The sequence below is a fragment of the Haemophilus influenzae genome, from assembly GCF_019703545.1.
Lineage (GTDB): Bacteria > Pseudomonadota > Gammaproteobacteria > Enterobacterales > Pasteurellaceae > Haemophilus > Haemophilus influenzae_E.
In genome coordinates, this window is record NZ_AP018771.1 from 1,268,771 (window position 1) to 1,380,454 (window position 111,684).

Sequence of the window (111,684 nt, forward strand, 5' to 3'; positions counted from 1 at the left end):
CCAGAAACGGCTGAACGAGGATTAATTAAATCCATTGGACTATAAGTAGAAGCACAAACTTCGCAGTTATCGCCATATTGATCTTCCGCTTTACATTTCGGGCAAGTGCCTTTCACAAAACGATCAGGCAAGAACATATTTTTTTCAGGATCGAATAACTGAGAAATAACTTTACTCTTAATAAAGCCATTAGCTTTGAGTTTATTGTAAATTTCTGCAGTGAGCTGTTTGTTTTCTTCGCTGTGAGTGGAATGGTAGTTATCAAAACTAATATTAAAACCTGCAAAATCACGCACGTGATCGGCTTTTGCTTTAGCAATTAATTCTTCAGGTGTAATGCCAAGTTTATCAGCATTCAGCATAATAGGTGTGCCGTGCGCATCGTCCGCACAGACAAAATGGATTTTATTGCCACGCATACGTTGAAAACGCACCCAAATATCCGCTTGGATATGTTCTAACATATGGCCTAAATGAATTGCCCCATTGGCATAAGGCAAGGCGCAAGTGACTAAAATTTTACGGGGTTGAGTTGTCATTTATTATTCTCTTTTTAGCATACAAAAATTGTGCTTATCTTACTTTAAATAGGGGATTTTTTCTAGTTTGAAAAACTTTAACTTAACATACCGCACTTTCCGTGATTAAATATGCCCGACAAATTTACTCTACTAAACAGGAAGTTATTATGGCAACCTACTTTTCTGATAATTTGACTGCCGACCAGCAAAACCAAGTTCAGCAGATTATTCAAGAATTTCAGCATCCAACCCTGCAAAAGGATCTGATTGTGCTTAATACTTTGAAAAAAGTGGAAAAGGGCGGTGATACTTTACGCATTGAATTGAAATTACCTTTTGCGTGGAATTCTGGTGCAGAACAGTTAAAACAAGCGGTTTCTGATGCGTTGTTGAAAGCGACAGATTGTAAAGCAATTAAATGGGCGGTGACTTATCAAATCGCCACACTTAAACGTGCAAATAATCAACCTGCTGTAAAAGGTGTGAAAAATATTATTGCGGTGAGTTCTGGTAAAGGCGGCGTAGGGAAATCATCGGTTTCCGTTAATCTCGCTTTAGCATTACAAGCACAAGGCGCACGTGTTGGGATTTTAGATGCGGATATTTATGGCCCTTCTATTCCACATATGTTAGGCGCAGCGGATCAACGCCCGACTTCGCCAGATAATCAACACATCACCCCAATTAAAGCCCATGGTTTATCTGCAAATTCCATTGGCTTTTTAATGAATGAAGATAGTGCAACAATTTGGCGCGGCCCAATGGCGAGTAGTGCATTAAGCCAATTATTAAATGAAACCCTATGGGATAGTTTAGATTATCTTGTTATCGATATGCCTCCTGGCACTGGCGATATTCAACTTACCTTATCACAACAAATCCCTGTGACTGGCGCAGTGGTAGTGACAACTCCACAAGATATTGCTTTGCTTGATGCAGTGAAAGGTATTTCAATGTTTGAGCGAGTATCCGTACCAGTGTTAGGCATTGTGGAAAATATGTCGATGCATATTTGTAGTAAGTGCGGTCATCACGAAGCGATTTTTGGCACAGGCGGTGCAGAGAAAATGGCGGAAAAATACAATGTAAAAGTATTAGCTCAACTTCCTCTGCATATTCGTATCCGTGAAGATTTAGATGCAGGCAACCCGACCGTTGTGCGAGTGCCTGAAAATGAAATTTCACAAGCGTTCTTACAACTTGCAGAAAAAGTCTCTACAGAACTTTACTGGCAAGGTTCCGTAATCCCAAGCGAGATTTTATTTAAAGAAGTGAAATAATCAAAAAAGATAGGGCTGCATTTGCAGCCCTTTTTTAATGGGATTTTTACCCCACCCATCTCACCACTTCATCTAACGCTTTACGGGATTTTTTCGCAATATCGCGTGAGCGATAGCCAAAGGTTGCGGCGACAGAAACCGCATATTCTTGAAGATCGAATAATCCTTCTTCGGCGAGGCATTCATTCATTTTGTCGTAATGAAAACCTTCAATTGGGCAAGAGTCGATGCCAAGGGCTGAAGCTCCAGTAAGCATATTTGCAAGGGCAATATAAGTTTGTTTACTGCACCAATCAAATAAAGTGCGGTCGTTTTCGAGTAATTTCATATCTTCTTCTTGCAGGGCTTTGTATTTTGCGAGGGCGGCTTTTTGTTGCTCTGCGTTCAAGCCTTTGCGTGCCATCACATCCACAAAAAACGGACTATCATAACGGGCATTTTTCTTCGCGAGAATTACCACAAGATGACTGCAATTATCAAGCTGATTTATCATTCCCCAGCTAAAAGGTTTCATTTTTTCGCGTAAGGTTTTATTTTGAATCACTAAAAATTTCCAAGGCTCAGAGCCTACAGAACTCGGCGATAATCGACCGCACTCTAAAATACATTCAAAATCTTCATCACTGATTTTTTTTGCGGGGTCGTAATAACGTGTTGAGCTGCGTTGATGGAAGAGTTCAAGAACTTGTTCACGAGTAAGTTGAGTCATTTTATTTCCTCTTTGTTAAACAAAAATGTGGTGCCATATTAAAGATTAGTTTTTGCTAAAACAAGGGAAAGATTCTAGAATAGTCAGCACTTTTATCACAGAGAGTGAAAATAATGACAAGAATTGCAATTATTCCTGCGAGAGCGGGTTCTAAAGGAATTAAAGACAAAAATTTACAGCTTGTGGGTGGTGTTTCTTTGGTGGGGCGTGCGATTTTGGCAGCGCAAGAATCGGGTATGTTTGATCAAATTGTGGTGACATCAGACGGTGAAAATATTTTAAAAGAAGCCACAAAATACGGCGCAAAACCAGTGGCACGCCCTGAAAGTTTAGCTCAAAGTGATACACGCACCATTGATGCTATTTTGCATTGCTTAGAAACACTCAATATTTCACAAGGCACCGCCGCACTTTTGCAGCCAACCAGCCCATTGCGTAATGCTTTAGATATTCGTAATGCAATGGAAATTTTCCTTGGCGGCAAATATAAATCAGTGGTTTCCGCTTGCGAATGTGAGCATCATCCTTATAAATCCTTTACTTTAGAAGGCACTGAAGTTCAGCCTATTCACGAATTAACGGATTTTGAATCCCCTCGTCAAAAATTACCGAAATCTTATCGTGCAAATGGTGCAATTTATATTAATGACATCGAAAGTCTCTTTGAAGAAAAACGTTTTTTTATTGCGCCAATGCGTTTTTATTTAATGCCAACTTATCGTTCCATTGATATTGACTCCACACTTGATTTGCAATTAGCCGAAAGTTTAATTTCAAAAGAATTCTAAAAAAATTGGCCGCACTTTTGATCTGCACTCCAAAAGTTGGATTAAACAACCAACTAAGGTGCAGATTTTTTATGACCAAATACAATTTTTTTCAAGCAACAAGTCATCGAGTTTTATCTTCAAAATAGTAAAAATTGTTGATTCCCCTGCAGGTGCTGTGTCATCTGAATTGTTACTTGTAAGTATTGTTATTGCTAGATTTGTGTAATTTTGATTTTACTCTGTATAACTAAAATCTAAAGTGCCCCCTAAATTCTATTCATTTTTGCGAATAACTATTCATCATCATTTAAGATTCAAAATTTCAATCTATGTTTTTTCAGGTAGGGAATGATAGGGCGGTTATCTGTAAAAATAAAAATTTTCGCAGGAGATTTTTTTTTGTGAATTTAATCACTTCTAGCCACCAGCAAAAAAGAAAAATGTGATCTATTTGACAAATTTTCTAATTCACAAAAGGAAGGGATAAAGCATCTTGTTTCTAATGCTTGTCGTGCAATGATGAGTGATGATTATCGCTAGTAGCTAGAGATTAAAAGGTACTCCTAAGGGGACGCCCCTTTCCACGGGGTTTCAGGCTCGCAGTTTTCGGCTAATTTTTAGGTTTCTAGGCATCATCATCTTTCATCTAAAATATTAATTTTGCGGTTGTAAAAATTGAGTTGAATGTACGGTTTTGACAGGTAAAACCCATAGCGATTTTACCCCCCCCTCGTGCGTGCGCGCGTACTGGTCGCAAAACTCAATAAAAAAGGCTCAATGCACTACATCAAGCCTTTTTACATCGGTGTAACCGGTGGATTAATCCGCTTTGCTATCCGTCGTTTTTTACCCTTCAACGCGCTCAATATTGAGCCGGTCAATCTGCTCTGCCACTTCCGAAAACTTATGGATTAGATAGCCGCTTACCTGATTAAATGCCTTCAAAAGTGCGGTCTGTTCTTGGGTTAAATTGGTGCCCTTGGCTAATTCATTAAATAACTTTCCACCACCTTTTAATCGCTCCACTAAATCAACACATTCCCCACGCATTTTTAGTTTGTGGTGGAAGTCGCCCTGGTAAACTTCTAGACATTTGCGGTTACTATCATGAATTAGCTTAAATTGGCGGGAAAGCTGGCTATATTCCGCCACCAATGGATTGATAGATAGTTTCCCTTAGTATTTGTTTTTAGTCTCTCTATGCTCGTTTCCTTGCGTATTTTTAACTAAACCAAAATTGGTTTGGTTGGCATTTTTAACCGAATCATTTTTCGCTTTCGCAAATTCGCAGCCTGTTTCGCAGTTTCTTTTTATAAAGCCAGTATCATCAAGGGTTAACTGTGTTTTGTTTCGTTTCGCAGTTTCGCAATTTCTTTCGCAGTTTTGAACGTGTTTTCCATTCACTGGCGCACGATTATCTTTCCACTGTTGAAGCTGCGCCATTGGATTAGTTGGTTTCATTTTCTTCCCCTTTTAAAATCGTGATCACGTCTAACACTCGACCGCAAATATCAGTTTGTCCTATTTCGTGCTTACATCTGATTTTTGCCTGTAAAGCCTCTCTAAGCGTGCCATATTCGCCCGCTATGAATTGGTCGCCATTGTCATAAACAAAGATTAATTGATAGGGTAGGTTCGGTTTAATCATCATTTCTTTCAATCTCCCCATCTAAGCCACCAGCAAGATAATATTCGTTTAAGCTGGCGGTTTCTCTTAACGCATTGAGAAGATAGGCGTTTGCCTTGATTAATCCCCCGATATGTTTCACGTTATCGTTACTCATTGCCTCCCGTGTAAAATCCTGCTCTGTGTCGGCAAGATTGCCTAGGGTTTGCATTAAATCGCCTAAGTGCATTAAGCCATATTCGATAGATTCGCAAAGATTTTCAGATTCACAGTGTAAGTCTGTTAATTTTTCCTTACTCATTGGTACAGGGATTTGCTTGTAGTTGTTAATGTCGTTAAAGTCCGCCATCTCTTGAAGTGCAGATAAAATTGATTGATTAAACATTTGCGCCCCCTTGTGTTACAGGTACAGAAAGGGTAGGAAGTGCCGCTAAAGTGCGGTTATTTTGAGGATTGATTCTCGCTACCACCGCAATAAAACGATAATCAGCAGATAGGCTCAAACGTGCCTGTTCTTCGGTGGTAGAATTAAGAGATATGACGCATAAGTTAAAATGCGCTTGTGTGCGATTGACGCAAAGAAATTTGTAGATCATTTCTGCGGTGTCCTGTGATAAATTTTCAGAATCTACCGCTAGACTTTCCACGGTCGGGCGGTAGAGCGTAGCAAGGTGGAAAACTGCCATCACAGGAAGACAGCCCGTCATAGACGGCTCATTACGCTCTACCATTGAGAGAATGATCGGATTTAGATTGAAAACAAAATCCGCATATTCTTTTGGTGTGCGAATGTTACGAACAAAAAAAGCACGGTCTAATGGCGTGCTGTCGTTCGCCTGTGATAGATAATTCAGCTTTCCACGGCTGGCAATCACTTTTTGCGACTGCGTGAATATATTGGCAAAAATATGGGGAGTTTGTAAAGTAGTTTTTGAAGGTTATTTCGATTTTTTGATAGTAAAAATTTTACCCAACTTAGGAAAAAATTTTAGATGCCCTGCGCATTTTTTAATCGTTTTTATGTTGAGTTGGGTAAAAATTTTACTAAGTCAGCGTATTTTTAGCACTCTCATTGGGTAAAATTTTTACTACCTTTATATATTATAGCCATAGGCTATGTTTTTTTATTGTGTTTTTTATCTGTAAAATTATTTAAAAAATGAACGATAAATATAATTTGGTCTTTCGCAAAAAATTCGGGACAAAAGCTAAAATGACTTTTTCCATTTATCGCTCGGGCTTTCTGTCGCTTTGATAAATATTCCCGCCTTGTTTACATCATTTAGTGGAAAGCACGTTAAGGCATAAAGTGAGCATTGATTCTTGCCACCTTGTCGGGTAGTTTCAATAAAGCCGTTCTGTTCAAGCTCTTTTAGTCCGGTTCTTAGACTAGGGGCGGATAAGTTAAATTCTTGCTTAGATCGGCTTTGTGGTGCGGATAAATCCCCGTTATTCTTACGGTTATATTTTGCCAATAAGTGTAAAAAAGCCACTTTTGCGGAATTGCTTAAGCCTAAGAAGCTAGGGCTATTGATTACATCATGCCGTAAGGCAGTGAATGTACTGTCATTAATACTTTTTTTCAGTTCGCTACGTTTACCGCTTCTGCCTTTTCTTTCTGCGTAACCCGTCATATAATAAACCCGTTTAATTTGATAATTTAATCTTGCCTATGCCTCATATTGTAAAGCATAGGCATTTTTGTTTTATGCCCTATGCTGCTTTCGGTAACTGCTTACGCAAAAAGTAAAGCGCGCTTTGTTCCAGTTTGGTTTTACGTGTGTAATATTCCATGCCTAGCTTAATCATCACCGCATTTTCAGAAAGCAAATCATCAACAAGTTGTAGCTGTGCTTCGCTCAAACAATGGCGAATTTCTTCGCTGGTGGAATAGCCATTATCAATTAACCATTTCTTGCGGCTTTTACCTAATGCCACCACATAAACCAGATTATTTTCACGGCTATAAGCGCGTTCATCTTTTCGCCCTGTCGTGTCTTGAATGAACTTAATGGCTTCATTCATGCGGTGCTGGTCGCTAGCCAATTTTCCTTTAGCAATAATCCAGTTTTTCATAGTGTTAAATTCGGCAATGTAAGCCTCTTTGAACTGCATTGCTTTCTTGCCGGTAAATCCCATCGTTAACAACGTAAACCCGTCTTGGGTCATTAAGTAGGTTGGTTGCATTTTGCCGCGTTCGTCTTTGTATTTTGACGGCTTAAAATTGAGCCGCCAAAATTCACCGGAACAACCTAGATTTTCAATAATGCGCAAAACGTTTTTATGCTGCTTACCAAAAAACTGTGACACTTTGCGGGTGTCTGTCATTGCCACGGTTTCCTTGTGAAATACTTTAGGAAATACCGCTGTTTCATTAAGTTTTGTTAAGGTTTTCATGTCGTTTTTCCTTCTAAACCCTTGCCGTTTTCTAAGCGGATCTTTATTGCTCAAAGGTGCCTTTTAATTTTTGCCCCGTAAAATGTCAGGTTTTGCCGGTGGATCTTTTTAATCTCTCCATTCGATTAAATAGTTCCCTCATTCCCCACGGAATCACAAAAGGGCGTGTCGGCGGAAGCTTGATTTCTATCGGCTCGCCGGTGATTAAATCCGTGCGTTCAGTTCGCCCCCTGTAACGCGGTAAAGGTTCGCCCCGCTGTTGCATTTCCGCTTTCTCCTGCTCAATAAGCTCTACTGCTCGATAGTCATTCAATAACTCGCTAGCTTTTACGCGTAGTGTGTGCGGTTGCATTTTTTCCGCCCGTTCCTCGCCTAATACCATTTTCAGGGCGTGGGTTGCATTGCCGTTTCTTGCGTAGGCTTTGGCAAATTGCCGCCGAATTTCCCATCCGTAACCCATTTATTCCCCCTAGATTTCCCGTAGTTGCTTTTGTGCGATTTCAATCAAGCTATCTACATTGCCTAACTGCTCGTGAACAATCTTCCAAATATCGGCGGGGGTGTGGTTGCCTTTAAGTTGCTTCCCTTCCGCCATCGCTCCGCTGATTTCGTGTAACTTGGCTACATAAGCCCGTGCCAGTTGTAGCGTAGGTTTTTGTTGAGTGTCGTTTTCTTGGTTTGTCATTGCGCCCCTCCTAGGTCCACCACCGGCAAGGTTAAATAATCCCGTTCGGTTTTCGGGTTGGTAGCCAGTACCTCAATTTGTCGTTTCAAGTCGTCAATATCTGATAGCACTACACTCAATCTATCTAAAACGAACTCTAAGCCGTCTTTGTGAGTGAATGGGATTTGTACTTTTTTCCCATCCCCGGTGGTTGTTGTTTTGGTAATTTTGCCATCTAATGTCGCGTCTGCTATTTCGTAGATTTCCTCAATAGCGCTGTAAATACCCCATAGCGTCGCCGTGTTGCGGATTTCTGGTTGGGTTGGTTGTTTGTATTGCTCATTGTTAAAATCCCTCTATGCTCGTCTCATTGCGTTTTTGGCTTACTGTGTTTTCATGTAGAACATAAACGCCTACACGGTGGGTTAAGCCGGTGTTGTCGGTTTCCTCTCGGTAGAAGGTATCGATTAGATAACCTTGATTGCGTAATTCTTTAATGCGTGCCGGCGGGTAATAAACGCCCATTTGTCGTAGCTCGTTGGTGCTGTGTGGGCGTTCTCTTAACCGTTCAATGGTGAATCGGCGTTGTTCGCCCGTGCTGGTGGTGGAAATAATCATTAACGTCCTCCTACGCTCTCGCTTCTGCCAGTTTGGTAATGTAAGAGTTGATTTCACTTTCCAAGTAACCGACTGAATTAACCCCTAATTGAATTTTCTTTGGAAAGTCCGGGCGGTAACGTTTCGATTTAGGGTTTTGCCAATCGGCAAAGGTGGATTTGCTTACGCCTAACATTTTCATGGTCTCAAGGCGGCGGATAATGCGATCAGTTTGATTCATTGTTTTACTCCGTACTGGTTGGAATGGTTAAAGCCGTTTGGGGCTTCGTTGTGTCGGAGTGGATTGTAGAAAAGTGAAAATATTGAATCATCGCAACGAAAAAGATATTTTCGTTACGAAAAAATAGGATTGATTTTTAAGGATTTTTAGCAGATATGAAAAACGCCCTGAAATGGGCGTTGGTGGATTATGGTTTTAGTCTTTTGTTGGCATTGGCAAAATATTCTTCGATTGTTCGTTGTTTTAAGCCTTTTGCAGAAATATTTTCATTTTGGCGACGCTCTAAAATCTTGTCTATGATTTCACTTTGTGTCCATTTCTTTGCTCTAGTACCTACGATCTGTAAAACTTCGCCTAATAGATACATAGCATTATCTAAATCTAATTTGTTATTGTAATCTACGTCACTATCTAAACTAGCTAAAAATTCGTTTAAATGCTCTGCTTGAATAACGAAAAATGCACCATCAATTTCACCTAGCCCAGCACAAGGGTAACTAAAAGTTGTATTTTTAAATTTTTTAGTATCAATTTTTTCTCTAATTTTAGCTTTTTCTAGTTCGGGTATATCTGATTTTGCAAGTTGTTTTTTTATATCGTTACTAATTTCCTTTTGGAGCTTAAGATATTCATCGGGGCTTAGTTTAGTTTGTCTTTCTATAACTATCCCATCTTTATTCTTTACATAGAAACCATTCAGATTAAATATATCTACTATTGGTAAACCATGTTCTTCTTTTAATTGCCATTCAAGATCTATTTTTTCATTTCCTATTAATTTTAGCTCCCATACACCAGCTCTAAATTCTCTAACATTATCATCAATTTTTATATATTCTGTTTCACTACATCTTTGATATTCAGAATATATAAAAGGGTGACCGTCAAATCCTATGATTTCTTTTTTATTCTGTTTTATAATATTTTCATCTGTTGTTAGATCACAAATTTTGCCAGTCCAGCTATGAGGAAAATATACTGAAACCTTAAGCTGCTCATCTACCGATAATTGTAAAACATCTGCGTTTGTTACTTTTTCGCCTAATTCAATACTTAATCGGTGGGCAGCTTCATCAATGGTGAGCCATTTTTTTAATTTATAAAATTTCTTCATTTGTTCAATCTTAATATTTAATCTACGGTGTTTTTAAGTAGTAAAACGCCGTCAAAAACGACCGCACTTTACCTGAGGTTTCATGAGACTAAGCCACAATCTTTAAATGAAATTGCGGCAAAGTGCCTTGTGAGGATTGTTCTACAAAATCCGACCATGCTTGCAATAGCTTGAATCGCTGTTCTAATTTTTCCCCTCTGTCATAGGCAGTTTTTACTCGGTCTGAATTGAGGTGTGATAGTGCTACCTCAATCAAATCACTATTAAAGCCCTGATCGTTTAAATAGGTGCTAGCGATACTGCGTAAACCGTGCGCCACCAATTTACCAGCGTAGCCCATTCGCTTAATCGCGGCGTTTGCCGTTTGCGTATTAACGTGGGATTGTGGGTTCTTTACACTGGGGAATAGGTAAGTTTTTCCACCACTCAATTTTTTAATTTGTCCTAACAGGGCTAAGGCTTGCCGTGATAACGTGATTCTATGTTCAATGCCGCGTTTCATTTGCTCCGCTGGAATAGTCCATATTCTGTTTTTCTCGTCAATATCCTCCCATTTCGCCGTAGCCGCTTCGTTCGGTCTTGTCATGGTGAGCAGTTGCCATAAAATCAAATAACGCGTCTGTAAGTGAATCTGAGCGTTTTGTAGTGTGAACATAAATTCACTTAAGTCCTCCGGCTTAAGGGTTTTGAAATGTTCAACCGTTGGGCTGTCAAATTCCTTTGCGATATTTGCCGTAGGATTAAAAGAGATTAAGTCTCGGTGTAGGGCATAAGTCATGATCTCGTTATGTTTCTGAATCGTCCGTTTGAGCTTTTCTAAATGCCCTTCATCTTGATACTGCTTAAATGCCTTTAATGCCATTGGCGCGGTAATTTGGGAAATAGGCAAATGGCCAAAATGCGGTAATAAGCAACGATTAATCAGGCTTATAACGTCTTTTTGATAATTATCTGAAAAGTTCTTTTTGGTTTTGCGATACTCAAGCCATGCCCACGCTACTGCTTCATAGGTATTATTCAGCTCATTTTGCTTCTCTTGTTCTTGCTGTTGGCGATAGATTGCCGGATCGATATTCTGCGCAAGTAAAGATAAATACTCATCTCTGATTGCTCTTGCCTGCTGTAAGGAAATATTAGGGTATTTGCCAACGCCGATTAACGCCCTTTTCTTTGGTTGCGTGAAAGGCTTGTAATAGTTAAACCGCCATAACTTAGCCCCATTGGGCTTAACCAACAGATAAAGCCCTTTGCCATCGGATAGGGTAAATTCCTTTTCCTGCGGCTTGGCTTTATCTATTTTAGTGCTGTTTAGCGGTGTGATTGTGCGTGCCATATTGCTTCTTTCTGAGAGTTGAAAACCGTTCTAAATAACTCAGACGGTGATTCAGATTTTTAAAAATTTAGATATAGCTAAAATATCGTTAACGCTTTTTTCTAACAGGTTTTGTACGGTTTTAGTTATACCTATTTTGTTATACGGCTGTCAGTATAACTAAACGTATAACTAAAATTCAAGGATTTTATAGGATTGGATAGGAACGCTTAGGATATAAAAAAAGCCTTGAAGTCATTATTTTCAAGGCTTTAAAGTCTTTCATAGGACTTGATAGGTTTATTTTGTGGTGGAGCTGGGGGAAACCGATCTAGATATATATCAACTTGTTTTTAATAAAGATATTTTATAAGTAAATCAGCTTTACTACTATGCTTACTACCATAAAAAACAAGACGCTAATTCAGATAATATTTTCTCTTTTAGGGACGGCGATTGTATCATCAAAACTTGCATTTACTTGAGTAATTTTGCGTTAAAGAATTTGATAATAAGGATCTGAATGGCGGTAGATCTGAAAAGGGTTCGGAAAGGATCTAAAATTGCGTTGAAATCGACATCTTTAGTGTGCGGGCGTGGCGAGGTTTGACTGCGATTTTTCATGCGTACAATGAGGCGAAAAATCGGGCTGAAATAAGGATTTAAGATTTGTCATATTGATTGATTTGATATAATACACTGGGGCTGTACTAATACTATATAGGACAAAAACAGCTCTTTTAGCAATAAAAAACCCGCATTTCTGCGGGCTGTTTATTTTTGAAAGGATCTAATTTAGCAATTTGTAATCGGAGAACGTGATCACTTCTTCTCCCACCCAACTATTAATCTCTTTCAATCGTTCTTGCAATGGGATTATCTCATTGATAAAAAACACTCGCGTTGCCTTTTCAACGTCACCAAAGCCGCCTGTATTATTCGGCACAATCCCCATTAATTGAGGTGGCACACGGTGCGCTGCTAACACATCATCACGGCTTGCGTTCTTAATATTTAGGAAGTCATCTTTGGCAATAGCATCTGACAATGGAATAACTTGCATTCCATCTTTCTTCCCATTTGGGATATACACAAACAAATTTTTAAAGTTGCCAGTGCCTTTTGTTTGTCTGATTTGCGTTTTGATTGCTTCAATATCGTCTTGGTTCTGTGTTGGGTCAGTCATATAAATGATTGACCCAGCATGCGCACCGTTCAAATAATATTTACGGCGGAACAATGTGGCACTTTCATTTAAAAAAGCAGATTGTAACGCTGCCAAATATTCTGGCACGCCATAAATCTCTTGATTCACATCAGGATTAATCAAGTTAAAGACAGCACCTTTTTTAAATTCATATTCATCAAATCCATTCACAATCTGATAAAACACGCCAGCTTCAACACCGACACGCATATATTTAGCAAGAGGGGATTTTAACGAGACAACCTTACCAAACGAATTTACAGTTTTCTCAACATAAGCATTGCCAAAGACCAAGTAATCTTGCACCAGTTTTTCTAATTGGGTCCGAGGTAAAAGTGCGGTTGTTTTGCACGTTGAAAGTAAAATGTTTTTCTTCACAGTGATCGCACTGTTATGATGGGCTGAGGCATTTAAGGCTTTAGCCAAGTAACTTAAATTAATTGGCGGATTGTAATATTTTTCATACATCACCACGCTTTCGAAATAATTCAGTATTTCTGCACGGTCAATCACTGGAATTGGCTCCCCAAAGCTGAATGCCTGTGCTTGATTTCCAGTAGAAAGTGCGGTGGTTTTTTTTGTGTTTTTGCTCATTGGATTATCCTATTCAAAGGTAAATATTGTTGATTTGTTGCTTGATACATCGCCGCCGAAACCATAAGGCACATTTAAAATGCAGTTCATAATCGCCCATGATAAATCGCCGTGGCTTGCATCTTCCGAACGATCCGAAACATAAGTAATTTTCCCTGTGCCAGTAATGCGTTTTTTCACGGTCATAAAACTACTCACGATGTCATTGTCTCCACTATCAAATTTCAGGCGACGTTTCTGAATTAAATTTTGTGTTTTTAACACCATTTCATTTTTAAGATCGGCGTTATACTCTAGACCCTGTGCCATTGGATAAAATTTTCTCACTTCCTGATAAACGCCCGATCCCATACCCGTTTTATCAATCACGATGCGAGTCACATTGTAATCATCACAAAACTGCTTAATGCGGCTTGCTTGTGTTTCGTAATCCATACCGTGAAAAGTTTGTTTATGTAAAACTCGATAATCGCCCCCTTCCACTTTCGGCGGTGCAACAATCACTAATGCTGCACGGTCGCCAGTAAACGCAGGGTCATAACCTAACCACACTTCACGATTGCCGAATGGACGTTGATAAAATGGCTTATAATCGTGCCATTCTTCCAAGCTATCCACTTGGCAAAGTTGCAAGTCAGCAAATTTAAATGCCGAACTGTTATCATCGGCAAATTGACACAAAAACAACTGTTCAAATTCTTCTTTGCTGTTTTCTGCGATTAGGTCGTCAATGTTGAATAGATTGCACCCACCTTCCATTGCATCATAAATACTCACAATCTGTTTCCATTGACGGTCGGCACAAAGTTTTCCGCTCTTTAAGTTTTCGTGAGAAATATCGATTTCGATTTTTTCTGATTTCGCACGATTGCGATTAAACGCCTTGCCTGAAAAGAACGCATAAGCAGGGTGTGCAATTGTGGTCGGCGTTGAAAAATAGGTTTGACGATACATTTTTTGTGCTGCCATACCTGATGCCACTTTTCGCATCACATCAAATTTAGGCACCCAAAACACTTCATCAAAATATAAATTGCCGTGGTAGGATTGAGCCGTGGCGGAGTTCGTGCCAAGGAAAATCAATTCAGCCCCATTTGGAAGTTTGATGGTTTCGCCTTTTAAATCTACATCTGCCGTCTGTTTGGCATAATTCACAATGTACGAGCGAAACTGTAAGGCTTGTTTTTTACTGGCAGATAAGAAAATTTGATTGTGCCCCGTCGTCAAAGCATCAACAAAGGCTTCGTGGGCGAAATAGTAAGTCGCCCCGATTTGTCGGCTTTTCAAAATATTTCTGATTCGGTGTTCTTTCGCCTTGTGCCAAATGCGTTGATAATTAAACATCCCATCAAGAAAGCCATTAATCAGCAATTCTTCTTGCGCTTGGCTAATAGCATTAGGTTCGGCTTTCTTGCGTTCGCCCTTGTTGCGGTTCGCCAGTTTCGGATTTAAATCTACTTCATTGCCATCGCCAAAAGAATATTTTTTCACTCTCGCCATCCGTTCCATTTGGCGACCAAGTAAATCAATTTCTTTGTAATCTGAACCGCTCTTTTCTTCTTTCGCAATCAGCAAATTTAATCTTGTCTCAAGTGCTAATTCAACCCGACCGACAGGCGCAATATCGTCCCACTTTTCTCTGTCTTTCCAACTGGCAATCGTTGATGCAGGAATATTTAACTGGCGAGATATTTCAGCGATTTTATAGCCGCTAAAATACATTACTTGCGCCTGACGTTTAGTGTCAGCTGTAGTTTCTGATGAGATATTATTTAATTCTTCCACTATAAAAATCTTGTATTGTGTGTATACTTGTGTATAATTTATCGTGATTAAGACGATAAGGAGGAAGCATGCGATCCAGCGACTTAATCAAGGAACTTAAAAGTGCAGGTTGTACTTTTGTCAGGCACGGTAAAGGCGATCATCAAATCTGGCAATCGCCCATCACAGGGAAGACGTTCCCCGTACCACACCCAAAACAACACGTACCCATCGGCACATTAAGATCCATTAAAAAATCGGCAGGGCTTCTATAGCTCTGCCGAGCTAACCCACAAGGAGCGACTATGTTATTCACTATTGGCATTGAAACCCCAACAAACGAAAATGAAGCCTACGGCATCACTGTGCCAGCATTATTTACTGAAGAATATTCCTGCTTTAGTGCCGCTGATACCCTTGAAGAAATCCCAACGCAGGTAACTGATGCCATTCATTCCATCTTAGAAATGATGTTTGAAGACGGCTTAGATATCAACGAACTTCAAGACAAAGGCTATCGTCACTACCAAACGCAAGAAGATTTCAACTATTGCGATACTTGGTTGTTGCTTGATGTAGATATTTCCGCATATCAAGGCAAACGCCACCGTATTAATATCAGCTTGCCTGAATACCTTATCAAACGTATTGATAGCCGTGTTGCAAGCAACCCCATTTACAAAGACCGCAGCCATTTTTTAGCAGTTGCTTCACAAAAAGAGCTACGGCAATAATTTCCCCTACGCTTGACAAGCCCCGCTCTCAAGCGTAGGATACTGCTTACAGGGTCTCAAAAGCCCTAACAACAAACGGTCATTCACCCCGTCAGCGTGATTTTTTTGTACCCGCAAAAAGTGCGGTCAAAAACAACAATTTTTTATCAATGGTCGAGAGTGCGAGGAATACAATACCGCAAGGGAATAACTCCGCTTGATTTGTTGCAAGTTTTGAGCTCTCGACCGCCCGATTTTCGGGATTTCCATCAAAAGGAACAACAAATGACAACTCAAATCTCCACCTTCAATTTCAAATCTAACTCTATCCGTATCGAAGTAATCAACAATGAACCTTTCTTTGCATTGAAAGATGTTTGCGATGCTCTTGCGATCAAAGTAGCCAGCCCAGAACGTTTCAGATTAAATTTTGAGGGGGTTACAAGAAATGTAATCCCTACCTCAAGCGGAAACCAAGAACTAACTTTCATCAACGAACCGAACCTTTACCGCATTATTTTCCGCTCCAACAAAGCCGAAGCGATAGAGTTTCAAAACTGGATCTTTGAAGAAGTCCTCCCGCAAATCCGCAAAACAGGAAAATATGAAATAAGCCAACCTGCCTTGCCTATGCCAGAACCCACTTATGCGCAATCTTTTTCCCAACAAGATATTGACAACCTAGTATGGTTATTGTTTTCCCACGAAAGAATGCGTTTCTTATTGGAAAATCTGTATAAGCCGTTGGCATTATTAAATTCTCCTTTTGCTCCGCAAGTATATGGTAACGTCACTGAATACAAACGAGTTCATAAAATCGCCAAACCGCTAATTAAAAAACTGCTAGATAAACTCCAATCAGATAACCCTGAAAAATGGCGTCATCTCACACGCTATCTCAATAACGAAATTTGCTAATTCTCAACCGCACTTAGGTGCGGTTTTTTCTTGCCTGTCATCATAGAAATTCAAAGTGCGGTCGTCTTTTGGGGCGTTTTGTGAAAGGGAAGACAACAACGGCAAGCCGTGGCAACGCCTTGAAAACTCTTTCAGAATGAGTGCAATGATTCAACTCATCGAAAGGATAGAAAGCCAATGGCAAAAAAATCTAAATGGGTGGTTGTGGCGACAGAAGGCGCAACCACAGACGGACGCACTATTCAGCGCAACTGGATTTCAGAAATGGCAGAAAGCTATGACCCGAAAAATACCTACGGCGCACGAATCAATTTAGATCACATCAAATTTTCAGTTTATCTGCCAGAAATGGCGAACTCACATTGTTTTGGCGATGTGTTAGCTGTAAAAACAGAAGAACGTGAAGACGGCAAATTACAACTTTTAGCTCAATTACAGCCAACTGATGCGCTTATTGCCTTAAACAAAGAAGGGCAAAAAGTTTACACCTCCGTAGAAATTGACACCAATTTTGCCGACACGGGCAAAGCCTATTTAGTCGGTTTAGCCGTTACCGACAACCCAGCAAGTTTAGGCACAGAAATGTTGAGTTTCTCGCACAATGGCTTAAATGCTCGCAAGTTAAAAGCAGACAACATTTTCACAGCCGCTATTGAAACTGAATTGGAATTTGTGGAAGAAACACAAAGCATCTTTGAAAAAATCAAAGGCTTGTTTGCGAAAAAAGAAAAATCAGACGATGAACGCTTTTCTGATCAAACACAAGCCATTGAGCTTTTAGCCGAGCAAACCAAAGAAACCTTAGAAAAATTAACCGCACTTTCTGCCGATTTAGCCAAACAACAAGCCGAAATCGAAGAAATGAAAGCAGGTAATGCAGAAATCCAAGCAACTTTTGCAGAACTCAAAAAGCCGGTTGAACCCGAAAATCCTCGCCCTTTAGTTTACGGTGAACAACCTGAAACTGATGGCCGCTTCTTTTAATTTATCGTAGGAAAAAACCAAATGAATAAATTTACCAAACAAAAATTTAATGCTTACCTTTCTGGTGTTGCACAAGATAACGGCGAAGATGTGGCATTCGTTGCGAATGGCGGTCAGTTTACCGTTGAGCCAACTATTCAACAAAAATTAGAAAATGCCGTGCTTGAAAGTTCTGGTTTCTTAAAACGCATCAATGTCGTGATGGTGCAAGAAATGAAAGGTTCCGCATTACGTTTAGGCGTGCTTTCTCCTGTGGCAAGCCGTACTGACACCAACACCAAAGCACGTGAAACTACAGACATTCACAGCTTGCAAGAAAACTTATATTCTTGCGAACAAACCAACTTTGACACGCATTTAAATTATGCGACCTTAGATAGTTGGGCTAAATTCCCTGATTTCGCCGCACGTGTGGGCAAACTCAAAGCCGAACGCATTGCATTAGACCGTATCATGATTGGTTGGAATGGCACAAGTGTAGCCGCAACCACAAACCGCACAGAACATCCATTATTGCAAGATGTGAATAAGGGTTGGTTAGTCCAAATCGAAGATAAAGCCAAAGCCCGTGTGTTAAAAGAAATTGAAAAAAGCAGTGGCAAAATTGAAATTGGTGCAGGTAAAACCTATAAAAACCTTGATGCCCTTGTCTTTGCATTAAAAGAAGATTTCATTCCAGCACAATACCGTGACGACACAAAATTGGTTGCAATCATGGGTAGTGACTTATTAGCCGATAAATATTTCCCATTAATTAACCAAGAAAAACCAAGCGAAATTTTGGCAGGCGATACCGTCATTAGCCAAAAACGTGTGGGCGGGTTACAAGCCGTATCTGTTCCATTCTTCCCGAAAGGCACAGTGTTAGTCACATCGCTCGACAACTTGTCAATCTACGTGCAGGAAGGCAAAGTGCGTCGTCACTTAAAAGATGTGCCAGAACGCAATCGTGTGGAAGATTATTTATCGTCAAATGAAGCCTATGTTGTGGAAAACTACGAGGCAGTCGCGATGGCGAAAAATATCAGCATTCTTGAGGCACCTACGCCTATTTCGTCTGTGGCAGCATAACGGAATCAATTATGCGCCCAACTAAACGCCATTTTCTGGAAGTTTCTGCCGCGATTGCTAATGCGGCAGAAACCGAAGATCTAAGCGACTTTACGGAATATGACAAAATGTGCCGTATTCTTGCTCGCCATCGAAAGGATTTGAAAAACATCCAATCGACGGAACGCAAAGCCGCATTTAAAAAGCAAATTTTGCCTGACTATCTCCCATGGATTGAAGGGGCGTTATCGGTCGGAAGTGGTAAACAAGATAATGTCTTGATGACATGGTGCGTGTGGGCAATTGACTGTGGCGAATATCATCTCGCCTTACAGATTGCCGATTATGCCGTATTTCATGATTTACGCTTGCCCGAGCCATTTACCCGAACGCTTGGCACCTTGTTAGCAGAAGAATTTTCCGACCAAGCCAAAACCGCAAGAGCAGCTAATAAACCGTTCGACGAATCTTACTTAGCGCAAATCCAACGCATTACTGCCGATTGCGACATGCCTGATGAAAGCCGTGCGCGATTATTACGTGAATTGGGCTTGTTATTGGTTGAAAAGCACCCTGAACAAGCACTGGCATATTTAGAACGTGCTTTGGGTTTAGATCAGAAAATTGGCGTGAAAGGCGACATCAAGAAACTAAAAAAACAATTATCAACAACTGAATATTGATGTTGTTTTAATGCCCCGTCTAAATCGCCTGACCGACTTGGCATTTTTAGGAAAATTTTTCCTGTTTGAGCGTAGCGAGTTAAAAATTTTCCGTTAAGAAAATGACAACAAAGGGCAGAAAAGCGATTTAATCGGGGTGTGTTCTTTGGTTCTTTCTTGCACAAGCAAGAAAGAATATAAACCGAGCAAACCACGCAGCCGTCGGGCGGATTAAAAGTGCGGTCAAATTCTGACGGATTTATTGGCCGTGCTTAATTTAATCCTCACCCGACTTTTTTTATAAGGGTAAATCAATGAGCGACGGCGCAATATCAGTCAAACTTGCCCCCGATTATGAAATGGGCGAAGTACAGCAACAGTTAAATGATTACGATACCTTAGATGACATTATCAGTAATGATAGTTTCTTCCCCGATATGTCACCTTCTCAATTTCGTAATCAATACCGTGCAGACGGCACCATTACTACACAACGTTTACAAGATGCCTTAATTGAAGGAATGGCAAGCGTCAATGCAGAACTCTCCACGTTTAAAACACAAAGCAAACGCGACAGTTTAGAACAGATCACAGCCCCCTCCATCAATGGCGAAAGCGTGCTGATTTATCGCTATAAACGTGCAGTAAGTTGCTTGGCACTAGCAAACCTTTATGAACGCTATGCAAGCTATGACAGCACTAACGATGGCGAAAAGAAAATGGCGCAACTCAAAGACAGCATTGATGAATTACGCCGTGATGCTCGCTTTGCGATTAGCGACATATTGGGCAGAAAACGCGTCGATGCGGAGTTAATCTAATGCAAGTTTACGCACAACAAAATGACAATTTAGACGCCATTCTTTATCGCCATTTTGGACGAAGTGAAGGCTTACTCGAAATAACCTGCGAACTCAATCCACATTTAATGGATAAGCCCATTATTCCCATTGGTACGGTAGTCAATTTGCCAGAAGCCGATACAGAAAAAATCAGTGTGGCAAATGACACAATTCAACTTTGGAGCTGATATGCACGACACACCATCAAGAGCGTCTTACACATCAGGAATATTCGCTTTCTTAATTGGACGCATTGCCGATATGTTCTCAAATGTAAATTGGGCTGATGTCGCATCGATTACAGGTATTGTGATAGGTGTCGCCACCTTTCTTGTGAATTGGTATTACAAGAAAAAAGACTTTGAATTAAAAGAAAAAGAACTTAAACAACGGAGCCATTATCATGATTAAACGTTCTGCCAAATACATCTGTGCCATATCCGCTGTTGTTGGACTGGTGATTGCCACTTATGGAAATGACATTCGAACCTCGGAAAAAGGCTTGTTACTGATTGGTAATGCAGAAGGTTGTATGAAAAAGCCTTATCAATGCCCTGCTGATGTTTTAACAGTCGGCATAGGCATAACCGATGCTATTGAAAAAATTGACCGCAATAAAATTTACAGCTTACAAGAAATCGCAGAGTTATACGTAAAAGGCATTAAACAATCAGAAAAATGCGTTAATCAATACGCCAACGGGCAAACCATGCCACAAGGTGCATTTGATGCCTTAGTCTCCATTACATTTAATGTTGGATGCGGCAAATTAAAAAATAGCTCACTTTTTAAAATGGCACGCCAAGGCTACAGCAAAGCTATGTGCGGTCAGTTTGAGCGTTGGATTTATGCCGCAGGAAAACCATTAAAAGGATTGATTGAACGCCGACAAAAGGAGAAAGCCCTATGTTTAATTTCTTAACCGCGAAAGAAAGAAGCATTTTACTTATCGGGCCAATATTGCTTGTACTTTTGATTATGTTTCTGGGATTTGAGGCGAATTATTGGCGAAAAGAAATGCTCAAAGAAGAACAGCTAAAACTGAAATGGCAAAATTCTTACATTGAGTTAAATCATAGCGTTCACAATTTTGCCGAACAGCAAGCACAGCTAATCCAAGCCGTAAACAACCTCAAAGAAAAGCAAAATCAACAAACACAGGATTTAAAAAATGTACTTAAATCAAATCAAGATTGGGCTGATAGCCCTTTGCCTGATGATGTTAAACGCCTGTTCAACTCAGCAGGAAATCATTAAATCGCCGATTCTTTGTCCGCAAACCACAGAATGCAGTGCCTATTCGCCACAAATTCGCACCAATGGCGAATTAGCCGAAGCCTATTTACAGACACAGCACCACCTTGATTTGTGCATTATCGAGAACTCAAGTTTAAAAAAATGCATGGATGAATTTAATAAAAAGGAACAGCCATGACAGATCAATTCGACCGAGCACAGCAGCTTGAAGAAATGCAACGTGAAATCGCCCTGAAAAAACACCGCACTTTTAAAGCAGTAAGTCGCCTTTATTGTGAAGATTGCGATGCACCCATCCCAGAAAAGCGCAGACAAATGATTCAAGGCGTAACACGTTGCGTGACTTGCCAACAAAGATTTGAAATGCAACAACGGAATTTTCGCAAATGAAAAAACCAAACCAACTGCGCAAAATCCTTGAACAAAGTCACCCCGATTTTGTAAAAAATCCCGACCATCTACAACTCTATGTGGACGGTGGACAAATCGTCGCAACGGGTGCAGCATCATTTAGTTTTGAATATCGTTACACACTCAATGTCGTGGTAACTGATTATGCAGGCGATATTGCCACCTTGATTGTGCCAATGATGGCTTATCTGCGCACAAATCAACCTGAAATATTAGAAAATCCACAAATTCGAGAGAACGCATTTAAATTCCAGGTGGATTACAACAATAACCACACCGCAGATATTAGCTTCGAAATCCAACTCACTGAACGTGTCATTTCTAAAAAAGAGGGTAATAACGTACAAATTCATTACGCAAAAGAACCAACCGCACAGGAATGGGAAAGATTAGGGAAGATAAGTGTCTATTTAGGCGAAATTACAGATGAAAATTTAATTTTTTAAAGTGAAAAATAAAAATGAGCGATGGAATTGAACAAGTAAAACTCGCATTTACAGATTTATTAAAAAATATCAGTAAACCACGGAGACGGTTACTCTATCAACAAATCGGGCGGGAATTAGCAAGAAATCAGCGTAGAAGAATTAAAGCACAGCAAAACCCAGATGGAACACTATTTGAGCCTCGTAAACTAAGAAAACAATTTGGCAAAAAGAAAGGGCGAATTAAACGCCAATTAATGTTTAGAAAATTGGTCACGCCAGCTCACATGAAATTACGTTACCAAGAAAAAGGAATTTCACTCGGTTTTTATGGTGGAGATGCTGCGATTGCTGCAGTGCATCAATACGGGTTAAGTGCTAGCCCATCTAAAAATAAAGATTTCAAAGTGCAATATGCCCAGCGTGAATTGCTGGGCTTTACAGAAGAAGATATTGAAATGATTGAAAGATTTGTGCTTAGAGCTATAGCGGGTAAAGAATTTTAATTGGGTTAATTTACAATTTATGCTCTTTAGCAATACGTTTACGTTCAATTTCTGCTTTGATTTGTTCGGTATCGCCACCAAAAAACCAAGCAATAGTAAAGAAAATAACGATTGCAGCCAAAATCCAAAATAACCAACTATTTAAATAAATAAGAGGTGCAAGCAAAACAAGCATTACTGCTAACGTGATATACCAGAAATTAATCGCTAAAGATAATGCACCAACAAAAATATAACTAAATGCGGCTAATACTGCAGTACCAAATGCAATAAGTAAACCAACAATAATTGGCAAACCAATGAGCAAAACAAAAATTTCCATCGTTCTCTCCCTGTTAAGTTTGTTCATTATTTGTTCCTCATTCCTAAAATGTCAAGAAAAAGTGGGTAAAAATGAAAAATTTAGAGCTTAAAGTAATTCTAGGTGCAGTTGATAAACTCACAGCCCCTTTAAAAGGTGTGCAAAAACAAATGGATAATTTGCAATCTAAAGTAAAAGGTGCGACCAATGAACTCAATAAACTAAAACAACAAAATAAAACCGCTGATTCATTTAAAAATTTGCAAAACTCACTGCAGCAAAATAATCAGAAATTAGTTGAAGCACGAGAAAAAGCAAAAAAATTAGCCGAACAACTACGCAATACTGCCGCACCGACAGCCGCACTTAAACGCCAAGTCACAGAAGCACATAAAGCAGCGCATAAAATGGCACAAGCACAAGAAAATCAGCGTAAACAATTAAATAAACTCCGCCAAGAATTAAAACTTGGTGGCTTTAACACATCAAAATTTAAGGAAAGTCAGGAAAAACTGAAACAACAGCTTAGTCAATCCACAGCCGCCATTGAAAAACAAAATGCAGCCATGAAAAAACTGCAACAGCGACAAGCAAGAAACCTAGCTTATCGAAATAGCGTAGATAATTTAAAAACGAAAAGTGAGCAATTAAAGGGATTTGGGCAATCTGCCATGATCGCAGGAACAGCAGGCAATGCGCTCACTGGTATAATGCTTAAACCTGCATTAGATTTTGAACAAGATTTTTCTAAGGTGCAAGCTTTAACTGGGTTAAATAAAACTGATCCAAAACAAGCGGAACAACTTGCACGGCTGCGCCAACAAGGGATTCATCTCGGTGCAACAACATCCTTTACATCAGGAGAAGTCGCACAAGGTCAAGGTTATTTGGCAATGGCGGGATTCAATGCAGACCAAATCGAAAAATCAATGCCTGCTATTTTAGCAATGACAAAAGCCGCAGGCATCGAAATGGGGCGAGTTTCAGATATTTCATCAGATATTTCTTCTGGTTTTAAAATTTCCGCTGACGAAATGGGGCGTGTAGCAGATGTGCTTACTGCAACATTTAGTGGTTCCAACACGACTTTAGAAGGTTTAGGCGACACAATGAAATATTTAGGTCCGATTGCCACGGCAACAGGTCAAGATTTTGAAACGATGTCAGCAATGGTAGGGTTGTTAGGTAATGTTGGGATAAAAGGCACTCAAGCGGGGACATCATTACGTTCTGCCATGCTCAGACTTTCCGCTCCACCTAAAGCGGCAGCAAAAGCATTGAAAAAATTAGGCGTATCCGCAAAAGATAGTCGTGGCAATATGCGTGCGCTTACCGACATTTTAGTTGATGTAGAAAAGAAAACTGCCAAAATGGGATCTGGCGACAAAATGGCTTATTACAAGGACATTTTCGGTACAGAAGCTGCGACAGCTATGGTTGAATTAGTTGGACAAGCGGGCGTCCACGGCATTCAAGAAATGACGGAAAAATTAAAAAATTCCGCAGGTCGTGCAGAGCAAGTCGCGCAAGTTATGTCGGATAACTTAATGGGGGATATAAAAAATCTAGAGTCTGCGCGTGAAGCCGTAGGCATTGCGATCTATGATACTATTTCAGATGATATTCGAAGCGCAATACAGTCGGTAACCGAAATAGTGCGAAAAGTGAATGAATGGATAAAAGCGAATCCTGAACTTACTCGACAAATTGTTAAATGGAGTGTATCAATTGCAGGAGGTATTACAGCATTAGGGGCATTAAGTATGGCATTTAGTTTTCTGTTTTATCCTGTTGCACGCATTTTATTAAGTGTCGGGCGTTTTACAGGCATTAATCATTTATTAAGTCAATCATTAAAAAAAGTCTCTGTTGAAAGTTTAAAGGCAAATAAACATTTATTTTCTTATAAAACCACCCTCAATTCAGCTAAAACTGGAACTATCATGTTTTATGGCGGATTGAAAAAAATGCCGAGTGTCTTTGTTAAACTCATTAAAAAGATGAGACACCTCTCATTTTGGCTAAATGGACTAAAAACAATACTTCGTATTGCTTTTGCACCTATTAGAATGCTCTTTATGGGATTAACGTCAATCATAGGTTTTCTCCTTTCTCCAATAGGTTTACTCGCTGCTACATTTGTCGCGGCAGGTGTGATGATTTATCGATATTGGGATAAAGTGCGGTCATTTTTCGGCGGATTTTGGGAGGGCTTAAAATCAGGTCTCGCCCCTGTCCTTGAAAAATTCCAACCACTAGGTACTGCATTTGGTGTGGTCGTTGGATGGATTGAAAAAGCGGTGAAATGGTTTACTGATTTATTGTCTCCGGTACAAAGCACCAAAGAAGATTTAGATGCTGCAGCCAGTGCAGGTAAAAAATTTGGCGAATGGATAGCAGCAGGTATAGATTTAGCTCTCAAACCTTTGGAGCTATTACAAAATGCCATTCAATGGGTAATAGATCATATGCCGAGTGTCAGTAGTATCGCTAATACACTTATACCCAAAAAACATGCAGAGCAACTCAGCGAAACAGCTAAAATGGCAGCAAATACAGGCTTTTCCAATGGCGGCTACACTGGCAATGGTGGCAAATATGAACCCATGGGCATTGTCCACGGCGGCGAATACGTGATGACCAAAGAAGCCACATCTCGACTTGGCATAAATACGCTCAACGCCCTTAATTACGGCAAACGAGCGCTTATTGCGGGCGGTTTAGGTATCAGCGTTGCAACTGCCGCCCCTGTGCAAGTTGATACTCGTGCGCCCATTTCTGCTCGTCCGATGATGACGCAATCCAGTCAGCCCATGAGCGTAAATATCACTATCCATGCCGCACAAGATATGGACGAACGAGCCATTGCACAACAAGTGGCAAAAGAAATACAACGCATCGAAAACCAACGCCAAGCAAGAGCAAGAAGTTTAATGTGGGACAGAGCATAATCAAAGGGCGAAAGCCCTTTTTTGTTGTTTATTGTAAACAGAAGTGCTAGGATCGGCGAAAAATAGGAGGGTATCAATGAACAACAATGCACCTTTTATTCGTGAAATTATTGACCGCACATCGCCAATAAAAGGCGAACCTGTGAAGGGTAACAATGCCAAAGAAATTAAGGCAAATGTTCAAACCATTTTAAAAGCGCAACTTAGAGCCACACAATTAAATGCTAGAACGCAAACATATTAAATTTGTCGAAATCCATCATCTTTTTACGCAAATCAGTCTTGCATTGGGATTTACAGAACAAGATATTGATAAACATTCGACTAATCTCGCTGAATTAATCGCATTATGGCAGCAACAAGAATTTGTTGAAGTGTATGTTGAAAATAAAGACCGTCTATTCGGACGTGCAAAAGACAGCAGTTTAGTCTATGGCGCATCGCCTTATTATATTGGTTTATATCACGCTCGATTAAGTTATGAAGAAAACGATCCTCTTGTGGTGCTGACATTTAATTATGAAGATAACCCAGAGCAAACCACAGTATCGGTTCGTTTTATGGTTGATCACGATACCTTATTCGGGACAAAAGAAGAAAAATTCATTCAACAACGAATGAAAGATATTCGTAAACGTATTGATGATTTTATTCAATTAGGCAATAAAAAATAAAAGGGCGAAAGCCCTTTTTTGTTACCTATTATTCCACACTCGCCCCCACTCGCCACACCACACAATATTGCCAACAATAAGGCATTTTCTTTAACTGTGAATGCCTATGTCTGCTGAATTACAACGAAAACTAGATAACATTACCCGCTTTGGGGTAATCGCTGAAGTCAATCACGCCACCGCACGTGCTCGTGTAAAGAGCGGTGACATTCTGACAGAGTTTTTACCATTTATTACATTTCGAGCGGGTACAACCAAAACATGGTCGCCGCCGACGGTGGGCGAACAATGTGTGATGTTATCAGTTAGTGGCGAATTTACTACTGCCTGCATATTAGTCGGGCTTTACACACAAAACAGCCCAAGCCAATCGCCCGACGAACACGTCATTGAATTTGCTGACGGTGCCAAAATTACCTACAACCAAGCAAGTGGCGCATTGGTTGTAACAGGTATCAAAATAGCCAGTATTACTGCCGCTAATCAAATTGATATTGACTGCCCCACTATCAATATCAAAGGCGATGTAAATATTGACGGTTCTTTATCAACCACAGGCACAAGCACCACAAAAGGCAATATCAGCACACAAGGCAGTGTGACCGCAAGTGGCGATATTAAAGGCGGAGAGATTAGTTTACAAAACCACGTTCACGTTGAACAAGGCGATGGCCAACGAACCTCTAACGCAAAGGCATAGTATGAACCGATACACTGGCGAAATATTAAAAAACGAAAGCGACCACATTAAACAATCTATTGCCGATATTTTGCTAACACCAGTTGGCTCACGTATTCAGCGGCGTGAATATGGCAGTTTAATTCCAATGCTAATAGACCGCCCAATTAGCCACACATTGTTATTACAACTGGCAGCTTGCGCCGTCACCGCAATTAATCGTTGGGAACCACGTGTACAGATCACACAATTTAAACCAGAGTTGGTTGAAGGTGGCATTGTGGCAAGTTATGTCGCACGCAGTCGTAAAGATAACCAAGAAATGCACAACGAAAAACTATTTTTAGGACATAAACAATGAGCGAATTAGTCGATTTATCAAAACTAGATGCACCAAAAGTGCTAGAAGATTTAGATTTTGAAAGTTTGCTCGCAGACAGAAAAGCGGGATTTATCGCGCTTTTTCCACAAGATGAAAGGGCATTTTGGCAAGCACGATTAAGTTTAGAAAGTGAACCTATCACGAAATTATTACAAGAAGTGGTTTACTTACAGTTAATGGAAAGACACCGCATCAACAATGCGGCAAAAGCCACAATGTTAGCCTATGCAAGCGGTTCAGATTTAGATGTGATTGCTGCCAATTACAATGTAAAAAGACAAGTCATTCAAGAGGCGAATAATAATGTTACGCCTAAAATCCCCGAAATTTTAGAAGATGACACCTCATTGAGATTGCGTACGCAATTAGCCTTTGAGGGGCTTTCTGTGGCTGGACCTCGTTCTGCTTATATCTTCCACGCACTCTCTGCACATCCTGATGTTGCAGATGTGTCGGTGGTTTCCCCTCAGCCTGCTAATGTTACCGTGACAATTTTAAGTCGCAATGGACAAGGCGAGGCAGAGGAAAGTCTTTTAAATGTGGTTCGAGCAAAACTTAACGATGATGACATCCGCCCTATTGGCGACCGCGTTATTGTCCAAAGTGCGGTGATCCAATCCTACGAAATCCGTGCCAAATTACATCTATATCGTGGCCCAGAATACGAGCCAATCAAAGCGGCTGCATTAAAAAAATTGACCGCTTACACCAAAGAAAAACACCGTTTAGGGCGAGACATTAGCCTATCGGGTATTTATGCCGCCTTACATTTAGAAGGGGTACAACGAGTAGAGCTTATCTCGCCTACCGCCGACATTGTGTTACCAAGCTCAAAATCAGCCTACTGCACGGCAATTAATTTGGAGATCGTGACAAGTGATGATTACTAAGCATTTACTGCCGATAGGTTCAACCCCATTAGAAAAACGTGCGGCTGAAATTCTAAAAAGTGCGGTAGAAAATCCTATTATTATTGCAGATTTAATCAATCCTGAACGTTGTCCCACTGAATTACTGCCTTATTTAGCTTGGGCGTTTTCGGTGGATAAATGGGATGAAAACTGGACAGAAGAAGTTAAACGCATTGCAATTAAACAATCTTATTTTGTACACAAACACAAAGGCACGATTGGCGCAGTCAAACGTGTGGTTGAGCCAATAGGCTATCTTATTGAACTGAAAGAATGGTTTCAAACCAACCCACAAGGCACGCCAGGAACATTTAGCTTAACCGTAGAAGTGTCTGAAAGTGGTTTAAATGAACAAACCTATAACGAACTCGTGCGACTTATTAACGATGTTAAACCCGTCTCAAGACATCTCAATCAGCTCGCTATCGCCCTCTCCCCAACAGGGTCACTTAGTGCCTTTGTTGGTCAGCAATGGGGCGAAATCATCACGGTATATCCACAATAGGAATATTTATGGCATCACAATATTTTGCAATCTTAACCGACTACGGAACACGGGCTTTTGCTCAGGCATTAAGCCAAGGGCAGCCATTACAACTTACTCAATTTGCTGTGGGCGATGGCAATGGACAAGCGGTTACACCAACAGCAAGTGCCACAGCACTTGTGCATCAAACGCACATCGCACCTGTAAGTGCAGTTTCTCTGGATCCTCGCAATAATAAACAAGTCATCGTTGAATTAACCATTCCAGAAAATATCGGCGGTTTTTACATAAGAGAAATGGGCGTATTTGACGCACAAAACAAACTCATTGCCTACGCAAACTGCCCTGAAAGTTTTAAACCTGCAGAAAATAGTGGCAGTGGTAAAGTCCAAGTACTACGGATGATTTTAAAAGTAGAATCCTCTAGTGCAGTGACATTATCTATTGATAACAGTGTGATTTTTGTGACTCGCCAACAAATGACACCGAAAGCCATTACTGCCACAACGCAAAATGGATTTGATGAAAGTGGTCATACCCACGAAATCGCTAAATCCAGCATCACGCAACAAGGTATCGTCCAACTTACCAACGACACGGGGCTTGAAAGTGAATCTCTTGCACTCACTGCAAAAGCAGGGAAAAAACTTGCTCAACAAACTGCACAATTACAGTTAAATGTCTCGCAAAATTACATCCACAACAGCAAAAAATCCTCTGCAGTAAATAGCAATAGTGCAGACACAGTTGCAACCAGTGCAGCCGTGAAAACCTCCTATGACAAAGCAGTAGAAGCCAAAACTACCGCAGATGGAAAGGTTGGTTTAAATGGTAACGAAAGCATTAACGGCGAGAAAACCTTTGAAAATCGTATTGTGGCAAAAAGGAATATCCGTATTTCAGACAACCCGCATTATGCTTCATATGGAGACCATTTAAATATCGGGGCAAACAATGGCGATTGCTGGTTCGAATATAAATCGAGCAACCGAGAGATTGGCACGCTTCGTATGCACGCTAACGGCGATTTAACCTACAAACGTAATAAAATCTACCATGAGGGGGCAAAACCGCAATTTAATACGGATATTGAAGACAAGCCTGATACACTTGCAGGCTATGGTATTGGGAATTTTAAAGTAGAACAAGGGCAAGGCGATGCCAATGGCTATAAAACCGATGGCAATTATTACTTAGCAAGTGGTCAGAATCTACCCGAAAATGGGGAATGGCATATTGAAGTAGTTAGCGGTGGAGCAACAAATGCGGTGCGTCAAATTGCACGTAAAGCGAATGACAACAAAATCAAAACACGCTTTTTTAATGGCTCAAATTGGTCAGAATGGAAAGATGCAGGCGGCGACGGCGTGCCTATTGGTGCTGTGGTGTCATTCCCTCGCGCAGTAACTAATCCCGTTGGTTTTTTACGTGCTGATGGTTCAACATTCAGCCAACAAACCTTTCCCGATTTATACCGCACTTTGGGAAACCACAACCAACTCCCAGATTTAACCCATAGCGATGTGGGGATGACGGCTTATTTTGCCGTGGATAATATCCCAGCAGGCTGGATTGCCTTTGATGAGATTGCCACCCAAGTTACCGAACAACGTTACCCCGAGTTATATCGTCACTTAGTTGGTAAATATGGCTCCATTGAACGCGTGCCTAAAGTAGCAGATAGATTTTTGCGTAATGCGGGGAATAGCTTGTCTGTGGGACAAACGCAAGAAGATGAGTTAAAACGACATGTGCATAGAGTACCGATAGACTACGATTCTTGGTTTGATCACTCAAGTCAAAGACGGAATAATTCGTATTTTGACTATACAACATTTGCTCAGTCTTCAGATTTGTGGAGCACCCTTGGTTATGACAATGCAGATGGCGATAATGGTTTTGTGTCCCCAAAAGACACCTCTCAAATGGCAACAGGTGGCGATGAAACTCGCCCTAAATCATTAATCCTCAAATTATGCATCAAAGCCCTTAATAGTTTTGATGATGTGGTCTTTTGGATTAAATCCCACGGCGAGGTAACTAATGCTGGTGCGCTTGATGCAGGGCGATTAGCGCAAGGATTACAAAATAAAGCAGAGCGTAATCATACCCATACCGTGAGCCAGATTACCGATTTTAATCAGTCAGTAAGAGAAATCGTTACACAATCCATTACTCAAGGTTTTACTCAAAATCTAGCCGAAACGGGGTGGTGTAAATTGCCAAATGGAATGATTTTACAATGGGGTAGGGTAAGAAATGAAGTGGTAACTTATTTCCCTATAGCCTTTCCGGTTCGGTGTTGTGCAGTAACGCTAGGGCAAATAATGAATGTGTATTCTTACGATGCTGCTCTATATTTCTACAATAAAACAAATTTTAAAGCCTACATCCAAAGGGGAGAGGCTGTCTATATGGCAATTGGTTATTAATGGATGTGGAGAATTTTTACAAAGCCATCGTAGCTATTGTAGGGTGGGCGTAAGCCCACGTATGATAAGCACGATTACAACTGAGAAGAATATTGACGCAAAACTTCATTGATACGCGTTTGCCACCCCTTACCTGTGGCACGAAATTTCTCGACCACATCGGCAGACAAGCGAATAGTGACGATTTGTTTAGGAATTTTTCGTGTGTTTTGTTTTTGCATCACGCCTTTTTCTTCCAATTGTTCCTGATGGGAAAAAAGCATTTGAGCCAAATCAGTAGGCAGAGCTTCAGCAACTGGCTGTGCAAGCACAAAATCTTCAGTAGTAAGTTCTCTCACTTCGCCGTTAGCATTGGTTAAGGATTGACGTTTCATATTTTTTAACCTCTCTTTTATTCGCTTTGCGGAAACTAATAACACGGATGCCGTCTTTTATTGGGGTAAAACAGACAATGTACAAACGCTGAGTATCGCCTAAATAACCTGCTGCGACATAACGTGGCTCAGGGTAATCAAAGCGAACATCAGGCACAATAACAGCCGTTGTCCAACGCATTTGTTCAACTAATTCAAAGGGTAAATTTCGATCTTCAATATTACGTTGGTTTTTATTAGGGTCAAATTCAATTTTCATTGCGATTTATGATGTATTTTGTAAATACATTATAGACAGCAAGAAAGAAAATGTAAATACAAAAAAAGGAAAAACAATGACAATCTACTACAAAAACGGTTTTTTTGATGACACTGACGGCGGTTTTGTGCCTGAAAGTGCGGTGGAAATTAGCCAAGAAACCTACCTTGAGCTGCTTAACGGACAAGCCCAAGGCAAGCAAATCATCGCAGATAAAACGGGCAATCCTATATTAATTGACCCACAACCTAGCGCAGCACACGAGTTAAACCTTGACACACTCACATGGGAAATTTCAACCGAAAAACAAACCGCACTTTTTACACAACAAAAAGAAAGCTTACTCAATAAATTAGCGGACAAAGCCGACCAACTTAAAAATGGATTACTGGCAGGCTATCCACAGACGGAAATTGAAAGTTTTTACCGGCAAGAAAAAGAAGCGTTAGCGTGGCAGGCGGATAATTCAACAGAAACCCCAATGCTCACACAAATCGCCCAAAATCGTGGTGTACCGTTTGAAATATTAGTAGAAAAAGTGATTGAAAAATCCGCTCAGTTTGCCGTCGTGATTGGCATCATTATAGGGCAACGACAAGCCTTTGAAGACCGCTTACTGGCGTTAAAAACCCCCGAAGAATTAACCGCACTTGAACAGGAGATTGAACAATGGCAATTAAACACAAATTAACACGCTATGGCTATCACGTGATTATCGCTATAGACCAACTGTTTAACGCCTTAACGGGCGGAGCAGCAGATGAAACTCTCTCCAGCCGTACTTACCGAGGGGCAATATTAGCCGAGAAGCCAAAAAAACGCTGGCGAGTGTTATATCGTTTAATCAACGGCATTTTCTTTGACCGCAATCACTGCAAAACAGCTTATGAAAGTGAGGTTTCAGGCAAACAGCATGATGCACGATTTAATAAGTTATCAAAAATACAGTAACTGTTTTTAAAATCAAAATGGCGGGTAATTCTGCCGTTGTTTATTTTCTCCAATACACCGTGATCTTTGTTAGTTTAAATACCACAACGCCAGTCGCTACCACTGGCTTTTAAATCCTTACAAAATAGCCCTATCTCTCAACAACAGGGCTAAAATTATGACTGATGAATATCTCCATGGGGTCAAGGTGACGGAAATTTCCGAAGCCTTGCGAACACTCACTACATCATCCACTGCAGTTATCGGTTTAGTGGCAACCGCACCAGATGCAGATGAATCGGTTTTCCCGCTTAACAAACCCACTCTTTTAACTGGCATCACCGCTGAAATGCAAGCCAAAGCAGGGAAAAAAGGCACGCTATCTCGTGCGTTAGATGGCATTGCGGATATTGTGAATTGTAAAGTTGTCGTCATTCGTGTGGAAGAAAACGAAGATGAAAGCACCATGAAAGCCAATGTAATCGGCTCAGTCGATAACGAAGGCAATTACACTGGCTTAAAAGCGTTCTTAGTATCTGCTGCAGTTTGTGGTGTCAAACCACGTATTTTCTGTGTGCCAAAATACGATAGCCAAGACGTAACCACTGAATTGTTAAGCGTAGCGAAAAAACTCAATGGCTTTGTGTATGCCTCTTGTGGCACAGCAAAAACCAAAGAAGAGGCAGTGACATACGGTCGCAATTTCTCACAACGTGAATTAATGCTGATTTTCGGTGATTTCTTGTCGTTTAACCCAAACACCAAACAAACCGAAGTGGATTATGCCGTTGTTCGTGCTGCCGCAATGCGTGCATATCAAGATAAAGAATACGGCTGGCATACCTCCATTTCAAACAAAGGTTTAACTGGCGTGACTGGTGTCACTAAGCCGCTTTCTTTCGATATTAACGACAGTGCAACCGACGTGAACTATCTCAACGAACAAGGCATTACTTGTTGTGTAAACCACAATGGCTTTAAGTTCTGGGGATTACGCACTCGTTCGGCAGATAAATTATTTATCTACGAAAACTACACTCGCACGGCACAAGTGTTGAAAGACACCATTGCACAATCCTTTGACTGGGCGATGGATAAAGACATTTCCGTGAATCTTGTGAAAGAAATCGTGGAAGCGATCAATGCAAAATGGCGTGAATATGTGGCGCAAGGTTATTTAATCGGTGGGAAAGCATTTATCAATGCCAACTTAAACACTGCCGCAACCTTGAAAGATGCAAAATTGCTTGTGTCTTATGATTACTGCCCTGTTCCACCGTTAGAACAACTTGGTTTCAACCAATACATTAGCGATGAATACCTTGTGGAATTTGCCGCAAACATTGCAAAAGTAGGAGCGTAAAAAATGGCATTACCTCGTAAACTCAAATTAATGAATTTTTTGGCTGACGGTAATTCTTACCGTGGTCAAGTTACCGAAATTACCCAACCTAAATTAGCCATTAAACTGGAAGAATACCGTGCAGGCGGTATGTTTGGCGCAGTAAAAGTGAACCTTGGAGTGGAAGCTCTTGAAGCACAATTCAAGATGGGCGGTTATATGACCGAACTTATCAAAGAATTTGGTGGAAAAATTGACGGCACAGCATTACGTTTTGCGGGTGCCTATCAACAAGACGACACCGAAGAAGTGGTTTCAATCGAACTGGTTATGCGTGGTCGTTTCAGCGAGATTGACAACGGCACAAGCAAATCGGGCGATGACACCGAACAAAACTACACCGTGCCATTAACCTACTACAAAATCATCGAAAACGGCAAAGACCTCGTGGAAATTGACTTAATCAATTCCGTTTTCATTGTCGGTGGCGTTGATCGTTTAGCTGAACATCGTTCTGCAATCGGCATTTAATTCACACACCTTGCCCCGAAAGGGGCTTTTATTAAATCCCATTCTTTATTTAAAGGAAACATAAAATGAAAACAGAAAACACCAAAATCATTAGCCTAACCAACCCTATTACTCGTGGCGAAAACCAAATCACAGAAATCACTGTCAATAAACCGACTGTGCCTGCATTAAAAGGCTTAAAAATGTTTGATGTGTTGCAAATGGATGTGGACGCATTACAAGTGTTATTACCACGCGTGACATCGCCAGTACTGCACAAAGCAGACTTTGCCACAATGGAAGTCGCGGATTTTACCGAGCTTGCTGCGGCGGCTGTCGGTTTTTTAGGGAAGAACTCGGAAGTGGAAACCGAAGCGACCGAGTAATGATTGCCGCAACAGTGGAAGATGCCATGGCAGACATTGCCATCATCTTTCACTGGCAACCACAAGCCTTTGAGCAAATGACATTTTCCGAATTAATGCAATGGCGAGAAAAAGCGAGGGAGAGGAATGAAATGGCTGAAGAATAGAAAAGCAAAATGCCCCGAAAGGGGCATTTGATTAAGCACGTTTATCATTTCTTACTGCATAGCTTAGCGCAAGATAGATGCCAAATATAATCGCGGCAAGAGCCCAAAGTCCGATAGTGAGTGCCATTTTAATCCTCCTTAGATGATGAAAGAAATAGCTTATGCTTACGAATTAATTTGCCACCAAGCAGTGCAAAATAAGCCATAAACAATAACGCAACGGAACTGGCAATTTTAAAATAAGTGTTATTTTGCCCAAATGCTACCACAGGCACAGCCAAAATCGCAACTTTTGCCATATCTTCCAAGATTTTAGCCCATGCCTCCAAGGTTTCAACTTCAATAGGGCGTTTTAATAAATTTAGCATCATTCTCTCCTTTGCTTCATATAAAAACAGTATAAAGGAAAAAATAAAATGTTCCAAAACTTCGCACTTGCCACATTGGGTATGTTTGTTTTTACTCGGCAAACCGTGCCTTTTCAAAGTTTAGACCGCACATCAAATTGGCGGCATCCAACCAATGCCATTGTCGGGGCAATGCCAAAATCACAGTTCACTGGCAAAGAAAGCGAAACCGTCACGATAAGTGGCAGATTAATCCCAGAAATCACTGGCGGCAGATTTTCTATTAAAGCCCTTGAATTAATGGCAGACAGTGGCGGTGCATTTCCGCTAATTGACGGTGCAACCTTTGAAATTATCGGTTTTTTTGTGATCGAAAGCGTACAAGAAACCCGAACAGAATTTTTTAGCGATGGTGCACCTCGTGCGATTGATTTCAGTATGAGCCTAAAACGCACCGATGACCCCATGTTAATCGCCATTGCAGAGAGTTTAATGAGTAGCCTTTAATGTTTGATTTAAATCTTAATGACAATCATCGCACGCCCGCTTTTAAAGTATTTATTACTAGCAAAGACAAAAAACAGCAAGACATCACACAAGTGATATCGAACCGTTTAATTAGTTTGTCTTTAACAGATAATCGAGGCTTAGAGGCGGATACACTCGACCTAGAATTATCCGACCATGACGGTAAACTCGCCTTACCGCCACGCAATGCCACAATCCAAGTTGCGCTAGGTTGGAAAGGCAAACCACTGATTGACAAAGGGCAATATTCAGTGGATGAAGTGCAATTTTCAGGCGGCGCAGGGTCGGCAGACCGATTAACTATCAGAGCAAGAGCGGCTGATTTAAAAGGCTCATTTTCCGAACAAAAAGAGCGCTCATTTGATAAAAAAACGTTGGGCGAAATTATTGACACTATCGCCAAAGAGAACCAACTCAAAAGCCAGTGCGAGAAAAAACTGGCTAACACCTTTATTGCGCACATCGACCAAACCAACGAAAGCGACATTAATCTATTAAGCCGTCTAGCAGAAGAACACGGGGCGATGTGCACTGTTAAAAACGGCACGCTATTATTTATGCCGCTAGGACAAGGCAAAACCGCCACAGGCAAGCCGATCCCACTGCGTAAAATCACTCGCAAAAGTGGCGACAACTACAATTTTTCCATAGCAGAAAGTGAAAACTATAAAGCCGTGCGGGCGTATTGGCATGATACGGCCACAGGCAAACGTGGCGAAATTATCGTAGATAAAAATACTAGGATTGTGAAAAAACAGCGTATGACGAAAGGTAGAACGCTAGCAGATGGTACAGTAAAGGGCAGACGATTAACGAAAATAAAATATAACACCATTGAACAAAAAGCCCCTGTGGAAAGTGACAATGATAAAATTAAAAACCTTCGTGTTACTTATCCTTCAGAAGCGAGAGCTATCACTGTCGCCAAATCCGCCTTTGACAAACTCAAACGAGGCGTAGCAACATTTAGCCTAAATCTTGCCTTTGGCGAACCCGATTTAATCCCCGAAACGCCCATTGAACTTTCAGGCTTTAAAGCCGAAATTGACGCAACCAACTGGCTTATCACTAGAGTAACGCACAATCTTTCAGACGCTGGCTTTACCAGTCAAATTGAATGCGAACTGAAAGTGGAAGAAGATGAAGTGGAAGTAAAAAAAGAGAAAAAATAAAAGTAAAATACAACTTATTACGCCGTTTATTGATTGTTTTGCAATGTAAAGCGACATTAAGTAAAATTATATTAAACCATATTTAAACTTTAGGGTAATGGGAATGATTGAAGCAGTTGATTTATTTTGTGGAGCAGGCGGACTTACCGCAGGTTTGCAAAAAGTCGGCGTAAAAGTAAATGCAGGCTACGATATTGAAGAAAATTGCCGATTTGCTTTTGAATTTAATAATCAAGCATCTTTTGTAAATAAAGATGTTGCTCTTGTTGATGCTGACGAAATTATTCAATGGTACAAAAAAGGTAAGATCCGACTATTGGCAGGTTGTGCACCTTGTCAGCCGTTCTCAAAATATAATCAAGGCAAGGATACTCGATTAGACAAAAAATGGCCTTTGCTTTATGCATTTGCGAGACTAATTAAAGAAGTTCAACCTGAACTAGTCACAATGGAAAATGTTCCTGAGGTTGTTAAGCATCAGGTTTATCATGATTTTGTTGATGAATTAAAATCACAAGGATATTTTATTTGGGCAGATACGATTAAATGTGTTGATTATGGATTGCCACAACAACGCAAACGTCATGTATTATTAGCTTCTAAACTTGGTGAGATTGATATGATTGCACCAACCCATTCACTTGAAAATCAAGTTACAGTTAAAGATGCAATCAAACATCTTCCCCCTATTAAAGCTGGAGAAACTTGTCCTACAGATCGACTTCATCGAGCAATGGCATTGAGTGAAATCAATTTAAAACGTATTCAAGCATCAAAACAGGGGGGAACTTGGCGGGACTGGCCAGAATCTTTACGTACAGAATGCCATAAAAGAGCCAGTGGGGCGACTTATTCTGCCGTTTATGGAAGAATGAGTTGGGAGAAACCAAGTCCAACAATGACAACCCTTTGTTATGGCTATGGAAATGGACGTTTCGGACATCCTGAGCAAGATAGAGCAATTTCATTAAGAGAAGCTGCGATATTTCAGGCGTTCCCTGAAAATTATCAGTTTATGCCAGAAGAACAGCCTATAAATTTAAATACAGTAGGAAAAATGATTGGCAATGCAGTGCCGGTGACTTTGGGAGAAATTATTGGGAAAAGTTTTATATCCCACCTTCAAGAGATGGGATATAACAGTTAAATTTTTTCAACGATATCTTTTATCTTTTGAATATCATTTGTTTTCTGTAAGTATTCAGCATAAGCATTTCTAGAGCGAGTAATTAACTCATCATAGGTCAAAAGCTCCGCCTTAGATGCTCTTAAAAGGTCATTAACCGTTTCTTTATCTGTAGTCTGATAAATTTTATTTTTCACTTTAGTGCCTACCAAAAAATAGACCTCTATCCCCGAAACATCAGAATAATCTTGATTATTTAAATACCATTGTTTTGTTGCATCTACATATTTATTCCCTTGTTTTATAAGATCGTAAATATCTATTGAGTAACTGGGCATTTCTTTTTTCATCTCAATAATGATGTGTTTCCCTGCTATATTTTTATACGCAATGTCTAATCTTGCTCCTGAATTATTATCAGGACAAGCTTGTTTAAGTTCATTACTTAGCTTTTGTTCAATAAATGTTTCAGTTGTTCGTTCCCAAGCAGGATCAAGCAACCATAAATGCTCATACAGATGTTCTTGGATAACCTTTTCTTTCTCATTTTCATCTTTAAGCGATTCTAATTTATCAATAATTCCCAATCGTTGTTTCGTTACGTCATAGAAATAACTCTCTTCAATATCATCTATTGATTGTAATATCGGTTTAAAAACTTTTGGATCAAAAGAAGATAATTCATTTAGCCGCTCTAAATTCCCACGCACCTTTAACTTCTCAAATACTAATACCGCACTTTTCAGCACATCCTTACGAGAGATCTCCTGCTCTTCTTCAGAACCACTAAAGCGAATCGTATTGACTTTACTAATTAAATCTTCCGCCGCTTTTTTATCACGACTATCTTTAAGTTCATCAAGCCAAGTTTGTAAAGCTGGATGTTTCTCTTTTACCTCTTTCAATCCAGTTTCTTTTCGCCAAACATCCCAATCGGTATCGACAGTTTTTAATGCGTTAGCCACAAATACTTTCAAAATTGCGTACCGTTCATCATTTTGACGTAATCCTTGTCGAGAAGATGTTGCCATATCTTGATAATTAGAATCATCTAAGAAATCCGCATTAATTTCTCCAACAAGATAGCTTGTAAAAATTTTTGCGTTATCTAATTCATCCAATATATTTTCTTGGAAAATACGACCATTCGCCAAAACAGTGATTGCATTATTTGATACATCTTCATCTTTTAATTCAGAAGGTTTTTTCACGCTAGCAATAAAACCTGTGATGTTAAAGGATAAATTATCATAAGTTATTTGATGGTCCAATTCTTTATACTTTATTGAGTTTTTTTGTAGAAACTGAGAAGAATGACCAAAAGACCATAAAAACTCAATTTTTGAAGTATATCCTCGATGTTCTAAGGTAACCTCTTCTTGATTAATAAATACTTTAAAATTAAATTTTTGTCCTAAAATACTAAAACGTCTTGCTAGGTGTTTTTTTAGATAAGTTGCAGTAGTATTGATGTGCTTATCTATGTCAGATAATACAATTGTAGTGCCTTTTTTTGTGATAAAACTGGATGTGTCTTCAATATTCTCCGTGTTGTATTCTTGTTGCTGCTCAATCGCCTCTCTCAAGTGAGTAACATTAACCTTAAGAGCAACAACCTCATCATCTTCTGTTTTAGTAAAAATAGAAACTTCATTGGCAAGTGAAAACATTGCTAGTTTGCCAATCCCTTTTCTTCCCATTACATTACGTTTATATATTGGGCTGATTGCTCTCTTATCTTTTCTTCTAGCATAACCCACATTTAAGAATTTATTCTCTACATCATCTAAATTCATTCCGTGTCCATTATCAGCAATCGTGATAGTGCCATTTTCTGTATCAATATTAATATGAACTTCAGTGGCATCAGCATCCCAAGAGTTGGATACAATCTCTGTTAAAACCGCAGGTGTGTTGGTATATAAACTCAATCCCAAATGATTAAGTACATTTAAATCAATATTAAATTTTGCCATTGCTTATTCTCACTATTTTTATTTTAGATATTACACTACCACTTCTTCATCTTCATCGGCAAACTAAACACCACGCGTCCGTGAATAAAGACAGGATCATCCTGTTTTATCTCCCACTCTTTATACTCTTCTTTATTATCAGAAATCGCCCACATTTCACGACCACGTTTTTGCAAGCGTTTAATGAATGTGTGATCATCAAACGTGAACACATAAAGCCCATCGGCACTGAAATAATTTTCTGATACATCGACATAAAGCAAATCGCCACTTTCCAATGTCGGCGCCATGCTGTCGCCTTTTACCGCAATAATTTTTAAATTTTTAGCATCGGTGCGCCCAAATTGGCGACGGAAGAAATCCAGATCGAACTCTTGTGCTAATAAGCCTTGTTCGCTACGAGTTAAGAAAGCTCCATTGCCAGCACTAGCTTCCACGTCCAAAATTTCAATGCGAATGGTATTCTCCCCTATAGGTTCCTGCAGATTAACCACGCGCACCGTGTCGTCAGTAAAGCCCAATGCATTTTTCGTTACATCAGGAAATGAACTTATATGATATTCAAACGCACCACCTTTTATACCTTTGGCTTCGCGCATTTTCCAATTTTCATTTTTTGCCTTGCGAGTGATATTTGTTGCTTGAGCAGGCAATCCATCTAGCCCTTCTAACTCTTTTGCCGAGTACCATTCTTTCATTTTTGACTTCCTCATAAGATTTTTTTTAAATCTTTTTTAAATCACATATTGATTTAGAAAAGATTTAGTTATAATATCTCAAACAATGTAAACAAACACAAAAAGGGCAATTCTAGCCAGTTTTTTGTTTTAATAGTTGTGGCAACGCCACAATGCCGATGGCATAAAACATGGTTTTTAATGAGGCGTATTGCTTAATGGCTTGTTGTGGAACTTCGCTGAAATTAAACCCAAATTGTTGGAGTTCCGCTTGGCTGAAACTGCCGAGTGCAAAGACAAAAATGCAAACGCCACATAAATAGGAATGTTGTCCTTGAATGTGCAAGTTTTTGGTGTACGGAATCGTTTTTTTATATACCCAATAAATCACGAATGATATCAACAGCAATATAGCAAGTTGAATATCGGCGTTGATTTCTGGCACAAGTGCAAAGCGAGTGTAAACATAAACTAACCCTAATGTTGCCCAATAAGCCACGGTATCAATGATGATGTCTTTTATAAAAAGCAGGTGTTTTTTTATTTTTTCGAACATAGGGGTGCCTTATGGCTAAAAAAGTGGATGAACAATTATGGGTTCGCGTATTGGAACTTGAACAAGCCTTGAAAGAACAGGAAAAACAAACCAAGCAAAGAATAGACGAACTGGAACAGCAATACCATGATCACCATAACCATTTACCAGCTTTATGTTTTATCTGCGCTGTAATAGGAACGTTCTGTGCATTCCAATTTTTTAGATAGCAAAAGTATAACAAAGTAAACAAAAACAACAAGGAAAAGGATATGGCGAAAACAGAAAAAAAACGCGAACTAAAATCTGAAATTATCGCATTTCGTGTGACGGCAAGTTTTAAAGAAAAGTTACAAGAAATGGCTCAAGCGGATAAACGTGAATTAAATGATTTTATCCGTTTGAAATTGGAAGAATGTATTAATTAATCAGTAAGATGACATTAATCCAAACGATTCCAGCAACAATAGACCAGTTAAGGATAAATATGAGAAATCGTAAAAATCGAGTCAGCATGGCATACCTCGTGGCGTTATTTTCAATGATGTCGTGCTTTATGGTGTTGATTATCTTTTAATTTTAATAACCGTGCAATCCATATTGGGGAATGTGGGGAGCGTAGAACAAAAAAGAAGGTGTGTATGTGTGAAACAGCAATTCAAGCAAGCGGGAAATTCTTTCTTCGCAAAACAAAAGACGGCAAATACCGTCTTTCATTTACGTTATTTGATAACGGTTCTACTTCTGTAGAAAAGATTCAAGCGCGTCAAATACTGCTTCAATCTTTTCTGCTTGATCTTCATCAAGAGAAAAATTGTTTAGATGTTGGTCACGTATGTATTCGTAATAGCGATGAAGTTCTTGCTTCTGTGCATTCGTTATGTGATGACGAAAGAAAGCAAGCAAATCTTCAAGCGCATAAATGCGGAGGTTCTTTTCTGCATTATCTGCAACAAGTTCATCAATCTGATCTTCAATCATAGTCTCGGTTCCTTTGTGAATCGTGAATAAATCAAATTGAGTATAACAAATTAGGAGGTAAAGAGTGAATGTAGATCACAAATGTGCAAATTGCGGGAGTAATAACATCCGTGTACGAACTTCAGAAAAAATTGGTTTGTTGTTAATCGACGTGTTGGCTTACTGCAACAACTGCGGCACAGAATTAAAAGTGCAAAGCCAAATTACAAGAGTAAGAACACCAATTTATTACGATCGCCCAGAAGCATTAAGTGCGAACAAGCCGTTAAAGCAGATTGATGAGCGTCAGCAAGAAATCGACATCTAATCTTTAATTTCCATCAAGATTTTTAAAACAGTCGTTTGAAGAAATTCATTCGACAGGATTTTTGCAACCAAAATTTAGGAGTTTGAGCAAATGACAAGCAAAAAATATGTGTACAGCAAAGAAAAAAACACGCCGCGTAGCCGTGTGAATGTGTGGCTGTTAAATAAAACTGTACAAGAACAGGCGCGCAACATTCAACTGTTGCAACGAGCGATTTCACACCAAGCAGGCGTGAATGCCCAGCAAGTTTTGCTGAATGAATCATTAAGCGATCGCATTGCATTACTTGAAGAAGCACAGTGGGAACGTGAACAAAGCATTTTCCAACGTGTTGCACGGTGGTTCTGTAAATAAATGAATGGGGGGGAGTGATGACCTTAATGCCTTATTGCTTTGACGATGAAACGGAATCTGCCGCTGAAAAATGGTGCCGTGTAAATCAAGTAAAGGTGCCTGAAATCCGAAGTTTTGATGATGCGCTGCACTCGTTAAGCAAAAGCCAATTCCGTGTAGAACGAGAGTTTGACGGTTTACAACAAGGCTTTCGAGAAATGCTGTTGGAATTAGCCGATTTAGATTTTTCAGATTTACGTGCAGGGCATTTAACAGGCACTAAGCTCCATCACTACACAGAACAAGGACAACGCAAAATAGCCCGCGCACTACGTAAAGTGCGGTTACTTTCGGGAATGTTTTCACAAGGCGTAACAGAGCGGGAATTTACTCAAATTGATAAGACGATGGGGGAATAACAAATGGCAGCGATAATTTTAAGCCGTGGTGCTTTGTCTTTTTGTGCAAAAGATGTTTATCACAAGCTAGATGATGCGCAAGAACAATTGTTCGCTTATTTCTACCACTTAGATAAGGGCGATGAACAATCAGCAAATACGGCATTTAGTGAATATATCCGTTTGGGCGACATTGCAATTCAAGCGAAACGAGAATTAATGAAAAAACACGCCGAATGGGCGGAGTGGAGAGAGAAAAGAAAATGATAAGTTGTTTAGCGATGTTTTTCGTAGTGGTGTTTGCCGTTCTTGGCGTGGCTGTGACGGTAATGGGATTAATTGAGTTTATTACGGACGTGCTAGATAGCCGTTGGTAAAGGAGAAAAAGAATAATGGAAAACAATATTTGTATCGCTCTAGATTGTGGCGCAACGCTAGAAATTTTACCCATCGGCACCCGCTTTCAAGTGGTTGAAGTGATTGGTGATCAAGATAGTTGGTATGGCAAACAAAAAACAAGAACGGTGGGCAATTTACACAACACAATTTGGGGTGCAATTGAAGAAGTACGCCGTTATGACTTAGCCCAATATGAAATGTTGAGCTTGGAAGAATTACTCAGTGCCGTGAGTTCGACCAACAACAAAATCAAAGAATATTTTGAATATCACAGTGAATATTTAGCCCATACGGTAATGTAAGGATTCTTGATGATGAACTGGGAACTTGAGTGTAATGCCAATCTTGCCAAACGTGAGCAAGCGATGGCAGATGCACGTGCAGTGATGATGCAAAGTGCGGTGAAATTTGACCGCACTTTCGATACTGCTCAAGCGACATCGGCGCAAATGGAATTATTTTCTGTTGCGCCGCACCAGTTCGATTATGTTGAAAAACTGCTTTCTGCGCTCCCTCGCAAACGCCAACGTGAGCATTTTCGCCATGTTTGGTTGCGTGCGTTCAACGGTGTGAAAGATGATGGTTCTATCGGGTTTAAATTTGGTAATAAACAGGCAGCGTATGCCAATACCTATTTGCGTGAAATCCTCACTAATCGCTTGAAAGCCGTTTTTCAACATTATCAGATTAGCCTTGATTGGTTGATTGACCGTGATACGCATTCACAAGTGGTCGCACTTTCTAAAGGCAAAAAGGCGGCTAACTTTCCGTTTTATTTGTTAAGTGAACATCAGCTAAAAGAAATGGCAGACAAATTAGCCCTGTTGTTTACGAAATTACAGTCTGATTTTGTCACTGAACAAGCGGAGCGGAAAGAACGTGGGGAAATATCTCTTGATGATTTCGCCGCACTTTCTCGTGACCTTTATCGCTTAGTGGGCGAAGTGTGTGCGGATATTGGTTTTCCGTTAAAACACTGGTTCGCTTATCAAGATAACCGTTTCTTAGATGTAAATGACATTGAGGTTGATCTGAATAAATCAGTTTGCCCAATACATTGGAAACGCCAACTTACTACGGCACAAAAACGATTGAAAGAACATGTGGAGATTGGCTGTGGTGCAGTATCGGCAAAAGTGAGCCCTTATGTGTCGCAAACTGCATTTAATGACTACCGTGTGCAACGTGCAGATAACCTCGAATATCTGCAACAAATGGTGTTGGAAAATCTAGACGATAGCACCGAACAAATGCCGTTGATTGAAATGTGGAAAAAATCGGTGGCAAATCCTGCTATCCGTTTTCAGGAAACCATGAACCGCTTGCGTGGTATTGATGAATGGGCGATAGAAAATTCATTTGTGTCACTCTTTCTTACGCTGACTGCCCCATCCTCTTTTCACGCAACGCATGAAACAGGCAAAAACAATAAAAAATGGCAAGGCGCAAGCCCTCGTGATACGCAACGTTACTTAAATAAAGTGTGGGCACAGTTACGTGCACAGTTTGCCAAACGTAGGATCGGTTTTTTTGGCTTTCGTGGCGTTGAACCGCATCACGACGGCACACCGCATTGGCACTTGCTGATGTATGTAAAACCTGAACGTAAAGATGAGGTTATTCAATTATTTCGCAAGAAAGCGTTGGAATTAGATGGCGATGAATTTGGGGCGAAAAAATACCGTTTCAAAGTAGAAGAAATTGACCCGACAAAAGGTTCTGCCATTGGCTATGTGGCGAAATACATCGCCAAGAATATCTATGCAGGTAAGCAAGGCAAAGAAATGTCCGATGAAGTAGAAAATCTGACATTACTTGAAAACGTACAACGTGTCAGTGCGTGGGCAAATCTTTGGGGCATTCGTCAATTCCAGTTTTACGGTACACCGTCAATTTCGACATGGCGTGAACTTCGCAAAATTGATGATGCCATGGCAGCAACTGCGGACGATGAAGAATTGGATATTGGTCGCACGGTGGCTGATGTGGGTTGCTTTGCAAGTTATATCAAGGTGCAAGGTGGCGCAATGACAAAACGTTGCGACCAACCAATTTGTATCGAGTATGAGGAATGCGAACCGAATAAATACGGTGAGATTCGTAAGAAAATTGTGGGGGTAAAAAACAGATTCACAGAAAAGAAAATCATCACCAAATTAAAAAACTGGGTGATTAAATCAGCGAAAAGTGCGTTGGGTTCAACCGCACTTAATTCGGAGTCCACCGAAACAAACAAGGCGCATCGCGCCGCTTGGACTTGTGTCAATAACTGTAACCGCTCAAAAATTGAACAGCAAGTTAATTTATTGATGTTGCCTATCGGTTCGCCATTAAAACCGTCACAAATTGACCTTTTAATACGCCATGGACGGTTACGGCTTAATGACTATCGGTGGATTTGTTGTGAAAACGATGAAGTTTTCATTAAAGAAGAAAAAATTCCGTTGGCTCAAGCCTTTGGTTGGGGCGAGAGCTTGGGGGGATTTTAGGGTTAATTAATTAAAAGTGAGGTTAAAAATGAGTAAGTTTTTGAAATTAAATGCAATTGGAGCTGATTTGTTTACAGAGGAGATTATTTTAAATTCCGATTATGTTATTGCAGTGGAAAAAGAAGTAAATATCAATGAAGATGAAGAATTATCAGACTTTGTTGAGCGTGAGAAATGGGATATATCAGCTGCATCATTAATAATAAAACAGGATGCAATTGATTTTATAGATTATGTTTGTGAGAGAACTTGGGACTTAGTGCCAGATAAATTTGCCGCCTGTCCAGCCGACCTTAGTGCATTATGCATAGGAAGTAACAGATTATGGGTTACAAATTCAAAAGAAGATATTTTGGCACAGTTGAATGGAGTATTTGTGAAAGAGGGGGATTTTTAATGGAACGATACTTTTCAATCAAAGAGATCGTGCAAATGGGGATTTGTTCGGAAGCAACAGTGAAACGTTGGATTGCTAGTGGAAAGTTAAAGTCTTATAAATTCGGTCGCTCCCGTAAAATTGCGGAAAGCGACTTGAACGAATTCATTAAGACTTGTCGGCGATAATTTCTTTAAATAGACCATTTGCACATTTTTCAACATAGGTTGCCCATTCTTGAAACGTCTTTAATCGGTAAGGCAAATATTCAGCCCGATTATAGGCGTTTCGTATTTCATCGGAATTCAAATGGCTTAGGCAAATTTCGATGATTTCCTTATCCAAGCCAAGTTCTAGGCGATTATCATTGCAATAACTACTGAATAGCGACCGTATGCCGTGATTTGTCATGGTGCCTTTGTATTTGCCGCCGTCCATTGTTTTTATCACTTCATTCGGTGTTTGGCTGTTGATATGCTTTTTATTTCTCGCTTTTGATAAGGTAGACGGGAATAAATATTCTTTACTTGCGTGTTGTTTGATGTATGAAAGCAAGGTTTCTGCCTGTTTACTTAACGGCACAAGGTGCAATCGATCCCCTTTCCCGCCTTTTGAAACTTCCACTTGCCACACTTTACCATTGGGCAAATGTTCGTGTTCAATGATGTCAGAATATTTTGCACTGACGGTTTCGCTCGCTCTTGTAGCGTTGAGCAAACCCCACAAAATCGCAAGGCGAACAGTTTGTGATATGTTGGCTCGAGCAAGGCTGATCATAAATTCTGGTAAGGTTTTGTAATGAATTGAAGGATGATGTTTGTTTTTGTTCACTGCAGGCAAATCATCGCCAAGATATTTCCATTTGTTGATTTCCCAATATTCAAAACGTTCAGCATACTCAGCGATTGACTTTAAAACCAAATAACGCTTTTTCAATTCAGCTGTTGCTCCAGATTGGCGATAAGGTTCAAGCACGGATAAACCGTGTTTTAGAGTCAATTCTTTGAATGGCACGCCACCAATTAAGTCAATAGCGGCGTTCGTGCGTCTTTCTGTATCAATTCTTGTCTTTTCTGTGTAATTGCCTTGTTCTTTACCAATTTTCGCACGATAGAGTAACCATTCATTTGCAACATAGGAAAATGTGCTCTGTTGTTCTTTTAGTGCGTCTATGACTTGTTTTCGCTCAAATTCGTGCGGGTCAATTTTATTGGCTAAAAGTTGGCGAAATTCAAGTGCTTTTTGACGTGCATCTTTAAGCGATACCGCTGGATATGTGCCGATAGTTTTTTCAGTACGTTTTAATGTGTAGGGTCGTTTGTAATTAAACACCCACGTTTTCACGCCGTTTGGCTTGACGACGAGTTTTAAACCGTCACCGTCAAATAAATAATAGATCTTTTCCGCCGCTTTGGCGTTGTTTACCTGCGCAATGGTTAGTTGCTTGATGATTTTTGCCATGATAGGAATTTCATAAAATGGTAGTAAGATTTTTGCATTGTAAGTTCTTACTACTATTTTTACTACAAAAAATTGTGATATTTTGTGAAATCCACTGATCTTTTATATACCTATAAGACACTAAATAAAAACGGTCAAACCATTGATTTTTCAATAAATTCGACCGTTTGTGAACTTTTATGATCTTGTTTAGTGGTGGAGCTGGGGGGAGTTGAACCCCCGTCCGAAATTACTCTACCTTCAGTACTACACGTTTAGTCTCGTCTTTAATTTCACTTAAGCATGCGGACAGACACGCTAAACTTAAGCTAGTTTGATTCAATTTAGTGCTTCGATCCTCAAACGGTGGCTTCCACACGATCTCGTTTTGGTTTGACTCCGCGTTATCCCCGTCTTACGAGCGGAAGCTGGGGCGCGAAGGCTAAATGCAGGTTATTAAGCTGCTAAAGCGTATTGTTCGTCGTTTGCGACTATTTTTTTGCGGTTTATTTACGAGGCCTACCGCACCTCGACGTGCACCTTGGGCTTCGCTAATCCCGTCGAATCCAGAATCAGCCCCAAAATTGCGTGTTAGTCTAACAAAAAAAGAAAGGTAGGGAAAGTCGAGATTGATTGAATTTTTGTATGAAAGCTAGAATAACCTTAAATATTGTCTATTTATTATTGGCTTATTACCTTATTAACAATTCATCTCTAAATTGATTGGAGACGATCATTGATTTTTTTATGGAAGGGAGGCTTGATAATGGCATTAATTAATTGGCATTATTTCACGCTTTATTTTTGATGATAGGAGCTATAGATTTGTAAATTATGGCAAAATTAAAGATATTTACGAATTCCTAAAAATATAACACAGCATATATGCTATAATTAGCTCCTAAACTTTTTGGAAAATGTTATCTTATTCTAGTATTTATCATCAATGATTTTATAAAATTTCTTGCATATTAAATTTTTATCACTATAATGTGGTGCATATTTCGGACGCGGGGTGGAGCAGCTTGGTAGCTCGTCGGGCTCATAACCCGAAGGTCGTTGGTTCAAATCCAGCCCCCGCAACCAATAATAAGTTCAGTAAAAGAACCCCAGTTTTGGGGTTTTTTTCTATAAGAAATTTAGTAACTGGGCTTAGGTTCTTATGAACCTAACCCTTTTTTTATGCCTGAGATTTAATAAACTATCTTCTTACTATTACTAAAATAGAGGGATAAGTATTGTTTAGGATAAGGTTTCATAAGGTTATGATATAGTGCGGTGAATTACACCCTATATAGGAGTAGAAATTGGCTACATTAGAACAAAATTTACAAGAAATGCTACAAGATGCGGTAAAGGATTTAGGCTGTGAATTGTGGGGAATTGAGTGTCAGCGCGTGGGTCGTTTTATGACAGTTCGTTTATTTATAGATAAAGAAGGTGGTGTGACAGTTGATGATTGTGCTGATGTAAGTCGTCAAGTGAGTGCAATTTTAGACGTGGAAGATCCAATTGCGGATAAATATAATCTAGAAGTGTCGTCACCCGGTCTAGATCGTCCGCTATTTACCTTGCCGCAATTTGAACGCTATATTGGGCAAGATATCGCTGTGCATTTGCGAATTCCAGTGATGGAACGCCGTAAATGGCAAGGTAAGTTAGAGCGTATTGAAAAGGATATGATTACTTTAATCGTTGATGATCAAGAACAAATTTTAGTCTTCGGAAACATTCAAAAAGCGAATGTTGTTGCAAAATTTTAAAAGGAGAAAAAGAGAAATGAGTAAAGAAATTTTACTGGCGGCGGAAGCTGTATCCAATGAAAAATTATTACCACGTGAGAAAATTTTTGAAGCATTAGAGAGTGCGATTGCGATTTCTACTAAGAAGAAGTTTGAATATGAAACGGATATTCGCGTTTCAATTAATCCCAAAACAGGAGAATTTGATACTTTTCGCCGTTGGTTAGTCGTAGATGAAGTAAAAGTACCAACGAAGGAAATTACTTTGGAAGCGGCGCAATTTGATGATCCAAATTTGCAACTTGGAGAGTATGTAGAAGATCAAATTGAATCTATTGCATTTGACCGTATTGCAATGCAAACAGCACGTCAAGTTATTAGCACTAAAATTCGTGAAGCCGAACGTGCAAAAGTGGTTGAACAATTTCGTGAAGAAGAAGGAAAAATTGTAACAGGCACTGTAAAAAAAGTAAGTCGAGACAGTATTATTTTAGATCTTGGCAATAAAGCGGAAGCGATGATTGCACGTGAAGATATGTTACCACGTGAAAACTTCCGTCCGGGAGATCGTGTTCGTGGGGTGCTTTATAAAGTAAATCCTGAAGGCAAAACTGCACAATTATTTGTGACACGTTCTAAACCAGAAATGTTGATCGAATTATTCCGTATTGAAGTGCCTGAAATTGGCGAAGAAATGATTGAAATTCGTGGTGCAGCTCGTGATGCTGGCTCTCGCGCTAAAATTGCAGTGAAATCAAATGATAAGCGAATTGATCCAGTTGGTGCTTGTGTAGGAATGCGTGGTGCGCGTGTTCAAGCCATTACCAATGAACTTGGTGGTGAGCGTGTAGATATCGTGCTTTGGGATGATAATCCAGCACAATTTGTGATTAATGCGATGGCGCCTGCGGATGTTTCTTCTATTATCGTTGATGAAGATAATCATTCTATGGATATTGCTGTTGAAGCTGATAATCTTGCTCAAGCCATTGGTCGTAATGGTCAAAACGTGCGTTTAGCAACACAATTAACAGGTTGGACACTAAACGTAATGACGACTGATGAGTTAAATGCTAAGCATCAAGCAGAAGATAACAAAGTGTTAAATTTATTTATTAACGCATTAGAACTTGATGAAGAATTTGCTCAAATCCTTGTAGAAGAAGGCTTCACAAGTTTAGAAGAAATTGCTTATGTGCCAATGAATGAATTGACAGCAATTGATGGTTTGGAAGATGAAGATCTTGTTGAAGAACTTCAAACTCGTGCTAAAAATGCGATTACAGCCGCAGCAGTAGCTGAAGAAGAGGCATTGAAAAAAGCAAATATTGAAGATCGCTTATTGAATTTAGATGGTATGAATCGCCATGTGGCATTCAGATTAGCTGAAAAACAAATTACTACTCTCGAAGAACTCGCCGAACAGGGTGTAGATGATTTAGCAGATATTGAAGAATTAACAGCAGAACAGGCAGCAGATTTAATTATGGCTGCACGTAATATCTGTTGGTTTGGCGAAGAATAAGGAGAGTAGTAATGACTGAAGATGTTAAGGCTGATGCGCCAAAAAAATTAAGCATTCAACGCAGAACAAAAACAACAGTGAGCAGCACCACAACTGGCGGTAAAAGCAAAGAAGTACAAGTAGAAGTACGTAAAAAACGCACAGTAAAAACTGATATTGCTCAACAAGAAGAAGCAAAATTAAAAGCACAGCAAGAAGCGGAAGCGAAAAAAATTGCTGAACAAAAAGCAGTAGAAGAAAAAGCTCGTTTAGAAGCTGAAAAAGTGGCAGCTAAGAAAGAAGCTGATGAAAAAGCAAAAGCTGAAACTGCTAAGCCAGCAAAAAGTGCGGTAGATTCTAAAGTGAAATCTGTTGATCCTGAAAAAGAGAAACGTAAAGCAGAAGAAGCAGAACTTCGTCGTAAAGCTGAAGAATTAGCTCGTCAAAAAGCAGAAGAACAAGCTCGTCGTGCAGCAGAAGAAGCGAAACGTTATGCTGAAGCAGATGATTCAGACAATGAATCTTCTTCAGAAGACTATTCTGATTACAATCTAAGTTCAAGATATGCACTTGAAGCAGAAGATGAAGAAGATCGTCGTAATGAAAATCGTGGCCGTGGCAAAAATAAAGTAGCGAAAGCGAAAAAAGGCGGTCGCGACGATGAAAATAGCAAAAACTCGAAAAACGAGCGCGAATCTAATCGTAAAAATCAAAAAGACGCTAAGTTTGGTAAAGGTAAAAATGGCAAAAAAGGTGCCGCACTTCAACAAGCCTTTACTAAACCTGCTCAAGTAGTTAAATCGGATGTAGTCATTGGAGAAACCATTACGGTTGCAGAACTTGCGAATAAGATGGCGGTAAAAGCTACAGAGATCATCAAAATGATGATGAAGATGGGCGAAATGGTTACTATCAACCAAGTTATCGACCAAGAAACCGCTCAATTAGTAGCAGAAGAACTTGGTCATAAAGTGATTCTTCGTAATGAAAATGAGCTTGAAGAAGCGGTATTAGGCGATCGTGATGTAAACGCAGAAAAAGTAACCCGTGCGCCAGTTGTAACCATCATGGGTCACGTTGATCATGGTAAAACCTCTTTACTTGACTATATTCGTAAAGCGAAAGTTGCTGCAGGCGAAGCGGGTGGTATTACTCAACATATCGGTGCGTATCACGTAGAAATGGATGATGGCAAAATGATCACCTTCTTGGATACGCCAGGACACGCAGCGTTTACTTCTATGCGTGCACGTGGTGCAAAAGCAACAGATATCGTTGTTCTTGTTGTTGCGGCCGATGATGGTGTGATGCCTCAAACTATCGAAGCGATTCAACACGCAAAAGCAGCGGGTGCACCTTTAGTGGTTGCAGTAAATAAAATCGATAAACCAGAAGCAAATCTAGATCGTGTTGAGCAAGAATTATTACAACATGATGTCATTTCTGAGAAATTCGGTGGTGATGTGCAATTCGTTCCTGTATCGGCGAAGAAAGGTACAGGGGTTGATGATTTATTAGATGCAATCTTACTTCAATCTGAAGTGCTTGAATTGACCGCTGTAAAAGACGGCATGGCAAGTGGTGTAGTCATTGAATCTTACTTGGATAAAGGTCGTGGCCCTGTGGCAACTATCTTGGTTCAATCAGGTACACTACGTAAAGGCGACATCGTACTTTGTGGTTTTGAATATGGCCGTGTGCGCGCAATGCGTGATGAAAACGGGAAAGAAGTGGATGAAGCAGGGCCTTCAATTCCAGTTGAATTATTAGGTCTTTCAGGTGTGCCTGCAGCAGGTGATGAAGCAACCGTTGTACGTGATGAGAAAAAAGCACGTGAAGTGGCGTTATATCGTCAAGGTAAATTCCGTGAAGTGAAATTAGCTCGTCAGCAAAAAGCGAAACTTGAAAATATGTTTAGCAATATGTCTGAAGGCGATGTGGCTGAATTGAACGTTATTGTGAAAGCGGATGTACAAGGCTCTGTAGAAGCGATTGTTCAAGCGTTAAATGAACTTTCTACTAATGAAGTAAAAGTTAAAGTTGTTGGTTCAGGTGTAGGTGGTATTACTGAAACTGATGCAACTTTAGCTACCGCATCTAATGCCATCATTGTTGGCTTTAATGTTCGAGCGGATGCAACAGCTCGTCGTGTCATTGAAGCTGAAAACATTGATTTACGTTACTACTCAATCATTTATGAATTATTGAATGAAATTAAAGCAGCAATGAGCGGTATGTTAGAGCCTGAATTTAAACAAGAAATTATTGGCTTAGCTGAAGTTCGTGATGTATTCCGTCATCCGAAATTTGGTGCAATCGCAGGTTGTATGGTAACCGAGGGTGTAGTGAAACGTAACAACCCAATCCGTGTATTACGTGACAACGTCGTTATCTTTGAAGGGGAATTAGAATCTCTTCGCCGTTTCAAAGACGATGTATCTGAAGTTCGTAACGGTATGGAATGTGGTATCGGCGTGAAAAACTACAATGATGTAAAAGTCGGCGACCAAATTGAGGTATTTGAAGTGGTTGAAGTTAAACGTTCAATCTAACTTTTAACAAAATAAAGGGCGGTTAAAAATCATAGTGTTTTTAATCGCCCTTTTGTTATTAAATAAACCGCATCAAAATTATAAACCAGTTAAATCCTCAGCAATTTCTTCAGCTTGTTTAATCACATAAGTTACCGCTTCTTCCTGTTTATCGGGTGGGTATTTGTAGCGTTGTAGGGCGCGTTTAACGAGAATACGCATTTTTGCTCGTACCGCCTCTTTGTATTGCCAGTCGATTGTGACCGATTTTCTAAGTGTTTCCGTGATTTCTTTCGCCAGTTTAGAAAGCACTTCATCACCCATCAAATCTTTTGCACTTTGATTTTGAGATAGGGCTTCATAGAAGGCTAGTTCTTCCTTGGTTAATCCTAGTTTTTTCCCTAATGCTAGACGTTCTTGGAAATCTTGGCTCATTTTAAAGAGTTCGTCCAAAATCTCTACCACAGTCAAATTGTGGTTGTGGTATTGATTCAATGCTTCCTTCAAACGCTGTTCAAAATCTTTTTGCAATGTTAAGTTTGTGCCTGATTTAACTTTAATTTCACTTGCTAAATAACGTTCCATTGCCGTAACCCATAAATTTTTAGTTGGGCTATTTTTAACAGTTTGTAAAAATTCTTCGGAAAGCAGGCTGATTTGTGGTTGTGGTTTTTCTAGCAGATCAAATAAATCAATCACGCCTTCAGAATACACAGTTTGATTGACTAATTTTTTCAATAAAATCTGTCTTTCATTTGTGCCTGTGCCTTTTTGTTCACGTTTAGTTAAAATTGCTCGTACGGCATCATAAAAGGCGATTTCTTGGTTATACGGCTCAACTTCAGCCAATGCACCGCACAGCATATAGCCTTTTTTTACCAAGCCTGCTGCTTTCAAAAAAGCTTTTTTGCGAGGTTCTGTTTCTTTTTTATTAAACCAATGCTGCTCGTGCGCTTTGCCATCAAACGGTAATTGATCAAGGCTTAAAATATGGTTGGCGGCAAACCGAATAGCCATCAAAAGATCATGTGGATTATCTTTTTCTAAGGCAGTCTGAACATCAAAAGTTTTTCCTTCAACTGGCGTTGCAAACAGAGTGCGGATAACTTCGAAACGCTCTTTCATTTTAAAGAATACATCAATCACGCTATCAGCCAGTTTGCCCTTGCCTTGTGAGTTTGTATATTGCCGAGTGGCTTTTTCGAGCTCGTCAGCAATGCCTACATAATCCACAATCAAGCCGCCATTTTCTCGGCTTTTATTGCGGAATACACGGTTTACTCGTGCGATGGCTTGCATTAGGTTATGCCCCTTCATTGGCTTATCAAGATACATAGTGTTACAGCACGGTGCATCAAAGCCTGTCAGCCACATATCACGCACAATCACCACCTTCAGCGGATCGTTCGGGTCTTTAAAGCGGCGTTCCAGCGTTTGCTTTTCCTGTTTACTGTAAACGTGTTTCTGCATTTCCGGCGCATCGGAAGCAGAACCTGTCATCACAATTTTAATCGCACCCTCATTGATATTATCCGAATGCCATTCAGGGTGCAGAGCGATGATCTGATTATACAAATCCACGCAAATCTGACGGCTGGAAACCACCATCATCGCTTTGCTGTCCACCACTTCATTGCGTTTGGCAAAATGTTGCACAAAATCGACCGCTAAATCATGCAATCGTGCTTCTGAGCCGAGCAATTTTTCTCGCAAGCGTAATTTCGGGTTTTCTTCGCCTTCCAGCAGTTCATCAATTTCTGCAAATAATTCATCGTGATTAGCATTCTCCGCTAGCTTGATTTGGCGAGCTTCGTAAATAATCGGCACAGTTGCACCATCTTCCACCGCATCTTGCAAGTCATAAATGGACACATAACGACCGAACACATCTTGCGTGTCCTTATCTTCTAGGCTAATCGGCGTACCTGTAAAACCGATAAACGAGGCATTAGGTAAAGCATCTCGCAAATGGCGAGCATAACCTGTCTGAAACTTGCCGTTATGCAGCTTTTGCGTAAAGCCATATTGGCTGCGGTGAGCCTCATCGCTGATCACAATAATATTGCTGCGCTCATTTAAAACAGGGAAGCGGCTTTCTTCCTCATTTAGGGCGAATTTCTGAATCGTCGTAAAAAACACGCCGCCCACTTCATTTTGCGCGAGCAGTTGGCGCAGTTGATCGCGGTCTTCTACTTGTTGCGGTGTTTGTTTGATTAAATCTTTGCCTGAAGAAAAGGTTTGGAAGAGCTGACCGTCCAAATCGTTACGGTCGGTGACCACCACAATAGTGGGATTTTTCAATTCAGGCTGTGCAAGCAGTTTGCCTGCATAAAACAACATGGAAATTGATTTACCCGAACCTTGCGTATGCCACATCACCCCAATGCGGCGGTCGCCTTTTCTGAAGTCGCCCAAATGGTGGAATCTACCGCTTCATTTACGCCGTAATATTGATGGTACGCTGCGATTTTTTTAATGGTTTTGCCAACGGAATCCCGTTCAAACAAGACGAAATAGCGGATATAGTCGAGTAAATCCTTAGGCTGCAACAAGCCATTGAGCAGGCTTTGCAATTCATCGTCAAAATATAAGCGTGCGCTTTTATTTTTTTCATCGACCACTTTCCACGGCGTAAAGCGTTGGAAATCTGCCGAAAGCGAACCCAAACGGGCGACAATGCCGTCTGAAATAATCAGAGCTTGGTTGTAAACAAACAGCTCGGCAATTTCATCTTTATAGGTTTCAAATTGATTAAACGCCTGCAACAAATCCGCCGATTCACGCAGCGGATTTTTGAGCTCAAATACCACCAACGGTAAGCCATTTACAAAGCCGATAATATCGGGAATCCGCTTGCCCCCTTTACGACTGCGGATTTCCAGCTGATTGACGGCAACAAAGCGGTTATTCTCCACATGCTCAAAATCCACCAAGCGTGCCATCTCGATTTTTTGTTCACCGTTTAGCGTATATTCCACCCGCACGCCATCACGCAGCAGCTTATAAAATGCCTGATTGCGTACCACCAAGTCGCCAATATCGCTTTTCGTCGCCGATTTCACCACAGAATCCACCGCACTTTCAGGCAGCTGAGGATTAAGTTTACGCACCGCCTCACGCAGTTGCTCAACAAAGACTACGTCGCTCAAATCGCCACGGGCAAACTTGCCCTCATGAACAGGCAAGTCTTTACCATAGCGATATTCCCAACCGAGGGATTGCAGGCGTTGAAGAGTGAGTTGTTCGATGTCATTTTCGTTGAGCATAGGTGTTCCTTACTTGATTTTATAAGAGGATCTGCATTACTAAAATCATCCCATTTCCTTTTTTATGAAAGCTGGAAATGTTGTTGAGTATCATCTCCACAGGTTTATTTTCTAGTGTTGATAATTTAGTTCAACATCTTGTTCAAGCTTATTTTTATAATTTTCTAATTTTTGGATAAGTTTTATTTGCTTATCTTTAATGGAATTCAGGGAACGCATTGTTCGCTCGTAACGTATTCTTTCCGTAACAAGTTTTTTTCTAATGTCGCTAATTTAAGTTCTTGCTCAGCCTTATATTTATTTTCAAGACGTTGTAGTTTTTGCTCTAATTCTATAACCTTAGCTTCATCTTCAAGCAGTGATATTTTGACTAGAATAATAGGCATAGCAATCCCAAATGAGATAGCAATAAAATAACAAAAAACTGTACCCAACATTGATATACTCCTATTTATTCTTGATATTCTTAGGTGGAAAAGGAATCATGCTTGATGTTAGCATCGCAATTTCTTGATTTATATAGACAAGATTTTCTTGCCTTTCATTATTTTCATTTGTGAGTTGTTTAATTTCTGCATCCCAAATAGCTTGTTGTTTTTCTAATGATTCTTTTTTTTCAATTACCTCTTGTGATTCTGTTTTTTTTGATATTTCATCTATTTTTATGTTAATTTCACATTCTTTTGATGAAAGACTGTTTTTTGAAAAAAAAACAGAATAAATAAGATAAATTGGCACAATGATAAATGACATAATAAAAAGTGTATATAAAAACACGAACAATGGGTGCCAAGGGTTACTAAGTATGCCAAGAATAAGTGCTAAAATACCGAAAGATATAATCCCAGGGCCTATTAGTGCAATCATTAATTTCCTCCTATGTTTTAAAGTATTTTCTATTGGTTAATCCTGATATTCTAAATTAATCTCTGCAATCGCATTATCAATGCCAATTTCACAAAGTTTTATTTTTCCTAATAAATCAGGATAAATTGTTGAAGCATCAATATTAATTGAGGCAAGATAAGCTAAAACATCTTTTCTTAACTTACTGGAAATTAACATTTTACTTAATCTGTGAAAAACATATCCATCAATACTTTGATTGAGAAGAATACGTTTGCAATGCTCAAAATATTTTTCTTGCAGCTTTTCATAATCTTTTCCAATGTCAAATTGTTTACCAAACTTTTCTAAATATCGTTCTAAGGTTGATTGTAAGCAATAATCTACATGGCTATGCCCACGATAAAATCTCGCATAATTGGTTGAACTATCACTTGCTAAGGGAATTTGTTTGAATTCATCTGGTGTTTCTTCATCAAATTTATAACTATAACTAAAAACAAATCTTTTGAATTCATCTAACGTATTGATTTCACCAACAACTGGGACTTTATCTTTTCCTATAAATTTAAAATCTTCCATTTTAAACTTCCCCATTTAACAATCTAGGTAATAATAAATCTCTAGTCTTAGCTAAAGTTTCAGCGTTTTGAGAATTCCATAAAATTCTTTCTAAAAGTTCTTTTACTCTATTTTCAAACAAAATATGTAATTTATCATTTGCTTTGATAATCGGGAATTTGAGTAGTTCTTTTGTGCTGATATTTGCCTGTGCGGATCCTTTAGCATTTATTTCCGCAAACTCTTTAAATTGGGATTGTCGTGCTAAGCAATAAATGTAATTATAGAAACAATGATTCTTATCTATCTCTTTTGGTAAGAATTTTGCTACTCGTTGATTTAGCATTGCAATTTTTCCTGTTGGAATGCGTCCAACTTCACCAACATAACCTGTTAAGCCAACTAAAATATCGCTGCTTGTAAGCAAGAAATCAGGTTTTAATTTTGAGTAGTCTTCAGAAACAAAACCATTTCCTTCTACTTCTACTTCTACAATTATTGGCTTAACAGATCCAATTTTAATAACAGGTATACCTTGCTCCATCCAGTCAAAACTTTTGAATGCATAACCATTTTGCATTTCACAAATTTCTGAAAGTGTTGTTTTTTCCCACCCCTTCGGCACCTCGCCCCCATCAACCTCCACCATCTCACACGGAAACGCTTTGGCGGTTTCGGCTAATTCGGCGTAGCGGTCAGGTTGTGTTTGTGAAAGTGCGGTCAGTTCTTCGGGTGTTTTTCCGCTGATTGTCTGCATGGCTGCCAGTTCCGCTTGTTCAAGGCTCATGCCCTCTGAAAGGGCTTGGACTTTGGCGCGCACGGGATCGAAATCGACAAACCAGCTTTTAAACAGGGCTTGAGCGATTTGTTCCAAGGTTTGGTTGATTTGGGTGTTGAGTTGGATTTTTTCATCCAGTACCTTTAAGTGTTTTCCTGCTTTATTAGCTGATTTGGGCGAAATATCTGGAAATTCTAGATCTTCAATAAGTTTTCCGCTGATATTAGGTTGTGCTGCGCCATCAGCTGTATTAGAAAAATATTGGAAACTTTTATTTGAACTTACTAAATAATAAATAAAATCAGATGAGTATGGGCAATCTTCTTTTAATATAAGACGACCAACACGTTGATTAATCAGACAGGGTTGAGTTCCTTTTGCAATTCGAGAGACTTTCCCCACATTTGCTCCTGTCATTGCAATTAAAATATCGTCATCTTTTGTCTGAAAAGATTTTACTTTTCTTGCAATTTCTTCTGATATAGTGTCATAGCTACTCAAATCAATAAAACTGCCACCAGTTACATTACCAATTTTAATTACAGGCATTCCAGATAAATTCTTTATAAAATCTTTGCTTTTGAAAGCATATCCATTTTGTACCGAGATATAATTACCAAGTTTACTCATACCCCAATCCCCCTAAATTCTTCTTAATCTCTGCTTCCAACTCTGCACTTTTTGCAAACTGTTCCTTCAAAAGAGCGGTCAGATTTTGCATTTTTTCTGCAAATGGCACGCCGTCATCTTCTTGTTCTGCGGTGCCGACATAGCGCCCTGGTGTGAGGACGAAGTCGTTGTCTTTAATCTCTTCTAACGTAGCGGATTTACAGAAAGCGGCTTGGTCTTCATAGCCGTCTGATGTTTGCCAAGCATGGAGGGTGTTGGCAATTTTGGCGATGTCATCAGCGGTGAAATCACGCAATACACGGTCTTTCATATAGCCGATTTGGCGGGCATCGATAAACAACACTTCGCCTTTACGTTTTTTGTTGCAGTTTAAAAACCAAATACAGGCGGGGATTTGGGTGTTGGTGAAGAGCTGACCGGGCAGGGCAACCATACATTCGATCAAGTCGGCATTGATGATGGCTTTGCGGATTTCACCTTCGTTGTTGGTTTGGCTGCTCATGGAGCCGTTGGCCAGCAATAATGCCATTTTGCCGTTTGGCGAGAGGTGGTAAATCATATGTTGAATCCACGCATAGTTTGCATTGCCTTTGGGCAGTGTGCCGTATGCCCAACGTGGATCATCGGCAAGGGATTCACTCCACCAATCGCTGATGTTGAATGGCGGGTTTGCCATAATGAAATCCATCTTTTTGTCGATGTGTTGCGGCTGGGTGAAACTGTCGGCGTTGTATTTGCCGAAGTCGTAATCAATGCCACGAATCGCCATATTCATGGCGGCAAGTTTCCAAGTGGTGGGGTTGAATTCTTGCCCGTAGATGGAAACGTTGTTGATGTTGCCTTGATGGGCGGTGATAAAGCGTTCGGTTTGCACGAAAAAGCCGCCGCTGCCCATGGCTGGGTCATACACGCGTCCTGAATAGGGCTCGAGCATTTCGACAATCAGGGAAACGATGGATTTTGGCGTGAAATATTGCCCACCGCGTTTGCCTTCTGCTTGGGCAAAGCGACCGAGGAAGTATTCGTAAACATGGCCGAGAATGTCTTTTGCACCCAAATGCACGGGCTCGCCGTTGTAAGTTGGGCGGGTAAAGTTAGTATCGGAGAAGAGGATAATCAGCCCGCGCAGGGTGTCTTCGTTTACGGCATAGCCGCTGATGCGTTGGAGGACGCCTTTGAGTTTTTCGTTGTCTTTTTCAATGGCATCGAAGGCATCGTCAATCAGTTTTGCCACGCCAGAAAATTTTCCTCCCCAAGGCAATTCTGCCCCAGTGTTGAGAATAGAGACTTCTTGTAAGGCTTGCCAACGCGCAGAAACAGGCACCCAGAACACATTGTCGGCGGTGTAGTAGTCGCGATTTTCCAGCTCGGCGGTTAAGGCTTCTTGATATTCTTCTTCAGTATCAAAAAAGTGCGGTCAAGATAGAGGGGATTTTCAGGTGTGGAGAGTTCCGCCTGAATTTTTTCTTGTTGATGGGTGAAACTATCAGAAATGTATTTTAAGAAGATAAGACCAAGAACGATATGTTTATAGTTAGCGGCATCAAGTTGTTGGCGGAGCTTATCGGCAGATGCCCAAAGTTTTTCATCTAATTCATTTAAAAATGCTTGTTGTAATGTGTGATTTTCATCGACAATTTTGGTCGTCTCGTCTCGCTTGCATAAATTATGCCCTCTGTAAAGTGATTTTTATCGGAAGTTTGAATATTCAAACAAATTATCAGGTGTCATTTTATCGAAAAACAGTATTAAGTTGAAAGGGATTTTTGCGTGCTAAATTCAATGATTTCCAGTAGAATGAGGCACTTTTATAAATAAGGAATAACTATGGCAAGAGAATTTAAACGTAGCGATCGCGTCGCTCAAGAAATACAAAAAGAAATAGCAGTCATTTTACAACGCGAAGTGAAAGATCCCCGTATTGGGATGGTGACGGTTTCTGATGTGGAAGTATCAAGTGATTTATCTTACGCAAAAATCTTTGTGACTTTTTTATTTGATCACGATGAAACGGCAATTGAGCAAGGCATGAAAGGCTTAGAAAAAGCATCGCCTTATATTCGTTCATTACTAGGCAAAGCGATGCGTTTACGTATCGTGCCAGAGATTCGCTTTATTTACGATCAATCCTTAGTGGAAGGGATGCGTATGTCAAATCTTGTAACAAATGTTGTGCGTGAAGATGAGAAAAAACACGTTGAGGAAAGCAACTAATGTCTAGACCTCGTAAACGCTGGCGTGATGTTGATGGTGTGTTTTTGTTGGATAAACCACAAGGCATGTCATCAAATGACATCATGCAAAGGGTGAAGCGTTTATTTCAAGCGAATAAAGCAGGGCATACTGGCGCGCTCGATCCGTTGGCAACGGGAATGTTGCCAATTTGCTTGGGTGAAGCAACTAAGTTTTCACAATTTTTGCTTGATGCCGATAAGCGTTATCTTGTTACGGCAAAATTAGGCGAACGTACCGATACTTCCGATGCGGAAGGGCAAGTCGTGGAAACTCGTGAAGTTTATGTTGAAACTCAGCAAATTTTGACCGCACTTGAACAATTTCGTGGCGATATTTTGCAAGTGCCGACCATGTTTTCCGCACTAAAACATAACGGTAAACCGCTTTATGAATATGCGCGCCAAGGTATTACGGTTGATCGTGAGGCGCGTCCAATTACGATTTTTGAACTCAATTTTATTGAATATCATGCGCCTTTTTTAACCTTAGAAGTACATTGTTCAAAAGGCACTTATATTCGCACCTTAGTAGATGATTTAGGTGAAGTGCTAGGTTGTGGCGCGCATGTGACAATGTTACGCCGCACAGCCGTAGCGGATTACCCCGTAGCAGAAATGATGCCAATTGATGAGCTAGAACTACTTGCTGAAAGTTTTCCATTAAGCGAATTAGATCGACTATTACTTCCAACCGATACCGCAGTAAGTAAATTGCCCGCTTTGCATTTGGATGTAGAGCAGAGTAAAGCCATTGGTTTTGGTCAGCGAGTGAAATTTGCTAATGAACAGCAATTAAGCGGTCAAGTGCGGTTATTTTCAGCGGAGAATTTATTCTTAGGCGTGGCATTAATCGACGGGAATATTATTCGCCCACAACGATTAATTACACAATCCGCATAACTTCATTGCCTTTCCTGTAAAATTCTAGTAATCTCCTTGTAATTAATTTTTTACAATATATGTAAGATAAACATTACAGGTGAGTTTTATGGAAGCCCTTAAAGATTTACGTTCTGAAATTGATTCGCTTGATCGCGAACTTATCCAACTTTTTGCTAAACGTCTTGAGTTGGTTTCTCAAGTCGGTAAAGTTAAACATCAACATGGATTACCTATTTATGCGCCAGAACGTGAAATAGCAATGCTCCAAGCGCGTCGTTTAGAGGCTGAAAAAGCAGGCATTTCAGCAGATCTGATTGAAGATGTCCTACGCCGTTTTATGCGCGAATCTTATGCCAATGAAAACCAATTTGGCTTTAAAACCATTAATCCTGATATTCACAAAATTGTTATTGTGGGCGGTTATGGTAAATTAGGTGGCTTATTTGCCCGCTATTTACGTGCATCTGGCTATACAATTTCTATTTTAGATCGCGAAGATTGGACGGTGGCTGAAAGTATTTTAACGAATGCTGATGTCGTAATTGTTTCTGTCCCCATCAATATTACTTTGGAAACGATTGAGCGACTAAAACCTTATTTAACGGAAAATATGTTGCTTGCAGATTTAACTTCTGTTAAGCGTGAACCGTTAGAGAAAATGCTTGAAATCCATTCTGGTGCTGTTTTAGGTTTACATCCGATGTTTGGGTCAGATATTGCAAGTATGGCAAAACAAGTGGTTGTGCGTTGTGATGGACGTTTTCCTGAACGTTACGAATGGTTACTTGAGCAAATTCAAATTTGGGGAGCAAAAATTTATCAAACCGATGCCACAGAACACGATCACAATATGACTTATATACAAGCCTTGCGTCATTTTTCGACTTTTGCGAATGGTTTACACCTTTCCAAACAGCCCATTAATCTCGCTAATTTATTGGCGCTTTCTTCTCCTATTTATCGCTTAGAACTTGCGATGATCGGTCGCTTATTTGCGCAAGATGCAGAGCTTTACGCAGATATTATTATGGATAAGTCAGAAAATTTAGCGGTAATTGAAACGCTAAAACAAACTTACGACGAAGCCTTAACTTTCTTTGAAAATAATGATCGTCAAGGTTTTATTGATGCTTTCCACAAGGTGCGTGACTGGTTTGGCGATTATTCCGAACAATTCTTAAAAGAAAGCCGTCAGCTATTACAACAGGCAAATGATTTGAAACAAGGGTAGAGAAAAGTGCGGTGAAATTTCACCGCAGTTTTTTACTGTCTCGCCAATCTTAAATTTTCAGGTAAATTCTCAAAATTAGAGCGGAATGGATTAATGTCTAATCCGCCACGACGAGTATAGCGTGCGTAAACGGTGAGTTTTTCTGGTTTTGCGTAGTGCATTAAATCGCAAAAAATACGTTCGACACATTGTTCGTGGAATTCATTATGCTGACGGAACGATACAACGTAACGCAATAATTTTTCCTGATTGATTTTTTTACCAACATAATGAATATGCAAGGTGCCCCAGTCTGGCTGATTTGTGATGAGGCAGTTAGATTTCAATAAATGGCTGACTAATTTTTCTTCGACAATTTCATCCGATACGCAATCTTTCAGCCAATTAGCGTTAAATTCGTAGCTAGTAATTTCAATATCTTGTTCATCAATGCAATCGCCTTGTAAATGCTCAATTTTTTGAGCATCATAAACTGCCACTGGATTTAACCGCACTTTTACATCGCCTTGAGCACATTCGATTAAATCGCGTTGCATAGTTTGTTGAACGGCGTTGAAGTCGGCAAATTTGCTTTGGTTAAAGCTATTTAAATAAAGTTTAAAACTTTTTGACTCAATCAAATTTTGGCTTTGATAATCCAGATAAATGTCTGCGATAGCTACTTGCGGTAAGCCTTTTTCGTTGAGCCACGAGATTTCATAAGCCGTCCAAATATCGGCGCCGATAGTAAATGGTTGGTTTTGAGTAATTCCCAATCCATCACGATTTAACGCGCGTGGCACTGGCTGTAATAAAGTGCGGTCATATTGAGAGGCATATTCCGTTTTTTGACCGAGTTTTAAGGATTTTAAGCTGTTGTCTTGGTAATTCATTTATTTTTCCTTTATATGTTAAAAAATAATTTTGCCTTCCCTTGCTTGCGGGGGAAGGTGGCGCGAAGCGTCGGAAGGGGGCTAAGACTTTATCATTCCAACAGAGAGTTGAGGCATCGACTTAAATTACAAAAAATTCCACGATAGGTTCGAAACTAATCGACAGGTATCGCATTTAAAATGAAAGGTATCAAAAATCGCATTTTTTAACGCCCAATTTGCACCACAAGAAGGGCAGCAACGGGATTTTTCAGATTCTAAAGATTGCCCACCTACACGATATAAATAATAGTAAGTCGGTATGCCAGTTTCTTTTGCTATTTCTTGAGCTAAATATCGTCCGTGTTTTGAAAGCGTGCTTTGATGATCGGAAATTTCTGCCAAAGATTGTTGTTCTAATACCGCACCATTCATTTGTAGTTGATCGCAGGCTTGCCAATTTTCTTGCCATTTAATCAGATCTTGGCTTAAGTGCGGCTGATTTTTCAACTGTTTATACAACGGAATTGGTGCGAGATTTTCTCCACTATGAATCGGCGAGCAACTTTGTAAATGAGTTGTGTAAAGTACTTGCCAAGCTGGCGATGTATTTTCAGCCGTTTGATCTGAATTGAAATCATCGCCCACAAGTTGAAAACCATCAAAAATTACACCGCACTTTTCTGCTTCTTGTAATGCGCGATTCACTTCTGCGTTATTATTTTGCGGGAAAAGACTATCTTGCTCTGGGCAAATGACACGCATAGCAAAACCTTGTGCACCATCTTCTTCCGCTAAATATAAAGGAATTTCACGTCCGATAATTTGCCCGTTATACCGCCATTGATCGATCACTGCACTGAGTAAAAGACTTTGTGATTCAATATTATTTTCGAGTGTAGTCAGGCGAAAATAGGTTTCGATTAAATACATAAATTTTTTAATTGCTGTCCGATTTGGTTTAAGCCGTTTAAACGCATTTCACTTAAACGTTGTGAAATGCCGAGTTCGCTAAAAAATATAGTAATATCAAATGTATTCAACTCATCCGCTGTTTTACCATTGATTTTATTAAATAAAATCCAAAGTAAGCCATTCATAATTCTGGCTTCGCTAAATCCGCTGAATTGAAAAGTGCGGTCATTTTTAGGCATAATTTGAAACCACATTTGTGCTTCGCAGCCAGTAATAGGTTGCATTTGAGCGAGTTCATTATCGCTTGGGCGAGGTAAATTTTTGCCTGCTTGAATAATCAGGCGATAGCGATCTTCCCAATTTTTAGCTTGTTTTAATTGTTCTATCATTGTAATAAATCCAGTGCTTTATTTAAGGCGGTGAAGAATGCCTCTACATCTTCTTGCGTATTATAAGGGGCAAAAGACAGGCGCAATGTGGTGCGTTCGCCTAAGCGTGCTAAATAAGGTTGGGCACAATGTTCGCCCACACGAAGCGCAATATTTTGTTCGCTTAAAAGTGTAGAAAGATCAGAACAGTCAATGCCGTCAAATATAAAGCAAACAACGGTGCTTGGTTGAGGTGAGTTGAATAATCGGCAATTCTCGTAAGATTTTAACCGCACTTTGACGGATTCAGACAAAGATATAGCGTTCTGTTCTGCTGCGGTAAAATCCCATTTTTGTAGCCAATTCAGTATGGCATTAAAGCCAATAACCCCAGCAATATTGGGTGTGCCAGCTTCTAAACGATAAGGCAATTCGGCAAAAGTAATACGATTATTTGATACGCGATCAACCATTTTTCCACCGAAAAAGAGCGGTTGAAGTTGAGAAAGTGCGGTCAATTTTCCTGTTAAAACGCCAAGCCCATTTGGGCCATAAATTTTATGGGCAGAAAATGCGAGGAAATCGGCATCTAAATCTTGTAAATCAATTTTAATATGACTAATCGCTTGTGCTGCATCCACTAAAACCAACGCATGACTATGTTTTCTAATAAGTTGAATCAGGCGTTTAATCGGCTGTTCTGTGCCAGTGACATTTGAAACAAAATTCAGCGCAACGAGTTTTGTTTTTTCAGAAAGGGCAGAAATAAGCGCATTTTCATCAATTAGCCAATTATCTAAAATCGGCAAAACTCGAATTTTTGCACCGCACTTTTTCGCCGTTTCGTGCAAAGTAACAAAATTAGCGTGATGATCTGCTTGGCTAATCAGAATTTCATCTTCTGTGTTTAATTGCGGCAGCAATCCATTTGCCACTAAGTTTATTGCGTGAGTTGTACCCGAAGTCCAAATAACAGCACGTTTATCTTCTGCATTAATTAATTCTTTAACTTGTGTGCGAGCCTGTTCATATTGCGCAGTTTGGGCTGCATCATATTGACTACGATGCACTGAACCTGCAGAAGCATAAAATTCAGCGGTGCGATCAATTAACACTTGAGGTTTCAACGCGGTGGCGGCGTTATCTAAATAAACAACCGCATCTTCACGTTGGAAATAAGGAAATGCTTGACGGAAAGTTTGAACATCAAAAGCCATATTTATTTTTCTCCTGTCTGCGCCATTGACTTGGTTCAATTGGATTATTGTCCGCCCAAAGACCAATTTGTTTGGCTTGTGCATTTTCTTGTGCTTGAAGATAAATCGGATCGTGAGAATATTGTTTATAAGCCCAAGCCATACCCTGTTTAACCATTTCTAAATTAATATTTTTATCTTGATAATAAACAATCGCCAATGTGCGTTTATAGCGATCTTTTCCTTTTTGCGCAAGGCGTACATTTTTTTGATAAACCAGATCAGACAAGGTTTTTTTCGATTTTTGCCCAAAGGCTTGGGATTTTTCTGGTGCGTCGATTTCGGCTAAACGAACTTTAATGGATTTATTACCTTTAGTGAGGCAAGTGAGCGTATCGCCATCACTAATTTTAACCACACGACAGGTATTTTTTTCGCGAGAACAAGCAGAAAGTGCGGTAAAAATAAGTAATAAACTCGTCAATAGTATTTTTCGATTTATCATTTGCAAAGTTTTTGATCTAAGTCTGGTTATTTTACCGAAAAAATGGCTCAAGTTAGCAAAAAAAAGCGTAAAATAATTTTGAAATATTATGAAAATAGTTGAAAAAGGTTGTATATGATTCAAAAATTATTTTTATTAGTTCGTTCTTTGGTCATTTTATCCATTATGTTATATCTCGGAAATCTTATTGCTTATTACATTCCAGCTGGCGTTCCGGGAAGCATTTGGGGATTATTGCTACTCTTTTTAGGTTTAACAACACGAGTAATTCATTTAAATTGGATTTATTTAGGTGCAAGTTTGCTAATTCGTTTTATGGCAGTGCTTTTTGTGCCAGTGAGTGTGGGAATTATCAAATATTCTGATTTATTGAGAGAGCAAGTTAATATTTTGCTTGTTCCTAATATTGTGAGTACTTGTGTCACGTTACTTGTTATAGGATTTTTCGGTCATTATTTGTATCAGGCGCAATCTTTTACACATAAACGCAAAAAAGTAATGAAACATAGAGAAAATCAAGTAAAACAAGCGAATTAGTATGTTAGGAAAGTTATATGCAGCAGTACATTATTTATTTTTATACATTTTTGACTATTTTTGGATTTTGGCTCGCACTACAAATTAGTAAACGTTGGAAGTCAATGATTTTTAATACTTTTGTTTTAACAGTATTAATTTTGGCGGTGATTTTAGTGATAGGTAAGATTCCTTACGATGATTATATGGTAGGAAATGCGCCTATTAATAATTTACTTGGCTTGAGTATCGTCGCTCTTGCATTGCCTCTTTATGAACAACTTCGTCAAATTGCCAAACAATGGAAAATTATTCTTTCAACGGTGGTTATAGCTTCTTTTTTAGCGATGTTAAGTGGTGGACTTTTAGCATTTCTTTTAGGCGCAACGCCCGAAATGATCGCAACAGTTTTACCTAAATCCATCACAACGCCTATTGCGATGGAAGTTTCTCGTCATTTAGGCGGCATTCCAGCCGTAACTGCAGTTGGTGTTGTGGTTGCAGGTTTGCAAGGATCGATATTTGGTTATCTTGTATTAAAAAAATTAGGTATTAAACATCAAGAAGCCATTGGGCTTTCTGTTGGTTCGGTTTCTCACGCACTTGGTACAGTAAGCTGTATGGAAACTAATCCAACTGCAGGCAGTTACAGTTCTATTTCTCTCGTGCTTTGTGGGATTATTAGTTCTATTCTCGCCCCATTTGTATTTAAGCTCATTTATTTCTTTGCTTAAATATCAATAAAAATTCAACCGCACTTTATTCATTCTAGATTTTGTTTGTTCTAGATAAAGTGCGGTTGTTTTTTGCACTAAATGATTAGATAATGCAGAAAAACTAAATAAAACAAAGCGATATGAAATTACTTACTGTTAATTCTTCTTGGACAGAACGTTTTCTACTCGATCCTCCACGCGAAAAAGATAATCGTCCACCATTTCGTCGCGATCGTGGGCGAATTTTACATTCTGCCGCCTTTCGTTGCTTACAAGCGAAAACCCAAATACACGCAATTGGCGAAAATGATTTTTATCGCACTCGCTTAACTCATTCTTTGGAAGTGGCTCAGATTGGCAGTAGTCTCGTTGCACAACTTAAATTTTTAGAAACCTTTGAAAGCCTTTCGCAAACATTAAATATTGATAAAAACGAGTTGCAAAAGCAGTTGAAACCTTTATTGCCGAGTAACGATCTTATTGAGAGTTTGTGTTTTGCTCATGATATTGGTCATCCGCCTTTTGGGCATGGTGGCGAAACGGCATTAAATTATATGATGGCAGAGCAGGGCGGTTTTGAAGGCAATGCGCAAACCTTTAGAATTTTAACAAAACTTGAGCCTTATACTGAAAATGCAGGGATGAATCTAACGCGTAGAACACTATTGGGTGTCGTGAAATATCCCGCGTTGTTAGATGTGGCTTCGCCTCAATATGCAGAACTTAATTTTTCTCGCAATATCGATCCTCGTTTTGTGCGTATTCACGATTGGATTCCAGGAAAAGGCATTTTCCGTGATGATTTAAAAATGTTTAATTGGTTGCTGGAAAATCTTTCTGAAAATGACCGCACTTTATTTGGGAAATTTAAAAAAGTGCGGGAAAATCCAGCTGAATTTTTACAGACGAGCTTTAAATCTTTGGATTGTAGCATTATGGAATTGGCAGATGATATCGCCTATGGCGTACATGATTTAGAAGATGCCATTGTGACTGGCGTGGTAAATCCTCATCAATGGCAAGCGGCACATTCCGCATTGAAACAAATTCCTTCAGCTTGGTTGCAAGAAAATATTGATTCAATTAGCCAACGACTTTTCTCTGATAAACATTTTGAACGAAAACAAGCCATTGGTGCATTGGTGAACTTTTTTATTACTAATGTGCGGTGGAAATTAACGGCAAATTTTGATGAACCTTTGTTACGTTATAACGCAGAGCTGTCACCTGAAGTGATTGTTGCACTTGGTGTATTTAAAAAATTTGTTTGGGATTATGTTATTCGCAATGTGGATACTCAACGAATCGAATATAAAGGGCAGAGAATGCTAACAGAAATGTTCCAAATTTTTGAATCTGATCCAGAGCGTTTATTACCGAGAAATACTGCAAATCGTTGGCGTAATGCCCCTGAAGAAAGGAAGAAGCGGATTATTTGCGATTATATTGCAGGCATGTCGGATGCACACGCCTTGAGGGTATATCAACAACTTTGATTTAAGAGAGAATCCCATCGAATTGATGGGATTTTTTATGCAAACCGTATAGAATAGTGCGGTTAATTTTCACTGAATTTTTATGGGGCAGTTGTGGCATTAATTAGTTTAACCAATGGATATCTTTCCTTTAGTGATGTGCCTTTGTTAGATCACGCAGAACTACATATTGAACCGAATGAACGTGTTTGTTTAGTTGGGCGTAACGGCGCAGGTAAATCAACTTTATTGAAAATCATCGCAGGCGATGTGCTTATGGATGATGGCAAAATCCAATACGAAAAAGATCTTGTGGTTTCTCGTTTAGAACAAGACCCACCGCGTAATGCGCAAGGCAATATTTTTGATTATGTTGCGGAAGGCGTAGGGCATTTAACGGATTTATTGAAAGAATATCATCATATTTCTGTTCAATTGGAAGAAAATTACAGTGATCAAATTTTAAGTCAATTAGAGCAAGTTCAGGCTAAATTAGAACACGCTGATGGCTGGCGATTTGAAAATAAAATCAATGAAGTGTTGTTAAAACTAGGCTTAAATCCAAACACAAAATTATCCGCACTTTCGGGCGGTTGGTTACGCAAAGCGGCACTCGCACGTGCATTGGTGTGCGATCCTGATGTGTTATTACTTGATGAACCAACCAACCACTTAGATGTGGAAGCCATTGAATGGCTGGAAAATTTCTTACTGGATTTCCAAGGTAGCCTTGTATTTATTTCCCATGACCGTTCTTTTATTCGCAAAATGGCAACACGGATTGTGGATTTAGATCGCGGTCAATTGCAGTCTTATCTAGGCAATTACGATTTATATTTAACCACGAAAGAAGAAAATCTACGCGTTGAAGCCTTGCAAAATGAATTATTTGATAAACGTCTTGCACAGGAAGAAGTATGGATTCGCCAAGGTATCAAGGCTCGCCGTACAAGAAATGAAGGGCGAGTGCGAGCATTAAAAGCGATGCGTGAGGAACGCCGCCAACGCCGTGACGTAATGGGAACAGCCAAATTACAATTAGATACCTCAAGTCGTTCTGGCAAAATTGTCTTTGAAATGGAAGATGTGAGCTATGAAATCGCAGGAAAAACCTTGTTAAAAGATTTTTCAACAACGATTTTACGTGGAGACAAAATTGCGCTTGTTGGGCCAAATGGCTGTGGGAAAACCACGTTCATTAAATTATTGCTGGGTGAAATTCAGCCTACATCAGGCAAAATTCGTTGTGGTACCAAATTAGAGATTGCTTATTTTGACCAATACCGTGCTGATTTAGATCCTGAAAAAACTGTAATGGATAATGTGGCGGATGGCAAACAAGATATTGAAGTCAATGGTGTAAAACGCCATGTGCTAGGGTATTTGCAAGATTTCTTGTTCCCACCAAAACGTGCAATGACCCCAGTTAAAGCCTTATCGGGGGGAGAACGAAATCGTTTATTACTCGCAAAATTGTTGCTCCAACCAAATAATTTATTGATTCTTGACGAACCAACCAATGACCTTGATGTAGAAACATTGGAGCTTTTAGAAGAAATTTTGACTGATTATCAAGGCACATTGTTAATTGTGAGCCACGACCGTCAATTTATTGATAATACTGCCACAGAATGTTATTTATTTGAAGGCGAAGGACGTTTGAATAAGTATGTGGGGGGATTCTTTGATGCGAAACAGCAACAAGCCAATTTCTGGGCAAGCAAAGCAACAGAAGAACAGGCTAAAGCGAAGAAAACTGAACCGCTAAAAGAAGAAAATTCGGTAAAAAATGACCGCACTTCTAAGCTGAAATCAGTGAAACTTTCTTATAAAGAACAACGTGAGCTAGAACAACTTCCACAACTATTGGAAGAGTTGGAAACTAAAATTACCGCACTGCAAGCTGAAATAGCCGATCCCGCATTTTTCCAACAATCTCACGATATTACCGATGCTAAATTAAAAGCATTGGCGGATACTGAAGCCGAATTAGAAACAGCATTTTTACGCTGGGAAGAATTGGAAGAAAAGAAAAATTTGACTGACGGTAAAGCTTAAAAAATAACGCCCGAAAGGGCGTTTTTTTATGTATTTTCAAGATGATCTTTTTTCAAAATATTTTCTTCATCAAGTATTGATAAACGAGCGATAGCGTTTCGATAGGAAATTTCAAGAGTTTCTCTACTGGTTGCCATTACGCCTTGATCTACTAAGAAACCATCATTTACATCATATACCCAGCCGTGCAATGAGAGTTTTTGTCCGCGTTCCCAAGCACTTTTTACAATAGAAGTTCGACCAAGATTGTAAACCTGTTCCGCTACGTTAATTTTCGTCAGCATATCGGCACGTTTTTCTGGAGAAAGTTTACCGAGAAGATGACCGTGTTTAAACCAAATATCACGAATATGAAGGAGCCAGTTGTTGATAAGCCCTAAATCTTTATCTGCCATAGCGGCATGAATTCCCCCGCAGTTGGTGTGACCACAGATAATAATATGTTCAATTTTAAGCACATCGACGGCATATTGCACAACAGAAAGGCAATTAAAATCTGTGTGAATTACTTGGTTAGCAACATTACGATGAACAAATAATTCACCTGGTTCAAGATTCGTCAATTTCTCAGCGGGTACACGGCTATCAGAGCAACCAATCCAAAGATAATGTGGCGTTTGATGATCTGCAAGTTCTTTGAAGTAAGTAGAGTTTTCTTCTTTCATTCTTTGCGCCCAGCTGTAATTGTTGGCAAAGAGTTGTTTAATTTTATCCATTTTACTTTCCTTAAAATTCTGAAAAAATTGACCGCACTTTGGCGTAAGTGCGGTCAATATTAAAGTTAAATTGAATTAGAAATTCGCATTTCTTGGCGCGCGTGGGAATGGAATTACATCACGAATATTTTGTACGCCAGTTACATAGACAATTAAGCGTTCAAAACCAAGACCAAAACCAGAATGTGGAACACTGCCGTATTTACGAAGATCGCGATACCACCAATAATCATCTGGATTTAATCCCATTTCTTCCATGCGTTTATCAAGCATCTCTAAACGTTCTTCACGTTGTGAACCACCGATGATTTCACCAATTCCTGGTGCTAATACGTCCATTGCTGCCACAGTTTTTCCATCATCATTTAAACGCATATAGAATGCTTTAATGTCTTTTGGATAGTTTTTCACCACAACTGGTGATTTGAAATATTCTTCTGCCAAGAAACGTTCGTGTTCAGAAGAAAGATCGATACCCCAAGAAACAGGGAATTCAAATTTCTTACCAGATTTTAATAACACATCAATGGCATCGGTATAGTCAATTTGCGCAAAATCTGAGTTTACAAAGTTTTCTAGACGCGTAATAACATCTTTATCTACATGTTTTTCAAAGAATTGTAAGTCGTCTTTGCGCTCTGCTAATACTGCACGGAATACGTATTTCAACATATCTTCTGCAAGTTTTGCGTTATCCGCTAAGGTTGCAAATGCAACTTCGGGTTCAACCATCCAGAATTCCGCTAAGTGACGGGTAGTATTCGAGTTTTCTGCACGGAATGTTGGGCCGAAAGTATAAATTTTGCTTAATGCACAAGCATAGGTTTCGCCGTTTAACTGACCTGAAACCGTTAAAAATGATTCTTTACCGAAGAAATCTTGGCTGAAATCCACTTTTCCATTTTCACCACGAGGAAGATTTTCTAAATCAAGTGTAGAAACACGGAACATTTCACCCGCACCTTCAGTGTCTGATGCAGTAATTAATGGGGTTGCCACCCAGTAGAAACCTTGCTCATGGAAGAAACGGTGAATTGCTTGAGACAAGCAATGACGAACACGCGCGACCGCACCAATAATATTGGTACGAGGGCGTAAGTGAGCTACTTCACGTAAATATTCGATAGAGTGGCGTTTTGCTGCCATTGGGTAAGTATCTGGATCTTCAACAAACCCTGTCACTTCCACTTTTTCTGCTTGTAATTCAACCGCTTGTCCTTCTGAAGGTGATTCAACGACTTTACCAGTTACAATCACAGAACAGCCTGTTGTTAAACGTAAAATTTCGCTTTCGTAATTTTTAATATCGTTATTAATAATTGCTTGAATTGGATCAAAGCAAGAACCGTCATAAACCGCTAAGAAAGATAAGCCTGCTTTAGAATCGCGACGGGTACGAACCCAACCACGCACAGTGACGGTTTCACCAATCGCCACTTTCCCTTGTAATACATCAACAATTGATGCCACTTTAGACATATTAAACCTCTGTAACTGAATGTAATTCACATAAAATTGCCGATAGTTTACCTTAATAAAGGAAATTTTCCATAAAAATATAGTGTTGGTGCGGGTTATGAACAATAAAATCGCCTTAAAAATGAGCCCTAAATAAAATAGGGTAAAGCCTTATTAATATTGAATATACGCGATTTTATGTTAAAATCTCGAGCCAAATCATTATGGCTAATAATAGGAAAAAATATGAAAGTTTTAGAAGGCTCAGTCGCAGCACCTAATGCAAAAGTTGCAGTAGTAATTGCTCGTTTTAACAGTTTTATTAATGAAAGTTTATTAGAAGGTGCAATTGACGCATTAAAACGTATTGGCCAAGTGAAAGATGAAAATATCACTATCGTGCGTGCCCCGGGTGCGTATGAGTTGCCATTAGTTGCTCGCCGTTTAGCTGAAAGTAAAAAATTTGATGCGATTGTGGCATTAGGTACAGTTATCCGTGGTGGTACAGCACATTTTGAATATGTAGCAGGAGAAGCAAGCAGCGGTTTAGGAAAAGTTGCAATGGATGCTGAAATCCCTGTCGCTTTTGGTGTATTAACCACAGAAAATATTGAACAGGCGATTGAACGTGCTGGTACTAAAGCGGGTAATAAAGGTGCAGAAGCAGCCTTAACCGCACTTGAAATGGTTAATCTTATTCAACAAATTGATGCGGCATAAATCATGACAGAACAAAAACAAGTGAAGAAGCCTTCTGCTCGTCGTCGTGCGCGTGAGTGTACTGTTCAAGCCTTGTATTCTTGGGCAGTATCCGGCAATACTGCAGAACAAGTGGAATTAGCCTTTGTGTTAGATCAAGATATGGATGGGGTAGATAAACCTTACTTCCGTAAATTATTTCGTCAAACAGTAGAAAATATTGAAACCGTTGATTTTTCAATTTCGCCTTATATTGACCGCGCTTTTGATGAGCTTGATCCTATTGAAACGGCAATTTTACGTTTGGCCGTTTATGAATTACGCTTTGAATTAGATGTGCCATATAAAGTGGTTATCAATGAAGCGATTGAAGTGGCAAAAGTATTCGGTGCAGATGAAAGCCATAAATATATCAATGGCGTACTTGATAAAATCGCACCAGCATTAGGGCGTAAATAATCCTTTTAAACTGAGAATGGCGCGCGTTTTTAACGCGTGCCTTTTCTTTTATAAGATAGGTGAAAAATGGCAATGGGTGAATTTGATTTAATTAAACGATATTTTCAGCAACAAATATTAGTTGATGATTCCGTTCAATTATCTATTGGCGACGATTGTGCGCTGGTTTTCGTGCCAGAGAATTATCAGCTTGCCATTACGACGGATACAATGGTAGAAAATACGCATTTTTTACCAACTATTTCACCTGAAAATTTAGCTTATAAGGCTGTTGCAACAAATTTAAGTGATCTTGCTGCAATGGGGGCACAGCCAAAATGGGTTTCACTGGCATTAACTTTGCCAAATGTAGATGAAAATTGGATTTCAACATTTAGCCAAAGTTTATTACACACGTTAAAACAATACAATGTCACATTAATTGGTGGCGATACTACAAAAGGTAATTTGTCTATTACGATCACGGCACAAGGTTTTGTCGAAAAAAACAAAGGAATTTGTCGGCATAAAGCGCAAGTTGGCGATTTAATTTATGTTTCAGGCACCTTAGGCGATAGCGCAGCAGGTTTAACACAAATTTTATTGGGCAAAAGTGCGGTTGATTCTGATGATGTTTTTTTGCAACAACGACATCTTAGACCTACGCCTAGAATTGAACTTGGGCGGGCGTTAATTGGCATTGCTCATGCTGCCATTGATCTTTCCGATGGGCTAATATCTGATTTAGGGCATATTCTTGAACGAAGTCAATGTAGTGCTGAAGTTGAACTGACTGCATTACCTCTTTCATCATCGATTTTAAATAAATATGATCGCACTCAAGCGGAACAATTTGCCTTAAGTGGTGGCGAAGACTATGAACTCTGTTTTACTATACCGCCCAAATCTAAAGATGAATTAGAATTACGCTTGAAAAAACTGAACGTGCCTTGCACTTGTATTGGTAAAATTAATGAAAAGTGCGGTGACTTTTCTCCCCGTTTTTTACGGGATGGAAAACCTGTGAATATAACTTTTTCAAGTGGTTTCGATCATTTTAAGGAATCAAAATGACAGAAAATAATCCTCTTAAAAAAATCTCTCTTTTAAATCCTATTCATTTACTTGCCGTTGGTTTTGGCTCGGGTTTAATTTATCCAGCACCCGGCACTTGGGGGAGCTTAGCTGGAACAATTTTAGGTGTGATTTTACTTTCCTTATTAGGCGTAAAAATCTTTTTAATTTTCACCGCACTTTGTTTTCTACTCGGTTGCTACCTTTGTCAAAAAACTACTGCAGATATGGGCGTACACGATCATGATTCTATCGTCTGGGATGAATTTGTCGGCGTATTTATTGTATTAGCAGCGATACCGTCATTATCTTGGCAATGGATTTTGGTTGCTTTTGCGTTATTCCGCTTTTTTGATATTTTAAAACCGTTTCCAATTCGTTATTTTGACGAAAAACTCGAAAATGGTTTTGGCATTATGATCGATGACGTTTTAGCGGCAATTTATGCTGTGATTGTTGTATTTGCTATTCAATATTGGATGTTGTGATGCTAAATTTAATCATTGTGCATTTATTTGGATTAATGACGCCAGGGCCTGATTTCTTCTATGTAAGTCGGATGGCGGCAAGTAACTCTCGTCGTAATACAGTTTGTGGCATTTTAGGCATAACGCTTGGCATCGCCTTTTGGGGAATGCTTTCTATGTTGGGATTAGCGGTGTTATTTGTCACTATCCCAGCATTACATGGCGTTATTATGTTGCTAGGTGGTAGTTACCTAGCATATCTCGGTTTTTTAATGGCTCGCAGTAAAAAATACGCTAAATTTGAACCGCACTCTGATACTGAATTTAATCAGCAAACCACAATCAAAAAAGAAATTTTGAAAGGGCTTTTCGTGAATTTATCCAATGCAAAAGTCGTGGTGTATTTTAGTAGCGTGATGTCGCTTGTCTTAGTAAATATCACTGAAATGTGGCAAATTATCTTGGCTTTTATGGTAATTGTGGTAGAAACATTTTGTTATTTTTATGTGATTTCATTGATTTTTTCACGTAATATTGCCAAGCGTTTATACAGTCAATACAGCCGTTATATTGATAATATGGCAGGTATTGTATTTTTATTTTTTGGTTGTGTGCTTGTTTATAACGGCATCAACGAAATAATTCATTAATAGAAAAGGAAGTAACATGACATTAAAAATTGCAATCGCTGGTGCTGGCGGAAGAATGGGGCGTCAATTAATTCAAGCAGTTCATTCTGCGGAAGGCGTAGAACTAGGTGCGGCTTTTGAACGCAAAGGATCATCTTTAGTTGGGACGGATGCGGGAGAATTGGCAGGAATTGGTCATCTTGGCGTTGCAGTTTCAGACGATCTTGAAAGCCAAAAAGATAAATTCGATTTATTAATCGATTTTACCCGACCAGAAGGCACTCTTGAAAATATTGCATTTTGCGTAGCGAATAATAAAAAAATGGTGATCGGTACAACGGGTTTTGATGAAAATGGTAAAGTGGCGATTAAAGCAGCTTCAGATAAAATTGCTATTGTGTTTGCATCAAATTTCAGTGTTGGCGTGAATTTAGTCTTCAAGCTTTTAGAAAAAGCGGCAAAAGTGATGGGGGATTATTGTGATATTGAAGTGATCGAAGCGCATCACCGTCATAAAGTTGATGCGCCATCTGGCACTGCACTTTCTATGGGCGAACATATCGCAAAAACCTTAGGTCGCGATTTAAAAACTCACGGAGTCTTCTGCCGTGAAGGAATTACAGGCGAACGTAAACGCGATGAAATTGGTTTTTCAACTATTCGCGCTTCGGATGTGGTGGGGGAACACACGGTTTGGTTTGCAGATATTGGCGAACGTGTAGAAATTTCCCATAAAGCATCAAGCCGAATGACTTTCGCTAATGGTGCAGTGCGTGCTGGTAAATGGTTAGAAAATAAGGCGAATGGCTTATTTGATATGACCGATGTATTAGATTTAAAGAATTTATAAATCAATTTCAATGTCACTTTCTACGTGACAGCAACATAATAAAATCTCATCAGGTTGAATAAAGGCAAGAGGCATTTCTTTATAAGACACCTTGCCTTTTTTGATCTTAACGCGACAAGAACCACAATAGCCACTACGGCATTGATATTCGTGATGAATATTATTTTTCTCGAGATGATCAAGTAAACTTGTTTCATTATTGAATTCTAATGTGGTGTTATGGCGGATAAGGTGGATTTTCATAATAACGATATGTTGTAATTTGTCGTGCCATTATATAAGGAAAAGATGAAATTATTGATAAAAACTTCACTTAGTCAGTGGATTTGCTTGAATTTTGCCAAAATTCCTATTTTTAAAATGCTATGTTTTATAACCGCACTTTTTATCACGGCTTGTAGTTCTATTAGCAAAGAACCAGTGAAGACAGTGGATATTTATATTAAACCTTATTATTCGGCGGAAAATGGAAAAGCAGAAAATGTATTTGTACATAAAGAAATTGATCCTATGCTACGTGAAAATACGTTAAAAGGTTATAAAAGTGCGGTGAAATTTGTAGAAGAAAATCCAGCGCGCATTTCACCAATGACAATGTTTACCTTAGCCGCTCGGGCTTACGATTTTGGCTTAAGAGATGAAGCGGTTACTTGGTTTTATCGTGGACAAAACCGTTTGATTACCGCACTTTATGTGTTGGAATTACCAAAACAAACGGTGCAGGATAATACAGGGTTCAGCCATGTTGTAGGGCAGTTTGTTAATGCTTATGCGTTTTGTGATTTTGATAAACAAAGTCGTGCTGCCGAAAATGCGGTGAAATGGACAATTGCACATCCTTATGAAGTGATTTTCTTACCAGCATTACCCGCAAAATTTGCAGATCGTCAAAAAGCGTTAAAAGAAGCAGAAGAAAAATTAGTTCAACGTTTACAGGAACAAGCCCGTTTTTTTGCTAATCCAAAAAATAAAGAAAAATGGCAAAAAGAGCGGTCAGAAAATTTTGTGAATGAACGATTTTGTTGGTAACAAGAAAAAATGGAATAGCGAATACGTTATTCCATTTTTATTTTTGATAAGCCAATGATTTTTCGCATTATTCTTTTACTTTTTAAGGACTTGGTATTATCATTACTCGGTTTTTTTATTTTATAGAGAAAAGAGAAGCAGGGGAAACGATGCAACATCTGAACGAGCTTATTGAGAAAGCGAAATTAGCGATTGAATCCATTCAGGATAAAAGTTTAACGGCTTTGGATGAAATCCGTGTCGAATATTTTGGTAAGAAAGGGTATTTTACGCAATTAATGCAAGAGTTGCGTAATGTGTCAGCAGAAGAACGTCCTGCGATGGGCGCAAAAATTAACGAAGCAAAACAAGCTGCGTTAGAATTTTTAAATGCAAAAAAAACGGAGTGGGAACAGGCTGAACTTAACGCAAAATTAGAAAAAGAACGTGTAGATGTCAGTTTACCAGGTCGCAAAGTTGAAACAGGTGGCTTACACCCAGTTACCATGACGATTAATCGTGTAACAAAATTTTTCTCAGAACTTGGCTTTTCAGTTGAAAATGGCCCTGAAATTGAAAGTGATTATTACAACTTCGATGCGTTAAATATTCCTAAACATCACCCAGCACGTGCCGATCACGATACTTTTTGGTTTAATCCAGAATTATTACTCCGCACTCAAACTTCTGGCGTGCAAATTCGTACTATGGAAAAAATGCAGCCACCAATTCGCATTATGGCACCAGGACGTGTATATCGTAATGACTACGATCAAACGCACACGCCAATGTTCCATCAAATTGAACTACTTTATGTGGATAAAAAAGCAAATTTCACAGAATTAAAAGGCTTATTACACGATTTCTTACGCGCTTTCTTTGAAGAAGATTTACAAGTGCGTTTCCGTCCATCTTATTTCCCATTCACAGAGCCTTCAGCGGAAGTGGATGTGATGGGTAAAAATGGTAAATGGTTAGAAGTGTTGGGCTGCGGTATGGTGCACCCAAATGTGTTGCGTAATGTTGGTATTGATCCGAATGAATATTCTGGTTTTGCCGTGGGAATGGGCGTTGAGCGTTTAACAATGTTACGTTATAACGTAACAGATTTACGTTCGTTCTTTGAAAACGACTTACGTTTCTTAAAACAATTTAAGTAATTTCTCGGATTTGAATTAAAAGGATAACAACAAATGAAATTTAGTGAACAGTGGGTAAGAGAATGGGTGAACCCTGCGGTGTCCACCGAGCAATTATGCGAGCAAATTACCATGCTTGGCTTAGAAGTAGATGGCGTGGAAGCCGTTGCGGGTACATTTAATGGTGTCGTTGTTGGTGAAGTGGTGGAATGTGCACAACATCCAGATGCAGATAAATTACGTGTAACTAAAGTGAACGTAGGTGGTGATCGTTTATTGGATATCGTGTGTGGCGCAGCAAATTGTCGTCAAGGCTTAAAAGTGGCTTGCGCAACAGAAGGTGCGGTATTACCTGGCGATTTCAAAATTAAGAAAACGAAATTACGTGGTCAGCCATCAGAAGGGATGCTTTGTTCATTTTCTGAATTAGGTATTGATATTGAAGCGGACGGTATTATTGAATTGCCACTTGATGCACCAATTGGTACTGATTTACGTGAATATTTAGCTTTAGATGATAATGCCATCGAAATTAGCTTAACGCCAAACCGTGCAGATTGTTTGAGCATCGCAGGTATTGCGCGTGAAATTGGTGTGATAAATAAACAACTCGTAAATCAACCGCACTTTGAAGCAGTGCCAGCAACAATTTCTGATAAAGTTCAAATTGATTTACAAGCACCAGAAGCTTGCCCGCGTTATTTATTACGTGTGATAAAGAACGTCAATGTAAAAGCACCATCGCCAATGTGGATGCAAGAAAAATTGCGTCGTTGTGGTATTCGTTCTATCGATCCTATTGTCGATATTACTAACTATATTTTGCTTGAGTTTGGTCAGCCAATGCACGCGTTTGATGCAGCTAAAGTTACACAACCTGTTCAAGTTCGCTTCGCAAAAGAGGGAGAGGAATTAGTATTATTAGATGGCTCAACCGCAAAACTTCAATCAAATACGTTATTAATTGCTGACCAAAATGGGGCTTTAGCAATGGCAGGGATCTTTGGTGGTGCAATCAGTGGCGTGAATAGTGAAACGAAAGATGTGATTTTAGAATCCGCATTTTTCGCTCCATTAGCGATTGCAGGCCGTGCAAGACAATATGGTTTACATACTGATGCATCGCATCGTTTTGAACGTGGTGTGGATTTTGAATTAGCCCGTAAAGCAATGGAACGAGCAACCGCATTATTACTTGAAATCTGTGGTGGTGAAGCGGGTGAGATTTGTGAAGCAAGCAGTGAAACTCATCTTCCTAAAGTCAATACAGTTCAACTTCGCCGTAGTAAATTAGATGCACTTTTAGGTCATCATATTGAAACAGGAAGCGTAACGGAAATTTTGCACCGTCTTGGTTTTGATGTTACTTATGCAAATGATATTTGGACGGTAACTTCTGCAAGCTGGCGTTTTGATATTGAAATCGAAGAAGATTTAATTGAAGAAGTGGCGCGTATTTATGGTTATAACAGCATTCCAAACAATGCACCATTAGCGCATCTCCGCATGCGTGAGCACAAAGAATCTGATTTAGATTTAGCTCGAATTAAGACCGCACTTGTGGATGCAGATTATCAAGAAGCTATTACTTATAGCTTTGTGGATCCAAAAATTCAAAGTTTATTACATCCACAGCAAGAAGCACTTGTATTGCCAAACCCAATTTCTGTGGAAATGTCCGTAATGCGTGTGTCTTTAATGAGTGGTTTATTAGGTGCAGTGCTTTATAACCAAAATCGCCAACAATCTCGTGTTCGTTTATTTGAAACTGGATTGCGTTTTGTGCCAGATGCCAATGCTGAATTTAGCGTGCGTCAAGAATTTGTTTTAAGTGCGGTGATTACTGGAACTGTAAAATCTGAACATTGGGCCGGTAAAGCAGAGTCTGTAGATTTCTTTGATCTTAAAGGCGATTTAGAATCAGTACTTTCTTTAACAGAAGGGGGGAATAGAGTTCGTTTTGTTGCAAAACAATTTGATGCATTACATCCTGGTCAATCTGCTGCTATTGAATTAGATGGCCAAGAAATTGGTTTTATTGGTGCAATTCATCCATCTATTAGCCAAAAACTTGGCTTAAATGGCAAAACTTTTGTATTTGAAATTCTTTGGAATGCAATTGCAGCACGTAATGTGGTGCAAGCAAAAGAAATTTCTAAATTCCCAGCAAACCGTCGTGATTTAGCTTTAGTCCTAGCAGATAGCGTACCAGCAGGGGAATTGATCGCAGCATGTAAACAAGCAGGCGGCGAAAAATTGGTGCAAGTGAACTTGTTCGATGTATATCAAGGTGTGGGTGTTGCTGAAGGCTATAAGAGCTTAGCTATTAGCTTAACTGTCCAAGATAATGAAAAAACACTTGAAGATGAAGAAATTAATGCAGTGATTTCAGCAGTATTAGCGGAGGTAAAACAACGCTTTAATGCTGAATTAAGGGATTAATATGGCTACGATAACCAAAATTGATATTATTGAATATTTAAGCGATAAATATCACTTATCTAAACAAGATACGAAAAATGTGGTGGAGAACTTTTTAGAAGAGATTCGTTCATCGCTAGAATCTGGTCATGATGTAAAATTATCAGGATTTGGTAATTTTGAACTACGTGATAAGTCATCTCGCCCAGGGCGTAACCCGAAAACTGGTGATGTTGTGCCAGTTTCTGCTCGCCGAGTAGTGACATTTAAACCAGGGCAAAAGTTACGTGCTCGTGTAGAAAAAACTAAATAGCAAGGAACAAAAAGTGCGGTGAATTTCTACCGCACTTTTCATATGAAAAGGTATGAAAGTATATAAATCATTTTTAATCGCTATTGCCTCTCTTTTTTTATTCGCTTGTTCCAGTTTTCAAAACGATGATTATGCGATGAACTATAAAGGTCAAATCGGCGATCCTATTATGGCTATAGCCATGTTGAGCGAACAACAACATGAATGGGCGGGAACGCCTTATGTGCTCGGCGGTGTTTCACGTCGTGGGGTAGATTGTTCTGGTTTTGTGCAGAAAACCTTCCTCGATCGTTTTAATCTTCGTTTGCCAAGAAGTACAACTGAACAAGCCAATTATGGTAAACATGTACGCAAAGAAGATATTCAAACAGGTGATTTAATTTTCTTTAAAACTGGTCGAGGCCCTAATGGCTATCATGTGGGAATTTATGTAAAAGAAGACAAATTCCTTCATGCTTCCACCAGAGGGGGAGTTGTCTATTCTTCAATGAATAACCCTTATTGGTCGAAAGCCTTCTGGCAAGTCAGACGGATTTAAAAAGTATAATGCTGGAATTTTCCAGCATTTTTTATAATGATTTTTTTCAAATTTGGGAGATAAAATGTCCTCAAACTTAACCGCACTTCAAATTCAACTTGAAATTTTACGCCTTATTCCAAAAACACGTTTTATTACCGCAGAAGAAATCTTACAAAAACTTGCTGATATTGGTGTTCAACGTGATATTCGTTCAATTCAACGCCAGCTAGAAAGTTTGTCTCAACAGTTTGAAATTGAGCGTGATATGCGTGATAAACCTTATGGCTACCGATGGAAATCAAATGCTAAAGGCTTGGATTTACCAATTTTAAATGAACAGCAATCACTTGTGCTTATGCTTGCTAAACAATATCTCAATGGCATTTTGCCTTCTAGCATTATGAGCTCAATGGAAGTGTTCTTTCAACAGGCCGAATATAATTTAGTTTATGACAGCCATAAAAAATCGGGGGCAGAATGGCTTAATAAAGTTGCTATTGCGCCAACTAGTCAGCCGTTATTACCTGCCAAAATCAATCCAGAAATTTTTTCTCAAATTAGTACTGCACTTTATCAAAATCGATTTTTACAGGTGCATTATCGGAGTATTCACGGTAAAGAACATAAGGCACAGGTCAAGCCATTGGCTTTGGTACAACAAGGGCCAAGTAGCTATTTAGTCGCACAATATGAGAATGGCGATATTTTACACCTTGCTTTGCATCGTTTGCTTAAGGTAACAGTGAGTACAATGATATTTGAACGCCCTGATTTTAATTTGAAATCTTATGTAGAAAGCCAAAAGTTTGGTTTTACCTATGGTCGAAAAATCCGATTAACTTTCCGCATTAATAAAGATATTGGGGGATTTTTAACTGAAACACCATTATCAACAGATCAAACAGTGGAAGCCTTAGGGGAGGATTATGAAATTTCAGCAACAGTGATCGAAAGTCAAATGCTGGAGTGGTGGATAGCTCACTTTGGTGAAAATTATCAAGAAATTAAGCGTGTATATTTAGAAGAAACAGTATAACGACATAAATTGTCGCTTTGCGCTTTATGATAAATCTATCTGACGAGAGGACATTCAAATGAACCAGATTGTGTACATTGATATGGATAATGTGATGGTAGATTTTCCATCAGGTATTGCAAAACTAGATGATAAAACCAAGCGAGAATATGAAGGTCGATATGATGAAGTAGAGGGTATTTTTAGCTTAATGGAACCAATGCCAAACGCGATTTCTGCGGTGCATAAATTGATGAAGAAATATCATATTTATGTGCTTTCTACTGCGCCTTGGCATAATCCTTCCGCTTGGAGTGATAAAGTAAAATGGATTCAACATTATTTCGGTGAAGAAAAAGGTTCAGCCTTATACAAACGATTGATTTTATCCCATCATAAAAATCTCAACCAAGGTGATTATTTAATTGATGATCGCACTAAAAATGGTGCTGGCAAATTTCAAGGCGAACATGTTCATTTTGGTACAGAACAATTTGCTAATTGGAATTGTGTCTTATCTTACTTAGGCTGTGGACCTTTTACACCAAGTGATGTGTTGCAAGATTGTTTGAAAAAGCCAGCCGCCCTCGTGCAAGTTGAAACTGAGGAGCAAAGCCGAGTCATTGGTACTTTTGCGGATCGATATAAATGGCAAGTGTTTAATTTGGCATGTGTTTATGCGGATGAAACAGCAACCGAATACAAAACGGTCTATTTAATTATCAGCCCTTATCACAGTGATGAATTTAAATTGCGTATTGATGCCATGTGCGCTCATATTCAATCTGAATATGAAGTATTATTACACTCAAAATCACAGCTAAAACAATATTTCCAACGCCTTTCAGAGAAGCCATTCTTGCATATTGAAAGCTATACTTATCAACCCCTTTATAAAGCAGGGAATATTTTTGGCATGATGGCGAGAGATAGACAGGTTGATGAAATTTTAAGACAAAAAGGACCCTGAAAAATGACTTTGGAAAAGAAACCAATTTGTGTAGTGTTAACCGGTGCTGGCATAAGTGCCGAAAGTGGTATTCCTACTTTTAGAGCTGAAGATGGATTGTGGGCAGGGCATAAAGTAGAAGAAGTTTGCACGCCCGAAGCCTTGCAAAAGAACCGTGCGAAAGTGCTTGATTTCTATAACCAACGCCGTAAAAATGCGGCAGCAGCTAAGCCAAACGCTGCGCATCTCGCCTTAGTTGAACTAGAAAAAGCCTATGATGTGAGAATCATCACGCAAAATGTGGATGATTTACATGAACGTGCCGGCAGCTCGAAGGTGTTGCATTTACACGGTGAATTAAATAAAGCTCGCAGTAGCTTTGATGAAAGTTATATTGTGGATTGTTTTGGTGATCAGAAATTAGAAGATAAAGATCCAAATGGACACCCAATGCGCCCTTACATCGTCTTTTTTGGTGAAATGGTGCCGATGCTAGAACGAGCGGTTGATATTGTGGAACAAGCAGATGTTGTGTTAGTGATTGGCACTTCTTTACAAGTGTATCCAGCCAATGGCTTAGTCAATGAAGCCCCAAGAAAAGCGCCAATTTATCTGATTGATCCTAACCCAAATACAGGCTTTGTTCGTAAGCAAGTTATTGCAATAAAAGAAAAAGCAGGCGAGGGTGTGCCGAAAGTGGTGGCAGAGTTATTAGAGAACACCAAAAACTCATAGAAAAATGACCGCACTTTTCACATAAATAGCGAGTTTTATATCACTATACTGTATGACTGATGAATTAACGAGAAACGTATGCATCCAGTAATTGAATTTTATTTAGAACAAAGAAAAAGCCAACATAATTTATCTTTGCAAGATATGTGGGCAATGCCCAAAAGAATGATTGGCGATGCTTATTTTTATATTCCTTGGCTTTTACCTGTAACAGAAAGTTCAAAATGGAATCGTTCAGTACCGGTTTTTAACGAAGAAGACCTGGTTATTTTTATTGGAGATGAAGCAATTCAAAATAAATATTTACATTCTATTGATATTATTCTGGATTATTTCTATTTATACCGTGAATGTAATAAAATTTACCCTAAACCTGAATTAACTGAACGTAAAGTTTGGCTACGCAATATTGGGCATGAAAGTAAGAAGATTTCCCGCATCATTCGTAGTTTAAATTATTGCGGTCATCCTGAGTTGGCTAAAAGTTTACAGCAACTGGCAATAAAATTAGGTCAAGAAAAAGGCGTAATTCAAGAAGAAACAATGGAAATTTGGACAAATCTACTTAAACAATAAGGGTAAAATGATGGTAACAGAAGATTTTAAAAAAGTGGCAGTATCCTTCGCTGGAGGAGATGGCGGAAATCCTAACTCAGATGTTTGGTTTTGTGGGTTAGAATGGGGGATTGGTGATGAAGCTTCTCCTGATGATTTTTATAAGAAATTTAGTTTAAGCCCTAAATTAATACCGCACTCTTGGGTAGAGGATGATTTTGATGGTAGTTGGACTACTCAATATAATAGAAAAATATGTTGGTTTTTGTGGTACTACTACAATTTGGATTGGAAAAATGGAGAAAGTGCGGAGCATTTTGTTAAAAAATACGATGTGCTTTCCCCACAAGGTATTGGTTTCAAATTAAATATGCTACCAATCAATTTTAAAAATAGATCATCGATTAAATGGAATGAACAATTTATTAAGATGACTGGATTTGAAACATTCGATGAATATAGAGAGTGGTGCGTTCAAAATCGCGGTGCTTTTTATCGTCAACTTATAGATGAATGTAATCCTAAAGTTATTATTTGTACGGGAGTCACTGAAAAAGATAACTTCTTTAAGTTTTTTACTGGAGAAGCCGTATATGAAACTAAAGCGTTGAAAGAGTTTAATATCTTCTATCGCAAGTATAATGATACTTTAATTTGTGTTTGCCCATTTTTTGGTGGACCAAGTGGCATTAATTCTTACGACAAAATGGAAGCATTAGTAGAGTCAGTAAAAGAATTATGTAAATAATTTTTTTATTAAGTTTAACGTTGATAGATAAATAGCGACTTCGGTCGCTATTTATCATTGCTGATCTTGCTTATGTTTAAGCATATGCATAATAAGCCTAATGAGTGTTTCTTTTTGTTTCGGATCAGATTCTGCAACTAATAAAGTGAGCGCTGCAAGCCCAGTATCATTGATAACTGGATGCCCATTATGATCAAACAAACGCCCATTTCTATGTAAGAAATCTACAAATAAAAATGCACCGCTACGTTTATTACCATCTGAAAAAGGATGGTTCTTGACGACAAAATAAAGTAAATGTGCCGCTTTTGCTTCAATGCTTGGATAAGCGGGTTCACCAAATACACTTTGATCTAAATTGCCTAAAACCGCAGATAAGCCGTTATCTCGTGCACGTCCAAAGAGATCACTTGCTTCACCTTTTGCCATCAGCTGTGATTTTAACTCTGCTAGTGCAGAACAAGCCTCAGCATAAGTCGGTAATGTACCGCCTTGCTGTGTTTGTGGTTCGGCAAGTAAACCTTCATCATATTGTTGTAGCCATAAAAACGTATGCGTATAACGGCTGACAATATCCACTAATCCACGACCACTTTCTAGCGTTAATTCCGCTGAATTTGCCGTTTTTTGAATAAGTGCAAGTGCTTGTTCTAATTCGTGAGCATTTTGCTGTAAACGTTTTTGGTTAATGGCATAGCCTTGAGTCAGATATTCTTTTAAACGTGCAGTTGCCCAAATTCTAAATTTAGTACCTAAAATAGAATTAACTCTATAACCGACAGATATAATTACATCAAGATTATAGTATTCGATTGTTCGATTAATTTGTCTTTTGCCTTCAATTTGAACTGTTGCATTTTTTGCAACAGTTGCTTCTCTATTTAACTCACCATCAGTATAGATATTTCGTAAGTGACGTGAAATAACTGACTTATCTCGCCCAAATAAATCAGCCATTTGCTGTAAACTTAGCCAAACGGTGTCATTTTCAAATCTCACTTCTACTTGCGTTGTGCCATCTTGAGCTTGGTAAATTTCAATCGGATTTTGATGATTCATATTCTTTTCCTTAACAAAGTTACATGTATATATAACCAGATAAATATACATATTGCAATAAGGATAATCTTATTTGTAAAAGATCTTTTAAAAATAACCGCTTTCAACATTCGCAAACGACACAAGTTGTCGCATCCTTTCATATAATTTTTCCATAAAGAGAAATTCTTTACTTCTTACATATTTATAAAAGCCTTTAATTAAGAAAAAGGAGCAAATAATGGCAATGAAAGTAATTATGGCAAGAGATCCACTTTTTGAGGATGTAAAAAAATTTGTGCAACAACAAAAAGTTGCATCTTGTTCAATGATTCAGCGCAGATTTATGTTGGGTTTTAATCGAGCTGGACAAATTTTAGAACAGTTGGAACAAGCGGGTATTATTTCACCAATGAAAAATGGACAGAGAAAAGTATTATGAAAAATGATTTAAATTATGCAGTAGAACTTATTCGCAAAGCGGATGGCATTTTAATTACAGCTGGTGCGGGTATGAGCGTGGATTCTGGGCTACCCGATTTCCGCAGCGTTGGTGGATTTTGGAATGCTTATCCTATGTTTAAAGAACATAATATATCTTTTGAAGACATCGCGACGCCACTAGCTTATAAGCATAATCAGGAACTTGCCTATTGGTTTTATGGGCATCGATTAGTTCAATACCGAAATACTATTCCTCACGAAGGGTATCAGATTTTAAAACGTTGGGCGGGAGCTAAATCTCACGGATATTTCGTTTTTACCAGTAATGTGGATGGGCATTTTCAAAAGGCTGGTTTTGATGATAGCCATGTTTATGAAGTACACGGTACTTTGGAGCGTCTTCAGTGTGTCAATAATTGTCGAGGATTAAGTTGGTCTGCATCAAGTTTTCAACCTGCCGTGGATAATGAAAACTTATGTTTAACCAGTGAAAAACCACATTGTCCTTATTGCGGAGGCTTAGCCCGTCAAAATGTGTTGATGTTTGACGATTGGAGTTATACAAGTCAGTATCAGGATTTCAAAAAGCTACGGTTAGATTCATGGCTAAAAGAAGTTGAGAATTTGGTAGTAATTGAGCTAGGTGCGGGCAAAGCAATTCCAACGGTTCGATATTTTTCCGAACGCACGGCAAAAGCCAAGAAAGCCGGTTTTATTCGCATTAATCCGCAAGACGGTGGCGTATCAAAACATCATTTTTTAGGGCTGGATATGACCGCACTTGAGGCTTTAAAAGCAATAGATGCTTTATTGAATCAATCAACATAAGGAAACCAATATGAAAAATGTCTGCCAAATCACTTTTTGTCAGCAAATTGGAAAAAATAAAAGGCACAATCAAGATGCCCTTTTTAATGGCGAGGCGGTGTTTCAATATAAACTCAAAACGGCTGAAAAACGCCTTGAAAACCGACCGCACTTTATTGTGGGTGTGGCAGATGGTATTTCCAATAGTAATCTACCTGAAAAAGCGAGCAAATTGGCTATGCAATTATTAAGCCAAATGGAAAGTATAAACCGTCAAACGATCTACGATTTACAATCCAGTTTATCAGCAGAATTGGCTGAGGATTATTTTGGCTCAGCAACCACGTTTGTGGCAGCTGAGATTGACCAAATAACTCGTAAAACCAAAATTCTCAGCGTAGGCGATAGTCGTGCTTATTTAATTGACGCCCAAGGTAAATGGCAACAGATTACCCAAGATCATTCAATTCTTTCTGAATTATTGGCTGATTTTCCCGATAAAAAAGAGGAAGATTTCGCCACTATTTATGGTGGCGTTTCTTCTTGTTTAATCGCCGATTATTCCGAATTTCAAGAGAAAATTTTTTATCAAGAAATTGAAATTCAACAAGGGGAAAGTTTATTACTTTGTTCTGACGGCTTGACCGACGGGCTTTCAGATGAAATGCGCGAAAAAATTTGGCAGAAATATCCCGATGATAAATATCGCCTTACGGTTTGCCGCAAGATGATTGAGAAGCAATCGTTTTCGGATGATTTATCGGTTATAATCTGTGCATTTTGATTTATATTATAAAAATATTCTAAGGAGCCCAAATTATTATGAGTGAAGAAAAAGCAAAAATACTCAAGATTAAAGATGTATTTGATTTGAAGTTGAGCATTCCTGATTATCAAAGACCATACAAATGGACAGTTAAAAATGTTCAGCAGCTGATTGATGATTTACTTACGCATTTCCGTGATAGTAAAGTTTATCGAATTGGTACAATTGTTTTATATAAAAATGGAGGTAAGTCTGAAATAGTTGATGGACAACAGAGACTTACTACGCTATCGCTATTGCTTTACAAATTGGGGAAGAAAGACATCTTATTTTTAAATGAGGAATTTAATCATAGTATTAGCAAGTTTAATATTTTTGAAAATTATAGATTTATTAATAGCTACAATTTCCCTGAAGGATTTCAAGAATATATTCTAAAAATATGTGAAATGGTTCGTATTGAACTTGATGATTTAGATGAAGCTTTTCAGTTTTTTGATTCACAAAATTCAAAAGGGAAACCTTTAGAGTCTTATGATTTGCTTAAAGCGTATCATTTACGAGAAATGAAAGATAAGCCAAAAGAGATTATCCATCATTGTGTTGAACGTTGGGAGAAATCTGCACTTTCTCAAGAAATCAATAATTTAGATAAAATTATCAACTATATTCTTTTTAGATTACGCCGATGGCACTATCAAGAAAGCGGAGAGGTTTTTACATCGGACGAGCTAGAGACATTTAAAGGCGTATCAGAAAGTACTAACTATCCTTATCTTAGCCCACTGTTTGCAACAAAGGTTGTAGAAAAATTAGCACAACAAAATCCTATGTTTTATCATCCAAGATTTGTGAGAACAAATTTTCAAACAATACAAACTCTAATAAATGGTGAGCAATTTTTTGATTATGTTCAGTATTATGCTGAACTCTATGAAAAATTATTCAAAGAAGGAATTGGACTTGTTGATAAAGTGACAAAAATTAACGGTAAAGATCTAGGAAAAGGCGTAAATACTTTTCTCAATAATCAAGATCATTGCTATCGAGTAGGTGATAAGTATTTAAAAAATTTATTTGAATGTATAGTGTTATTCTATTTTGATAAGTTTGGTGAAATATATTTAGATGAATTTATAAATAAAGCATTTTTATGGGTTTATCGAATTCGTTTTGAATATCAGCGTATTACTTTCAAAACTATAGAAGATGAAGCTCACTCAAAAAATGGATTATTTAATCATATAGAGAAATCCTCTACACCAATACAAGTGCTGAGATATACCTCAGCAATACGTGAAGATAAGTTTAGTAATATAGATAATAAAATAAAGGAAGTTTTTGAGGTAAAAAATGAGCAATGCTAAAGAATATGTAAAAACATTAACCGTGTCTGATTTATTTGATAATGAGAATAAATGTAACTATATTATTCCAATCTACCAACGTAATTATGCTTGGGGTGACGATGAAATTAGTTCATTACTTCAAGATATAAAAAATGCTTGTGAAAAAAATAAAGAACAAAATAAAAATTATTATATTGGAAGCTTAGTTGTTTATTGCCGAGAAAATGGTGATTTTGAAGTAATTGATGGCCAGCAAAGACTAACAACACTTACGTTAATAATGCATCATCTTGGTAAGTTAAGTTTTAGAAATGTTTTTTTTGAACATCGAGATGAATCTCAACAAGCATTATCCAATCTTAATTCTGGAAAATTACCAAGTAATTTTTTACAAGCATTAAAAACAATTAGGAAAGTAATTGATGAATGGGGAAATAATAAAGATGAAATTGTAAAATTCCTTTTAGATAAAGTTGAAATTATCCGAACTGAAGTGCCAGAGGGAACAGATTTAAACCATTATTTTGAAATTATGAATACCCGTGGAGAACAGCTTGAAAAACATGAAGTTTTAAAAGCCCGTTTAATGAAGAAATTATCGGGAGATATTGAAAAATCATTGTTTGCTAAGATTTGGGATGCTTGTTCAGATATGAGTCGTTATGCTGTAATGGGGTTTGATTCTAAAATAAGAGGAGTAATATTTAGTAATAAATGGTCAGAAAAACCAAAATGCTTTATGGAAATAATTCAAGATATTGAAGAATACAATAAGGAAGTTGAAAAGAAGAATAAGGATGAAAATAAGAAATCACCTATTATCAATATACAAGGAGATGTAGATGGTATAAAGATTTTAGATCTTATTAATGGAAGTAAAAATAGTGGGGTTAATAAAAATGACTTTGTAGATAAATATGATGGTGGTTTTACTCCTGTTATTGACTTTCCTAATTTATTAATGCATGTTTTAAGAATTTATTTAGAAATGACTGATAAATGCGGAGATTTTACAAAAATAGTGCCGTTAGATGAAAAATACTTATTAAATTCTTTTGAAGGACAAATTAAAGATGGTGAAGCTGTTAGAAAATTTATTTATGTTTTATTGATTTGTCGCTATCTTTTTGATTGCTATGTTATCAAATCTAACACAATTAGAACTGGGGAAGAAAACTGGTCCTTATGGGCAGTTATGCCTAATGATTCAAGTTATTACTATAAAAATACATTTGGTAATAATACTGAAAGTAAAAATGATGAAGAGTTAGATAATTCTGGTGATACTAAAACTAAAATAGTGGTTATGTTGCTTTCAATGTTCCATGTCTCTAACCCGTCTCGTATTTACAAAAACTGGTTGTATGCTGTATTACGTTGGTTATTTAATAATAAGGATAATATAACTCCTGATAACTATATTCATTTTCTAGAAGAACTTTGTGATAAATTCTATTTTGGGAATAACTGCCAAGGAAAAGATATTACAGAGATTATATTAGATAAAGTGGAAGTAGAATTTGAATTTAACTTAGGAAGTAAAGAAAGTTCGGGGTATAAAGAAAATTGGGATGATGGAGTAAATGTCCCTAACTTCGTATTTAATCGATTAGATTATCAATTATGGAGATTTCCTCAAAGCGTAGAATTTTTGTCAAAAAATGACGATTGGTTAACTGATAATACTAAAGATGCTATTTGGAAAAAATTTAGATTTACCTTTAGAAGTTCGGTAGAACATCATTATCCACAACATCCTATAGATGGTCATACAATTAAAGAAATTGATATGTTCGGCAATTTGTATTTATTATCTCAAAGTAAAAATTCTCGTTTAAGTAATTTAACTCCTGTAGCAAAGCGCGATATTATTAAAACATGGAAGAATTGCGATAGTCTAAAACAAGTCATAATGATGAGTCATCATAAATGGGGGGAAGACGAGATAAAAGTGCATGGAGAAAAAATGCTCACTATTCTAAATCGACCTTTATCCAAAACTGATTCCTAACGACACCTTTTGTCGCATTTCTCACTAAAATACTCCTTACTAACCCAGTAAGGAGTATTTTTTTTATGTCTGAATATAAATTAAACCCACCGACAGTGTCTTCTTATACTGAAAATATGATGCTTAAAGTTTTATTTGAGCATAAAGGTTTTTCCGAAGTGTTTCGGGAGACTAGCTGGCGAAGTGATGAAATTGCCAGTGCGTTTGGGCTGCCTGAAGAATTAGAGAATGATAAAAATCTACGCACGGTTGCTCGTCAGCTTTTAAAAGAGCGGTATAAAACACTCCAAAAATCCACCGCACTTTTACCGGAGTTATGGAAACAGGCGTATGAAAATTTGGTAACGTTGGCAGAATTTTTGCAGCTGAATCCCGTTGAACAAGAACTTCTCCGCTTTGCCATGCATTTACGCAGTGAAGGAGCTATGCGAGATTTGTTTGGCTACTTGCCGAAATCGGATTTACAAAGACGGCTGCGATTATGGCGGATTTACTTAAACAGCCGAAAAATCAGATTCTATCTGCCTTAAAGAAAGGCAGTAAACTCGATGCTTATGGCCTGATTGATCGCGATTATCGCCCCGATAGTGTGCATGATTATTTAGATTGGGGCGAAACCTTAGATTTTGATGAATTTGTGACACAACCATTAAATGAAAACGTCCTATTAAAATCTTGTACAGAAGTCGCTCAAGTGCCAAGTTTGCAACTGGATGATTTTGCCCATATTGCCGGCATGAAAGAGATGATGTTGACCTATTTGCAAAAGGCACTAAAACATCATCAGAAAGGTGTGAATCTTTTAATTTATGGTGTGCCCGGCACTGGTAAAACAGAATTCGCCGGGTTGCTTGCACAGGCGTTGGGGATTTCGGCGTATAACATTACTTACATGGATTCTGACGGAGATGTTGTGGAGGCAGAGCAACGCCTGAATTACAGCCGTCTTGCTCAAACGTTATTAAACGGCAAGCAGGCACTTTTAATTTTTGATGAAATTGAAGATGTGTTTAACGGCTCGTTTATGGAGCGTTCTGTTGCACAAAAAATAAAGCCTGGACAAATCAGTTATTGGAAAACAATAACGTGCGATGATTTGGTTATCTAACTCTGTTTCGGGCATAGATCCTGCTTTTTTACGCCGCTTTTGATTTTATTTTAGAAATGCCAGATTTGCCGTTGAAAAATAAGTCAGCACTGATTACGCAACTGACTGAGGGAAAATTAAGTCCGGCCTATGTGCAGCATTTTGCTAAAGTGCGGTCATTAACGCCAGCGATTTTAAGCCGCACAATTCGGGTGGCAAAGGAACTCAATACACCAAATTTTGCTGAGACTTTGCTCATGATGTTTAATCAAACGTTAAAATCGCAAAATAAACCGAAAATTGAACCGCTTGTTTTAGGCAAAGCCGACTACAACTTGGATTATGTGGCTTGTAACGACAATATTCATCGTATAAGTGAAGGGTTAAAAAAGTCGAAAAAGGACGAATTTGTTGCTATGGCCCGCCGGGAACAGGAAAAACTGCTTGGGCAGCGTGGCTTGCGGAACAGTTGGACATGCCGCTGTTGCTAAGACAAGGCTCTGATCTGCTTAATCCTTATGTGGGCGGGACAGAACGGAATATCGCACAAGCTTTTGAGCAAGCGAAAGCCGATAATGCACTATTGGTGTTAGATGAAGTAGATACGTTCTTATTTTCTAGAGAAGGGGCAAATCGAAGCTGGGAGCGTTCGCAAGTGAATGAAATGCTAACACAAATTGAACGCTTTGAAGGGCTGATGGTGGTATCAACAAATTTAATTGAGGTGCTTGATCCAGCAGCCTTACGCCGTTTTGATTTAAAATTGAAGTTTGATTATTTAACGCTCAAACAACGCTTAGATTTTGCTAAACAACAAGCGGAAATTTTAGGGTTGCCGTTGTTATCAGAAGAGGATTTAAGTCAGATTGAATCGCTTAATTTGCTGACGCCTGGAGATTTTGCTGCAGTGGCTCGTCGTCACCAATTTTCCCCTTTTCAAAAGGTGCAAGATTGGCTGAGCGCATTACAAGGTGAATGTGAAGTGAAGCCAGCGTTTTCTGCAACAACAAGACGAATAGGATTCTAATAAGCCATATAACAATGCATAATTTATTCTATGATTCACAATATAACAGCATCAAAAAAGAGATGTTGGAAGAAATGCATGCTGAGATGAAACGTTTAAATGATCCACTGGAAAATTGGGTTTATCGAATTATTGACGAAATTTAACCAAAGTCGTAGATTAAGGGCGTATCTAATACGCCCTTTGTTATCTCTGAACCTTTAAAATTATAGGAATAAATATGAAAACAACATTACTAAAAATACTGACACCAGAACTTCATCTTGTTCAACATAATGATATTCCCATTCTTCATCTAAAACACGCTGTTGGAACAGCAAAAATCGCCTTACAAGGCGCGCAACTTCTTAGCTGGCAACCACAAGGCGTGGCTCAAGATGTATTATGGCTAAGTGAAGTAGAACCATTCGAAAATGGCAACGCTATTCGTGGGGGAGTGCCGATTTGTTATCCTTGGTTTGGTGGTGTAAAACAACCTGCACACGGCACAGCTCGTATTCGTTTATGGCAGTTAAGTCATTATGATATTTCAGCCCATAAAGTGCGGTTAGAATTTGACTTGTTTTCTGATTTAAATATTATCGAAGCTAAAATTGTAATGGTGTTCACAAACAAATGTCATTTAACTTTTACACATTATGGCGAAGAACCTGCACAAGCAGCGTTGCATACCTATTTCAATATTGGGGATATTAATCAAGTGGAAGTACAAGGTTTACCTGAAACTTGTTTTAATAGCTTAAACCAACAACAAGAAAACGTTCCGTCACCGCGTCACATTTCTGAAAATGTTGATTGCATTTATTCCGCAGAAAAAATGCAGAATCAAATCCTAGATAAAAGTTTCAATCGTACGATTGCACTGCATCATCATAATGCAAGCCAATTTGTCCTTTGGAATCCTTGGCACAAGAAAACGAGTGGAATGACTGAAACAGGCTATCAAACAATGTTGTGCCTAGAAACTGCACGTATTCATCAATTGCTTGAATTTGGCGAAAGTTTAAGTGTAGAAATTTCCCTTAGAGGCTAAATTTTGTTGCATAAGTGGTGTGAATACTATAGAATCCGCAAGGTTTTTCCCGTTCCTTACGGGCAACAAATTTGAAATCTTTTATTTTTAGCGAAAAGATTTTTACTATTAACCAATAGAAGGAATACGATTATTAAAACCGTAAAAAAAGCGCCGGCAGTAAATCGCCCAAACCGTATCAATGAAGAGATTCGTGTAAAAGAAGTTCGTTTAATTGACCAAAATGGGGAACAAGCAGGAATTGTTTCTATTCAACAAGCCCTAGAAATGGCAGAGCAAGCAGAACTTGATCTTGTTGAAATTAGCCCAAATGCTGAACCGCCTGTTTGCCGTATTATGAACTACGGTAAATTCCTTTACGAAAAAAGTAAAACCGCTAAAGAACAAAAGAAAAAACAAAAAGTTGTCCAAGTTAAAGAAATTAAATTTCGCCCAGGCACTGATGAAGGCGATTATCAAGTTAAATTACGTAGCTTAATCCGTTTCTTAGAAGACGGTGACAAAGCAAAAATTACCGTGCGTTTCCGTGGTCGTGAAATGGCTCACCAAGACATTGGCTTTGATGTCCTAGAGCGCGTAAAAAATGATTTAGCTGAAATTTCTGTCGTTGAATCTGCACCAGGTAAATTAGAAGGCCGTCAGGCTGTAATGGTGTTAGCTCCGAAGAAAAAATAAGAATTTTGCTGAGATTTCTCAGCAAATCTTTTTGTTTAAGTTTGACTTAAATGAAAAGACAACTGCATGTTGGGCACACTACGCAGCCTAACTGCTTTTGAAAAGGCAATTTAATTTGCCTTATGATGGAAATGATCAGTGCTTCCAAGTAACTTTTTAAGTTCGCCTGATTATGTTGTTTTAAACGAAAAATGCGGAGTTATTTTAACAATGCCTAAAATCAAAACAGTACGCGGCGCAGCGAAGCGCTTCAAAAAAACTGCTTCTGGTGGTTTCAAGCGTAAACAATCTCACTTACGTCATATTTTGACTAAAAAAACAACTAAACGTAAACGTCATTTACGTCATAAATCAATGGTTGCGAAAGCAGACCAAGTTTTAGTAGTAGCTTGCTTACCATACGCATAAGCCGTTATTTAAGCAAAACGTACGATTAGTTCATTTTAGAAAAATATTACATAGGAGATTAAATAATGGCTCGTGTAAAACGTGGTGTTATTGCAAGAGCACGCCATAAGAAAGTTCTTAAGGCTGCTAAAGGTTATTATGGTGCACGTTCACGCGTGTATCGCGTTGCTTTCCAAGCGGTGATCAAAGCTGGTCAATACGCATATCGTGACCGTCGTCAACGTAAACGTCAATTCCGTCAATTATGGATTGCACGTATCAACGCTGCAGCGCGTCAAAATGGTTTATCTTACAGCAAATTTATCAACGGATTGAAAAAAGCATCTGTTGAAATCGACCGTAAGATTCTTGCTGATATCGCTGTATTCGACAAAGTAGCGTTCGCTGCATTAGTTGAAAAAGCAAAATCTGCACTTTAATTTTTTAAAGTTTAGATAAAGAAGAATTAGGACGCTGAAAAGCGTCCTTTTTTTGCATTTTTAACTTCAAATTTTGTAAAATGATACCATTAGTTCTCATCTGTTAAAATCTATGGCTGAAACAATCCCACTAAATCCTATCACGTTGCCTTTAAATCAAATTAGCTTAATCGAAGCATCTGCTGGTACAGGGAAAACCTACACTATTGGTTCTTTATATCTCCGACTTTTATTAAAGGCGGGGGAAAATAATTTTTCTCGTCCGTTAAATGTGGAAGAAATTCTGGTGGTAACATTTACGGAAATGGCGACAGAAGAACTCAAGAAAAAAATTCGTGAGCGTATAACAGATGCGATTGATAAACTCACTGCCTTTGCAGAAACCCAAAATAAATCCGCATTTAAAAATGATGAATTTCTTACCGCACTTTGTGATGATTTAGATATTTTTGAGGCAATTCATCGCTTGAAATTAGCTGAACAAAATATGGATTTGGCGGCGATTTATACCATTCATGGCTTTTTTCGCCGTATGTTGATGCAATATGCTTTTCATTCTGGCATTCACTTCAATTTAGAATTAATTAAAGATCAATCTGACTTGTTAGTTCGTTTTGCTAATGAATTTTGGCGCGAGCATTTTTATCCGTTGGATTTTGAATCTTCGAATTTTATTGCGACAGAATTAGTATCACCGGAAAAAGTGTTATCTTTGTTGAAAGCGGATTTAGGTAAAGATTTGCAGGTTGAAATTGAAAATAAACAAGCGTTATCTGTATCTATGCAAATTTTTTTACAGCAATATCTTGGTGGTCGTCAAAAGGCGTTGAATAAATTAAAGACCTTTTGGTTGGAAAATTCGTATGAAATTTCACTGATTATTACAAATGAATTGGAGAAAGATTATCCAAAAGATCAGTTGAAATCGTTAAATCGTAAAAAGTACCAAGTAAAGCGTTTAGAGGATTGGATTAATAAAATCAATCAATGGTCAAATAATTCTAGAGATTATCAAATTAATACCACTTTGAAAGAGTATTTTCTACAATCATCTATTGAGAAAAATTACGAAGAACAAACTGATAAAAATAAAGATAAAAAACCGGCAACGCCTTTTTATGCACTGATTTTTGAAGAGCTTGAAAAGCGAGTTAATGCTTTAATGTCCCCAGATTTACTACGCAGAATCATTCTTTATCATTATCGCCAAGGCCTACAACAAAAACTTTTGGATTATAAACTTAATCACCAAGAAAAATCCTTTGATGATTTATTGCGCTTGTTTTGCGAAGCCCTGCAAGGCGCACAAGGAGATGAATTAGCGGAAATGATTCGTTTCCAATATCCTTTTGCGATGATTGATGAATTTCAGGATACGGATTCAAAACAGTACGCTATTTTTTCAAAAATTTATCGTGATAACCCCGAAAAAAATACTGGTTTTATTATGATTGGCGATCCGAAACAGGCGATTTATCGTTTCCGTGGCGCAGATATTTTTACTTATCTAAAAGCATCGGATGAAGCCCAATCTCGCTTTGAACTCACTAAAAATTATCGTTCAGAGAAGCATTTGGTTGATGGCGTAAATGCGTTGTTTGATTTTCCTCAATCGCCATTTATTTATCAAAATATTAACTTTACTGCTGTTGATTCTCGTAATGATCATCTGCGATTTTATTTAAACGGTAAAGCCGAACCAGCTTATCGTTTTTATCTAACCGAAAGTGACAAAGTGAATAAAATTGAAATGGCAAAAATATGTGCTATTTCTATTCAACATTGGCTAAAAAGTGCGGCAGAAAATCAGGCAGTTTTTCAAAATGAAGATACTTGTAAAACATTGCAAGCGGCGAATATTGCCGTATTAGTGCGTGATAAAAATGAAGCGGCTTTAGTAAAAAATGAATTGCAAAAATTGGGGATCGCGTCAGTTTATCTTTCTGATCAAAATAGCGTATTTGATAGCAATGTTGCGAAAGAATTAGCTTGGGTGCTTAAAGCCTGTTTGAATGTGGCTGAACGCCCAATTTTGAACGCGATTGCGACCGCACTTTTTGGCTTAAATGCAGCGGATATTCATCAAATTCAGCAAAATGAGGCAGACTGGCAACGTTGGGCTGATAGCTTTGCTCAATACCAACAAACTTGGCAACGCCAAGGAATATTGGCAATGTTACATCAAATTTTATTGGAGCAAGGCATTTCAGAACGCTTATTAAGCCAAGCCACGGGCGAGCGAGATTTAACGGATTTCCTACATTTGGCAGAAATTTTACAACAAGCTGCCACGCTACACGAAAGTGAAGCGGCATTGCTCAGTTGGTTTGAAAAACAAATTCAAGGCGAAGGTCGTCAAGAGGCTCAAATTCGTTTAGAAAGCGAACGCCAGTTGGTAAAAATCGTGAGTATCCATAAATCCAAAGGCTTAGAATACGATTTAGTTTGGCTACCATTTTTAGCTGTACCAAGCAAAATTCCAACGGCTGGTGACATGAATGTTTATTATTCTAAAGAACGAGATGAAACCTTATGGGATATAGAAAATCGCAATTTAAACGCACTTTATGAAGAAACGTTTGCTGAAGAGTTACGTTTACTCTATGTAGCTTTAACACGTGCCAAATATCAAATGGCATTCGCTTTGCCTGCACAATTTGATAAAAAATGGAATGCCTTACATTATGTATTAAGCCAAGGTGAAATAGGCAAGGAAATAGCCTTATCAGCACCTAAAGATACCGAAACATTGTTGCAAACCTTTAAAGAAAAAATGCGAGATAATGTGGAAATCTGTACTAAGCCAAATCTAGAGGCTTTGCCGACCTTATCAATTAATACAAAAAATGATGATTTTAAAGCCGCAGAATTTACGGGCAATATTGAGCAAGATTGGCGAATAACCAGTTTTACTTCAATTGAACAAGCACATCGCCGACAAAATTATTTCACTGAAAGTGCGGGTAAAAAACACGCTGTTTTTGATGATGCAAAAGATTACGATAGCCAAAATTCGATTGAAATTTCCACCGCACTTTTAAACGAAAGCGAATCAAGCATTTTAGATTTACCACGAGGTAAACAAGTCGGGACGGCATTGCATCGCCATTTTGAAAATTGCTATTTTTCTGATTTAGCAAATACAGAAGAAATTGACAAATTACGACAATCCTTACAGTTAGATGAAACTTTTACAGAACCGCTACAAAATTGGCTACAACAGATTTCACATACGCCACTTTCTCATGAAATAGGAATAGCATTAGCTGATTTGGCAAATAAAGATTGCATTAAAGAAATGCCATTTTATTTGGCTATTCGGGAACATTTTGATGTTGAAGCGTTTAATCGCGCGTTGAAAGCCCATCATCATTTGCCAAGCGAGTCACTTCAATTTGAGCAAATTCAAGGCATGGTGCGAGGTTCGATTGACTTAGTTTTCCGCCATAATGGGAAATATTATCTTGTTGATTATAAATCTAATTTCTTAGGTTCAACTCTCGCTGATTACAATCAAGAGGCATTGAAAAAAGAAATGTTACACAGTCACTATGATTGGCAATATTTAATTTATACGCTGGCATTACATCGTTATTTACAAAGCGTTGTGCCTGATTATGATTATGTGCGAGATTTCGGTGGGGTATTTTATCTTTTCTTACGTGGAATGAATGGTGAGCCACAATCTGGCGTATTTTATGATCGTCCAAGCGTTGAATTAATCACAGAATTAGACGGGATGTTTTAATGTTATCTGTATTACACAAACTTAAAGAGCAGCGCATTCTTTCTCAAGGTGATTATTATTTTGCTAAGTTGATAGCTGATAAACAATGTCATACGGATTATGCGGAACCAATCAAAAATTTAGCTATATTATTAGCCGCACTTTGTAGTTGGCGTTATACGCAGGGAAATACTTGCAGCCAATTAGATCGCTATTTAGAACATAATTTATTTGGCTTGGCTTATCGTACAACGGAAGAAGATTATTTAGCTGAAATTCGTGAAAAGATTGGTTATTTAGCTGTGGAAGATTGGCAAAATGCGTTGTGCGAGCATATGGCATTTACGCAAGATCCCGTCAATCAAATTGCACCAATGGCATTTCAATTTGGCGCGTTGTATTTCTATCGCACTTGGCAAGATGAATATCGCATCGTGCAATATATAAAAAATACCTTAAAAAAATACCGCACTTTAGCCTTTTCTTATGATGAAATTCATCAAAAATTAGAGAAATATTTCCCTGAAAAACAGGAAAAAACAGATTGGCAAAAAGTGGCAGTGGCGACAGCGATTAAAAGTCCATTTTCGATTATTACAGGCGGCCCAGGAACAGGAAAAACCACCACAGTTACGCGTTTATTGCTCGTTCTACAAGAATTATTTGATTGTAAATTACACATCAAATTGGTTGCGCCGACTGGCAAAGCCGCCTCCCGTTTGGAAGAGTCGATTAAAAATGCGTTAGGTTTTATGCAAGAAAAAATGAATTTATCCCATTCACTTTTCAATGCGATTCCACAAAAAGCCAGCACCTTGCATAGTTTACTGGGCGTGAATGCCTTTAATGATTACACACGATATAACAGCCATAACCCTTTGCAGTTGGATGTATTAGTTGTTGATGAAACATCAATGATTGATTTGCCGATGATGGCAAAACTTATCAATGCGTTAAAGCCCGAAACCCGATTAATTTTATTAGGCGATCAGGCGCAATTAGCCTCTGTTGAGGCGGGGGCAGTATTGGGAGAATTAGCTCAATTTGTTAATCAACCTTATAGTCATGAACAAGCCACGTATTTACAAGCGACAACAGGCTACAAAGTAGAAGGTTCCGATTGTTCAAATCCAATACGTGATTGCTTATGCCATCTAACAGAAAGTCGCCGTTTTGATAAAGATTCAGGCATTGGAAAATTGGCTGAATTCATTCAAAAAGGCAAAGCAGACGATAGCCTTAAGTTATTTGAACATTATCCGCAAGAATTGCACTTTAATGCCCTAAATGATGAAAGCGATGCGGTCAATCAAGTGGTAAAAAGTGCGGTGGAAAATTACCGCACTTTCTTAAAAATGTTGGACGATTTACGTAAACAAAAAATTGATCCTAACGCTAAAAATGAACAAGGCATTTCCTATGCCGAGGCTATTCAAGCGCAGTTTAATTCTGTGAGATTTTTAACCGCACTTCGTAATAACAATTTAGGTGTTGAAAATCTCAATAAGGAAATCGCGTTAGCGTTGCGAGAAGAAAAATTGCTTTGGTTCCGTAATGAACAAGATTGGTATATCGGCAAGCCAATTATGATTACTGAAAACGATCATAATGTTCGTCTTTATAATGGCGATATTGGCCTGTGCTTGGCAAATGGCAAAGTATGGTTTGGCAATCGAGAAGTGCTGACAAGCCGAATTCCAGCGCATGAGCCCGCTTTTATGATGACGATTCATAAATCTCAAGGTTCCGAATTTGAACACACTGCCATGGTGCTTCCAACAGAAGTAAATCCAGTATTGTCGAGAGAATTAGTTTTCACGGGTGTCACTCGTGCGAAAAAAGAACTCACTGTATTTGCCGATGAAAAAATATGGAAAACAGCGATTCGCCAGACCGTCAAACGCCAGAGCGGATTGGGAAAATTATTGGAAGATTTAAATTAGTAAAAGGCGGTAAATTTGGAAGATAAATCAATCAGATAATCTCCATTTAAAATAACTTTTGGGGAAGATTATTTTAATAAATTCTTCAAACTGGTTTTCATTGCTGCCATTTGATTTTCAAATTGTGCCTTGCTTTCTCTTTCGTCAATCATATAGGTAATTGTTTCCGAAAGCGTCATCTTCATTTTTCGAGAATATTTAGAAAGACGTAGCCAAACAGCATATTCCAAATCAATGGATTTTTTCTTGGTATGTTGTTTTTCTCCATTAAAAAAGCGTTTACGGCGGGCACGAATAGCTTGATCAAGCTTAATTGGTAAGGCTGGAGAAAGATGATTTTTAATCCATTCTTCAATTTGTGAAGGATAATTTTGGGATTCTAATAATTCTTGGGCTTTAGCTTCTTGCAAACTACGTTCTTCGTAGCGAGTAATATTTTCCCCTTCGCGATGTTTACGAATTAGGTAAATCCATTTCCAATTTGCTTCTTGATTTTCGAGTTTTTGGTATTTCATTTTTTATCATTGAGTGACGTGGTAACTGCATTAATATACGTGTTTTTATGCCGATTTTCTAGTGGATTTTCACAAGGCTATTAAATATGCGATAATGTGGTCAATTTTTCTAGAAAGAGACCAGCCGTGAGTTCATTATTTTCTCAACAACAAGCTATTGAGCAATCTTTAAATTGGCAGGCATTACAACCTGATTTGGTAATTCAAGATTTTCCTTTAGAACCAGTGGATTTCTGGGCGTTACAACCGAATGCTACACAGGGTATTGATTTATTTTTACGTCATCCGACACGTTCCTTACTAATGATGAAAGTGGGCGAACCTGTTGAATATGCGGAATTATTACAAAATTTTATATCGCAAAATCATCATAAAGTGCGGTCAATTTTTGGTGTAAATTATGTGATAGAGCAGGGCGACTCTTTTTCTTTTCCTCATGTTTATACTGAGCCAGCAAAATCTTTAGATGATAATTTTGCTAGTCAAGGGGAGGCGTTAAGCGCATTGTATTGCGATCAATTCCAGCTTTTCGGTAGTTTTCGGATTCATCCACGTTCACAAGATATTCAATTAGTGCCGGGATTGGTGCATAAGGCTAATGGTGGCGTTTTGATTTTAAGTGCGGCAACATTGTTATCTCAATTTGATTTATGGGGGCGATTAAAACAAATTCTGCAAACCCAGACTTTTGACTGGTATTCAGCCCATCCATTTAAAAATTTACCTTGTGATATACCAAGCTATGCGCTGAACTTAAAAGTGATTGTACTTGGTAATCGTACTGAATTAGCCACTTTGGCTGAGTTAGAAGAAAATCTTTATTCTTTCGCCGATTATGCTGAAATTGAAAGTTATATTTCTGTAGCTGAAGTGGAGGAACAAAAAACTTGGGCGAGTTATGTACAACAAATGGCTCAAGAGCAAAATATTGAGCTAGATTTTCTTGCTTTAAATAAACTCTATCAATTATTAGTTCGTGAAAGTGAAAATCGCTTTTTAATTAATGCATCTCCTCTCAAATTAAAAAAAATATTACAGGATGCTTCAACTTTTGCTGAAAAAACTGCATTAAGTGCGGTGGATTTTGAGGGTATTTTTCAACAAAAATTAGCACAATATGGTTTCTTAAAAGAACAAACTTATGCCGATATTTTAAACGAGCAAGTTTATGTCGAAACGCAAGGCGAAATTGTTGGACAAATTAATGGGCTTTCGGTAATTGAATATCCTGGTACGCCAGTATGTTTCGGCGAACCTTCGCGTATTAGTTGTATTGTGCAATTTGGCGATGGGGAAGTGATTGATGTTGAAAGAAAAAATGAACTAGCGGGAAATATTCACGGCAAAGGAATGATGATTGCGCAGGCTTGTCTTTCCAATATCTTAGATTTGCCCTCGCAATTGCCATTTTCTGCATCATTGGTGTTTGAACAGTCTTATGGAGAAATTGATGGCGATAGTGCATCTTTGGCGATTTTTTGTGTGTTATCAAGTGCTTTAGCCGATTTGCCTTTGCCTCAACATATCGCAATTACAGGATCAATTGATCAATTTGGACTTGTTCATTCTGTTGGTGGTGTAAATGATAAAATTGAAGGCTTTTTTACTATTTGCCAACGTCGTGGTTTGACTGGAAAACAAGGTGTAATCATTCCAATGACAACAATCCAGCAACTGAGTTTATCTGATGAAGTAAAAAGTGCGGTAAAAAATGGCGAGTTTTTTATTTATCCTGTGGAAGATATTTATCAGGCTTGTGAATTGTTATTTGGGCGTGATTTGTTAGATGAAAACAAAGATTATACAGAAAAAACTGAGCCTTTATCTCGTCTTATTCAACGTCGTATTGAGGGACGTGCCGATTCTGAACGAAAAAGTTTTTGGCATTTTTTCCGCTCCTAAATAGAGAAAAGCGAGCATTTTTTCGCTTTTCTTTTTTTCTATAATTTCTAAGAGTGACTGCTCCGACAAGTTTTGCGAACAGGTGTTAGCTATTTACAGTTTACTGTGTTCCTTTTAAAATACATATATCAGTTATAAACTGGATTTATCATATATAAAGGAATCTGAAATGCAAAACGCTTGTACACTTAATAAAAAAAGTAGTTATTCTTATGATGATTTGCTCGCGTCAGGTCGCGGCGAATTATTTGGTAAAGAAGGGCCACAATTACCCGCTCCAACCATGCTGATGATGGATCGCATTATTGAAATGAATGAGGAAACAGGTGCTTTCGGTAAAGGATACATTGAAGCCGAACTTGATATTAAACCTGAATTGCCGTTCTTTGGTTGTCATTTCATTGGCGATCCAGTAATGCCAGGTTGTTTAGGATTAGATGCGATGTGGCAGCTTGTTGGGTTTTATTTAGGCTGGATTGGTGGCAAAGGAAAAGGGCGAGCATTAGGGGTTGGAGAAGTTAAATTTACAGGACAAATTTTGCCAACAGCTAAAAAAGTGGTGTACCGAATCCATATGAAACGAGTTATTAATCGTAAACTAGTTATGGGAATGGCTGATGGTGAAGTTGAAGTAGATGGTCGTGTTATTTATACCGCGACAGATTTAAAAGTGGGACTATTCCAAGATACCTCAACATTTTAATTTTCCTTTATTAACTCATACAAAAGTGCGGTGAAAATTTTTCTTAGATTTTCACCGCACTTTTACTTATTAAATTGTAATAAATTTTTAAAATATCTATAATATTCTTGTTATTTTTTAATTTTATTAGTGGTAAATAAAGTTTATTTTAAAGTTTTTAATAAACGTTATTATAGAAAATATTAAATTAATTTCTATTTAAATTATAAATAATATACTAAAGTAGTGGGAATATGATGGTAAATGATGATTTTCAAGAATATGTGAAGCAACTGGTAACAAAACATCGAGATGAACGAATTTATCCTTTTCAATATGAAGGAAAAAAATATTGGTTGAAGCAACCTGAAAAATTGAAAGGTATTTGGCTATTATTAAAACCCCATCCTAAAAAATCTTTTAAAAATGAATTATATACTTTATTGAAGCTTGCTGAACAAAATGCGCCAGTGCCAAAAGTCTCTTATTATAGTGATCATTTTTTTGTTTTAGAGAATGTGGGACTTACCGTATCACAATGGCTATGTAATAAAAATATAGATGAACAACAGAAATTTTTAATTATTTATGATGCTTGTCTCGCTTTGATTGATTTGCATGCTAAAAATTTGGTGCATGGTCGTCCTGCTATTCGAGATATTACTTGGGATAAAGGGAAAGTTACTTTTCTTGATTTTGAATCTCGTTCAAATAGCCGAAATCAAAATTGGGTAGTTATTCGGGATATGTTATTTTTCTTTGATAGTTTATGTCGAGAAGAAGATATTTCGGACACTTTTATTCAAAAAGTAGCGTCGTATTATCAAACACATTGTGAAGCGAAAAATTGGCAAAATATGATCGTATTTTTGCAACGTTTTAGCTGGGTTTATTATCTTTTATTGCCTTTTAAACCTATTGCAAAGACAGATTTAATTTCGATTTATCGCTTATTTGAAATTTTCTTGATAAAGAAAAAATGATGAAGAAAATATTTTTTATTTTTGCATTATCAGGCATATTAGCTGCTTGTACTGTGGGTGGTGGTGTTAGTGCTGGTGGTGGAAGTAATGGTGTAGGATTAGGTGTGGGGATTGGATCTGGTATTCGCTTCTAATAATGAAAAGTGCGGTAACTTTAATCTTTATCTTGCATTTGAACTTATTCATCGTTAGAATGCGATTTCCTTGTCATCGCTGAGTTAGAGATCGGCGAATGATGTATTAACAACACTACCTTTTAGGAGTAAAAAATGTCTCTAAGTACTGAAAAAAAAGCAGCAATCGTTGCTGAATTTGGTCGTGATGCGAAAGATACCGGTTCTTCTGAAGTTCAAATCGCATTATTAACTGCACAAATCAACCACTTACAAACTCACTTTGCAGAGCACAAAAAAGACCACCATGGTCGTCGTGGTTTATTACGTATGGTTTCTCGTCGTCGTAAACTTTTAGACTACTTAAAACGTACTGATCTTGCTTTATACCAAAGCACTATCGCTCGTTTAGGTTTACGTCGCTAATTTTTATTACGATAGTAAAAAATCAAGCCCTCGAATATCGAGGGCTTTTTTTATGGGGCTGTACTAGATCACTAGACCAAATTCCCCTTAACTAATTGTTTTAAAATGGAAATTTGAGATTTTATTTCACTGTTGTTAAAACGCCATTCACATTCTTTTAAATACAGCTCAAAATGCTCTTTGGGAATGCCATTAAACTTCTGTAAATGGCGTTTTGCGTGATTCCAAAAATTCTCAATTCCGTTTATGTAGTTGTGATTTTCAGCAAAATGCGTGCTGTGATTGATGCGAAAATGACTAAATTCACTGACATCAAGCACATCATAACTACGAAAGGTATCCGTGTACACAATGCTATCAGGCTTAACTTTCTCTCGGATAATTGGCAATAATGTCGCTGATTGCGCATTAGGGACAACGACGGCATAAACCTTGCCATTTCATTTGAGAAGCCCGAATACCGCGACTTTCCCAGCAACACTGCGACCACGTTTGCCTTTTCGAGTACCGCCGAAATAGCTTTCATCGGATTCAATTTCGCCTTCAAATATTTCCAAATGTGGGCTTGTTTGATAAATGAGTAAGCGTAATCGATGAAAGTAATAGTGGCTGTATTTTTGTTTACATTAACCAATTTACTGGCTGTTCTTGTTGTGACACCTACGGCAAACAGTTCAATGAGTTTATTTTATTTATGCTGGCTTAAGTGACTTTTTCTCATTGGTTTATTCTAACCTAAATAGGATTTTTAGTTGTTATCTACTACAGCACCTTAATATTTATAGAGTTCGTTATATAAATTACGCTCGAATTGTACTAATGGGGCACGTTTGGTTTTGCTTTCCAAATCGCCCGTTGAGTAGCCATTAATAAATTGTACAAATGCCACTTTTTCCCCTCGCGCATTTGTCATAAAGCCAGCTAGGTTATAAACGCCTTTCAAAGAACCAGTTTTAGCAATCACGTTTTTCACTAATGGCGGGCTAATTAATCCACCTCGCCCACTGATCGTGCCATCTACACCTGCGATGGGGAAAGTTTCCATTAAATGTAGTTTATCTTCGTTTTTGGCGATGTATTCTAAAACGGATAGCATCGTTTTAGGTGCCACAAGATTATGGCGAGATAGACCCGAACCATCGGCTAAAATGCTATTACCAAAACGAATTCCTTGTTTTTGCAATATGGATTTAACCGCTAATGTGCCTAATTGAAAGGAGGCGGGGCGTTTATAGTAATTGAATGCCACAGCTCGGAATAATGAATCGGCAATTTGGTTATCCGATTTTTTCATCATTTTTTTCAATAAATCTGGTAATGGTTTTGATAAATGTTTCGCTAATAGCTGACCTTGTTGTGGTTTTTGGGGTAACAAGA

Annotated in this window: 126 protein-coding genes, 1 tRNA gene, 1 other RNA gene and 6 pseudogenes (2 of these 134 only partly in view); 90 read left to right on the plus strand and 44 right to left on the minus strand. The window is 38.6% G+C overall.

The annotated features are described in order from the left end of the window. On the minus strand, positions 1-539 hold the 5' end (the start) of the coding sequence (metG, locus tag K6J66_RS06190; RefSeq protein WP_038439731.1) for a methionine--tRNA ligase. 1,510 nt of this gene lie to the left of the window's left edge; the window shows 539 of its 2,049 coding nt (coding positions 1-539); the start codon lies at positions 537-539; its stop codon lies off the left edge, out of view. Between the two features lie 149 nt (positions 540-688). Between metG and apbC the strand changes: the two genes are divergently transcribed. Beyond that, positions 689-1,801 (plus strand): iron-sulfur cluster carrier protein ApbC, encoded by a 1,113-nt coding sequence (apbC, locus tag K6J66_RS06195; RefSeq protein WP_038439733.1) that lies wholly within the window; start codon positions 689-691, stop codon positions 1,799-1,801. 46 nt (positions 1,802-1,847) lie between these two features. On the opposite strand, the gene K6J66_RS06200 is transcribed toward apbC, so the two are convergent. Beyond that, on the minus strand, positions 1,848-2,510 hold the full coding sequence (locus tag K6J66_RS06200) for an NAD(P)H-dependent oxidoreductase (RefSeq protein ID WP_038439734.1): 663 nt from the start codon (positions 2,508-2,510) through the stop codon (positions 1,848-1,850). A gap of 113 nt (positions 2,511-2,623) precedes the next feature. On the opposite strand from K6J66_RS06200, the gene siaB reads away from it, so the two are divergent. After that, positions 2,624-3,298 (plus strand): 5-acetyl neuraminic acid cytidyl-transferase, encoded by a 675-nt coding sequence (gene siaB / locus K6J66_RS06205; protein ID WP_038439736.1) that lies wholly within the window; start codon positions 2,624-2,626, stop codon positions 3,296-3,298. An 828-nt stretch (positions 3,299-4,126) separates the two neighbouring features. On the opposite strand, the pseudogene K6J66_RS06210 reads toward siaB, so the two are convergent. The 14 genes and pseudogenes from K6J66_RS06210 to K6J66_RS06275 all read right to left on the minus strand — a co-directional run bounded on the left by K6J66_RS06210 (position 4,127) and on the right by K6J66_RS06275 (position 14,818). Beyond that, a pseudogene (locus K6J66_RS06210) lies at positions 4,127-4,741 on the minus strand (hypothetical protein). Next, the gene (locus K6J66_RS06215; RefSeq protein ID WP_005657520.1) at positions 4,728-4,931 is read right to left on the minus strand and encodes a hypothetical protein; all 204 of its coding nucleotides are present in this window, start codon (positions 4,929-4,931) and stop codon (positions 4,728-4,730) included. The pseudogene K6J66_RS06210 and the gene K6J66_RS06215 overlap by 14 nt, the downstream one beginning before the upstream one ends. Further along, on the minus strand, positions 4,921-5,292 hold the full coding sequence (locus K6J66_RS06220) for a hypothetical protein (protein WP_038439737.1): 372 nt from the start codon (positions 5,290-5,292) through the stop codon (positions 4,921-4,923). Before K6J66_RS06220 ends, K6J66_RS06215 begins: the two co-directional genes overlap by 11 nt. After that, complete coding sequence (locus tag K6J66_RS06225) at positions 5,285-5,782, minus strand: host cell division inhibitor Icd-like protein (protein ID WP_038439738.1); 498 nt, start codon at positions 5,780-5,782, stop codon at positions 5,285-5,287. Before K6J66_RS06225 ends, K6J66_RS06220 begins: the two co-directional genes overlap by 8 nt. 333 nt (positions 5,783-6,115) lie before the next feature. Beyond that, positions 6,116-6,541 carry a winged helix-turn-helix domain-containing protein gene (locus K6J66_RS06230; RefSeq protein WP_038439739.1) on the minus strand — a complete coding sequence of 142 codons (426 nt, stop codon included), beginning with the start codon at positions 6,539-6,541 and terminating at the stop codon, positions 6,116-6,118. A 79-nt stretch (positions 6,542-6,620) separates the two neighbouring features. Continuing rightward, a complete protein-coding gene (locus K6J66_RS06235; RefSeq protein ID WP_038439740.1) occupies positions 6,621-7,304 on the minus strand; it encodes a Rha family transcriptional regulator in 684 nt (227 codons plus the stop codon). Between the two features lie 85 nt (positions 7,305-7,389). Next, positions 7,390-7,764, minus strand: coding sequence for a terminase (locus tag K6J66_RS06240; RefSeq protein WP_038439741.1), 375 nt, complete (start codon positions 7,762-7,764; stop codon positions 7,390-7,392). Positions 7,765-7,773: 9 nt separating this feature from the next. Further along, positions 7,774-7,989 (minus strand): hypothetical protein, encoded by a 216-nt coding sequence (locus K6J66_RS06245; protein ID WP_005657503.1) that lies wholly within the window; start codon positions 7,987-7,989, stop codon positions 7,774-7,776. Positions 7,990-8,313: 324 nt separating this feature from the next. Continuing rightward, complete coding sequence (locus tag K6J66_RS06250) at positions 8,314-8,586, minus strand: helix-turn-helix domain-containing protein (RefSeq protein ID WP_005657496.1); 273 nt, start codon at positions 8,584-8,586, stop codon at positions 8,314-8,316. 10 nt (positions 8,587-8,596) lie between these two features. After that, on the minus strand, positions 8,597-8,806 hold the full coding sequence (locus K6J66_RS06255) for a helix-turn-helix transcriptional regulator (RefSeq protein ID WP_005659586.1): 210 nt from the start codon (positions 8,804-8,806) through the stop codon (positions 8,597-8,599). 187 nt (positions 8,807-8,993) lie between these two features. Further along, positions 8,994-9,920, minus strand: a complete 927-nt coding sequence (locus K6J66_RS06260) for a hypothetical protein (protein ID WP_038439742.1) — start codon at positions 9,918-9,920, stop codon at positions 8,994-8,996. An 88-nt stretch (positions 9,921-10,008) separates the two neighbouring features. Further along, a complete protein-coding gene (locus tag K6J66_RS06265) occupies positions 10,009-11,253 on the minus strand; it encodes an integrase arm-type DNA-binding domain-containing protein (RefSeq protein WP_005657489.1) in 1,245 nt (414 codons plus the stop codon). 769 nt (positions 11,254-12,022) lie between these two features. Continuing rightward, a complete protein-coding gene (locus tag K6J66_RS06270; RefSeq protein ID WP_110442646.1) occupies positions 12,023-13,033 on the minus strand; it encodes a phage portal protein in 1,011 nt (336 codons plus the stop codon). Positions 13,034-13,042: 9 nt separating this feature from the next. After that, positions 13,043-14,818 carry a terminase large subunit domain-containing protein gene (locus K6J66_RS06275; protein WP_110442647.1) on the minus strand — a complete coding sequence of 592 codons (1,776 nt, stop codon included), beginning with the start codon at positions 14,816-14,818 and terminating at the stop codon, positions 13,043-13,045. A 68-nt stretch (positions 14,819-14,886) separates the two neighbouring features. Here K6J66_RS06275 and K6J66_RS06280 point away from each other — a divergent pair, with 68 nt between their 5' ends. Both K6J66_RS06280 and K6J66_RS06285 read left to right on the plus strand, forming a co-directional pair. Further along, a complete protein-coding gene (locus K6J66_RS06280) occupies positions 14,887-15,072 on the plus strand; it encodes a type II toxin-antitoxin system HicA family toxin (protein ID WP_005643265.1) in 186 nt (61 codons plus the stop codon). Positions 15,073-15,102: 30 nt separating this feature from the next. Beyond that, positions 15,103-15,531: a type II toxin-antitoxin system HicB family antitoxin gene (locus K6J66_RS06285; RefSeq protein ID WP_105899288.1), complete on the plus strand. Its 429-nt coding sequence runs from the start codon at positions 15,103-15,105 to the stop codon at positions 15,529-15,531. A gap of 91 nt (positions 15,532-15,622) precedes the next feature. On the opposite strand, the gene K6J66_RS06290 is transcribed toward K6J66_RS06285, so the two are convergent. Further along, the gene (locus K6J66_RS06290) at positions 15,623-15,802 is read right to left on the minus strand and encodes a hypothetical protein (protein ID WP_005672190.1); all 180 of its coding nucleotides are present in this window, start codon (positions 15,800-15,802) and stop codon (positions 15,623-15,625) included. Here K6J66_RS06290 and K6J66_RS06295 point away from each other — a divergent pair. From K6J66_RS06295 to K6J66_RS06355, 13 genes are all read left to right on the plus strand, one after another. Next, positions 15,796-16,428: a BRO family protein gene (locus tag K6J66_RS06295; RefSeq protein WP_110442648.1), complete on the plus strand. Its 633-nt coding sequence runs from the start codon at positions 15,796-15,798 to the stop codon at positions 16,426-16,428. The genes K6J66_RS06290 and K6J66_RS06295 overlap by 7 nt on opposite strands. A 177-nt stretch (positions 16,429-16,605) precedes the next feature. Beyond that, a complete protein-coding gene (locus tag K6J66_RS06300; protein ID WP_110442649.1) occupies positions 16,606-17,412 on the plus strand; it encodes a GPO family capsid scaffolding protein in 807 nt (268 codons plus the stop codon). A 21-nt stretch (positions 17,413-17,433) separates the two neighbouring features. Beyond that, a complete protein-coding gene (locus K6J66_RS06305; protein WP_110442650.1) occupies positions 17,434-18,483 on the plus strand; it encodes a phage major capsid protein, P2 family in 1,050 nt (349 codons plus the stop codon). Between the two features lie 11 nt (positions 18,484-18,494). Further along, positions 18,495-19,145: a phage terminase small subunit gene (locus tag K6J66_RS06310; RefSeq protein ID WP_110442651.1), complete on the plus strand. Its 651-nt coding sequence runs from the start codon at positions 18,495-18,497 to the stop codon at positions 19,143-19,145. A gap of 293 nt (positions 19,146-19,438) precedes the next feature. Next, positions 19,439-19,945 (plus strand): head completion/stabilization protein, encoded by a 507-nt coding sequence (locus tag K6J66_RS06315; protein WP_110442652.1) that lies wholly within the window; start codon positions 19,439-19,441, stop codon positions 19,943-19,945. After that, positions 19,945-20,154 carry a tail protein X gene (locus tag K6J66_RS06320; protein ID WP_021035391.1) on the plus strand — a complete coding sequence of 70 codons (210 nt, stop codon included), beginning with the start codon at positions 19,945-19,947 and terminating at the stop codon, positions 20,152-20,154. Before K6J66_RS06315 ends, K6J66_RS06320 begins: the two co-directional genes overlap by 1 nt. Position 20,155: 1 nt before the next feature. After that, complete coding sequence (locus K6J66_RS06325) at positions 20,156-20,377, plus strand: phage holin (RefSeq protein ID WP_105891216.1); 222 nt, start codon at positions 20,156-20,158, stop codon at positions 20,375-20,377. After that, a complete protein-coding gene (locus K6J66_RS06330; RefSeq protein ID WP_070828303.1) occupies positions 20,370-20,888 on the plus strand; it encodes a lysozyme in 519 nt (172 codons plus the stop codon). Before K6J66_RS06325 ends, K6J66_RS06330 begins: the two co-directional genes overlap by 8 nt. Then, entirely contained in the window at positions 20,873-21,223 is a 351-nt protein-coding gene (locus K6J66_RS06335) for a chemotaxis protein (protein ID WP_110442653.1), read from the plus strand. The genes K6J66_RS06330 and K6J66_RS06335 overlap by 16 nt, the downstream gene beginning before the upstream one ends. Beyond that, a complete protein-coding gene (lysC, locus tag K6J66_RS06340; RefSeq protein ID WP_105887896.1) occupies positions 21,138-21,401 on the plus strand; it encodes an Rz1-like lysis system protein LysC in 264 nt (87 codons plus the stop codon). The genes K6J66_RS06335 and lysC overlap by 86 nt, the downstream gene beginning before the upstream one ends. Continuing rightward, positions 21,398-21,613 carry a TraR/DksA family transcriptional regulator gene (locus K6J66_RS06345; RefSeq protein ID WP_005633796.1) on the plus strand — a complete coding sequence of 72 codons (216 nt, stop codon included), beginning with the start codon at positions 21,398-21,400 and terminating at the stop codon, positions 21,611-21,613. Before lysC ends, K6J66_RS06345 begins: the two co-directional genes overlap by 4 nt. Further along, a complete protein-coding gene (locus tag K6J66_RS06350) occupies positions 21,610-22,080 on the plus strand; it encodes a phage tail protein (protein ID WP_110442654.1) in 471 nt (156 codons plus the stop codon). The genes K6J66_RS06345 and K6J66_RS06350 overlap by 4 nt, the downstream gene beginning before the upstream one ends. A gap of 14 nt (positions 22,081-22,094) precedes the next feature. Then, a complete protein-coding gene (locus tag K6J66_RS06355) occupies positions 22,095-22,565 on the plus strand; it encodes a phage virion morphogenesis protein (RefSeq protein ID WP_105875359.1) in 471 nt (156 codons plus the stop codon). Positions 22,566-22,575: 10 nt separating this feature from the next. Here the strand turns inward: K6J66_RS06355 and K6J66_RS06360 are convergent, their stop codons facing one another. Beyond that, on the minus strand, positions 22,576-22,914 hold the full coding sequence (locus tag K6J66_RS06360) for a hypothetical protein (protein WP_146116898.1): 339 nt from the start codon (positions 22,912-22,914) through the stop codon (positions 22,576-22,578). Positions 22,915-22,958: 44 nt separating this feature from the next. On the opposite strand from K6J66_RS06360, the gene K6J66_RS06365 reads away from it, so the two are divergent. From K6J66_RS06365 to K6J66_RS06400, 8 genes are all read left to right on the plus strand, one after another. Continuing rightward, the gene (locus K6J66_RS06365; protein ID WP_110442655.1) at positions 22,959-25,817 is read left to right on the plus strand and encodes a phage tail tape measure protein; all 2,859 of its coding nucleotides are present in this window, start codon (positions 22,959-22,961) and stop codon (positions 25,815-25,817) included. Positions 25,818-25,893: 76 nt separating this feature from the next. Continuing rightward, entirely contained in the window at positions 25,894-26,061 is a 168-nt protein-coding gene (locus K6J66_RS06370) for a hypothetical protein (RefSeq protein WP_181144384.1), read from the plus strand. Then, a complete protein-coding gene (locus tag K6J66_RS06375; protein WP_110442656.1) occupies positions 26,039-26,491 on the plus strand; it encodes a hypothetical protein in 453 nt (150 codons plus the stop codon). Before K6J66_RS06370 ends, K6J66_RS06375 begins: the two co-directional genes overlap by 23 nt. Before the next feature lie 100 nt (positions 26,492-26,591). Continuing rightward, a complete protein-coding gene (locus K6J66_RS06380; RefSeq protein WP_110442657.1) occupies positions 26,592-27,191 on the plus strand; it encodes a phage baseplate assembly protein V in 600 nt (199 codons plus the stop codon). Position 27,192: 1 nt separating this feature from the next. After that, positions 27,193-27,531 (plus strand): GPW/gp25 family protein, encoded by a 339-nt coding sequence (locus K6J66_RS06385; RefSeq protein ID WP_105875362.1) that lies wholly within the window; start codon positions 27,193-27,195, stop codon positions 27,529-27,531. Next, the gene (locus K6J66_RS06390; RefSeq protein WP_110442658.1) at positions 27,528-28,442 is read left to right on the plus strand and encodes a baseplate assembly protein; all 915 of its coding nucleotides are present in this window, start codon (positions 27,528-27,530) and stop codon (positions 28,440-28,442) included. Before K6J66_RS06385 ends, K6J66_RS06390 begins: the two co-directional genes overlap by 4 nt. After that, positions 28,432-28,968 (plus strand): phage tail protein I, encoded by a 537-nt coding sequence (locus tag K6J66_RS06395; RefSeq protein WP_110442659.1) that lies wholly within the window; start codon positions 28,432-28,434, stop codon positions 28,966-28,968. The genes K6J66_RS06390 and K6J66_RS06395 overlap by 11 nt, the downstream gene beginning before the upstream one ends. An 8-nt stretch (positions 28,969-28,976) precedes the next feature. Further along, positions 28,977-31,382 carry a phage tail-collar fiber domain-containing protein gene (locus tag K6J66_RS06400; RefSeq protein ID WP_110442660.1) on the plus strand — a complete coding sequence of 802 codons (2,406 nt, stop codon included), beginning with the start codon at positions 28,977-28,979 and terminating at the stop codon, positions 31,380-31,382. Positions 31,383-31,456: 74 nt separating this feature from the next. Here K6J66_RS06400 and K6J66_RS06405 read toward each other — a convergent pair whose 3' ends face one another. Then, complete coding sequence (locus tag K6J66_RS06405) at positions 31,457-31,756, minus strand: BrnA antitoxin family protein (RefSeq protein ID WP_110442661.1); 300 nt, start codon at positions 31,754-31,756, stop codon at positions 31,457-31,459. Continuing rightward, a complete protein-coding gene (locus K6J66_RS06410; protein ID WP_110442662.1) occupies positions 31,728-32,015 on the minus strand; it encodes a BrnT family toxin in 288 nt (95 codons plus the stop codon). Before K6J66_RS06410 ends, K6J66_RS06405 begins: the two co-directional genes overlap by 29 nt. A 76-nt stretch (positions 32,016-32,091) precedes the next feature. On the opposite strand from K6J66_RS06410, the gene K6J66_RS06415 reads away from it, so the two are divergent. The 6 genes from K6J66_RS06415 to K6J66_RS06440 all read left to right on the plus strand — a co-directional run bounded on the left by K6J66_RS06415 (position 32,092) and on the right by K6J66_RS06440 (position 35,329). Beyond that, the gene (locus tag K6J66_RS06415) at positions 32,092-32,706 is read left to right on the plus strand and encodes a hypothetical protein (RefSeq protein WP_110442663.1); all 615 of its coding nucleotides are present in this window, start codon (positions 32,092-32,094) and stop codon (positions 32,704-32,706) included. Beyond that, positions 32,685-32,966 carry a DNA helicase UvrD gene (locus K6J66_RS06420; protein WP_110442664.1) on the plus strand — a complete coding sequence of 94 codons (282 nt, stop codon included), beginning with the start codon at positions 32,685-32,687 and terminating at the stop codon, positions 32,964-32,966. The genes K6J66_RS06415 and K6J66_RS06420 overlap by 22 nt, the downstream gene beginning before the upstream one ends. A gap of 157 nt (positions 32,967-33,123) precedes the next feature. After that, positions 33,124-34,308: a phage tail sheath subtilisin-like domain-containing protein gene (locus tag K6J66_RS06425; protein ID WP_105891789.1), complete on the plus strand. Its 1,185-nt coding sequence runs from the start codon at positions 33,124-33,126 to the stop codon at positions 34,306-34,308. A 3-nt stretch (positions 34,309-34,311) separates the two neighbouring features. Continuing rightward, positions 34,312-34,818, plus strand: coding sequence for a phage major tail tube protein (locus tag K6J66_RS06430; RefSeq protein ID WP_110442665.1), 507 nt, complete (start codon positions 34,312-34,314; stop codon positions 34,816-34,818). Positions 34,819-34,883: 65 nt separating this feature from the next. Then, positions 34,884-35,183, plus strand: coding sequence for a phage tail assembly protein (locus K6J66_RS06435; protein ID WP_005672596.1), 300 nt, complete (start codon positions 34,884-34,886; stop codon positions 35,181-35,183). Beyond that, positions 35,183-35,329: a GpE family phage tail protein gene (locus tag K6J66_RS06440; RefSeq protein ID WP_105898768.1), complete on the plus strand. Its 147-nt coding sequence runs from the start codon at positions 35,183-35,185 to the stop codon at positions 35,327-35,329. The genes K6J66_RS06435 and K6J66_RS06440 overlap by 1 nt, the downstream gene beginning before the upstream one ends. A 128-nt stretch (positions 35,330-35,457) precedes the next feature. Here the strand turns inward: K6J66_RS06440 and K6J66_RS06445 are convergent, their stop codons facing one another. Further along, positions 35,458-35,700 (minus strand): hypothetical protein, encoded by a 243-nt coding sequence (locus K6J66_RS06445; RefSeq protein WP_246587781.1) that lies wholly within the window; start codon positions 35,698-35,700, stop codon positions 35,458-35,460. A gap of 45 nt (positions 35,701-35,745) precedes the next feature. On the opposite strand from K6J66_RS06445, the gene K6J66_RS06450 reads away from it, so the two are divergent. From K6J66_RS06450 to K6J66_RS06460, 3 genes are all read left to right on the plus strand, one after another. Then, on the plus strand, positions 35,746-36,183 hold the full coding sequence (locus K6J66_RS06450; RefSeq protein WP_110442666.1) for a phage tail protein: 438 nt from the start codon (positions 35,746-35,748) through the stop codon (positions 36,181-36,183). Next, positions 36,183-37,376 (plus strand): phage late control D family protein, encoded by a 1,194-nt coding sequence (locus K6J66_RS06455; RefSeq protein ID WP_110442667.1) that lies wholly within the window; start codon positions 36,183-36,185, stop codon positions 37,374-37,376. The genes K6J66_RS06450 and K6J66_RS06455 overlap by 1 nt, the downstream gene beginning before the upstream one ends. Before the next feature lie 103 nt (positions 37,377-37,479). Continuing rightward, complete coding sequence (locus K6J66_RS06460) at positions 37,480-38,523, plus strand: DNA cytosine methyltransferase (RefSeq protein ID WP_202863398.1); 1,044 nt, start codon at positions 37,480-37,482, stop codon at positions 38,521-38,523. Here K6J66_RS06460 and K6J66_RS06465 read toward each other — a convergent pair. The 3 genes from K6J66_RS06465 to K6J66_RS06475 all read right to left on the minus strand — a co-directional run bounded on the left by K6J66_RS06465 (position 38,520) and on the right by K6J66_RS06475 (position 41,711). Then, positions 38,520-40,478, minus strand: coding sequence for a BbrUII/HgiDII family restriction enzyme (locus tag K6J66_RS06465; RefSeq protein WP_105898772.1), 1,959 nt, complete (start codon positions 40,476-40,478; stop codon positions 38,520-38,522). The two genes, K6J66_RS06460 and K6J66_RS06465, sit on opposite strands and share 4 nt — an antisense overlap. 35 nt (positions 40,479-40,513) lie before the next feature. Then, positions 40,514-41,176, minus strand: a complete 663-nt coding sequence (locus tag K6J66_RS06470; RefSeq protein WP_158522949.1) for a helix-turn-helix domain-containing protein — start codon at positions 41,174-41,176, stop codon at positions 40,514-40,516. A 112-nt stretch (positions 41,177-41,288) separates the two neighbouring features. After that, positions 41,289-41,711, minus strand: a complete 423-nt coding sequence (locus tag K6J66_RS06475) for a hypothetical protein (protein ID WP_105888847.1) — start codon at positions 41,709-41,711, stop codon at positions 41,289-41,291. Between the two features lie 11 nt (positions 41,712-41,722). Between K6J66_RS06475 and K6J66_RS06480 the strand changes: the two genes are divergently transcribed. From K6J66_RS06480 to K6J66_RS06530, 11 genes are all read left to right on the plus strand, one after another. After that, the gene (locus tag K6J66_RS06480) at positions 41,723-41,920 is read left to right on the plus strand and encodes a hypothetical protein (RefSeq protein ID WP_105888846.1); all 198 of its coding nucleotides are present in this window, start codon (positions 41,723-41,725) and stop codon (positions 41,918-41,920) included. 42 nt (positions 41,921-41,962) lie between these two features. Continuing rightward, positions 41,963-42,118, plus strand: a complete 156-nt coding sequence (locus tag K6J66_RS06485; RefSeq protein WP_005633752.1) for a hypothetical protein — start codon at positions 41,963-41,965, stop codon at positions 42,116-42,118. 213 nt (positions 42,119-42,331) lie between these two features. Next, complete coding sequence (locus tag K6J66_RS06490; protein ID WP_080359067.1) at positions 42,332-42,673, plus strand: hypothetical protein; 342 nt, start codon at positions 42,332-42,334, stop codon at positions 42,671-42,673. A 62-nt stretch (positions 42,674-42,735) separates the two neighbouring features. Next, positions 42,736-42,978, plus strand: coding sequence for a hypothetical protein (locus K6J66_RS06495; protein ID WP_005655063.1), 243 nt, complete (start codon positions 42,736-42,738; stop codon positions 42,976-42,978). Between the two features lie 90 nt (positions 42,979-43,068). Then, the gene (locus K6J66_RS06500; protein WP_110442669.1) at positions 43,069-43,332 is read left to right on the plus strand and encodes a hypothetical protein; all 264 of its coding nucleotides are present in this window, start codon (positions 43,069-43,071) and stop codon (positions 43,330-43,332) included. Positions 43,333-43,349: 17 nt separating this feature from the next. Next, a complete protein-coding gene (locus K6J66_RS06505) occupies positions 43,350-43,730 on the plus strand; it encodes a hypothetical protein (protein WP_105888843.1) in 381 nt (126 codons plus the stop codon). 3 nt (positions 43,731-43,733) lie between these two features. Further along, entirely contained in the window at positions 43,734-43,976 is a 243-nt protein-coding gene (locus K6J66_RS06510) for a hypothetical protein (RefSeq protein ID WP_110442670.1), read from the plus strand. A 125-nt stretch (positions 43,977-44,101) separates the two neighbouring features. Continuing rightward, entirely contained in the window at positions 44,102-44,410 is a 309-nt protein-coding gene (locus K6J66_RS06515; RefSeq protein ID WP_085012571.1) for a hypothetical protein, read from the plus strand. A gap of 9 nt (positions 44,411-44,419) precedes the next feature. Continuing rightward, positions 44,420-46,597 (plus strand): replication endonuclease, encoded by a 2,178-nt coding sequence (locus K6J66_RS06520; RefSeq protein WP_110442671.1) that lies wholly within the window; start codon positions 44,420-44,422, stop codon positions 46,595-46,597. Positions 46,598-46,625: 28 nt separating this feature from the next. Beyond that, positions 46,626-46,994, plus strand: a complete 369-nt coding sequence (locus tag K6J66_RS06525) for a hypothetical protein (protein ID WP_105898779.1) — start codon at positions 46,626-46,628, stop codon at positions 46,992-46,994. Positions 46,995-47,029: 35 nt separating this feature from the next. Continuing rightward, positions 47,030-47,161: a helix-turn-helix domain-containing protein gene (locus K6J66_RS06530; RefSeq protein ID WP_238144217.1), complete on the plus strand. Its 132-nt coding sequence runs from the start codon at positions 47,030-47,032 to the stop codon at positions 47,159-47,161. On the opposite strand, the gene K6J66_RS06535 is transcribed toward K6J66_RS06530, so the two are convergent. Both K6J66_RS06535 and ssrA read right to left on the minus strand, forming a co-directional pair. Further along, a complete protein-coding gene (locus K6J66_RS06535) occupies positions 47,142-48,434 on the minus strand; it encodes an integrase arm-type DNA-binding domain-containing protein (protein WP_110442672.1) in 1,293 nt (430 codons plus the stop codon). The genes K6J66_RS06530 and K6J66_RS06535 overlap by 20 nt on opposite strands. A gap of 193 nt (positions 48,435-48,627) precedes the next feature. Beyond that, positions 48,628-48,993: a transfer-messenger RNA gene (ssrA, locus tag K6J66_RS06540) on the minus strand. A gap of 429 nt (positions 48,994-49,422) precedes the next feature. Here ssrA and K6J66_RS06545 point away from each other — a divergent pair. The 4 genes from K6J66_RS06545 to infB all read left to right on the plus strand — a co-directional run bounded on the left by K6J66_RS06545 (position 49,423) and on the right by infB (position 54,211). Beyond that, a tRNA-Met gene (locus tag K6J66_RS06545) sits at positions 49,423-49,499 on the plus strand. A gap of 221 nt (positions 49,500-49,720) precedes the next feature. After that, positions 49,721-50,176, plus strand: coding sequence for a ribosome maturation factor RimP (gene rimP, locus K6J66_RS06550; RefSeq protein WP_005650281.1), 456 nt, complete (start codon positions 49,721-49,723; stop codon positions 50,174-50,176). A 16-nt stretch (positions 50,177-50,192) separates the two neighbouring features. Continuing rightward, positions 50,193-51,680: a transcription termination factor NusA gene (nusA, locus tag K6J66_RS06555; protein ID WP_005652909.1), complete on the plus strand. Its 1,488-nt coding sequence runs from the start codon at positions 50,193-50,195 to the stop codon at positions 51,678-51,680. Positions 51,681-51,691: 11 nt separating this feature from the next. Continuing rightward, positions 51,692-54,211, plus strand: coding sequence for a translation initiation factor IF-2 (gene infB, locus K6J66_RS06560; protein ID WP_038439744.1), 2,520 nt, complete (start codon positions 51,692-51,694; stop codon positions 54,209-54,211). Between the two features lie 78 nt (positions 54,212-54,289). Here infB and K6J66_RS06565 read toward each other — a convergent pair. The 6 genes and pseudogenes from K6J66_RS06565 to K6J66_RS06590 all read right to left on the minus strand — a co-directional run bounded on the left by K6J66_RS06565 (position 54,290) and on the right by K6J66_RS06590 (position 61,983). After that, a pseudogene (locus K6J66_RS06565) lies at positions 54,290-57,456 on the minus strand (type I restriction endonuclease subunit R). 206 nt (positions 57,457-57,662) lie between these two features. Next, the gene (locus K6J66_RS06570; RefSeq protein WP_038439746.1) at positions 57,663-57,893 is read right to left on the minus strand and encodes a hypothetical protein; all 231 of its coding nucleotides are present in this window, start codon (positions 57,891-57,893) and stop codon (positions 57,663-57,665) included. A 10-nt stretch (positions 57,894-57,903) separates the two neighbouring features. Next, positions 57,904-58,323 (minus strand): two-component system regulatory protein YycI, encoded by a 420-nt coding sequence (locus tag K6J66_RS09625; protein WP_225732502.1) that lies wholly within the window; start codon positions 58,321-58,323, stop codon positions 57,904-57,906. Between the two features lie 36 nt (positions 58,324-58,359). Beyond that, a complete protein-coding gene (locus K6J66_RS06580) occupies positions 58,360-58,884 on the minus strand; it encodes a hypothetical protein (RefSeq protein WP_005657474.1) in 525 nt (174 codons plus the stop codon). A gap of 1 nt (position 58,885) precedes the next feature. After that, complete coding sequence (locus tag K6J66_RS06585) at positions 58,886-60,271, minus strand: restriction endonuclease subunit S (protein ID WP_080281375.1); 1,386 nt, start codon at positions 60,269-60,271, stop codon at positions 58,886-58,888. Beyond that, a pseudogene (locus K6J66_RS06590) lies at positions 60,264-61,983 on the minus strand (class I SAM-dependent DNA methyltransferase). Before K6J66_RS06590 ends, K6J66_RS06585 begins: the two are co-directional and overlap by 8 nt. Positions 61,984-62,098: 115 nt before the next feature. On the opposite strand from K6J66_RS06590, the gene rbfA reads away from it, so the two are divergent. The 3 genes from rbfA (at position 62,099) to tyrA (ending at position 64,618) form a co-directional block, all read left to right on the plus strand. After that, complete coding sequence (gene rbfA, locus K6J66_RS06595) at positions 62,099-62,485, plus strand: 30S ribosome-binding factor RbfA (RefSeq protein WP_005628626.1); 387 nt, start codon at positions 62,099-62,101, stop codon at positions 62,483-62,485. Next, the gene (gene truB, locus K6J66_RS06600) at positions 62,485-63,405 is read left to right on the plus strand and encodes a tRNA pseudouridine(55) synthase TruB (RefSeq protein WP_038439747.1); all 921 of its coding nucleotides are present in this window, start codon (positions 62,485-62,487) and stop codon (positions 63,403-63,405) included. Before rbfA ends, truB begins: the two co-directional genes overlap by 1 nt. A gap of 88 nt (positions 63,406-63,493) precedes the next feature. After that, positions 63,494-64,618: a bifunctional chorismate mutase/prephenate dehydrogenase gene (gene tyrA / locus K6J66_RS06605; RefSeq protein WP_038439749.1), complete on the plus strand. Its 1,125-nt coding sequence runs from the start codon at positions 63,494-63,496 to the stop codon at positions 64,616-64,618. Between the two features lie 32 nt (positions 64,619-64,650). On the opposite strand, the gene queF is transcribed toward tyrA, so the two are convergent. The 5 genes from queF to K6J66_RS06630 form a co-directional block, all read right to left on the minus strand. After that, positions 64,651-65,490 carry an NADPH-dependent 7-cyano-7-deazaguanine reductase QueF gene (gene queF, locus K6J66_RS06610; RefSeq protein ID WP_038439750.1) on the minus strand — a complete coding sequence of 280 codons (840 nt, stop codon included), beginning with the start codon at positions 65,488-65,490 and terminating at the stop codon, positions 64,651-64,653. A 126-nt stretch (positions 65,491-65,616) separates the two neighbouring features. Then, complete coding sequence (locus K6J66_RS06615; RefSeq protein ID WP_038439751.1) at positions 65,617-66,402, minus strand: Zn-ribbon-containing protein; 786 nt, start codon at positions 66,400-66,402, stop codon at positions 65,617-65,619. After that, positions 66,393-66,773, minus strand: a complete 381-nt coding sequence (locus K6J66_RS06620) for a SufE family protein (RefSeq protein WP_038439752.1) — start codon at positions 66,771-66,773, stop codon at positions 66,393-66,395. The genes K6J66_RS06615 and K6J66_RS06620 overlap by 10 nt, the downstream gene beginning before the upstream one ends. Further along, complete coding sequence (locus K6J66_RS06625; protein WP_038439753.1) at positions 66,770-67,969, minus strand: cysteine desulfurase; 1,200 nt, start codon at positions 67,967-67,969, stop codon at positions 66,770-66,772. The genes K6J66_RS06620 and K6J66_RS06625 overlap by 4 nt, the downstream gene beginning before the upstream one ends. Continuing rightward, positions 67,959-68,453 (minus strand): thermonuclease family protein, encoded by a 495-nt coding sequence (locus K6J66_RS06630; RefSeq protein WP_038439754.1) that lies wholly within the window; start codon positions 68,451-68,453, stop codon positions 67,959-67,961. The genes K6J66_RS06625 and K6J66_RS06630 overlap by 11 nt, the downstream gene beginning before the upstream one ends. Before the next feature lie 114 nt (positions 68,454-68,567). On the opposite strand from K6J66_RS06630, the gene K6J66_RS06635 reads away from it, so the two are divergent. The 4 genes from K6J66_RS06635 (at position 68,568) to K6J66_RS06650 (ending at position 73,218) form a co-directional block, all read left to right on the plus strand. After that, entirely contained in the window at positions 68,568-68,990 is a 423-nt protein-coding gene (locus K6J66_RS06635) for a CidA/LrgA family protein (RefSeq protein WP_038439755.1), read from the plus strand. A gap of 17 nt (positions 68,991-69,007) precedes the next feature. Then, positions 69,008-69,703, plus strand: a complete 696-nt coding sequence (locus K6J66_RS06640; protein WP_038439756.1) for a CidB/LrgB family autolysis modulator — start codon at positions 69,008-69,010, stop codon at positions 69,701-69,703. Positions 69,704-69,825: 122 nt separating this feature from the next. After that, on the plus strand, positions 69,826-71,181 hold the full coding sequence (locus K6J66_RS06645; RefSeq protein WP_038439757.1) for an anti-phage deoxyguanosine triphosphatase: 1,356 nt from the start codon (positions 69,826-69,828) through the stop codon (positions 71,179-71,181). 93 nt (positions 71,182-71,274) lie between these two features. Further along, on the plus strand, positions 71,275-73,218 hold the full coding sequence (locus tag K6J66_RS06650) for an ABC transporter ATP-binding protein (protein ID WP_110442673.1): 1,944 nt from the start codon (positions 71,275-71,277) through the stop codon (positions 73,216-73,218). Positions 73,219-73,244: 26 nt separating this feature from the next. On the opposite strand, the gene can is transcribed toward K6J66_RS06650, so the two are convergent. Further along, on the minus strand, positions 73,245-73,934 hold the full coding sequence (gene can, locus K6J66_RS06655; protein ID WP_005631770.1) for a carbonate dehydratase: 690 nt from the start codon (positions 73,932-73,934) through the stop codon (positions 73,245-73,247). A gap of 75 nt (positions 73,935-74,009) precedes the next feature. Further along, the gene (gene asnS / locus K6J66_RS06660) at positions 74,010-75,413 is read right to left on the minus strand and encodes an asparagine--tRNA ligase (RefSeq protein ID WP_110442674.1); all 1,404 of its coding nucleotides are present in this window, start codon (positions 75,411-75,413) and stop codon (positions 74,010-74,012) included. Between the two features lie 225 nt (positions 75,414-75,638). Here asnS and ribH point away from each other — a divergent pair, with 225 nt between their 5' ends. From ribH to dapB, 6 genes are all read left to right on the plus strand, one after another. Next, positions 75,639-76,112: a 6,7-dimethyl-8-ribityllumazine synthase gene (gene ribH, locus K6J66_RS06665; protein ID WP_005644746.1), complete on the plus strand. Its 474-nt coding sequence runs from the start codon at positions 75,639-75,641 to the stop codon at positions 76,110-76,112. A 3-nt stretch (positions 76,113-76,115) separates the two neighbouring features. Then, complete coding sequence (gene nusB / locus K6J66_RS06670; RefSeq protein ID WP_005628659.1) at positions 76,116-76,550, plus strand: transcription antitermination factor NusB; 435 nt, start codon at positions 76,116-76,118, stop codon at positions 76,548-76,550. A 66-nt stretch (positions 76,551-76,616) separates the two neighbouring features. Then, the gene (gene thiL / locus K6J66_RS06675; RefSeq protein ID WP_110442675.1) at positions 76,617-77,603 is read left to right on the plus strand and encodes a thiamine-phosphate kinase; all 987 of its coding nucleotides are present in this window, start codon (positions 76,617-76,619) and stop codon (positions 77,601-77,603) included. Further along, a complete protein-coding gene (locus tag K6J66_RS06680) occupies positions 77,600-78,091 on the plus strand; it encodes a phosphatidylglycerophosphatase A family protein (RefSeq protein WP_110442676.1) in 492 nt (163 codons plus the stop codon). Before thiL ends, K6J66_RS06680 begins: the two co-directional genes overlap by 4 nt. After that, on the plus strand, positions 78,091-78,720 hold the full coding sequence (locus K6J66_RS06685) for a LysE family transporter (RefSeq protein ID WP_168769629.1): 630 nt from the start codon (positions 78,091-78,093) through the stop codon (positions 78,718-78,720). The genes K6J66_RS06680 and K6J66_RS06685 overlap by 1 nt, the downstream gene beginning before the upstream one ends. 16 nt (positions 78,721-78,736) lie before the next feature. Next, on the plus strand, positions 78,737-79,549 hold the full coding sequence (gene dapB, locus K6J66_RS06690; RefSeq protein ID WP_110442678.1) for a 4-hydroxy-tetrahydrodipicolinate reductase: 813 nt from the start codon (positions 78,737-78,739) through the stop codon (positions 79,547-79,549). Here dapB and yfaE read toward each other — a convergent pair. Continuing rightward, the gene (yfaE, locus tag K6J66_RS06695) at positions 79,544-79,792 is read right to left on the minus strand and encodes a class I ribonucleotide reductase maintenance protein YfaE (RefSeq protein WP_005650353.1); all 249 of its coding nucleotides are present in this window, start codon (positions 79,790-79,792) and stop codon (positions 79,544-79,546) included. The genes dapB and yfaE overlap by 6 nt on opposite strands. Positions 79,793-79,837: 45 nt before the next feature. Here yfaE and K6J66_RS06700 point away from each other — a divergent pair, with 45 nt between their 5' ends. The 10 genes from K6J66_RS06700 to K6J66_RS06745 all read left to right on the plus strand — a co-directional run bounded on the left by K6J66_RS06700 (position 79,838) and on the right by K6J66_RS06745 (position 88,952). After that, positions 79,838-80,578, plus strand: coding sequence for a hypothetical protein (locus K6J66_RS06700; RefSeq protein WP_005688170.1), 741 nt, complete (start codon positions 79,838-79,840; stop codon positions 80,576-80,578). A 149-nt stretch (positions 80,579-80,727) separates the two neighbouring features. Continuing rightward, the gene (pheS, locus tag K6J66_RS06705; protein ID WP_005689632.1) at positions 80,728-81,717 is read left to right on the plus strand and encodes a phenylalanine--tRNA ligase subunit alpha; all 990 of its coding nucleotides are present in this window, start codon (positions 80,728-80,730) and stop codon (positions 81,715-81,717) included. A gap of 33 nt (positions 81,718-81,750) precedes the next feature. Next, positions 81,751-84,138: a phenylalanine--tRNA ligase subunit beta gene (gene pheT, locus K6J66_RS06710; protein WP_110442679.1), complete on the plus strand. Its 2,388-nt coding sequence runs from the start codon at positions 81,751-81,753 to the stop codon at positions 84,136-84,138. A gap of 1 nt (position 84,139) precedes the next feature. Continuing rightward, positions 84,140-84,430 (plus strand): integration host factor subunit alpha, encoded by a 291-nt coding sequence (locus tag K6J66_RS06715; protein ID WP_005631730.1) that lies wholly within the window; start codon positions 84,140-84,142, stop codon positions 84,428-84,430. Between the two features lie 52 nt (positions 84,431-84,482). Beyond that, complete coding sequence (locus tag K6J66_RS06720; protein WP_038439766.1) at positions 84,483-84,968, plus strand: NlpC/P60 family protein; 486 nt, start codon at positions 84,483-84,485, stop codon at positions 84,966-84,968. 64 nt (positions 84,969-85,032) lie between these two features. Continuing rightward, positions 85,033-85,986 (plus strand): helix-turn-helix transcriptional regulator, encoded by a 954-nt coding sequence (locus tag K6J66_RS06725; RefSeq protein ID WP_038439767.1) that lies wholly within the window; start codon positions 85,033-85,035, stop codon positions 85,984-85,986. Between the two features lie 58 nt (positions 85,987-86,044). After that, positions 86,045-86,935 (plus strand): 5' nucleotidase, NT5C type, encoded by an 891-nt coding sequence (locus tag K6J66_RS06730; RefSeq protein ID WP_038439768.1) that lies wholly within the window; start codon positions 86,045-86,047, stop codon positions 86,933-86,935. Positions 86,936-86,938: 3 nt separating this feature from the next. Then, positions 86,939-87,649, plus strand: coding sequence for an SIR2 family NAD-dependent protein deacylase (locus K6J66_RS06735; protein WP_038439769.1), 711 nt, complete (start codon positions 86,939-86,941; stop codon positions 87,647-87,649). A gap of 78 nt (positions 87,650-87,727) precedes the next feature. Continuing rightward, on the plus strand, positions 87,728-88,225 hold the full coding sequence (locus K6J66_RS06740; protein WP_038439770.1) for an opioid growth factor receptor-related protein: 498 nt from the start codon (positions 87,728-87,730) through the stop codon (positions 88,223-88,225). 10 nt (positions 88,226-88,235) lie between these two features. Beyond that, positions 88,236-88,952 carry a hypothetical protein gene (locus K6J66_RS06745; RefSeq protein ID WP_038439772.1) on the plus strand — a complete coding sequence of 239 codons (717 nt, stop codon included), beginning with the start codon at positions 88,236-88,238 and terminating at the stop codon, positions 88,950-88,952. 54 nt (positions 88,953-89,006) lie between these two features. Here the strand turns inward: K6J66_RS06745 and K6J66_RS06750 are convergent, their stop codons facing one another. After that, positions 89,007-90,011, minus strand: a complete 1,005-nt coding sequence (locus tag K6J66_RS06750; protein ID WP_038439773.1) for a virulence RhuM family protein/type II toxin-antitoxin system death-on-curing family toxin — start codon at positions 90,009-90,011, stop codon at positions 89,007-89,009. A gap of 220 nt (positions 90,012-90,231) precedes the next feature. On the opposite strand from K6J66_RS06750, the gene K6J66_RS06755 reads away from it, so the two are divergent. The 13 genes and pseudogenes from K6J66_RS06755 (at position 90,232) to recD (ending at position 105,686) form a co-directional block, all read left to right on the plus strand. Next, positions 90,232-90,432 (plus strand): DNA translocase FtsK, encoded by a 201-nt coding sequence (locus K6J66_RS06755; RefSeq protein ID WP_038439774.1) that lies wholly within the window; start codon positions 90,232-90,234, stop codon positions 90,430-90,432. Continuing rightward, positions 90,429-91,262, plus strand: a complete 834-nt coding sequence (locus K6J66_RS06760; RefSeq protein WP_038439775.1) for an SIR2 family NAD-dependent protein deacylase — start codon at positions 90,429-90,431, stop codon at positions 91,260-91,262. Before K6J66_RS06755 ends, K6J66_RS06760 begins: the two co-directional genes overlap by 4 nt. 10 nt (positions 91,263-91,272) lie before the next feature. Further along, complete coding sequence (locus K6J66_RS06765) at positions 91,273-92,025, plus strand: PP2C family protein-serine/threonine phosphatase (protein ID WP_038439776.1); 753 nt, start codon at positions 91,273-91,275, stop codon at positions 92,023-92,025. Between the two features lie 38 nt (positions 92,026-92,063). Next, positions 92,064-93,374: a DUF262 domain-containing protein gene (locus K6J66_RS06770; protein ID WP_038439777.1), complete on the plus strand. Its 1,311-nt coding sequence runs from the start codon at positions 92,064-92,066 to the stop codon at positions 93,372-93,374. After that, on the plus strand, positions 93,361-95,367 hold the full coding sequence (locus tag K6J66_RS06775) for a GmrSD restriction endonuclease domain-containing protein (RefSeq protein ID WP_110442680.1): 2,007 nt from the start codon (positions 93,361-93,363) through the stop codon (positions 95,365-95,367). The genes K6J66_RS06770 and K6J66_RS06775 overlap by 14 nt, the downstream gene beginning before the upstream one ends. Before the next feature lie 65 nt (positions 95,368-95,432). Beyond that, positions 95,433-97,481, plus strand: a pseudogene (locus K6J66_RS06780) (AAA family ATPase). A 14-nt stretch (positions 97,482-97,495) separates the two neighbouring features. After that, positions 97,496-97,627: pseudogene (locus K6J66_RS06785) on the plus strand (sulfatase/phosphatase domain-containing protein); the annotation flags it as partial. A 74-nt stretch (positions 97,628-97,701) separates the two neighbouring features. Beyond that, on the plus strand, positions 97,702-98,514 hold the full coding sequence (locus tag K6J66_RS06790) for a D-hexose-6-phosphate mutarotase (RefSeq protein ID WP_038439780.1): 813 nt from the start codon (positions 97,702-97,704) through the stop codon (positions 98,512-98,514). Between the two features lie 177 nt (positions 98,515-98,691). Next, complete coding sequence (infC, locus tag K6J66_RS06795) at positions 98,692-99,189, plus strand: translation initiation factor IF-3 (RefSeq protein ID WP_425287140.1); 498 nt, start codon at positions 98,692-98,694, stop codon at positions 99,187-99,189. Positions 99,190-99,399: 210 nt separating this feature from the next. Continuing rightward, a complete protein-coding gene (gene rpmI, locus K6J66_RS06800) occupies positions 99,400-99,597 on the plus strand; it encodes a 50S ribosomal protein L35 (protein ID WP_005596065.1) in 198 nt (65 codons plus the stop codon). A 65-nt stretch (positions 99,598-99,662) separates the two neighbouring features. Further along, a complete protein-coding gene (gene rplT, locus K6J66_RS06805; RefSeq protein ID WP_005596075.1) occupies positions 99,663-100,016 on the plus strand; it encodes a 50S ribosomal protein L20 in 354 nt (117 codons plus the stop codon). A gap of 112 nt (positions 100,017-100,128) precedes the next feature. Next, positions 100,129-103,764 carry an exodeoxyribonuclease V subunit beta gene (gene recB / locus K6J66_RS06810; RefSeq protein WP_110442681.1) on the plus strand — a complete coding sequence of 1,212 codons (3,636 nt, stop codon included), beginning with the start codon at positions 100,129-100,131 and terminating at the stop codon, positions 103,762-103,764. Next, a complete protein-coding gene (recD, locus tag K6J66_RS06815; RefSeq protein ID WP_110442682.1) occupies positions 103,764-105,686 on the plus strand; it encodes an exodeoxyribonuclease V subunit alpha in 1,923 nt (640 codons plus the stop codon). Before recB ends, recD begins: the two co-directional genes overlap by 1 nt. Positions 105,687-105,754: 68 nt before the next feature. Here the strand turns inward: recD and matP are convergent, their stop codons facing one another. Then, complete coding sequence (matP, locus tag K6J66_RS06820; RefSeq protein ID WP_005688201.1) at positions 105,755-106,201, minus strand: macrodomain Ter protein MatP; 447 nt, start codon at positions 106,199-106,201, stop codon at positions 105,755-105,757. Positions 106,202-106,327: 126 nt separating this feature from the next. Here matP and K6J66_RS06825 point away from each other — a divergent pair, with 126 nt between their 5' ends. The 5 genes from K6J66_RS06825 to rpsO all read left to right on the plus strand — a co-directional run bounded on the left by K6J66_RS06825 (position 106,328) and on the right by rpsO (position 110,307). Then, positions 106,328-108,103: an AAA family ATPase gene (locus K6J66_RS06825; protein WP_038439784.1), complete on the plus strand. Its 1,776-nt coding sequence runs from the start codon at positions 106,328-106,330 to the stop codon at positions 108,101-108,103. A gap of 169 nt (positions 108,104-108,272) precedes the next feature. Beyond that, complete coding sequence (gene fabA, locus K6J66_RS06830) at positions 108,273-108,806, plus strand: bifunctional 3-hydroxydecanoyl-ACP dehydratase/trans-2-decenoyl-ACP isomerase (protein ID WP_005650386.1); 534 nt, start codon at positions 108,273-108,275, stop codon at positions 108,804-108,806. Between the two features lie 233 nt (positions 108,807-109,039). Beyond that, positions 109,040-109,768 carry a BUD32 family EKC/KEOPS complex subunit gene (locus tag K6J66_RS06835; RefSeq protein WP_005657380.1) on the plus strand — a complete coding sequence of 243 codons (729 nt, stop codon included), beginning with the start codon at positions 109,040-109,042 and terminating at the stop codon, positions 109,766-109,768. Beyond that, complete coding sequence (locus K6J66_RS06840) at positions 109,765-109,902, plus strand: hypothetical protein (protein WP_005694447.1); 138 nt, start codon at positions 109,765-109,767, stop codon at positions 109,900-109,902. The genes K6J66_RS06835 and K6J66_RS06840 overlap by 4 nt, the downstream gene beginning before the upstream one ends. Positions 109,903-110,037: 135 nt before the next feature. After that, entirely contained in the window at positions 110,038-110,307 is a 270-nt protein-coding gene (rpsO, locus tag K6J66_RS06845; RefSeq protein ID WP_005652821.1) for a 30S ribosomal protein S15, read from the plus strand. 71 nt (positions 110,308-110,378) lie between these two features. Here the strand turns inward: rpsO and K6J66_RS06850 are convergent. Next, positions 110,379-110,986: pseudogene (locus tag K6J66_RS06850) on the minus strand (IS1595 family transposase). Positions 110,987-111,079: 93 nt separating this feature from the next. Beyond that, positions 111,080-111,684, minus strand: the 3' end of a protein-coding gene (gene dacB, locus K6J66_RS06855; RefSeq protein ID WP_038439788.1) for a serine-type D-Ala-D-Ala carboxypeptidase. The gene runs 835 nt beyond the window's last position; 605 of the gene's 1,440 nt are visible here — the last part of the coding sequence; its start codon lies off the right edge, out of view; it ends in the stop codon at positions 111,080-111,082.

What these genes read in the sequence shown, in the direction of transcription:
- can (WP_005631770.1), bottom strand. Translation starts at nt 73,934, where the DNA reads ATGGATAAAATTAAACAACTCTTTGCCAACAATTACAGCTGGGCGCAA.
- K6J66_RS06445 (WP_246587781.1), bottom strand. Translation starts at nt 35,700, where the DNA reads ATGATGCTAAATTTATTAAAACGCCCTATTGAAGTTGAAACCTTGGAG.
- K6J66_RS06615 (WP_038439751.1), bottom strand. Translation starts at nt 66,402, where the DNA reads ATGTATTTAATCGAAACCTATTTTCGCCTGACTACACTCGAAAATAAT.
- K6J66_RS06365 (WP_110442655.1), top strand. Translation starts at nt 22,959, where the DNA reads ATGAAAAATTTAGAGCTTAAAGTAATTCTAGGTGCAGTTGATAAACTC.
- thiL (WP_110442675.1), top strand. Translation starts at nt 76,617, where the DNA reads ATGGCAATGGGTGAATTTGATTTAATTAAACGATATTTTCAGCAACAA.
- K6J66_RS06325 (WP_105891216.1), top strand. Translation starts at nt 20,156, where the DNA reads ATGCACGACACACCATCAAGAGCGTCTTACACATCAGGAATATTCGCT.
- tyrA (WP_038439749.1), top strand. Translation starts at nt 63,494, where the DNA reads ATGGAAGCCCTTAAAGATTTACGTTCTGAAATTGATTCGCTTGATCGC.
- K6J66_RS06515 (WP_085012571.1), top strand. Translation starts at nt 44,102, where the DNA reads ATGGAAAACAATATTTGTATCGCTCTAGATTGTGGCGCAACGCTAGAA.
- rpsO (WP_005652821.1), top strand. Translation starts at nt 110,038, where the DNA reads ATGTCTCTAAGTACTGAAAAAAAAGCAGCAATCGTTGCTGAATTTGGT.
- nusB (WP_005628659.1), top strand. Translation starts at nt 76,116, where the DNA reads ATGACAGAACAAAAACAAGTGAAGAAGCCTTCTGCTCGTCGTCGTGCG.
- K6J66_RS06530 (WP_238144217.1), top strand. Translation starts at nt 47,030, where the DNA reads ATGGGGATTTGTTCGGAAGCAACAGTGAAACGTTGGATTGCTAGTGGA.
- queF (WP_038439750.1), bottom strand. Translation starts at nt 65,490, where the DNA reads ATGAATTACCAAGACAACAGCTTAAAATCCTTAAAACTCGGTCAAAAA.
- K6J66_RS06300 (WP_110442649.1), top strand. Translation starts at nt 16,606, where the DNA reads ATGGCAAAAAAATCTAAATGGGTGGTTGTGGCGACAGAAGGCGCAACC.
- siaB (WP_038439736.1), top strand. Translation starts at nt 2,624, where the DNA reads ATGACAAGAATTGCAATTATTCCTGCGAGAGCGGGTTCTAAAGGAATT.
- K6J66_RS06685 (WP_168769629.1), top strand. Translation starts at nt 78,091, where the DNA reads ATGCTAAATTTAATCATTGTGCATTTATTTGGATTAATGACGCCAGGG.
- K6J66_RS06370 (WP_181144384.1), top strand. Translation starts at nt 25,894, where the DNA reads ATGAACAACAATGCACCTTTTATTCGTGAAATTATTGACCGCACATCG.
- K6J66_RS06715 (WP_005631730.1), top strand. Translation starts at nt 84,140, where the DNA reads ATGGCTACGATAACCAAAATTGATATTATTGAATATTTAAGCGATAAA.
- K6J66_RS06255 (WP_005659586.1), bottom strand. Translation starts at nt 8,806, where the DNA reads ATGAATCAAACTGATCGCATTATCCGCCGCCTTGAGACCATGAAAATG.
- K6J66_RS06730 (WP_038439768.1), top strand. Translation starts at nt 86,045, where the DNA reads ATGAACCAGATTGTGTACATTGATATGGATAATGTGATGGTAGATTTT.
- K6J66_RS06200 (WP_038439734.1), bottom strand. Translation starts at nt 2,510, where the DNA reads ATGACTCAACTTACTCGTGAACAAGTTCTTGAACTCTTCCATCAACGC.
- K6J66_RS06510 (WP_110442670.1), top strand. Translation starts at nt 43,734, where the DNA reads ATGGCAGCGATAATTTTAAGCCGTGGTGCTTTGTCTTTTTGTGCAAAA.
- pheS (WP_005689632.1), top strand. Translation starts at nt 80,728, where the DNA reads ATGCAACATCTGAACGAGCTTATTGAGAAAGCGAAATTAGCGATTGAA.
- K6J66_RS06535 (WP_110442672.1), bottom strand. Translation starts at nt 48,434, where the DNA reads ATGGCAAAAATCATCAAGCAACTAACCATTGCGCAGGTAAACAACGCC.
- K6J66_RS06410 (WP_110442662.1), bottom strand. Translation starts at nt 32,015, where the DNA reads ATGAAAATTGAATTTGACCCTAATAAAAACCAACGTAATATTGAAGAT.
- K6J66_RS06375 (WP_110442656.1), top strand. Translation starts at nt 26,039, where the DNA reads ATGCTAGAACGCAAACATATTAAATTTGTCGAAATCCATCATCTTTTT.
- K6J66_RS06320 (WP_021035391.1), top strand. Translation starts at nt 19,945, where the DNA reads ATGCAAGTTTACGCACAACAAAATGACAATTTAGACGCCATTCTTTAT.
- K6J66_RS06770 (WP_038439777.1), top strand. Translation starts at nt 92,064, where the DNA reads ATGAGTGAAGAAAAAGCAAAAATACTCAAGATTAAAGATGTATTTGAT.
- K6J66_RS06745 (WP_038439772.1), top strand. Translation starts at nt 88,236, where the DNA reads ATGGTAACAGAAGATTTTAAAAAAGTGGCAGTATCCTTCGCTGGAGGA.
- K6J66_RS06790 (WP_038439780.1), top strand. Translation starts at nt 97,702, where the DNA reads ATGAAAACAACATTACTAAAAATACTGACACCAGAACTTCATCTTGTT.
- K6J66_RS06480 (WP_105888846.1), top strand. Translation starts at nt 41,723, where the DNA reads ATGGCTAAAAAAGTGGATGAACAATTATGGGTTCGCGTATTGGAACTT.
- K6J66_RS06230 (WP_038439739.1), bottom strand. Translation starts at nt 6,541, where the DNA reads ATGACGGGTTACGCAGAAAGAAAAGGCAGAAGCGGTAAACGTAGCGAA.
- K6J66_RS06460 (WP_202863398.1), top strand. Translation starts at nt 37,480, where the DNA reads ATGATTGAAGCAGTTGATTTATTTTGTGGAGCAGGCGGACTTACCGCA.
- truB (WP_038439747.1), top strand. Translation starts at nt 62,485, where the DNA reads ATGTCTAGACCTCGTAAACGCTGGCGTGATGTTGATGGTGTGTTTTTG.
- K6J66_RS06585 (WP_080281375.1), bottom strand. Translation starts at nt 60,271, where the DNA reads ATGAGTAAACTTGGTAATTATATCTCGGTACAAAATGGATATGCTTTC.
- K6J66_RS06625 (WP_038439753.1), bottom strand. Translation starts at nt 67,969, where the DNA reads ATGGCTTTTGATGTTCAAACTTTCCGTCAAGCATTTCCTTATTTCCAA.
- K6J66_RS06740 (WP_038439770.1), top strand. Translation starts at nt 87,728, where the DNA reads ATGCATCCAGTAATTGAATTTTATTTAGAACAAAGAAAAAGCCAACAT.
- K6J66_RS06680 (WP_110442676.1), top strand. Translation starts at nt 77,600, where the DNA reads ATGACAGAAAATAATCCTCTTAAAAAAATCTCTCTTTTAAATCCTATT.
- fabA (WP_005650386.1), top strand. Translation starts at nt 108,273, where the DNA reads ATGCAAAACGCTTGTACACTTAATAAAAAAAGTAGTTATTCTTATGAT.
- K6J66_RS06415 (WP_110442663.1), top strand. Translation starts at nt 32,092, where the DNA reads ATGACAATCTACTACAAAAACGGTTTTTTTGATGACACTGACGGCGGT.
- K6J66_RS06235 (WP_038439740.1), bottom strand. Translation starts at nt 7,304, where the DNA reads ATGAAAACCTTAACAAAACTTAATGAAACAGCGGTATTTCCTAAAGTA.
- apbC (WP_038439733.1), top strand. Translation starts at nt 689, where the DNA reads ATGGCAACCTACTTTTCTGATAATTTGACTGCCGACCAGCAAAACCAA.
- rplT (WP_005596075.1), top strand. Translation starts at nt 99,663, where the DNA reads ATGGCTCGTGTAAAACGTGGTGTTATTGCAAGAGCACGCCATAAGAAA.
- K6J66_RS06260 (WP_038439742.1), bottom strand. Translation starts at nt 9,920, where the DNA reads ATGAAGAAATTTTATAAATTAAAAAAATGGCTCACCATTGATGAAGCT.
- K6J66_RS06720 (WP_038439766.1), top strand. Translation starts at nt 84,483, where the DNA reads ATGAAAGTATATAAATCATTTTTAATCGCTATTGCCTCTCTTTTTTTA.
- rpmI (WP_005596065.1), top strand. Translation starts at nt 99,400, where the DNA reads ATGCCTAAAATCAAAACAGTACGCGGCGCAGCGAAGCGCTTCAAAAAA.
- K6J66_RS06765 (WP_038439776.1), top strand. Translation starts at nt 91,273, where the DNA reads ATGAAAAATGTCTGCCAAATCACTTTTTGTCAGCAAATTGGAAAAAAT.
- K6J66_RS06755 (WP_038439774.1), top strand. Translation starts at nt 90,232, where the DNA reads ATGGCAATGAAAGTAATTATGGCAAGAGATCCACTTTTTGAGGATGTA.
- ribH (WP_005644746.1), top strand. Translation starts at nt 75,639, where the DNA reads ATGAAAGTTTTAGAAGGCTCAGTCGCAGCACCTAATGCAAAAGTTGCA.
- K6J66_RS06380 (WP_110442657.1), top strand. Translation starts at nt 26,592, where the DNA reads ATGCCTATGTCTGCTGAATTACAACGAAAACTAGATAACATTACCCGC.
- K6J66_RS06425 (WP_105891789.1), top strand. Translation starts at nt 33,124, where the DNA reads ATGACTGATGAATATCTCCATGGGGTCAAGGTGACGGAAATTTCCGAA.
- K6J66_RS06840 (WP_005694447.1), top strand. Translation starts at nt 109,765, where the DNA reads ATGATGAAGAAAATATTTTTTATTTTTGCATTATCAGGCATATTAGCT.
- recD (WP_110442682.1), top strand. Translation starts at nt 103,764, where the DNA reads ATGTTATCTGTATTACACAAACTTAAAGAGCAGCGCATTCTTTCTCAA.
- K6J66_RS06435 (WP_005672596.1), top strand. Translation starts at nt 34,884, where the DNA reads ATGAAAACAGAAAACACCAAAATCATTAGCCTAACCAACCCTATTACT.
- K6J66_RS06760 (WP_038439775.1), top strand. Translation starts at nt 90,429, where the DNA reads ATGAAAAATGATTTAAATTATGCAGTAGAACTTATTCGCAAAGCGGAT.
- nusA (WP_005652909.1), top strand. Translation starts at nt 50,193, where the DNA reads ATGAGTAAAGAAATTTTACTGGCGGCGGAAGCTGTATCCAATGAAAAA.
- K6J66_RS06295 (WP_110442648.1), top strand. Translation starts at nt 15,796, where the DNA reads ATGACAACTCAAATCTCCACCTTCAATTTCAAATCTAACTCTATCCGT.
- K6J66_RS06775 (WP_110442680.1), top strand. Translation starts at nt 93,361, where the DNA reads ATGAGCAATGCTAAAGAATATGTAAAAACATTAACCGTGTCTGATTTA.
- K6J66_RS06635 (WP_038439755.1), top strand. Translation starts at nt 68,568, where the DNA reads ATGATTCAAAAATTATTTTTATTAGTTCGTTCTTTGGTCATTTTATCC.
- K6J66_RS06485 (WP_005633752.1), top strand. Translation starts at nt 41,963, where the DNA reads ATGGCGAAAACAGAAAAAAAACGCGAACTAAAATCTGAAATTATCGCA.
- K6J66_RS06270 (WP_110442646.1), bottom strand. Translation starts at nt 13,033, where the DNA reads ATGAGCAAAAACACAAAAAAAACCACCGCACTTTCTACTGGAAATCAA.
- K6J66_RS06390 (WP_110442658.1), top strand. Translation starts at nt 27,528, where the DNA reads ATGAGCGAATTAGTCGATTTATCAAAACTAGATGCACCAAAAGTGCTA.
- K6J66_RS06430 (WP_110442665.1), top strand. Translation starts at nt 34,312, where the DNA reads ATGGCATTACCTCGTAAACTCAAATTAATGAATTTTTTGGCTGACGGT.
- K6J66_RS06580 (WP_005657474.1), bottom strand. Translation starts at nt 58,884, where the DNA reads ATGGAAGATTTTAAATTTATAGGAAAAGATAAAGTCCCAGTTGTTGGT.
- K6J66_RS06455 (WP_110442667.1), top strand. Translation starts at nt 36,183, where the DNA reads ATGTTTGATTTAAATCTTAATGACAATCATCGCACGCCCGCTTTTAAA.
- K6J66_RS06350 (WP_110442654.1), top strand. Translation starts at nt 21,610, where the DNA reads ATGAAAAAACCAAACCAACTGCGCAAAATCCTTGAACAAAGTCACCCC.
- K6J66_RS06470 (WP_158522949.1), bottom strand. Translation starts at nt 41,176, where the DNA reads ATGAAAGAATGGTACTCGGCAAAAGAGTTAGAAGGGCTAGATGGATTG.
- K6J66_RS06355 (WP_105875359.1), top strand. Translation starts at nt 22,095, where the DNA reads ATGAGCGATGGAATTGAACAAGTAAAACTCGCATTTACAGATTTATTA.
- K6J66_RS06280 (WP_005643265.1), top strand. Translation starts at nt 14,887, where the DNA reads ATGCGATCCAGCGACTTAATCAAGGAACTTAAAAGTGCAGGTTGTACT.
- K6J66_RS06395 (WP_110442659.1), top strand. Translation starts at nt 28,432, where the DNA reads ATGATTACTAAGCATTTACTGCCGATAGGTTCAACCCCATTAGAAAAA.
- K6J66_RS06265 (WP_005657489.1), bottom strand. Translation starts at nt 11,253, where the DNA reads ATGGCACGCACAATCACACCGCTAAACAGCACTAAAATAGATAAAGCC.
- asnS (WP_110442674.1), bottom strand. Translation starts at nt 75,413, where the DNA reads ATGTCTAAAGTGGCATCAATTGTTGATGTATTACAAGGGAAAGTGGCG.
- K6J66_RS06500 (WP_110442669.1), top strand. Translation starts at nt 43,069, where the DNA reads ATGACAAGCAAAAAATATGTGTACAGCAAAGAAAAAAACACGCCGCGT.
- K6J66_RS06315 (WP_110442652.1), top strand. Translation starts at nt 19,439, where the DNA reads ATGAGCGACGGCGCAATATCAGTCAAACTTGCCCCCGATTATGAAATG.
- K6J66_RS06700 (WP_005688170.1), top strand. Translation starts at nt 79,838, where the DNA reads ATGAAATTATTGATAAAAACTTCACTTAGTCAGTGGATTTGCTTGAAT.
- K6J66_RS06640 (WP_038439756.1), top strand. Translation starts at nt 69,008, where the DNA reads ATGCAGCAGTACATTATTTATTTTTATACATTTTTGACTATTTTTGGA.
- K6J66_RS06525 (WP_105898779.1), top strand. Translation starts at nt 46,626, where the DNA reads ATGAGTAAGTTTTTGAAATTAAATGCAATTGGAGCTGATTTGTTTACA.
- K6J66_RS06440 (WP_105898768.1), top strand. Translation starts at nt 35,183, where the DNA reads ATGATTGCCGCAACAGTGGAAGATGCCATGGCAGACATTGCCATCATC.
- K6J66_RS06360 (WP_146116898.1), bottom strand. Translation starts at nt 22,914, where the DNA reads ATGAACAAACTTAACAGGGAGAGAACGATGGAAATTTTTGTTTTGCTC.
- K6J66_RS06400 (WP_110442660.1), top strand. Translation starts at nt 28,977, where the DNA reads ATGGCATCACAATATTTTGCAATCTTAACCGACTACGGAACACGGGCT.
- K6J66_RS06305 (WP_110442650.1), top strand. Translation starts at nt 17,434, where the DNA reads ATGAATAAATTTACCAAACAAAAATTTAATGCTTACCTTTCTGGTGTT.
- K6J66_RS06335 (WP_110442653.1), top strand. Translation starts at nt 20,873, where the DNA reads ATGTTTAATTTCTTAACCGCGAAAGAAAGAAGCATTTTACTTATCGGG.
- K6J66_RS06835 (WP_005657380.1), top strand. Translation starts at nt 109,040, where the DNA reads ATGATGGTAAATGATGATTTTCAAGAATATGTGAAGCAACTGGTAACA.
- K6J66_RS06215 (WP_005657520.1), bottom strand. Translation starts at nt 4,931, where the DNA reads ATGATGATTAAACCGAACCTACCCTATCAATTAATCTTTGTTTATGAC.
- K6J66_RS06475 (WP_105888847.1), bottom strand. Translation starts at nt 41,711, where the DNA reads ATGTTCGAAAAAATAAAAAAACACCTGCTTTTTATAAAAGACATCATC.
- lysC (WP_105887896.1), top strand. Translation starts at nt 21,138, where the DNA reads ATGTACTTAAATCAAATCAAGATTGGGCTGATAGCCCTTTGCCTGATG.
- K6J66_RS06220 (WP_038439737.1), bottom strand. Translation starts at nt 5,292, where the DNA reads ATGTTTAATCAATCAATTTTATCTGCACTTCAAGAGATGGCGGACTTT.
- K6J66_RS06285 (WP_105899288.1), top strand. Translation starts at nt 15,103, where the DNA reads ATGTTATTCACTATTGGCATTGAAACCCCAACAAACGAAAATGAAGCC.
- matP (WP_005688201.1), bottom strand. Translation starts at nt 106,201, where the DNA reads ATGAAATACCAAAAACTCGAAAATCAAGAAGCAAATTGGAAATGGATT.
- K6J66_RS06385 (WP_105875362.1), top strand. Translation starts at nt 27,193, where the DNA reads ATGAACCGATACACTGGCGAAATATTAAAAAACGAAAGCGACCACATT.
- K6J66_RS06240 (WP_038439741.1), bottom strand. Translation starts at nt 7,764, where the DNA reads ATGGGTTACGGATGGGAAATTCGGCGGCAATTTGCCAAAGCCTACGCA.
- K6J66_RS06645 (WP_038439757.1), top strand. Translation starts at nt 69,826, where the DNA reads ATGAAATTACTTACTGTTAATTCTTCTTGGACAGAACGTTTTCTACTC.
- K6J66_RS06630 (WP_038439754.1), bottom strand. Translation starts at nt 68,453, where the DNA reads ATGATAAATCGAAAAATACTATTGACGAGTTTATTACTTATTTTTACC.
- infB (WP_038439744.1), top strand. Translation starts at nt 51,692, where the DNA reads ATGACTGAAGATGTTAAGGCTGATGCGCCAAAAAAATTAAGCATTCAA.
- K6J66_RS09625 (WP_225732502.1), bottom strand. Translation starts at nt 58,323, where the DNA reads ATGATTGCACTAATAGGCCCTGGGATTATATCTTTCGGTATTTTAGCA.
- K6J66_RS06620 (WP_038439752.1), bottom strand. Translation starts at nt 66,773, where the DNA reads ATGATAGAACAATTAAAACAAGCTAAAAATTGGGAAGATCGCTATCGC.
- K6J66_RS06450 (WP_110442666.1), top strand. Translation starts at nt 35,746, where the DNA reads ATGTTCCAAAACTTCGCACTTGCCACATTGGGTATGTTTGTTTTTACT.
- K6J66_RS06570 (WP_038439746.1), bottom strand. Translation starts at nt 57,893, where the DNA reads ATGTTGGGTACAGTTTTTTGTTATTTTATTGCTATCTCATTTGGGATT.
- K6J66_RS06505 (WP_105888843.1), top strand. Translation starts at nt 43,350, where the DNA reads ATGACCTTAATGCCTTATTGCTTTGACGATGAAACGGAATCTGCCGCT.
- rbfA (WP_005628626.1), top strand. Translation starts at nt 62,099, where the DNA reads ATGGCAAGAGAATTTAAACGTAGCGATCGCGTCGCTCAAGAAATACAA.
- pheT (WP_110442679.1), top strand. Translation starts at nt 81,751, where the DNA reads ATGAAATTTAGTGAACAGTGGGTAAGAGAATGGGTGAACCCTGCGGTG.
- K6J66_RS06310 (WP_110442651.1), top strand. Translation starts at nt 18,495, where the DNA reads ATGCGCCCAACTAAACGCCATTTTCTGGAAGTTTCTGCCGCGATTGCT.
- dapB (WP_110442678.1), top strand. Translation starts at nt 78,737, where the DNA reads ATGACATTAAAAATTGCAATCGCTGGTGCTGGCGGAAGAATGGGGCGT.
- K6J66_RS06520 (WP_110442671.1), top strand. Translation starts at nt 44,420, where the DNA reads ATGATGAACTGGGAACTTGAGTGTAATGCCAATCTTGCCAAACGTGAG.
- K6J66_RS06250 (WP_005657496.1), bottom strand. Translation starts at nt 8,586, where the DNA reads ATGATTATTTCCACCACCAGCACGGGCGAACAACGCCGATTCACCATT.
- recB (WP_110442681.1), top strand. Translation starts at nt 100,129, where the DNA reads ATGGCTGAAACAATCCCACTAAATCCTATCACGTTGCCTTTAAATCAA.
- K6J66_RS06750 (WP_038439773.1), bottom strand. Translation starts at nt 90,011, where the DNA reads ATGAATCATCAAAATCCGATTGAAATTTACCAAGCTCAAGATGGCACA.
- K6J66_RS06465 (WP_105898772.1), bottom strand. Translation starts at nt 40,478, where the DNA reads ATGGCAAAATTTAATATTGATTTAAATGTACTTAATCATTTGGGATTG.
- K6J66_RS06405 (WP_110442661.1), bottom strand. Translation starts at nt 31,756, where the DNA reads ATGAAACGTCAATCCTTAACCAATGCTAACGGCGAAGTGAGAGAACTT.
- K6J66_RS06725 (WP_038439767.1), top strand. Translation starts at nt 85,033, where the DNA reads ATGTCCTCAAACTTAACCGCACTTCAAATTCAACTTGAAATTTTACGC.
- K6J66_RS06245 (WP_005657503.1), bottom strand. Translation starts at nt 7,989, where the DNA reads ATGACAAACCAAGAAAACGACACTCAACAAAAACCTACGCTACAACTG.
- K6J66_RS06330 (WP_070828303.1), top strand. Translation starts at nt 20,370, where the DNA reads ATGATTAAACGTTCTGCCAAATACATCTGTGCCATATCCGCTGTTGTT.
- K6J66_RS06345 (WP_005633796.1), top strand. Translation starts at nt 21,398, where the DNA reads ATGACAGATCAATTCGACCGAGCACAGCAGCTTGAAGAAATGCAACGT.
- yfaE (WP_005650353.1), bottom strand. Translation starts at nt 79,792, where the DNA reads ATGAAAATCCACCTTATCCGCCATAACACCACATTAGAATTCAATAAT.
- K6J66_RS06420 (WP_110442664.1), top strand. Translation starts at nt 32,685, where the DNA reads ATGGCAATTAAACACAAATTAACACGCTATGGCTATCACGTGATTATC.
- K6J66_RS06490 (WP_080359067.1), top strand. Translation starts at nt 42,332, where the DNA reads ATGTGTGAAACAGCAATTCAAGCAAGCGGGAAATTCTTTCTTCGCAAA.
- K6J66_RS06735 (WP_038439769.1), top strand. Translation starts at nt 86,939, where the DNA reads ATGACTTTGGAAAAGAAACCAATTTGTGTAGTGTTAACCGGTGCTGGC.